Annotated in this window: 101 protein-coding genes and 1 riboswitch (1 of these 102 running past the window's edge); of the genes, 23 read left to right on the top strand and 78 right to left on the bottom strand. The window is 73.0% G+C overall.

The features are described 5' to 3' along the window. The 4 genes from CUT83_RS24475 to eccB all read right to left on the bottom strand — a co-directional run. Positions 1-986 carry the 5' portion of a WXG100 family type VII secretion target gene (locus tag CUT83_RS24475; RefSeq protein WP_101257998.1) on the bottom strand. 694 nt of this gene lie to the left of the window's left edge, so only the first 986 of its 1680 coding nucleotides appear in the window; the start codon lies at positions 984-986; its stop codon lies off the left edge, out of view. A gap of 16 nt (positions 987-1002) precedes the next feature. Beyond that, positions 1003-1413 carry a DUF2563 family protein gene (locus CUT83_RS24470; protein ID WP_101257997.1) on the bottom strand — a complete coding sequence of 137 codons (411 nt, stop codon included), beginning with the start codon at positions 1411-1413 and terminating at the stop codon, positions 1003-1005. A 98-nt stretch (positions 1414-1511) separates the two neighbouring features. Next, positions 1512-2813, bottom strand: a complete 1302-nt coding sequence (gene mycP, locus CUT83_RS24465) for a type VII secretion-associated serine protease mycosin (protein WP_101257996.1) — start codon at positions 2811-2813, stop codon at positions 1512-1514. Positions 2814-2829: 16 nt separating this feature from the next. Further along, complete coding sequence (gene eccB / locus CUT83_RS24460; RefSeq protein WP_101257995.1) at positions 2830-4341, bottom strand: type VII secretion protein EccB; 1512 nt, start codon at positions 4339-4341, stop codon at positions 2830-2832. Between the two features lie 192 nt (positions 4342-4533). Here eccB and eccE point away from each other — a divergent pair, with 192 nt between their 5' ends. The 3 genes from eccE (at position 4534) to CUT83_RS30505 (ending at position 9521) form a co-directional block, all read left to right on the top strand. Beyond that, a complete protein-coding gene (gene eccE, locus CUT83_RS24455; RefSeq protein ID WP_101257994.1) occupies positions 4534-5853 on the top strand; it encodes a type VII secretion protein EccE in 1320 nt (439 codons plus the stop codon). Continuing rightward, positions 5853-6590 (top strand): hypothetical protein, encoded by a 738-nt coding sequence (locus tag CUT83_RS24450; RefSeq protein ID WP_101257993.1) that lies wholly within the window; start codon positions 5853-5855, stop codon positions 6588-6590. Before eccE ends, CUT83_RS24450 begins: the two co-directional genes overlap by 1 nt. 252 nt (positions 6591-6842) lie before the next feature. Continuing rightward, a complete protein-coding gene (locus CUT83_RS30505) occupies positions 6843-9521 on the top strand; it encodes an SCO5717 family growth-regulating ATPase (RefSeq protein ID WP_101257992.1) in 2679 nt (892 codons plus the stop codon). A gap of 110 nt (positions 9522-9631) precedes the next feature. Here the strand turns inward: CUT83_RS30505 and CUT83_RS24440 are convergent, their stop codons facing one another. From CUT83_RS24440 to rimP, 8 genes are all read right to left on the bottom strand, one after another. Further along, the gene (locus tag CUT83_RS24440) at positions 9632-10570 is read right to left on the bottom strand and encodes a bifunctional riboflavin kinase/FAD synthetase (protein WP_101257991.1); all 939 of its coding nucleotides are present in this window, start codon (positions 10568-10570) and stop codon (positions 9632-9634) included. 272 nt (positions 10571-10842) lie between these two features. Next, the gene (gene truB / locus CUT83_RS24435) at positions 10843-11748 is read right to left on the bottom strand and encodes a tRNA pseudouridine(55) synthase TruB (RefSeq protein WP_101257990.1); all 906 of its coding nucleotides are present in this window, start codon (positions 11746-11748) and stop codon (positions 10843-10845) included. Between the two features lie 3 nt (positions 11749-11751). Beyond that, positions 11752-12267, bottom strand: a complete 516-nt coding sequence (gene rbfA, locus CUT83_RS24430; RefSeq protein ID WP_101257989.1) for a 30S ribosome-binding factor RbfA — start codon at positions 12265-12267, stop codon at positions 11752-11754. A 65-nt stretch (positions 12268-12332) separates the two neighbouring features. Beyond that, positions 12333-12626: a DUF503 domain-containing protein gene (locus tag CUT83_RS24425; RefSeq protein ID WP_093850724.1), complete on the bottom strand. Its 294-nt coding sequence runs from the start codon at positions 12624-12626 to the stop codon at positions 12333-12335. Between the two features lie 180 nt (positions 12627-12806). Further along, complete coding sequence (infB, locus tag CUT83_RS24420; RefSeq protein WP_101257988.1) at positions 12807-15827, bottom strand: translation initiation factor IF-2; 3021 nt, start codon at positions 15825-15827, stop codon at positions 12807-12809. Between the two features lie 169 nt (positions 15828-15996). Beyond that, positions 15997-16275, bottom strand: coding sequence for a YlxR family protein (locus CUT83_RS24415; protein ID WP_101257987.1), 279 nt, complete (start codon positions 16273-16275; stop codon positions 15997-15999). Between the two features lie 74 nt (positions 16276-16349). Then, positions 16350-17375, bottom strand: a complete 1026-nt coding sequence (gene nusA / locus CUT83_RS24410) for a transcription termination factor NusA (RefSeq protein WP_101257986.1) — start codon at positions 17373-17375, stop codon at positions 16350-16352. Between the two features lie 2 nt (positions 17376-17377). Continuing rightward, entirely contained in the window at positions 17378-17929 is a 552-nt protein-coding gene (rimP, locus tag CUT83_RS24405; RefSeq protein WP_101257985.1) for a ribosome maturation factor RimP, read from the bottom strand. A 268-nt stretch (positions 17930-18197) separates the two neighbouring features. Between rimP and CUT83_RS24400 the strand changes: the two genes are divergently transcribed. The 3 genes from CUT83_RS24400 to CUT83_RS24390 are packed head-to-tail and all read left to right on the top strand — an operon-like array spanning position 18198 to position 20252. Next, positions 18198-18752, top strand: coding sequence for a hypothetical protein (locus CUT83_RS24400; protein ID WP_240958360.1), 555 nt, complete (start codon positions 18198-18200; stop codon positions 18750-18752). Next, complete coding sequence (locus tag CUT83_RS24395; protein ID WP_101257983.1) at positions 18752-19297, top strand: ferritin-like domain-containing protein; 546 nt, start codon at positions 18752-18754, stop codon at positions 19295-19297. The genes CUT83_RS24400 and CUT83_RS24395 overlap by 1 nt, the downstream gene beginning before the upstream one ends. A gap of 43 nt (positions 19298-19340) precedes the next feature. Beyond that, complete coding sequence (locus tag CUT83_RS24390; protein WP_101257982.1) at positions 19341-20252, top strand: aminoglycoside phosphotransferase family protein; 912 nt, start codon at positions 19341-19343, stop codon at positions 20250-20252. A 42-nt stretch (positions 20253-20294) separates the two neighbouring features. On the opposite strand, the gene CUT83_RS24385 is transcribed toward CUT83_RS24390, so the two are convergent. The 8 genes from CUT83_RS24385 to CUT83_RS24350 all read right to left on the bottom strand — a co-directional run bounded on the left by CUT83_RS24385 (position 20295) and on the right by CUT83_RS24350 (position 28488). Continuing rightward, positions 20295-22016, bottom strand: a complete 1722-nt coding sequence (locus CUT83_RS24385; RefSeq protein ID WP_101257981.1) for a proline--tRNA ligase — start codon at positions 22014-22016, stop codon at positions 20295-20297. 173 nt (positions 22017-22189) lie between these two features. After that, positions 22190-22723, bottom strand: a complete 534-nt coding sequence (locus CUT83_RS24380; RefSeq protein ID WP_101257980.1) for a GNAT family N-acetyltransferase — start codon at positions 22721-22723, stop codon at positions 22190-22192. 114 nt (positions 22724-22837) lie between these two features. Then, positions 22838-23683 (bottom strand): GNAT family N-acetyltransferase, encoded by an 846-nt coding sequence (locus CUT83_RS24375; RefSeq protein WP_101257979.1) that lies wholly within the window; start codon positions 23681-23683, stop codon positions 22838-22840. 89 nt (positions 23684-23772) lie between these two features. Next, positions 23773-24927: a flavodoxin-dependent (E)-4-hydroxy-3-methylbut-2-enyl-diphosphate synthase gene (gene ispG / locus CUT83_RS24370; protein WP_101257978.1), complete on the bottom strand. Its 1155-nt coding sequence runs from the start codon at positions 24925-24927 to the stop codon at positions 23773-23775. 152 nt (positions 24928-25079) lie between these two features. Next, a complete protein-coding gene (locus CUT83_RS24365; protein WP_101257977.1) occupies positions 25080-26384 on the bottom strand; it encodes a M50 family metallopeptidase in 1305 nt (434 codons plus the stop codon). Then, complete coding sequence (dxr, locus tag CUT83_RS24360) at positions 26381-27652, bottom strand: 1-deoxy-D-xylulose-5-phosphate reductoisomerase (RefSeq protein ID WP_101257976.1); 1272 nt, start codon at positions 27650-27652, stop codon at positions 26381-26383. The genes CUT83_RS24365 and dxr overlap by 4 nt, the downstream gene beginning before the upstream one ends. 393 nt (positions 27653-28045) lie before the next feature. Continuing rightward, positions 28046-28285, bottom strand: a complete 240-nt coding sequence (locus CUT83_RS24355) for a hypothetical protein (RefSeq protein ID WP_143688617.1) — start codon at positions 28283-28285, stop codon at positions 28046-28048. Continuing rightward, the gene (locus tag CUT83_RS24350) at positions 28282-28488 is read right to left on the bottom strand and encodes a hypothetical protein (protein WP_101257974.1); all 207 of its coding nucleotides are present in this window, start codon (positions 28486-28488) and stop codon (positions 28282-28284) included. Before CUT83_RS24350 ends, CUT83_RS24355 begins: the two co-directional genes overlap by 4 nt. A 195-nt stretch (positions 28489-28683) precedes the next feature. Between CUT83_RS24350 and CUT83_RS24345 the strand changes: the two genes are divergently transcribed. The 3 genes from CUT83_RS24345 (at position 28684) to CUT83_RS24335 (ending at position 30352) form a co-directional block, all read left to right on the top strand. Beyond that, on the top strand, positions 28684-29541 hold the full coding sequence (locus tag CUT83_RS24345) for a helix-turn-helix domain-containing protein (protein ID WP_101257973.1): 858 nt from the start codon (positions 28684-28686) through the stop codon (positions 29539-29541). Positions 29542-29555: 14 nt separating this feature from the next. Beyond that, a complete protein-coding gene (locus CUT83_RS24340) occupies positions 29556-29762 on the top strand; it encodes a DUF397 domain-containing protein (RefSeq protein WP_101258025.1) in 207 nt (68 codons plus the stop codon). Positions 29763-29824: 62 nt separating this feature from the next. Next, on the top strand, positions 29825-30352 hold the full coding sequence (locus CUT83_RS24335; protein WP_101258024.1) for a GNAT family N-acetyltransferase: 528 nt from the start codon (positions 29825-29827) through the stop codon (positions 30350-30352). Positions 30353-30490: 138 nt separating this feature from the next. Here the strand turns inward: CUT83_RS24335 and CUT83_RS30500 are convergent, their stop codons facing one another. The 7 genes from CUT83_RS30500 to CUT83_RS24300 form a co-directional block, all read right to left on the bottom strand. Beyond that, positions 30491-31240, bottom strand: coding sequence for a hypothetical protein (locus CUT83_RS30500; RefSeq protein ID WP_194074730.1), 750 nt, complete (start codon positions 31238-31240; stop codon positions 30491-30493). A 49-nt stretch (positions 31241-31289) separates the two neighbouring features. Beyond that, positions 31290-32651: a hypothetical protein gene (locus tag CUT83_RS24325; protein WP_158239055.1), complete on the bottom strand. Its 1362-nt coding sequence runs from the start codon at positions 32649-32651 to the stop codon at positions 31290-31292. After that, positions 32651-33076 carry a hypothetical protein gene (locus CUT83_RS24320; protein ID WP_101257971.1) on the bottom strand — a complete coding sequence of 142 codons (426 nt, stop codon included), beginning with the start codon at positions 33074-33076 and terminating at the stop codon, positions 32651-32653. The genes CUT83_RS24325 and CUT83_RS24320 overlap by 1 nt, the downstream gene beginning before the upstream one ends. A gap of 546 nt (positions 33077-33622) precedes the next feature. Beyond that, on the bottom strand, positions 33623-34042 hold the full coding sequence (locus CUT83_RS24315; protein WP_101257970.1) for a PIN domain nuclease: 420 nt from the start codon (positions 34040-34042) through the stop codon (positions 33623-33625). Beyond that, entirely contained in the window at positions 34039-34248 is a 210-nt protein-coding gene (locus tag CUT83_RS24310; RefSeq protein WP_093850760.1) for a type II toxin-antitoxin system VapB family antitoxin, read from the bottom strand. Before CUT83_RS24310 ends, CUT83_RS24315 begins: the two co-directional genes overlap by 4 nt. A gap of 149 nt (positions 34249-34397) precedes the next feature. Continuing rightward, positions 34398-35042, bottom strand: coding sequence for an NAD(P)-dependent oxidoreductase (locus tag CUT83_RS24305; RefSeq protein ID WP_101257969.1), 645 nt, complete (start codon positions 35040-35042; stop codon positions 34398-34400). Between the two features lie 5 nt (positions 35043-35047). Beyond that, a complete protein-coding gene (locus tag CUT83_RS24300; RefSeq protein WP_173915144.1) occupies positions 35048-35971 on the bottom strand; it encodes an EamA family transporter in 924 nt (307 codons plus the stop codon). 85 nt (positions 35972-36056) lie between these two features. Between CUT83_RS24300 and CUT83_RS24295 the strand changes: the two genes are divergently transcribed. Continuing rightward, positions 36057-36554 carry a MarR family winged helix-turn-helix transcriptional regulator gene (locus CUT83_RS24295; RefSeq protein ID WP_101257967.1) on the top strand — a complete coding sequence of 166 codons (498 nt, stop codon included), beginning with the start codon at positions 36057-36059 and terminating at the stop codon, positions 36552-36554. Between the two features lie 45 nt (positions 36555-36599). On the opposite strand, the gene CUT83_RS24290 is transcribed toward CUT83_RS24295, so the two are convergent. After that, positions 36600-38516: an acyl-CoA dehydrogenase family protein gene (locus CUT83_RS24290; protein WP_101257966.1), complete on the bottom strand. Its 1917-nt coding sequence runs from the start codon at positions 38514-38516 to the stop codon at positions 36600-36602. Between the two features lie 282 nt (positions 38517-38798). Between CUT83_RS24290 and CUT83_RS24285 the strand changes: the two genes are divergently transcribed. Both CUT83_RS24285 and CUT83_RS24275 read left to right on the top strand, forming a co-directional pair. Then, the gene (locus CUT83_RS24285; protein ID WP_101257965.1) at positions 38799-39812 is read left to right on the top strand and encodes a LacI family DNA-binding transcriptional regulator; all 1014 of its coding nucleotides are present in this window, start codon (positions 38799-38801) and stop codon (positions 39810-39812) included. Positions 39813-39932: 120 nt separating this feature from the next. Beyond that, positions 39933-41981 carry a glycoside hydrolase family 31 protein gene (locus CUT83_RS24275; protein ID WP_101257964.1) on the top strand — a complete coding sequence of 683 codons (2049 nt, stop codon included), beginning with the start codon at positions 39933-39935 and terminating at the stop codon, positions 41979-41981. 97 nt (positions 41982-42078) lie between these two features. On the opposite strand, the gene CUT83_RS24270 is transcribed toward CUT83_RS24275, so the two are convergent. The 4 genes from CUT83_RS24270 to CUT83_RS24255 form a co-directional block, all read right to left on the bottom strand. Continuing rightward, positions 42079-44115, bottom strand: coding sequence for a beta-galactosidase (locus CUT83_RS24270; RefSeq protein WP_240958359.1), 2037 nt, complete (start codon positions 44113-44115; stop codon positions 42079-42081). Between the two features lie 101 nt (positions 44116-44216). Continuing rightward, a complete protein-coding gene (locus CUT83_RS24265) occupies positions 44217-45098 on the bottom strand; it encodes a carbohydrate ABC transporter permease (RefSeq protein WP_101258021.1) in 882 nt (293 codons plus the stop codon). Between the two features lie 44 nt (positions 45099-45142). Continuing rightward, positions 45143-46300 carry an ABC transporter permease gene (locus CUT83_RS24260; RefSeq protein ID WP_240958358.1) on the bottom strand — a complete coding sequence of 386 codons (1158 nt, stop codon included), beginning with the start codon at positions 46298-46300 and terminating at the stop codon, positions 45143-45145. Positions 46301-46393: 93 nt separating this feature from the next. Then, the gene (locus CUT83_RS24255; RefSeq protein ID WP_101257963.1) at positions 46394-48061 is read right to left on the bottom strand and encodes an extracellular solute-binding protein; all 1668 of its coding nucleotides are present in this window, start codon (positions 48059-48061) and stop codon (positions 46394-46396) included. Between the two features lie 363 nt (positions 48062-48424). Between CUT83_RS24255 and CUT83_RS24250 the strand changes: the two genes are divergently transcribed. After that, on the top strand, positions 48425-51376 hold the full coding sequence (locus tag CUT83_RS24250) for a glycoside hydrolase family 3 C-terminal domain-containing protein (protein WP_101257962.1): 2952 nt from the start codon (positions 48425-48427) through the stop codon (positions 51374-51376). A gap of 76 nt (positions 51377-51452) precedes the next feature. On the opposite strand, the gene CUT83_RS24245 is transcribed toward CUT83_RS24250, so the two are convergent. Then, a complete protein-coding gene (locus CUT83_RS24245) occupies positions 51453-52907 on the bottom strand; it encodes an aldehyde dehydrogenase family protein (RefSeq protein WP_101257961.1) in 1455 nt (484 codons plus the stop codon). Between the two features lie 256 nt (positions 52908-53163). Here CUT83_RS24245 and CUT83_RS24240 point away from each other — a divergent pair, with 256 nt between their 5' ends. Continuing rightward, the gene (locus CUT83_RS24240; protein ID WP_101257960.1) at positions 53164-54495 is read left to right on the top strand and encodes a M14 family metallopeptidase; all 1332 of its coding nucleotides are present in this window, start codon (positions 53164-53166) and stop codon (positions 54493-54495) included. Positions 54496-54615: 120 nt separating this feature from the next. On the opposite strand, the gene CUT83_RS24235 is transcribed toward CUT83_RS24240, so the two are convergent. Next, positions 54616-56325, bottom strand: coding sequence for a PucR family transcriptional regulator (locus tag CUT83_RS24235; RefSeq protein WP_101257959.1), 1710 nt, complete (start codon positions 56323-56325; stop codon positions 54616-54618). A 185-nt stretch (positions 56326-56510) separates the two neighbouring features. Continuing rightward, positions 56511-58688 (bottom strand): ATP-binding protein, encoded by a 2178-nt coding sequence (locus CUT83_RS24230; protein ID WP_240958357.1) that lies wholly within the window; start codon positions 58686-58688, stop codon positions 56511-56513. A gap of 326 nt (positions 58689-59014) precedes the next feature. On the opposite strand from CUT83_RS24230, the gene gabT reads away from it, so the two are divergent. Continuing rightward, a complete protein-coding gene (gene gabT, locus CUT83_RS24225; protein WP_420882488.1) occupies positions 59015-60358 on the top strand; it encodes a 4-aminobutyrate--2-oxoglutarate transaminase in 1344 nt (447 codons plus the stop codon). Positions 60359-60694: 336 nt separating this feature from the next. Further along, positions 60695-61360 (top strand): phosphatase PAP2 family protein, encoded by a 666-nt coding sequence (locus CUT83_RS24220; RefSeq protein ID WP_338154116.1) that lies wholly within the window; start codon positions 60695-60697, stop codon positions 61358-61360. Here the strand turns inward: CUT83_RS24220 and CUT83_RS24215 are convergent. Further along, positions 61357-62010, bottom strand: coding sequence for a DUF4190 domain-containing protein (locus CUT83_RS24215; RefSeq protein WP_101257956.1), 654 nt, complete (start codon positions 62008-62010; stop codon positions 61357-61359). The two genes, CUT83_RS24220 and CUT83_RS24215, sit on opposite strands and share 4 nt — an antisense overlap. A gap of 97 nt (positions 62011-62107) precedes the next feature. On the opposite strand from CUT83_RS24215, the gene CUT83_RS24210 reads away from it, so the two are divergent. Continuing rightward, complete coding sequence (locus tag CUT83_RS24210; protein WP_240958355.1) at positions 62108-63145, top strand: adenosine deaminase; 1038 nt, start codon at positions 62108-62110, stop codon at positions 63143-63145. Between the two features lie 57 nt (positions 63146-63202). Here CUT83_RS24210 and CUT83_RS24205 read toward each other — a convergent pair whose 3' ends face one another. After that, a complete protein-coding gene (locus tag CUT83_RS24205) occupies positions 63203-63802 on the bottom strand; it encodes a hypothetical protein (RefSeq protein WP_143688615.1) in 600 nt (199 codons plus the stop codon). A gap of 436 nt (positions 63803-64238) precedes the next feature. Continuing rightward, entirely contained in the window at positions 64239-65687 is a 1449-nt protein-coding gene (locus tag CUT83_RS24195; RefSeq protein ID WP_101257953.1) for a gamma-aminobutyraldehyde dehydrogenase, read from the bottom strand. Between the two features lie 299 nt (positions 65688-65986). On the opposite strand from CUT83_RS24195, the gene CUT83_RS24190 reads away from it, so the two are divergent. Beyond that, on the top strand, positions 65987-66736 hold the full coding sequence (locus CUT83_RS24190) for an ABC transporter ATP-binding protein (RefSeq protein WP_101258020.1): 750 nt from the start codon (positions 65987-65989) through the stop codon (positions 66734-66736). Continuing rightward, positions 66718-67962 carry a hypothetical protein gene (locus CUT83_RS24185; RefSeq protein ID WP_101257952.1) on the top strand — a complete coding sequence of 415 codons (1245 nt, stop codon included), beginning with the start codon at positions 66718-66720 and terminating at the stop codon, positions 67960-67962. The genes CUT83_RS24190 and CUT83_RS24185 overlap by 19 nt, the downstream gene beginning before the upstream one ends. Positions 67963-68039: 77 nt before the next feature. On the opposite strand, the gene CUT83_RS24180 is transcribed toward CUT83_RS24185, so the two are convergent. From CUT83_RS24180 to rpsB, 9 genes are all read right to left on the bottom strand, one after another. After that, on the bottom strand, positions 68040-69077 hold the full coding sequence (locus CUT83_RS24180) for an ABC transporter ATP-binding protein (RefSeq protein WP_101257951.1): 1038 nt from the start codon (positions 69075-69077) through the stop codon (positions 68040-68042). Positions 69078-69079: 2 nt separating this feature from the next. Next, the gene (locus CUT83_RS24175; protein WP_240958365.1) at positions 69080-70774 is read right to left on the bottom strand and encodes an ABC transporter permease; all 1695 of its coding nucleotides are present in this window, start codon (positions 70772-70774) and stop codon (positions 69080-69082) included. Then, positions 70750-71844 (bottom strand): thiamine ABC transporter substrate-binding protein, encoded by a 1095-nt coding sequence (locus CUT83_RS24170; RefSeq protein WP_101258019.1) that lies wholly within the window; start codon positions 71842-71844, stop codon positions 70750-70752. Before CUT83_RS24170 ends, CUT83_RS24175 begins: the two co-directional genes overlap by 25 nt. Then, positions 71839-71974: riboswitch (TPP riboswitch) on the bottom strand. Its footprint overlaps the gene before it by 6 nt. Positions 71975-72059: 85 nt before the next feature. Continuing rightward, entirely contained in the window at positions 72060-73166 is a 1107-nt protein-coding gene (gene rlmN, locus CUT83_RS24165) for a dual-specificity RNA methyltransferase RlmN (protein WP_093850685.1), read from the bottom strand. Between the two features lie 170 nt (positions 73167-73336). Next, positions 73337-74530 carry a phosphatidate cytidylyltransferase gene (locus CUT83_RS24160; RefSeq protein ID WP_173915143.1) on the bottom strand — a complete coding sequence of 398 codons (1194 nt, stop codon included), beginning with the start codon at positions 74528-74530 and terminating at the stop codon, positions 73337-73339. A 21-nt stretch (positions 74531-74551) separates the two neighbouring features. Then, entirely contained in the window at positions 74552-75109 is a 558-nt protein-coding gene (gene frr / locus CUT83_RS24155) for a ribosome recycling factor (RefSeq protein ID WP_093662313.1), read from the bottom strand. A gap of 173 nt (positions 75110-75282) precedes the next feature. Further along, positions 75283-76053 (bottom strand): UMP kinase, encoded by a 771-nt coding sequence (gene pyrH, locus CUT83_RS24150; protein WP_093850753.1) that lies wholly within the window; start codon positions 76051-76053, stop codon positions 75283-75285. A gap of 182 nt (positions 76054-76235) precedes the next feature. Further along, positions 76236-77072 (bottom strand): translation elongation factor Ts, encoded by an 837-nt coding sequence (gene tsf, locus CUT83_RS24145; protein WP_101257948.1) that lies wholly within the window; start codon positions 77070-77072, stop codon positions 76236-76238. 115 nt (positions 77073-77187) lie between these two features. Next, the gene (gene rpsB / locus CUT83_RS24140; RefSeq protein WP_101257947.1) at positions 77188-78084 is read right to left on the bottom strand and encodes a 30S ribosomal protein S2; all 897 of its coding nucleotides are present in this window, start codon (positions 78082-78084) and stop codon (positions 77188-77190) included. 352 nt (positions 78085-78436) lie between these two features. Between rpsB and CUT83_RS31545 the strand changes: the two genes are divergently transcribed. Beyond that, positions 78437-79261, top strand: coding sequence for a murein hydrolase activator EnvC family protein (locus CUT83_RS31545; RefSeq protein ID WP_240958353.1), 825 nt, complete (start codon positions 78437-78439; stop codon positions 79259-79261). Here the strand turns inward: CUT83_RS31545 and CUT83_RS24130 are convergent. From CUT83_RS24130 to proS, 17 genes are all read right to left on the bottom strand, one after another. Continuing rightward, positions 79243-79800 carry a TetR/AcrR family transcriptional regulator gene (locus tag CUT83_RS24130; protein WP_101257945.1) on the bottom strand — a complete coding sequence of 186 codons (558 nt, stop codon included), beginning with the start codon at positions 79798-79800 and terminating at the stop codon, positions 79243-79245. The genes CUT83_RS31545 and CUT83_RS24130 overlap by 19 nt on opposite strands. Positions 79801-79854: 54 nt before the next feature. Next, positions 79855-80697, bottom strand: a complete 843-nt coding sequence (gene whiG / locus CUT83_RS24125) for an RNA polymerase sigma factor WhiG (RefSeq protein WP_101257944.1) — start codon at positions 80695-80697, stop codon at positions 79855-79857. Positions 80698-80966: 269 nt separating this feature from the next. Next, positions 80967-82097 (bottom strand): DNA-processing protein DprA, encoded by a 1131-nt coding sequence (gene dprA, locus CUT83_RS24120; RefSeq protein ID WP_240958351.1) that lies wholly within the window; start codon positions 82095-82097, stop codon positions 80967-80969. Continuing rightward, positions 82094-83704, bottom strand: a complete 1611-nt coding sequence (locus tag CUT83_RS24115; protein WP_101257943.1) for a YifB family Mg chelatase-like AAA ATPase — start codon at positions 83702-83704, stop codon at positions 82094-82096. Before CUT83_RS24115 ends, dprA begins: the two co-directional genes overlap by 4 nt. A gap of 1 nt (position 83705) precedes the next feature. Then, positions 83706-84080 carry a YraN family protein gene (locus tag CUT83_RS24110; RefSeq protein ID WP_101257942.1) on the bottom strand — a complete coding sequence of 125 codons (375 nt, stop codon included), beginning with the start codon at positions 84078-84080 and terminating at the stop codon, positions 83706-83708. A 211-nt stretch (positions 84081-84291) separates the two neighbouring features. Then, positions 84292-84615: a DUF2469 domain-containing protein gene (locus CUT83_RS24105; RefSeq protein WP_093662147.1), complete on the bottom strand. Its 324-nt coding sequence runs from the start codon at positions 84613-84615 to the stop codon at positions 84292-84294. Between the two features lie 13 nt (positions 84616-84628). Further along, the gene (lepB, locus tag CUT83_RS24100; protein WP_240958350.1) at positions 84629-85378 is read right to left on the bottom strand and encodes a signal peptidase I; all 750 of its coding nucleotides are present in this window, start codon (positions 85376-85378) and stop codon (positions 84629-84631) included. A 71-nt stretch (positions 85379-85449) separates the two neighbouring features. Further along, on the bottom strand, positions 85450-86388 hold the full coding sequence (gene lepB, locus CUT83_RS24095; RefSeq protein ID WP_101258017.1) for a signal peptidase I: 939 nt from the start codon (positions 86386-86388) through the stop codon (positions 85450-85452). After that, positions 86315-87388 (bottom strand): signal peptidase I, encoded by a 1074-nt coding sequence (lepB, locus tag CUT83_RS24090; RefSeq protein WP_101257940.1) that lies wholly within the window; start codon positions 87386-87388, stop codon positions 86315-86317. Before lepB (CUT83_RS24090) ends, lepB (CUT83_RS24095) begins: the two co-directional genes overlap by 74 nt. Continuing rightward, positions 87381-88022 (bottom strand): signal peptidase I, encoded by a 642-nt coding sequence (gene lepB / locus CUT83_RS24085; protein WP_101257939.1) that lies wholly within the window; start codon positions 88020-88022, stop codon positions 87381-87383. Before lepB (CUT83_RS24085) ends, lepB (CUT83_RS24090) begins: the two co-directional genes overlap by 8 nt. A 125-nt stretch (positions 88023-88147) precedes the next feature. Next, positions 88148-88495: a 50S ribosomal protein L19 gene (gene rplS, locus CUT83_RS24080; RefSeq protein ID WP_093850660.1), complete on the bottom strand. Its 348-nt coding sequence runs from the start codon at positions 88493-88495 to the stop codon at positions 88148-88150. Between the two features lie 129 nt (positions 88496-88624). Continuing rightward, positions 88625-89446, bottom strand: a complete 822-nt coding sequence (trmD, locus tag CUT83_RS24075) for a tRNA (guanosine(37)-N1)-methyltransferase TrmD (protein WP_101257938.1) — start codon at positions 89444-89446, stop codon at positions 88625-88627. After that, positions 89446-90069 (bottom strand): ribosome maturation factor RimM, encoded by a 624-nt coding sequence (rimM, locus tag CUT83_RS24070; RefSeq protein ID WP_101257937.1) that lies wholly within the window; start codon positions 90067-90069, stop codon positions 89446-89448. The genes trmD and rimM overlap by 1 nt, the downstream gene beginning before the upstream one ends. Before the next feature lie 115 nt (positions 90070-90184). Continuing rightward, positions 90185-90424, bottom strand: a complete 240-nt coding sequence (locus CUT83_RS24065; RefSeq protein ID WP_093850657.1) for an RNA-binding protein — start codon at positions 90422-90424, stop codon at positions 90185-90187. A gap of 2 nt (positions 90425-90426) precedes the next feature. After that, positions 90427-90861, bottom strand: a complete 435-nt coding sequence (rpsP, locus tag CUT83_RS24060) for a 30S ribosomal protein S16 (RefSeq protein WP_093662131.1) — start codon at positions 90859-90861, stop codon at positions 90427-90429. 226 nt (positions 90862-91087) lie between these two features. Continuing rightward, positions 91088-91738: a hypothetical protein gene (locus CUT83_RS24055; RefSeq protein WP_165869619.1), complete on the bottom strand. Its 651-nt coding sequence runs from the start codon at positions 91736-91738 to the stop codon at positions 91088-91090. Positions 91739-91910: 172 nt separating this feature from the next. Further along, entirely contained in the window at positions 91911-93326 is a 1416-nt protein-coding gene (gene proS, locus CUT83_RS24050) for a proline--tRNA ligase (RefSeq protein ID WP_101257936.1), read from the bottom strand. 221 nt (positions 93327-93547) lie between these two features. Between proS and CUT83_RS24045 the strand changes: the two genes are divergently transcribed. Beyond that, on the top strand, positions 93548-94369 hold the full coding sequence (locus tag CUT83_RS24045) for a methyltransferase domain-containing protein (protein WP_101257935.1): 822 nt from the start codon (positions 93548-93550) through the stop codon (positions 94367-94369). A gap of 55 nt (positions 94370-94424) precedes the next feature. Here CUT83_RS24045 and ffh read toward each other — a convergent pair whose 3' ends face one another. From ffh to nsdA, 5 genes are all read right to left on the bottom strand, one after another. Beyond that, a complete protein-coding gene (gene ffh / locus CUT83_RS24040; RefSeq protein WP_101258015.1) occupies positions 94425-95978 on the bottom strand; it encodes a signal recognition particle protein in 1554 nt (517 codons plus the stop codon). 76 nt (positions 95979-96054) lie between these two features. Further along, complete coding sequence (locus CUT83_RS24035; RefSeq protein ID WP_101257934.1) at positions 96055-98505, bottom strand: [protein-PII] uridylyltransferase; 2451 nt, start codon at positions 98503-98505, stop codon at positions 96055-96057. 22 nt (positions 98506-98527) lie between these two features. After that, a complete protein-coding gene (locus tag CUT83_RS24030) occupies positions 98528-98866 on the bottom strand; it encodes a P-II family nitrogen regulator (RefSeq protein ID WP_093662123.1) in 339 nt (112 codons plus the stop codon). After that, positions 98863-100158 carry an ammonium transporter gene (locus tag CUT83_RS24025; protein ID WP_101257933.1) on the bottom strand — a complete coding sequence of 432 codons (1296 nt, stop codon included), beginning with the start codon at positions 100156-100158 and terminating at the stop codon, positions 98863-98865. Before CUT83_RS24025 ends, CUT83_RS24030 begins: the two co-directional genes overlap by 4 nt. Before the next feature lie 394 nt (positions 100159-100552). Further along, positions 100553-102139, bottom strand: coding sequence for a transcriptional repressor NsdA (nsdA, locus tag CUT83_RS24015; protein WP_173915142.1), 1587 nt, complete (start codon positions 102137-102139; stop codon positions 100553-100555). Positions 102140-102522: 383 nt separating this feature from the next. On the opposite strand from nsdA, the gene CUT83_RS24010 reads away from it, so the two are divergent. After that, positions 102523-103212, top strand: coding sequence for a bifunctional DNA primase/polymerase (locus CUT83_RS24010; RefSeq protein WP_101257932.1), 690 nt, complete (start codon positions 102523-102525; stop codon positions 103210-103212). Between the two features lie 84 nt (positions 103213-103296). On the opposite strand, the gene ftsY is transcribed toward CUT83_RS24010, so the two are convergent. The 5 genes from ftsY to CUT83_RS23985 all read right to left on the bottom strand — a co-directional run bounded on the left by ftsY (position 103297) and on the right by CUT83_RS23985 (position 111044). Beyond that, complete coding sequence (gene ftsY / locus CUT83_RS24005) at positions 103297-104538, bottom strand: signal recognition particle-docking protein FtsY (RefSeq protein WP_093850648.1); 1242 nt, start codon at positions 104536-104538, stop codon at positions 103297-103299. A 207-nt stretch (positions 104539-104745) separates the two neighbouring features. Then, positions 104746-106179 (bottom strand): sugar porter family MFS transporter, encoded by a 1434-nt coding sequence (locus tag CUT83_RS24000; protein WP_101257931.1) that lies wholly within the window; start codon positions 106177-106179, stop codon positions 104746-104748. Positions 106180-106487: 308 nt separating this feature from the next. Continuing rightward, complete coding sequence (smc, locus tag CUT83_RS23995; RefSeq protein ID WP_101257930.1) at positions 106488-110054, bottom strand: chromosome segregation protein SMC; 3567 nt, start codon at positions 110052-110054, stop codon at positions 106488-106490. A 178-nt stretch (positions 110055-110232) separates the two neighbouring features. After that, entirely contained in the window at positions 110233-110442 is a 210-nt protein-coding gene (locus CUT83_RS23990) for a hypothetical protein (RefSeq protein ID WP_093662111.1), read from the bottom strand. Positions 110443-110726: 284 nt separating this feature from the next. Beyond that, a complete protein-coding gene (locus tag CUT83_RS23985) occupies positions 110727-111044 on the bottom strand; it encodes an acylphosphatase (protein ID WP_101257929.1) in 318 nt (105 codons plus the stop codon). A 185-nt stretch (positions 111045-111229) separates the two neighbouring features. Between CUT83_RS23985 and CUT83_RS23980 the strand changes: the two genes are divergently transcribed. Further along, positions 111230-112165: a CAP domain-containing protein gene (locus CUT83_RS23980; protein WP_101257928.1), complete on the top strand. Its 936-nt coding sequence runs from the start codon at positions 111230-111232 to the stop codon at positions 112163-112165. On the opposite strand, the gene CUT83_RS23975 is transcribed toward CUT83_RS23980, so the two are convergent. The 4 genes from CUT83_RS23975 to CUT83_RS23960 are packed head-to-tail and all read right to left on the bottom strand — an operon-like array spanning position 112093 to position 115197. Further along, entirely contained in the window at positions 112093-113424 is a 1332-nt protein-coding gene (locus tag CUT83_RS23975; protein WP_101257927.1) for a tyrosine-type recombinase/integrase, read from the bottom strand. The genes CUT83_RS23980 and CUT83_RS23975 overlap by 73 nt on opposite strands. Then, positions 113424-113618 carry a helix-turn-helix domain-containing protein gene (locus CUT83_RS23970; RefSeq protein WP_101257926.1) on the bottom strand — a complete coding sequence of 65 codons (195 nt, stop codon included), beginning with the start codon at positions 113616-113618 and terminating at the stop codon, positions 113424-113426. The genes CUT83_RS23975 and CUT83_RS23970 overlap by 1 nt, the downstream gene beginning before the upstream one ends. Positions 113619-113620: 2 nt before the next feature. Further along, on the bottom strand, positions 113621-115006 hold the full coding sequence (gene repSA / locus CUT83_RS23965; RefSeq protein ID WP_101257925.1) for a replication initiator protein RepSA: 1386 nt from the start codon (positions 115004-115006) through the stop codon (positions 113621-113623). 8 nt (positions 115007-115014) lie between these two features. Beyond that, entirely contained in the window at positions 115015-115197 is a 183-nt protein-coding gene (locus CUT83_RS23960; RefSeq protein WP_101255827.1) for a hypothetical protein, read from the bottom strand. Positions 115198-115343: the final 146 nt, after the last annotated feature.

The raw sequence follows: 115343 nt of genomic DNA, 5'->3' as shown, positions 1-115343 counted from the left end.
CCGGGCAGGACGGGGCCGGGCGCTGCGGGCCCACCGCCGGTCGGGGCGGCCGGGGTGCGCGGACCGGCGTCGGAGGGTGCGGGAGGCGCCACGGGAGCGACGGTGTTGAGGTCCGTGCGCACGGGCTCCTGAGGAGCGGGGGCTCCCCCGACGAAGCCGTGCTCGCTCGGAGCGGAAGGCGTCGCTCCCATGCCGGTGGCCTGCGAGCCGCTGGCGAGTCCGCCATTTCCGTAACCGGAGGCTACGGAGTTACGCCCGGGCCCGGGAAGGAACTCGTCCCCAGACCCGGGCGGCGGCGCCGGCGGCATGCCGACGTTCGGCATCGGGCCGAACTCCGGCTCCTCCAGGTCCTTCATGTTGTCGTGCGAGACCTTGTAGTAGGAGGCCAGGCGGTTCATCTGGTTGATGGCCTCCTGGCGGTTGTCCTCCTTCTTCTTGGCCAGCTTGTACTTCTCGTTGGACTCGTCGCGTTCCTCGGGCGGGATGCTCTCCAGGCGCGGCGCGGCCATGACCGCCGGGTCGCGCTCGGGCATGCCGCCGCGCACCATGGACAGGCCGACGCCGGCGGCCTTCAGCTGGGTGCTGGCCTTCTCGGTGAAGTCCGCGAGAAGCAGGGTGTTCCTGCTCAGCTTCCGGCCCCACTCACGGAAGCTGTCGCCGAACTCGCCCTCCCAGTCGACCTTGTCGATGTGCTTCTTGAGGTCGTCGCCGACCTGTCTGATCTTGCCGCCCGCGTCCCAGAGCGTGTCGGCGGCGTTCTCGATGTCGGCCGGGTCCGCGTCGTCCACCAGGGAGAACATCTCTTCGAGATCCTTGTTCTCGAAGTCGGTGGTACCCATGACGCTGTTGCGCGCGGCCGTGCCCCCGAACAGGTCGACCGGGGCGAGGGCGCCCTTCCGCTTGAGGTCGGTCATGACGAGCTGTGCCGCGACGAACGGCTCCTCGGGTCTGTCCTGCCCGCTCTTCCCGTCCTTCTGGTCGGTCATGGTCGTACCTCCCCCGTCAGTAGGTGACCCCGGTGGCCTCGTCCTTGGGCGGCTGCTTGCCCGCCGCTTGCTGCTGCTGGTACTGGTGGGCCCTGGTCTGGAGCTCCCAGAAGCGCCGCTTCAGGTCGTCCTCCAGGTTGCCGAAACCGACGTCGGCGCCGTGGACGGCGATGCGCATGGCCTCGATCTGGTCGCCGAGGACTCCGGAGAGCCTGGTGAGCTGGGTGTGGACCCGGGCGTACTGCGAGTAGACGCCGTCCGCCTCGGCGAACTCGCCCCCGAAGGAGGACCGCTTCACTTCCTGCTGTCCGACCCTCGTGGGAGAGGCGGGCGAGCTCTCCAGCTCCTCCAGGATGTTGTCGACCCGGTTCTTGAAGTCCTTGAGCGACTCGAGTTCACCCTTGAGTTTCTCGGCCGGCACCCCCATCAGGCTCCCCCTCCGCCTGCTCCAACGCACATCCCGATCCGTGCCCCATCACTCTAGCCACTGCCTGTGACACGACGGCAACCCGGTTCTCCGGCACGTCACATGAGCGTCCCGGCGCCGCGCAGGCGCTCCTCGGCCGGTCCCCGTCTGCGCCGCCAGTCCCGGTACACCAGTGAGCCCCCGGCTATCACCGACACCAGGACGCCTCCGCCGACCACCGTGTAGGTGCCCAGGCGCCTGTCGCGTTCCTGCGGGGTCTCGCCGAGGTGGAGTTCGGCCGGGGTGGGCGGTTCGGCCCGGTCCACGCCCTCGCGGGCCACCGGCTTCTCGATCGGTCTGTCGTCCTCGGTAAGCGCCCGGACGGGGTCGACGACGCCCCAGCCCACATGGCGGTCGTGCCCGGGTACGGACCGCTCGGCGGTCTGCGCGATCTGGGCCGCGACGTGGTGCGGTTCCCAGTCCGGGTGCTCGGCCACGAGCAGGGCGGCCACGCCCGCCACGTAGGGCGCCGAGAAGCTGGTGCCGTTGTCGGCGCAGTGGCCCCCGCCCGGGACCGTGGAGATCATGTCGACGCCGGGCGCGGCGACGTCCACGAAGTCGCCCGACTGGGAGAAGGGCGCCCGCTCGTTGTTGCGGTCGGAGGAGGCGACGGCGATGACGCCCTCGTAGGAGGCCGGATAGGTCTCCTTCACGTTGCCGCCCAGGCCGTCGTTGCCGGCCGAGGCGACGATGACGACCTTTTTGGCCAGTGCGCGGTTCACCGCCTGCTCGAGTCTTGAGTTGGGCTTGAGGGCCCTGGTGGTGTCCTGCGAGATGTTGATGACCTTCGCCCCGACGTCGACCGCGTGGTCGATGGCCTCGGCCATGCTGTCGGTGTTTCCCCTCCCGGCGGCGTCGTTCTGCTGGATGGGGATGATGGTCGCGTCGGGGGCGATGCCGACGAAGCCGGTGTTCTCCGCCGGGCGTGCGGCGATGATGCCCGCGACCTTGGTGCCGTGGCCGACGGTGTCCTCCGTGCCGTCCTTCGCGGGTGGCTCGGGGGTGTTGCCGTACTCGTCCTTCTCGGGGGCGGGCAGGTTGCTCATGCCCAGTTCGGTGTCGACCGCGTCCTTCAACTGGGGGTGGTCGTCGTCCACTCCGGTGTCGATGACCGCGACCTTGACGCCCTTGCCCTTCGTCTTCTCCCACAACTGGTCCAGGATCACCCGTTTCAGTGACCAGGGCCTGCCCTCGAAGGGCTTGGCGGGGAAGGTGCACTGCCCGGTGTCCGCGGCGGCCGGCGGCGCCCAGGCCAGAGGGCCGGTGACGGCGCCCAGGGCCGTCAGGCCGATCGCCGCGGCCGTCGGGAGCGCCGCCCACCTCGCCGGGGCGGGTGTGGTGGGGGCCGAAGTGTCCGTCATCTCGCGCTCTCCCGGCTCAGGAACCCTGCGGCTGCTTCGCCGCGCTCGTGCTCAGCCTCGGTCCGGTCGGGAGGAAGCCCGACCAGGCGGCGGGCACCGGCACCGGCCGGACGCCCTGGTAACCGAGCATGATCTGCGCCTGGTTGCCCTCCTGGACGCTCTGCGCCGGGTCCTTCTTCCTGCCGTCCGTGCCGATCTCGGACTCGTCCTGGCCGCTGTCGGTGTTCGCCTGCACCGCGTAGCGCAGACCGGTGTCGGTCACCAGGAAGACTCCGCCGGATCCGGTGTCGCGCCCCGTGACCTGGCGGAAGAGCAGGCCCGATCCGGGGGTCACATAGGCGTTGGTGGCCCCGTTGGGCAGGGTGGCCGGATAGTCCTCGCCCGCCCAGGTGCTGAGCGTCGTGGTGCCCTTCTTCTCGTCGACGCCGCGCAGCACGCTGCACAGGGCGTTCCGGCCGCTGTCCGCCCGGTTGACCGCGCTCGGTTCCGCCTCGGGCCAGTTCCGGCTGCTGCCGTAGAAGGTGCTTTCGGGCCGGATGGTGCCGGCGCTGACCTCCCGGGCCTTGCCCTGCTGGCCGAGCGCGGTGGCCTGCGGGCTGTTGAGCAGCAGCTTGGCCATGAAGTCGGTGACCGGCCTGATCTGGCCCTTGAGCACCACGTAGTGCTGGTGCCCGGTGCCGGAGGGGGCTCGCAGCACCATGCCGACCTGGTTGGCCTCGGCGTCCAGGTCGCCGGGGGCTCCGGCCGGGGTTCCCATCTCCTCGATCCCCTTGGGGAACTGGACCGGATCGCCCTGCTTGAGGGTCTTGAGCCAGTCGCCGGTGACGTCCTGGGGCCGCGTGTTGCCGACGACGGTGCGCAGCAGCGTGTCGTCCGCCTCGATGGGGTACGCGGTGCCCTGCGCGTCGACGATGTGGAGCTCCTTGCCGGGGCCCCGGACGTACAACACCTGGCCGCCGCGCAGCCGGTTCTTCCCCTCGACCCGCTTGGCGTCCCGGTCGGCGAGGACGAAGACCGCCTTCTGCACGCCGTCGTCGCCGGGCTGGACGCACACGGCCCAGCGTTTGGCCTTCGTCGCCTCGTCCTTGCCGGGCAGCCGGTCGGGGGCGTAGGGGATGCCGATGGTGGCGCCGTGCGGGATCTTCCCGCTGTCGAGGACCTTCTCGTCGACCTCGACGATCCCGAACTTGCCGGGGTCCAGCAGGAGTTTCGCGGAGGCCAGGTTGAGCACCGGATGGAGCTGCTTCTTCCCCCTGGTTTCGAGGACGACGTAGCGGGTGGTGGACTCGCTGCCGATGATGACCTTCTCACCGGGGTTGTCCCAACCCTTGGGCGCCTTGGGTTTGAACATCCCCCAGGCCCCGAAACCCGCCAGGATCACCACCCCGATGACCAGCCCGGGGAGTACCGCCCGCAACGGACGCGGCGCCCCCTCCTCGGTCCCGGTCGGTGTGGGCTGGAGGAATGCCGAGACCAGCCGCTTCTTGGCGAAGGTGTAGGCGTTGAGCTCGTCCCGCCGTGATGCCATCTCTCGCTGCTTCTCCCCACTGGTGGGCCCAGTGTCCCCCGGGATTCCGGAGCACCGCCACTGCTGTCTTCTGTCGGTCCGGGCCCCTACTATGCCCGTTGGCGATCGGCCCTCGCTGCTCCGGTAGGGTGATCGCCCGACCAACGCCCTGGAGCGTCAGGGCGATTACGGACACAAGGGGATTTACAGGGGATGGGGACCGCCACGCGGGCCCGGACCGCCACGTCCGCGCCCGACAGCCCGGCGCCGGACGGCGCACGCCCCGAGCCCGCGAGGCCGCGTCCGGTGCGCCCGGCCACGCCGCGCGCCGAGGCACGCCGCGGCCTGGGGCCGCTCCGGCTGCACCACCTGGTTCTGGCCGAGCTGGCCGCGGCGGGGGTGCTGGCCGCGGCCGCCGTGCACGAGGTCCTGGTGATCCCGGTGGCCGTGGTGGCCGTCGCCCTGCTGCTCGTGACGGTGCTGCGGCGGCGCGGCCGTCCGCTCCCGGAGTGGCTGGGCACCGTCATGGCGCTGCGCCGTCGCAGGCGGCGGGCCGCCGCCGAGGTGCTGCCGCCGGACACCGACCCGGGCCTGGCCCCGGCCGTCGAGTGCGATCCGGCCCTGCGCAGCCTGACCTACGTCGACCGCGAACGGCGCGGTGTCGGCATGGTGGGGGACGGCACGTTCCTGACGGCCGTGCTGCGCGTCGGGCCCCGCCCCTCCGCTCTGCGCCCCGGCTCCGACGAGCGCCCCCTGCCGCTGCGGCTGCTCTCCGACGCCCTGGAGGTGGACGGCATCCGGCTGGAGTCGGTGCAGGCGGTGCAGTACACCCAGCCCGCCCCGGCGCCGCATCTGCCGGCGCAGTCGGTGGCCGCCTCCAGTTACGGCCCCCTGCAGGCGTCGTGCGGCGCACCGGCCGTACGGGTGACCTGGGTGGCCCTCAAACTCGACCCGGAGCTGTGCCGGGAGGCGGTCCAGGCGCGCGGGGACGGTCTGGAGGGCGCGCAGCGCTGTCTGGTGCGCGCCGCGGACCAGTTGGCGAGCCGGCTGGCCGGTGCGGGGTTCCGGGCGACGCTGCTGCCGGAGCAGGAGCTGGTCACCGCGCTGGCGACGTCGGCCGGGGCGAGTCCGGCGGCCACGGCGCGGGCCGGGCGTCCCGACTCCTCTCCCGCACGGCGCACCGAGGAGAAGGCCCGTGCCTGGCGGTGCGACGACCGCTGGCACACCACGTACGCGGTGGCGCGCTGGCCCGAGCTGGGGCCGGGGGCCGCCCCGCTGCCGTCGCTGGTGGCGTCGCTGACGGGGCTGCCCGCCCTGGCCACCACCTTCGGCCTGACCCTGAGCCGGAGCGGAAGCCGTTCGGTCGCGATACGCGGACATGTGCGCATCACCGCCCGCAGCGACGCCGAACTGGTCAACGCCCGGCATGTGCTGGAGCGGCTGGCGCGGGAGCGCCGTGTCGGAATCGCCCGGCTGGACCGCGAGCAGGTGCCCGGGGTGCTGGCGACACTGCCGCTGGGAGGGACACGCTGATGCCCGGATCCGCCGACTCGGTGCGCACGGCCGCACGTCCCCGTCTGGGGTTCGGACTGCGCGGGCCGCGGACGGCCCGTCATGTCCTGTCCGTGGAGCAGCTGGACGCGCTCGCCCTGCCGGTCGGTGACGACGGGGTGGTGGCCGGGGTCGACGTCGAGGACCGTCCGGCCGTCATCGGCCTCCACCACCCGGCTCCTTACGACGTGGTGCTGATCGGCGGGCTGTGGACGGCTCAGGTGCTGGCGCTGCGTGCGGCGGGCACCGGCGCGCGGGTGGCCGTCGAGACCGGCCGGCCCCAGGCGTGGACGGGCCTGGCCCGGGCCGCGGGCGGTGACCAGCAGTGCATGACGCTCCATGACGTCGGCCGGGTGCCGCCGCTGGGGGCCACGGCCGTCTCGCCGGTCGTGGTGATCCGGGACTGCGGGATGAAGCCGCCGCGCGGACGGGTCTCCTCGGGGCCCTGGCAGTCGGTGCTGACGCTGCTTCCGTATCTGAGCCCGGTGGCTCCCCGGCTGCTCAGAGGCGCCTCGCTCGCCGGTGTCCAGCAGGTCTCCCCCGAGGAGGCCCGGCAGGTGGGCAGAATCCTCTCCCTGTCCCGGCAGGAGTCCGAGGCGCTGTCCACGCTCGCCGACGGTGTGACGCTGTGGTGCACGGGCCGGGACCGGCGGTTCGTGCTGACCCGGCCCACCGACGCCGAGACGGGGCTGCTGGGCGTGGCCCGGCGGCTGGACTGACCCCCGCCTGCCCCATCCCTCGCCCGTCCGCCGTCTGTCGTCCCGTCACCGGCCCGTTGTCCGAGTGGGACAGGACCGGCATGCCGTTTCGGCGCCTGTGGCGACTAGGGTGGGCGTGCGCGCGGCAGGACATTCCGAAGGAACGGGCCGGAGACCGCGGCGGCGGGGGAGCCGGTGGCCGTGCCCGCCCGTCGGCAGGGAGCGGTCCGCGCGGTTCGGCCGGGGTGCTCGACCAGATCAGCAGGAGGCATTGTGAACAGCGACCGGGACGAGATCCGCGTCGACGGGATCGAACCCGGCGACGACCTGCCCAAGGACGAACTCGACGCCACAGGCGAGTTCACCATCGACTACACACCGCCTGCCTGGTACACGCGGAACACCGACCCCGCCCCGCAGCCGCCGGCCGCTTCCGCGGGCCCCGCGGGCGGAGCGGAGACGGACGGGAGGGACGCGGACGCCGGTACCGGTGCCGGTGCGCCTCCCGCCTTCCCTCCGGTGGCGCCGCCCGAGGCCCCGGCGGCGGACGTTCGGGAGGAGGCCGGCCCGGCGCCGGAGGCCGTTGACGACGGTGGGGACGGACCGGAGGCGAGGGACGGCCGGCAGGCGGAGCACTCCGTCGGCGACGGCCCCGTCACCGACGCGACCATGCGTTTCTCCTCCGCCGCGCTGCGCCGGGAGATCGCCGAACGGCGGGCGGCCCAGGAGTCCGCCGAGGGCGGGGACGACCGGCCGGAGAACGCGGACGGTGAGCCGTCCGGCGGCGTGCCCTCCGCCGGCGAGGCGTCCCCGGCACCGGTGCCGTCCGCCGAATCCGAGGCCCTGCCCCGGCCCCGGTCCGCCGACGACGCGGGTGAGGGGCCCGAGGCGGCCGACGGGGCCGCCGGGCCCGAAGCCGGAGTCGAAGCCGGGGCCGCCGGTGAGCCGCACGGCTCCGCTCCGCAGCCCCCTGCGCAGCCGCCGTGGCAGACCGCTCCGGAGAGTGGTGCACCGGCCGGGCTGCCTCCGTTGCCACCGCACTTCCAGCCCGCCGCTCCTCAGGCCGGTGCACCGGCACCGGCTGCGCCCAACCCGCCCGCGCCGCAGGACGGTTATCCCCTTCCGCAACCGCAGGCACATTCCCAGCCGCCGCAGCCACAGCCGCCGGCTGCGTCCAGCCCGCCCGCTCCGCAGGGCGGTTACGGCTTTCCCCAGCCGCCCGCCGCTCCGCAGGGCGGTTACGGCTTCCCCCAGCCGCCCGCCGCACCCCAGGCCGAGCCCGACCGCCCGCAGCCCGCGAACGCGCCCAACCCCTCGGCTCCGCAGGGCGGTTACGGCTTCCCCCAGCCGCAGGGACAGCAGCCGCCTCAGCCGCAGCCTCCGGCCGCACAGCAGCCCGGTCCGCCCCCTGGGCCCGTGACCGGTCAGGCCGGAGTCCCCATGCCGCCCCCGGAGCCCGCCTCCCAGGACGGTTACGGCTTCCCCCGTCCCCAACCCCAACCGCAGCCGCAGCCGCAGGCACAGCCGCCGGCAGCGCCCAACCCTCCGGCTCCGCAGAGCGGTTACGGCTTCCCCCAGGCCGGCCCTTCCCAGCCACTGCCCCCCGCGCAGCCCTCCGCACCCGGCCCGCAACAACCACAGCCGCAGCAGCAGCCGCAGGACCCCCGTGCCGGCTCCGCCTGGCCCGACCCCCGGCAGCAGCCTCCGAGCCGGCCCGGCGCGCTCGGGTACACCGCGTCGGTGGAGCTGTCCTCCGACCGCCTGCTGAACCAGAAGAAGAAGCCCCGCCCGCAGAGCAACCGCGGTGGCTCCCGCTTCCGCATCGGGGCCAGGAAGGAGGAGGCCGAGCGGCAGCGCAAGCTCGGTCTCATCCGCACCCCGGTGCTGTCCTGCTACCGCATCGCGGTGATCAGCCTCAAGGGCGGCGTCGGCAAGACGACCACCACCACGGCGCTCGGCGCGACGCTGGCCAGCGAGCGGCAGGACAAGGTCATCGCGATCGACGCCAACCCGGACGCGGGCACGCTCGGCCGCCGGGTGCGGCGCGAGACGGGTGCGACGATCCGCGACCTGGTGACGGCGATCCCGTACCTCAACAGCTACATGGACATCCGCCGGTTCACCTCGCAGGCCCCCTCCGGCCTGGAGATCCTCGCCAACGACGTCGACCCGGCGATCTCGACGACCTTCAACGACGAGGACTACCGCCGTGTCATCGGCGTGCTGGGCCAGCAGTACCCGGTCATCCTCACCGACTCGGGCACCGGCCTGCTCTACAGCGCGATGCGCGGTGTCCTCGACCTCGCCGACCAGCTGATCGTCATCTCCACCCCGTCCGTGGACGGCGCCAGCAGCGCCAGTACGACGCTGGACTGGCTCTCCGCCCACGGTTACGGCGATCTGGTGCAGCGCAGCATCACGGTCATCTCCGGGGTCCGCGAGACCGGAAAGATGATCAAGGTGGACGACATCGTGGCGCACTTCAAGACGCGCTGCCGCGATGTGGTGGTCGTCCCGTTCGACGAGCACCTCGCGGCGGGCGCGGAGCTGGATCTGGACATGATGCGGCCCAGGACGCGCGAGGCGTACTTCAACCTCGCCGCCCTGATCGCCGAGGACTTCTCACGCCACCAGCAGGAGCAGGGTCTGTGGTCGCCCGGCGGGAACCCGCCGCTGACCGCGCCGCCCATCCCCGGTCAGCCCCAGCAGCAGCCGCACCCCCAGCAGCAGCCGCAGGCCCCCTACCCGCCGCAGCCGCACCCCCAGCAGCCCTACGGGCAGCCCCAGCCCTACCCCCAGCAGCAGCCACAGCAGCCGCCGCACCCCGGCCACCAGCCGTATCCGGGTTCGGGAGGCCCCTCTCAGCCGCAGCAGCAGCACCCTCACCAGCAGCCGCCCGGCGCCGCGGGGCCTCCCGCGCCCGGCGCGCAGTGGCAGCAGCCGGAGCGGTGACGGCGCCGCGCCGCCGCGGAACGTGAAAGGGCCCGCCGGCCCGAGCCCCTTGGGGGTTCGGGCCGGCGGGCCCGTCCTTCCGTCCGTCCGCCGTACGCGGGCCGGAACGCTCAGCCCAGCAGTTCCTTCGCCACCCGTACGTCCTCTGCCATCCGCTCCAGCAGCCCCTCCAGCGTGTCGAACCTCTCCTGGCCGCGGATGTAGGCCAGGAAGTCCACCGCGACGTGGAGCCCGTAGAGGTCGAGGTCCACGCGGTCGATGGCGTACGCCTCCACCGTCCGCTCGGTCCCCTCGAACTGCGGGTTGGTGCCGACGGAGATCGCGGCGGGCATCGACTCGCCCTCCACCACCAGCCATCCGGCGTAGACGCCGTCGGAGGGGATCGCGGTGTGCGGCAGCGTCTCGACGTTGGCCGTCGGATAGCCCATCTCGCGTCCGCGCTGCGCGCCGCGGACGACGACGCCCTCCACCCGGTGCGGTCGGCCCAGTACCTCGGCGGCCCCCGCCACGTCGCCCTCTGCGACCAGGCGGCGGGTGAGGGTGGAGGAGAACGGCTCGCCGCCACCCGCCTCCCCGCGCTCGAACAGGTCGACGACCATCACGTCGTAGTCGTACGTCCGGCCCAGCTCGGCCAGGGTCTCCACGGTACCGGCCGCCCGGTGGCCGAAACGGAAGTTGGGCCCCTCGACGACGGTGCGGGCGTGGAGTCTGTCGACCAGTACCTTCACCACGAAGTCGGCCGGCGACAGCTTCGAGAACTCCTCGGTGAAGGGCAGGACCAGAACCGCGTCCACGCCCAGGCCGGCCATCAGCTCCGCGCGCCGGTGGTGCGGAGCGAGCAGCGGCGGGTGGCTGCCGGGCCGCACGACCTCGCTGGGGTGCGGGTCGAAGGTGACGACGACAGCCGGTACGCCCAGCTCGCGGGCGCGGTCGACCGCCCTGCCGATGATCAACTGGTGCCCGCGGTGCACCCCGTCGTAGGAGCCGATGGTGACGACGCTGCGCCCCCAGTCCTCGGGGATGTCCTCCAAGCCACGCCAGCGCTGCACAGTGCCCGCTCCTCGCCGAATGCCAGTGGATGGTGCCGGGTCCAAGGGTGCCATGACCCCCCGTCGTGTTCGCACGGGGACCCGCGCCGGAGGGCTCCTGCCGAAAAGCGCCCCGGTGCGCGCCGTGATTCACTCCGCGCGCCCGCCCGACGGGGTGATTCCGGGCCTCCGAGTGGACAGAGAACCGGATGCGCACAGGAGGGGGATCGTGGGTGCGGCGCCGGATCCGGCGCCGCACCCACGGTGCGTACCACCGTCTTCACCGGACCGGGTCAGGCGAAGACGGCCAGGCTCCTGGCCCTGCCCCCCTGCTCCTCGACCAGCGCGAGGAAGCGTTCCCCCGGCCCGAAGACCGCGACCGGTCCGGGGCGGCCGGACGGGGGCATGGCGATCCGCACGCCGTTCGCCAGCAGCCTCGCCTGCCGCTCGTCCACGTCCCAGCGCGGGAAGGCGGCCGCGGCCGCCTCGCCGACGGGCATGACGGTCAGCGACTCCTGGTGCTGTTCCAGGGTGCGCGCCGCGTCCAGACCGTACGGGCCGACCCGGGTGCGGCGCAGCGCCGTGAGGTGGCCGCCGACCCCCAGCCCGGCGCCCAGGTCACGGGCGAGCGCCCGGATGTAGGTGCCGGAGGAGCAGACGACGGAGACCAGCAGGTCCAGTACGGGGGTGCCGTCCCCGGCGCTCCCGGCGCGGACGTCGTGCACGGTGAAGGAGGAGACGGTGACCGGCCGGGCGGCCAGCTCCACCTCCTCGCCCTCGCGCACCCGGGCGTAGGACCGCTTTCCGTCGACCTTGATCGCGCTGACCTTCGAGGGGACCTGGAGGATGTCGCCGGTCAGCTTGGCGACGCCGTCGTCGATCGCCTCGCGGGCGATGCCGTCCGCCGGCGTGGAGGAGGTGATCTCGCCCTCCGCGTCGTCGGTGACGGTGTTCTGGCCGAGGCGGACGGTGCCGACGTACTCCTTCTCCGTCAGCGCCAGGTGCCCCAGCAGCCGGGTCGCCTTCTCGATGCCCAGGACGAGGACGCCGGTGGCCATCGGGTCCAGCGTGCCGGCGTGCCCGACCCGGCGGGTGCGGGCGATGCCGCGCATCTTGGCGACCACGTCGTGGGAGGTGAAGCCGGCGGGCTTGTCGACGACGACCAGCCCGCCGGGCTCCTGGGTTCCTTTGCGTGCCACGGGTCAGGCGTCCTCGCCGTCCGCCCGGCCCCTGGCCTCCCCCGCGCCCCCGGCGTCCCCCGTGTCCTCGGCGTCACCGATGTCCTCGGCGTCCTCCTCGCGCACGGGCTTGCGGTACGGGTCGGGCTCGCCCGCGTAGGTGGCGCCGGAGGACGCCTGGCGCACCTGGGCGTCCGAGGCCCTGGCCCTGGCCAGCAGGTCGTCGATGGTCCGGGCGTTCTCCGGGAGCGCGTCCGGGACGAACGTCAGCGACGGCGTGAAGCGCACGCCGGTCTGCCGCCCGACCTCCGAGCGCAGTACGCCCTTGGCGCTCTCCAGCGCCGCGGCGGAGGCCGCCCGCTCCTCGTCGTCACCGTAGACCGTGTAGAAGACGGTCGCCTCCCGCAGGTCGCCGGTGACCCTGGTGTCGGTGATCGTCACATAGCCGAGCCGCGGGTCCTTGATCCGCCGCTGGAGGGTCTCCGCGACCACGACCCGGATGCGGTCGGCCAGTTTGCGTGCCCGCGCGGTGTCGGTCATGTGTCTGCTTCCTTCTGTTTCGGATCGTTCGGTTCGGTCCGGCCGGGGCTGCGCACCGGACGCGCTCAGTCCTCGTCCCCGTGGAACCGCCGCCGCACCGACAGCAGCTCCACCTCCGGCCGGGCGGCCACCAGCCGCTCGCACCGGTCGAGCACGTCCGAGACGTGCCCGGCATCCCCGGAGACCGTCGCGAGGCCGATCAGGGCCCTGCGGTGGATGTTCTGGTCCCCGACCTCCGCGACGCTCACCGTGTACTTGCGCTGCAGCTCCGCGATGATCGGGCGGACGACCGACCTCTTCTCCTTCAGCGACCGTACGTCGCCGAGCAGCAGGTCGAACGAGAGTGTGCCTACGTACATGGGATGCGGGTCCAGCCGACCCGTGGGGCCTCGTGGGGCGAAGCCCTGCCGACTCCCGGCAGGACACGGGAAACCGTACACGCAACGGTTCCCGGTGATCGACGCATATAACGGCCACGGAGCCCCCCGCCGGGGCGGGAGGCTCCGTGGCCGTTCACCGGTGGCACCCACCGGCCGGGGTCAGGCGCGGGGCTTCTCCCGCATCTCGTACGTCGCGATGACGTCGTCGACCTTGATGTCGTTGAAGTTTCCGAGGTTGATACCGCCCTCGAAGCCTTCGCGGATCTCGGTGACGTCGTCCTTGAAGCGGCGCAGACCCTCGATGTTGAGGTTCTCCGCCACGACCTTGCCGTCGCGGATGAGACGGGCCTTGGTGTTCCGCCTGACCTCGCCGGAGCGGATGATGACACCCGCGATGTTGCCGAGCTTGGAGGAGCGGAAGACCTCGCGGATCTCCGCCGTGCCCAGCTCGACCTCCTCGTACTCCGGCTTGAGCATGCCCTTGAGGGCCGCCTCGATCTCCTCGATCACCTGGTAGATGACCGAGTAGTAGCGGACGTCCACGCCCTCGCGCTCGGCCATCTGCGTGGCACGCCCCTCGGCGCGCACGTTGAAGCCGATGACGATGGCGTCGGAGCCGGTCGCCAGGTCGATGTCGGTCTCGGTGACCGCACCCACGCCGCGGTGCAGGATGCGCAGGTCGACCTCCTCGCCGACGTCGAGCTGGAGCAGCGAGGACTCCAGGGCCTCGACCGAACCGGACGCGTCGCCCTTGATGATGAGGTTGAGCTGCTGCACCTCGCCGGCCTTGAGCACCTTGTCCAGGTCCTCCAGGGAGACCCTGCGGGTGCGCTTGGCGAAGGCGGCGTTGCGCTCGCGGGCGGCGCGCTTCTCGGCGATCTGCCGGGCCGTGCGGTCCTCGTCGACCACCAGGAAGTTGTCGCCCGCGCCGGGGACGCTGGTCAGACCCAGCACCAGGACCGGGGTCGCCGGGCCGGCCTCCTGGACGTTGTTGCCCTTGTCGTCGAGCATCGCCCGGACGCGGCCGTAGGCGTCGCCGACCACGACCGTGTCGCCGACCCGCAGGGTGCCGCGCTGGACCAGCACCGTGGCCACCGCGCCGCGGCCGCGGTCGAGGTGGGCCTCGATCGCGATGCCCTGCGCGTCCTGCTCCGGGTTGGCCCGCAGGTCGAGCGAGGCGTCCGCGGTCAGGACCACGGCCTCCAGCAGCCCGTCGATGTTCAGGCCCTGCTTGGCGGAGATGTCGACGAACATGGTGTCGCCGCCGTACTCCTCGGCCACGAGCCCGTACTCGGTGAGCTGGCCGCGCACCTTGGTCGGGTCCGCACCCTCGACGTCGATCTTGTTGACCGCCACCACGATCGGCACCTCGGCCGCCTTGGCGTGGTTGAGCGCCTCGACCGTCTGGGGCATCACACCGTCGTTGGCCGCCACCACCAGGATCGCGATGTCGGTCGACTTCGCACCGCGGGCACGCATGGCGGTGAACGCCTCGTGACCCGGGGTGTCGATGAAGGTGATCTTCCGGTCTTCGCCGTTGACCTCGGTGGCCGCCTGGTACGCACCGATGTGCTGGGTGATGCCGCCGGCCTCGCCCTCGATGACGTTGGTCTTGCGGATCGCGTCCAGCAGGCGCGTCTTACCGTGGTCGACGTGACCCATGACGGTCACCACCGGCGGACGCGAGACGAGTGCCTCCTCGCCGCCCTCGTCCTCGCCGAACTCGATGTCGAAGGACTCGAGCAGCTCGCGGTCCTCCTCCTCCGGGCTGACGATCTGGACGACGTAGTTCATCTCCTCGCCGAGGAGATGAAGCGTCTCGTCGGAGACCGACTGGGTCGCGGTGACCATCTCGCCCAGGTTGAACATCACCTGGACCAGCGACGCCGGGTTGGCGTTGATCTTCTCCGCGAAGTCGGTGAGCGACGCACCGCGCGACAGCCGGACGGTCTCGCCCTTGCCGCGCGGCAGCATCACACCGCCGATGGACGGGGCCTGCATGGCCTCGTACTCCTGGCGCCTCTGCCGCTTCGACTTGCGGCCGCGGCGCGCCGGACCGCCGGGACGGCCGAAGGCACCCTGCGTGCCGCCGCGGCCACCGGGACCGCCGGGACGGCCACCGAAACCGGGACGGCCGCCGAAGCCGCCGCCACCACCGGGACGACCGGCGAAACCGCCGCCGCCACCGGGACGACCGCCACCGCCGCCACCGGGACGACCGGCGAAACCGGGACGGCCACCGCCGCCACCGGGACGACCCGCGCCGCCGCCGGGGCCGCGGCCGCCGGGACCCGGACGCGGACCCGCGGCCGGACGCTGCGGCATCATGCCCGGGTTCGGACGGTTGCCGCCCGGACGCGGACCCGCGGCGCCGCCCTGTCCGCCCTGCGGACGCGGCATGTTGCCGGGGCTGGGACGGCCGCCGCCGGGAGCCTGCGGACGGGGACCGCCCTGGCCGGCTCCGGGACGCGGACCGCCCGGGGCGCCGGGGCCGCCGGGACGCGGGGCACCGCCCGGACGGGGCGCCTGCGGGCGCGCCATGCCGGTGGAACCGCCGGAGGTGAAGGGGTTGTTGCCCGGACGCGGGCCGGCCGGACGGGCGCCCGGCTTGGGGCCGCCCGGCTTGGGGCCGCCCGGACCGCGGCGGTCCTGGCCCGCCGGGGCGGGACGGCCACCCGGCTTGGGGGCACCCGGACGCGGCGCGCCCTGGCCGGACGGCGGCGCGGTGAACTCGGGCTTGGCCGGGGCCGGAGGCTGTGCCGGGCCCGGCTTGGCCGGGGCCGGACGCGGCCCGGGGGTCGGCGGGGTCGGGCCGCTCCTGGCGGGACCCGGACCCGGGACGTTCTTCTGGGGCGCGCTCCTGGGCGCCTCGGCCGCGGGGGCCGGGGGCTTGGGCGCGCCGGGCTTGGGGGCACCCGGGCGGGGTGCGGAGGCACCCGGCTTCGGGGCGCCCGGCTTGGGGGCCGCCTTGCGGGGGGCGGCGGACTTCGCGGCGGACTTCTTGGCGCCTCCGGCGCCGTTGCCCGCGTCGAACGCGTCGGTCAGTTTGCGTACCACCGGCGCCTCGATCGTCGAGGACGCCGAACGGACGAATTCACCGAGTTCCTGGAGCTTGGCCATGACGACCTTGCTCTCGACTCCAAGCTCCTTGGCGAGCTCGTATACCCGGACCTTAGCCACTTCGCTCCTTACGGTCCGGGGGGATTCGTCCGCCGGACCTTCGCTACTGCATGGGCGTACTCATCGCGTACTCATCGAGTGCTCATCGCAATCTCGACCTACTTCCAACTCGCGAGGTACCTCTCCCGCACGGCGGGGTGCCGTACGGGCGTCGTGCGTGCTTGCTGTCTTACGGTGTTGCCCGCGGTACTGCCTGCAGCAGTTCCGCGGTATCGAGCGGTCCGCCGGCCCGGAAGGCCCGCTGGAACGCCCGGCGGCGGACCGCCAGGTCGACACAGGTCGGTGCGGGGTGCAGATAAGCACCCCGGCCGGGCAGCGTACCGCGATGATCCGGAACGCATCTGTTCCCGATCAGCACCACACGCAGCAGATCGCCCTTGCCCGACCGCTCCCGACAACCCACACAGGTGCGTTCAGGGCATGCGCGGGCACGCGTCCGGTCAGACACTCTTCAGTCTACCTCCCCACGCCGACTGTGCCGTCGGCGGGGTCGCCGCGGGGGTACGGACGGTGACAGACCTCTCAGCCCCTCTCCGCGCCGCTCTCCCGGTGCTCCCCGCCGTGCTCTCCGCTCTGCTCGACGTCCGGGCGGATGTCGATCCGCCAGCCGGTGAGCCGGGCGGCGAGCCGGGCGTTCTGCCCTTCCTTCCCGATCGCCAGCGAGAGCTGGTAGTCGGGCACGGTGACCCTGGCCGACCGGGCCGTGGCGTCCACGACGTCCACCCTGCTCACCCTGGCGGGCGAGAGCGCGTTGGCCACCATCTCGGCCGGGTCGTCCGACCAGTCCACGATGTCGATCTTCTCGCCCTGCAGTTCGGCCATCACGTTGCGCACCCGGCCGCCCATCGGGCCGATGCACGCGCCCTTGGCGTTCAGGCCCGCGCGGGTGGACCGCACCGCGATCTTGGTGCGGTGCCCGGCCTCGCGCGCGATGGCCGCGATCTCCACCGAGCCGTCCGCGATCTCGGGCACCTCCAGGGCGAAGAGCTTCTTCACCAGGTTGGGGTGGGTGCGCGAGAGGGTCACCGACGGGCCGCGTACGCCCTTGGCGACCCGCACGACATAGGTGCGCAGCCGGGTGCCGTGCGAGTAGTCCTCGCCGGGCACCTGCTCCTGCGGGGGCAGGATCGCCTCGAGCCTGCCGATGTCAACAAGGACGCTGCGCGGATCCTTCCCCTGCTGGACGACCCCCGTGACGATGTCGCCCTCGCGTCCGGCGTACTCGCCGAGGGTGACCTCCTCCTCGGCGTCCCGCAGACGCTGCAGGATGACCTGCTTGGCGGTGGTCGCGGCGATCCGGCCGAACCCGGAGGGGGTGTCGTCGAACTCGCGCGGCTCGGCGCCCTCGGGCAGGTCGGCGGGGTCCTCCCTGGCCCACACCGTCACATGGCCGGTGGAGCGGTCCAGCTCCACACGGGCCTGGCGGCGGCTTCCCTCGGTGCGGTGGTACGCGATGAGGAGAGCGGCCTCGATCGCCTCGACCAACAGGTCGAAGGAGATCTCCTTCTCCCTCACCAGACCCCGCAGGGCACTCATGTCGATATCCACGGCTACGCCTCCTCCTGGCTCTCTTCGTCAGAGGCCGCAGCCTGACGCGCCTTCTCGGCCTTCTCGGCGGCCTTGCGGTTGAACTCGATCTCCACCCGGGCCCTGGCGATCTCGGTGTAGGCGAGCCGGCGGGCGGTGGGCCTGCGTCCCTTGACGCCGGGCACCTCCACGTCCACGCCGTCCTCGTCCGCCGCGCCGACGCGGGCGACCAGCTCGCCGCCGCCCGCCTCCTCCGTCAGCTGCGCCCTGACCAGCCTTCCGACGGCGCGGCGGTAGTGCCGCGGCTCGGTCAGCGGGCGGTCGGTGCCGGGTGAGGTGACCTCCAGGACGTACGGGGCGCCGCCCATCACGTCGGTCTCGTCCAGCGCCTCGGAGGCCTCGCGGCTCAGCTCCGCGCAGGTGTCGAGCCGCACACCGTCGTCGGAGTCCACCACCACGCGCAGCACCCGCCGTCTTCCGGCCGGAGTCACGGTGATCTCCTCGAGATCCAGCCCCTTCGCGGTGACGAGAGGCTCCAGCAGTCCTCGCAGCCTCTCGCTCTGGGTGGTGCTCATCCGGGTGACTCCTCGGCCGCGTGTGCTGTTGTGGGAACGTCCAGTCCTGGGGTTACGAGGGTCAAGCCTATCGTCTGCCGCGGGCCGCGCCGACCAGACGGCCCGGACGGCCGGAGGCGCTGCGCCGGGCGGTCGTCCCCCGCACGGGGCATGCGCGGGGCGCGGCGGTGCCCCGCCGAGGGGGACGGTACGAACACGGGTACGCTCACATCCGCGGTGATCGCCGCCCGTCCCCCGCGCCGCCGAACCACCTCCCCTGGGAGCGCCCGTGCCGATCGACCCGCGTCCCCGCCGGCGGAGCCTGCTGGCCGCCGGTGCGGCGGGCGCCGCCGCGCTGCTGCTGACCGGTTGCTCACAGGAGGAGCCGACGGCCGCCGAACGCAGGCTCGCCTCCGCGGACGAACGGCTGCGCGGCGCCGCCGCACGCGGCAGCGCCGCGCTGCTGGCCCGCTACGACCGCACCCTCGCCGCGCACCCGGACCTGGCCGGGCGGCTGGAGCCGCTGCGGGCGGACGTCGCGCGGCATGTGAGGGCCTTCGGCGGGACGGAGTCCGGCGGTTCGGCGAGCCCGAAGCCCTCCGGGACCCCGAAGGCCTCCGCGAGCCCCGGCGGCTCCCCGGCCCCGGACGCCTCCCGGGGCGCCGGGGCGGGCGTGCCCGCCGATCCCGGGCGCGCGCTGGCCGTCCTCGCGAACGCCGAACGCGCCGCCGCCGACGCCCTCACCCGGGCCCTCGACGGCGCACCGCCCGAGCTCTCCCGGCTGCTCGCGTCCGTCGCGGCGGCCGGGGCGGTCCACGTCCACCTGCTCACGGACGGCGAGTGATGAACCAGGCGACGAATCCCGCGGCGAGCCCCGCGACGAATCCCGCGACGGCCACGGCCGCCTCTGCGGGCTCCCCCGCGTCCTCTCCCTCCGGCGGGAAGGACGACCCCACGCTGACCGCCCTGCAGGCCGCGCTCTCGGCCGAGCACGCCGCCGTCTACGGCTACGGCGTCGTGGGCGGGCGGATCGCGGAGGACCGGCGCGCGCAGGCGCGGCAGGCCCACGACGCCCACCGCGCGCGCCGTGACGCCCTGCGCCGCGCGGTACGGCGGATGGGAGGCACTCCCGAGCCCGCCGCGGCGGCCTACTCCCTGCCCTACCCGGTCCCGGACGGCGCCGCGGCGGTGCGGCTCGCCGTCGAACTGGAGGAGCGGGTGGCCGCCGTCTACGCCGATCTGGTCCGGGCCGGCGAGGGCGGGCTGCGGCGGGAGGCGGCAGCCGCGCTGCGGGAGGCCGCGGTCCGCGCGGCACGCTGGCGCGGCACGGGCGTACCCTTCCCAGGTCTCGCCGAGCGCGCCGCGCCGGCGGACCCGGAGTCCCTCTGAAGGGCTCCTCCGCGCAACGCCGACGACGAAAGGGACGCCCGGCATGACATCGGCTCCGCACGTCGAACCCCCGCAGCGGCTGGTGCGCTTCCTGGGCGCGGACTCCCCCTGGCTGGCACGGCTGCCCGGCCTGGTGCGGGCGTCGCTGGAGCGCTGGGAGCTGACGGCCGAGCGGGTGGTCTCCCCGGGCGGACGCGGCAGCCTGGTCGTCCTGGTCCGCCGGGCGGACGGCTCACCGGCCGCGCTGAAGCTGCGCGCCGCCGGCGCGGCGGACGAGGCGGCGGCGCTGTCCCGCTGGGAGGGACACGGCGCCGTACGGCTGCTGGACGCCGCACCCGAGGACGGCGCGCTGCTGCTGGAGCGGCTGCACGCGGACGTGTCGCTGCGCTCGCTGCCGGATGCGAAGGCCACCCTGGAGGCGGTCTCGGCGCTGCACCGGCTGTGGGTGTCCCCCTCGCCCCCGGGCGTCCCCGACTGCGAGCACCCCTTCACCACCGTCGAGGAGTACACCGGCCGGGCCGTGGAGGGCATCCGCGCGCATGTGCCCGAGGAGGCCCGCCCGCTGGCCGACGAGGCCCTGGCACTGCGCTCCGAACTGCTCACCGACGCCCCCGAGGACATGCTGCTGCACGGCGACTTCCGGCAGGGCACGGTGCTGTCGGGGGACCCGGGGCGGGCGCACTGGCTGGTGGTCGGCCCCGATCCGCTGGTTGGCGAGCGGGCGTACGACCTGGCGCGACTGGTCCGCGACCGGCTGCACGACCTGGCCGCCGGATCCGGCGCCCCGGCGATCGCCCGGCGCCGGGTGGGCAAACTGGCGAACTCCCTGGAGGTGGACCGCGACCGGCTGCGCGGCTGGAGCCTGTACCGGGCGGTGGAGTCGGGCGCGCGGCACATCGCCGCCGGCGACCGCGCCGACGGCGAGGCGCTGCTGGAGTTCGCCGGCTGGCTGTGAAACCTGACCGCGGGCCCCGGTCAAGGGGCCCGCGGCGACGGCTCAGGCGGATTCGCCGGCCGAGCGGACCAGCCGCTCCACCGCCTCGTCCACCGGGACCTCCTCGCGCTCGCCGGTACGCCGGTCCTTCAGCTCCACCAGACCCTTGGCCGCGCCCCGGCCCACCACCAGGATCTCCGGCACGCCGATCAGCTCCGCGTCGGTGAACTTCACACCGGGCGAGACGCCCGTACGGTCGTCCACCAGGACGCGCACTCCGGCCGAGGCCAGCCTCTCGGTCAGCTCCAGGGCCATCTCGATCTGGGCGCCCTTGCCGGCGGCGACGACGTGGACGTCGGCCGGCGCCACCTCGCGCGGCCAGCACAGGCCCTGGCCGTCGGCCGTCTGCTCGGCGAGCGCGGCCACCGCGCGCGAGACTCCGATGCCGTAGGAGCCCATGGTGACGCGGACGGGCTTGCCCTCGCGGCCGAGCACGTCCAGGGAGAAGGCGTCGGCGTACTTGCGGCCGAGCTGGAAGATGTGGCCGATCTCGATGGCCCGGTCCAGCTTCAGCCCCTCCCCGCAGGACGGACAGGGGTCGCCGTCCTCGACGGTGACCACGTCCAGGTACTCGTCGACCTCGAAGTCGCGGCCGCACACCACGTTGCGGGCGTGGGTGTCGGGCTTGTTGGCCCCGGTGATCCAGGAGGTGCCGGGGGCCACGCGCGGGTCGGCGATGTAGCGGAAGGCGGTGCCGGCCAGCCCCTGCGGGCCGACGTAGCCGCGCACCAGGGCGGGGCGGCCGGTGAAGTCCTCGGCGGTGACCAGCTCCACCGTGGCGGGCGCCAGGTGCTCGCCGAGCTTGCCGAGGTCCACCTCGCGGTCGCCGGGCACGCCCACGGCCCAGATCTCCCCGTCCACCTTGACCAGCAGGTTCTTCAGGGTGGCGGAGGCGGGTACGCCCAGGTGGTCGGCGAGGGTCTCGATGGTGGGGGTGTCGGGGGTGTCCAGTTCCTCGACGGGCGGGTGGCCCATGGGGTCGGCCGGCTTCAGCGGGAAGGTGACGGCCTCGGTGTTGGCCGCGTAGCCGCAGGCCGGGCAGTCGGCGAAGGTGTCCTCGCCGGCGGCGGCCGGGGCGAGGAACTCCTCGGAGGCCGAGCCGCCCATCGCGCCCGAGACGGCGGAGACGACCCGGTGGTCCAGGCCGAGCCGGGTGAAGATCCGCAGGTACGCCTCGCGGTGCAGCCGGTAGGACTCGGCCAGCTCCTCGTCGGAGGTGTCGAAGGAGTAGGAGTCCTTCATCAGGAACTCCCTGCCGCGCAGGACGCCCGAGCGCGGGCGGGCCTCGTCGCGGTACTTGGTCTGGATCTGGTAGAGCATCACCGGCAGATCCTTGTAGGACGTGCACTGGTCCTTGACGACCTGGGTGAAGATCTCCTCGTGGGTGGGCCCGAGGAGGTAGTCGGCGCCCTTGCGGTCCTTGAGCCGGAACAGCAGGTCGCCGTACTCCTCCCAGCGCCCCGAGGTCTCGTAGGGCTCCTTCGGCAGCAGGGCCGGGAGCAGTACTTCCTGGGCGCCGATGGCGTCCATCTCCTCGCGCACGATCCGGGTGACGTTCTCCAGGACCTGCTTGCCCAGCGGCAGCCAGGTCCAGATCCCGGCGGCGGTGCGGCGTACGTAGCCGGCGCGGACCAGGAGCCTGTGGCTGATGGTCTCGGCGTCGGCCGGGTCCTCGCGCAGCGTCTTCAGCATGAGCCGGGACATGCGCTGGACACGGGCTGCCATGGGTTTCTCCTGCGTGCGGTGGGTCGGTTTGCGAAGCCGCACCGGTGATGCGGCCCGCCCAGGAGACTACCGGCGCCGCAGCGGCAACGGCGCACCCATCACCGCATACGGACTCCCGGCGCTCGGACTCCACCTCCCGGGGGCCACCCCCCGGCCCCCCGGCCGGACCCACCTCACCGCCGCAGCGGCAACGGCGCACCCATCACCGCATACGGACTCCCGGCGCTCGGGAACAGCACGTGGCGGGCCAGGTCGCGGTAGCCCAGCGAGCGGTAGAGGGCGCGGGCCGGGCTCTCTGTGTCGATCGCGGAGAGGATCGAGCGCGGTTCGGCGGCGGCGTCGGTGATCGTGGTGATCAGCCTTCGGCCGAGGCCGTGCTTCTGGTACGCCGGGTGGACGTGCAGTTCGGTGATGACGAAGGCGTCGTCCAGCCACCCGGCGTTCCCGTTGCGCCGCAGGTACGGCTCGACGACCGTGGACCACCACTGTGTGCGGTCGTTGGGCATCCCGTAGACGAAGCCGACCAGCCGCCCCCGCGGTGTGGTGGCGCCCAGTGCCCGGACTCCGGGGGAGGCGGCGTGCCGCAGCACGATGTGGCGGCGCACCCCCACCTCGTCGTCGGTCAGTCCGAAGGCGACGGCCTGTACGGCGAGTGCCTCGTCCACGCGGGCTGCGAGGTCCAGGGGACCGACCTGGGCGTCTTCCATGGTCAACGACCCTACTGGAGGGACCGGGTGGATCGGCGAACACCCGCGCGGGCACCGGCCCGTTCGGGACCGCCCGGCGCCTCCCGGCGCCTTCCCGTACCCGTCCGGGACCGTTCAGAACAGCACGCTCATGAACGCCCCGACCTCGCGGAAGCCGACCCGGCGGTAGGCGGCGCGGGCCGCGGTGTTGTAGTCGTTGACGTAGAGGCTGACGACAGGGGAGACCTCGGTCAGCGCGTAGCGCAGCACCGCCGCCATGCCGGCGACGGACAGGCCCCGGCCGCGGTGCTCGGGCGCGACCCACACGCCCTGGATCTGGCACGCCCGCGGTGTGACGGCGCCGATCTCGGCCTTGAAGACCACCCGGCCGTCCTCGATGTGGGCGAACGACCGGCCGGCGCCCACCAGTTCGGCGACCCGGGCCTGGTAGATCAGCCCGCCGTCCCCGGCCATCGGCGAGACGCCGACCTCCTCGGTGAACATCGCCACGCAGGCGGGCATCAGCACGTCCATCTCGTCCTTGCGGACGCGCCGCACATACGGGTCGGGCCGTATCCCGGACGGCATGCGGTCGGCGACCATCAGCGGCTGGTGGCGGCGGACCTCGCGGGCCGGTCCCCAGTGCGGCTCCAGCCGGGCCCACAGGGCGGCGGTGGGCCCGGCCGGGCCGACGACCGACGAGCAGCGCCGCCCCTGGCGGCGTGCCCGTTCGGCGAAGGCGCGCACCGCCTCCCGCCCCGCGCAGACGGGGACGAGGTTGGCGCCCGCGTAGCACAGGGACTCCAGCCGCCCGCGGTGGTACCAGCCCCACATCTCGCCGCCCAGCCGCCACGGGTCCAGGCCGGCGACCCGGACACGGGCGGCGACGAAGGCGTTGTTGACCGGCTCGCGGTCGAGCACCGCAAGGGCGTCGTCGAGCTCTTGGGGCTCGACGACACGGGTGGTGGTGGTCGTCAACACGTGGGGTGCCTCACCGTGCGGCCGTGGTGGCGGGGGAGCGTCTTTTCGACTTTACCCCCGGGCCGTGGCGGGCGGCCCCGGCCGGTCGGTCAGCTGACGGAGACCTCCGGCTCGCCGGAGATCACGCCGTCCTTCTCCATCTGTTCGGCGATCTTCATGGCCTCGTCGATGAGGGTCTCGACGATCTTCGACTCGGGGACGGTCTTGATGACCTCGCCCTTGACGAAGATCTGGCCCTTGCCGTTGCCGGAGGCGACTCCGAGGTCGGCCTCGCGGGCCTCGCCGGGCCCGTTGACGACGCAGCCCATGACGGCCACCCGCAGCGGGACCTCCATGCCCGCCAGCCCGGCGGTGACCTCGTCGGCGAGCTTGTAGACGTCCACCTGGGCGCGGCCGCAGGAGGGGCAGGAGACGATCTCCAGCCGGCGCTGGCGCAGCCCGAGGGACTCCAGGATCTGGATGCCGACCTTGATCTCCTCCACCGGCGGGGCCGACAGCGAGACGCGGATGGTGTCGCCGATGCCCTCGCTCAGCAGGGCGCCGAAGGCGACGGCCGACTTGACGGTGCCCTGGAAGGCCGGGCCGGCCTCGGTGACGCCCAGGTGGAGGGGGTAGTCGCACTGGGCGGCGAGCTGCCGGTAGGCGTTGACCATCACGACCGGGTCGTTGTGCTTGACCGAGATCTTGATGTCGCGGAAGCCGTGCTCCTCGAACAGCGAGCACTCCCACAGCGCGGACTCCACCAGCGCCTCGGGGGTGGCCTTGCCGTACTTGGCCAGCAGCCGCTTGTCCAGGGAGCCGGCGTTGACGCCGATGCGGATGGGGACGCCGACGTCGGAGGCCGCCTTGGCGATCTCCTTGACCTTGTCGTCGAACTGCCGGATGTTGCCCGGGTTGACGCGCACGGCCGCGCAGCCGGCGTCGATGGCGGCGAAGACGTACTTGGGCTGGAAGTGGATGTCCGCGATCACCGGGATCTGGGACTTCCTGGCGATGACCGGCAGCGCCTCGGCGTCGTCCTGGGACGGGCAGGCCACGCGGACGATCTCGCAGCCCGAGGCGGTCAGCTCGGCGATCTGCTGGAGCGTGGCGCCGATGTCGGCGGTGACGGTGGTGGTCATCGACTGCACGGAGACCGGGGCGTCGCCTCCGACGGCCACCGAGCCGACCTGGATCTTCCGGCTGACCCGTCTGTCGGCCAGTTTGGTCGGTACGGACGGCATTCCGAGCGAAATGGCTGTCATTGTGGTGTGCAACCCCAAGCTGTGGTTCAGTGCCCCGTTCGGCGGCGGGCTCCGGCCTCCGAGATTACGGTACGCCCGGTGCCCGGGGCACACCGTGGTCCGCCGTACGCGGTGCGGGGCCGCGGGCGCGCGCCCGCGGCCCCGCACCGGCGTCAGCCGGTCAGGCGTACGGGGTTGACCACGTCCGCGATGAGCACCAGCAGCGTGAAGCAGACGAAGACGCCCGCCACCACGTACGCCACCGGCATCATCTTCGCCACGTCGAACGGGCCGGGGTCGGGGCGGCGCAGCGCCCTGGCCAGGCCCCGGCGCAGCGACTCCCACAGGGCGCCCGCGATGTGGCCGCCGTCCAGCGGCAGCAGCGGCAGCATGTTGAACAGGAACAGGGAGAGGTTGAACAGGGCGAGGGTGAGCAGGGTGATCGCCACCCGCTGCTCCGCCGGGATCTCCAGGGCGAAGATCTCCCCGCTGACGCGGGCCGCGCCGACCACGCCCATCGGGGAGTCCTGCTCGCGCTCGGCGCCGGCGAAGGCCGCGTTCCACAGGCCGGGGATCTTCTCCGGCAGGCGGGTCAGCGCCTCCGCGCCGGCGACCATCATGTCGCCCATGCGGTCGACGGCCTGCGGGAAGGACTGCTCGACCACTCCGGTGGCCGGGGAGAAGCCGAGGAAGCCGGTGGTGACGTACTCGCCCTCGACGTAACCGCCGCGCCCGTCGGACTTGGCGACCTGGTTCTTCACCAGGTCCGCCCGGAGGACCTGGCGCTCGCCGTCGCGCTCGACGGTGATGGTGGCCGGCCCGATGGTGTCGCGGATGCGCCGCTGGAGCTCGTCCCACTCGGTGACCTCGGCCCCGTTGAAGGCCACGATGGTGTCGCCGGGCTTCAGCCCGGCGGCCTTGGCCGGGGAGTCGGGGGCGCCCTTGGGGCAGGTGTCGGTGCGCTCGGAGACCTTGACCACGCACTCGGAGACGGAGGAGACGGTGGTGGTCGTGGTGTTGATACCGAAGGTCATCAGCGTGCCGAGGAAGATCGCCACGGCCAGCACCAGGTTCATGAACGGGCCGGCGAACATCACGATCACGCGCTTCCAGGGCTTGCGCGTGTAGAACATCCGCTTCTCGTCGCCCGGCTGGAGCTCCTCGTAGGCCGCCGCGCGGGCGTCCTCGATCATCCCCCGGAAGGGGGAGGTGGAGCGCTGCCGGACGGCTCCGTCGTCGCCGGGCGGGAACATGCCGATCATGCGGATGTAGCCGCCCAGCGGGATCGCCTTGACGCCGTACTCGGTCTCGCCCTTCCTCCGCGACCACAGGGTGGGGCCGAAGCCGACCATGTACTGCGGCACGCGGACGCCGAACATCTTGGCCGTGGACAGGTGGCCCAGCTCGTGCCAGGCGATGGAGAACAGCAGGCCGACGACGAAGACGACTATGCCGAGGATGGTCATCACCGTCGTCATGCGCGTGCCTCCGCCGTCGGTCGTGTCATGTGTGCCGCCAGTTCGCGGGCGCGGGCGCGCGCCCAGGTCTCGGCGTCGAGCACCTCGTCCAGGGTCAGATCACTCCCCTTGGGGGTGCCGTGCTCCTCGACCACCGCGGCGACGGTATCCACTATGCCGTTGAAGGGCAGCCTGCCGGACAGGAACGCCTCGACGCACTCCTCGTTGGCGGCGTTGAACACCGCCGGCGCGGTGCCGCCCAGGGCCCCGACGTGGCAGGCCAGCGCCACGGACGGGAAGGCCTTCTCGTCCAGCGGGAAGAACTCCCAGCTCATCGCCTTGGACCAGTCGAAGACGGGTCCGGCGTCGGGCACCCGGTGCGGCCAGCCGATGCCGAGCGCGATGGGCAGCCGCATGTCGGGCGGGCCGCACTGGGCGATGGTGGAGCCGTCCCAGAACTCCACCATCGAGTGGATGTAGGACTGCGGGTGGACGACGACCTCGATGCGGTCGAAGGGGATGTCGTACAGCAGGTGCGCCTCGATGACCTCCAGACCCTTGTTGACCAGGGTGGCGGAGTTGACCGTGATCACCGGGCCCATCGCCCAGGTGGGGTGGGCCAGGGCGTCCTGGGTGGTGACGTGCTCCAGCTCCTCGCGGGTGCGTCCTCGGAAGGGGCCGCCGGAGGCGGTCACCAGCAGCTTGCGCACCTCGGAGCGAGTGCCGCTCATCAGCGCCTGGAACAGCGCGGAGTGCTCGGAGTCGACGGGGATGATCTGCCCCGGCTCGGCCAGCGCCTTCACCAGGGGGCCGCCGACGATCAGGGACTCCTTGTTGGCCAGGGCCAGGGTGCGGCCCGCCCGAAGGGCGGCCAGGGTGGGGCGCAGGCCGATGGAGCCGGTGATGCCGTTGAGGACGGTGTGGCACTCGGAGGCGGCCAGTTCGGTGGCCGCGTCCGGCCCGGCCAGCACCTCGGGCAGCGGCTCGGCGGAGCCGTGGCGGGCGCGCAGCGCCTCGCGCAGCTCGCCGGCCCTGCCCGGATCGGAGACCGCGACGGTGCGGACCTTCAGCTGGTGGGCCTGCTCCGCCAGCAGCTCCACCCGGCCGCCCGCGGCGGACAGCGCGGTCACCCGGAAGCGGTCGGGGTTGGCCAGCACCACGTCGACGGCCTGGGTGCCGATCGATCCGGTGGAGCCCAGGATCACGATGTCGCGCGGGCCGTCCCCGGCGGGGGCGTCGGCCGGGTGGCGCAGATGCGGGTCTGCGAGGGGGGCGGGACTGTCGGTCATCCCCCTATTGTGTCCGGTCCGCGAGACGGCCCGGACACCGCGTCGCGCCGCGCCGCCCCGCGCCACCTGGCCGCCACCCCGCCGGGCGCCGGGCGGGCACCGGCCGGGTGGCGTAGGGCCCGCCCGCCGGCCGGTGCGCAGCCCCCTCCACCGCCGCCCCGGCCGTGGACGGCGAGGCCGCACGGGGGGCGGGGACGACGGCGCGCTCGACGCCGTCGGATTGACGGCGGCCTCTTGACGGCGGCTTCTCCCCGAAGGTGAGACCGCCGCCGGGCCGCCTCCTTCCGAAAACCGTTGCCGCTCACCCGGAGGCGAGGAGCCAGGCGGCGCCGGATGCGGACAGCACGGTGAGCGCCGTCAGGACGGTCTCGGCCACCGCGAGCGCGTAGCGCGTCACCGCGCCGGCCGCCGCGCCCACCGCGTCCGGCAGTCGGCGCAGGCGCTGACCGGGCAGGACAGATGCCCACTGGGCCGCCCTGTGGCGACCCGCGCCCACCCGGCGTAGGCGAGCGGCGCGGTACGGGTGCCGCAGTGGACGCAGGCCCGGCCGTTGAGGCGGTCGTCGGGGGTGTCGGCGGGCAGTTCGATCACCGTCTCGGAGGCGGCCCGCCTCGGCAGCGGCGCGGCGCTCACGCCCACCCCTCCGTCCGCTCGCACCGGTCGCGGCGCTCGATCAGCCGGCCGAGCTGCGCGTAGTGCAGTTCCAACTGACCCGGCTCCAGCACCATCTCGGTCTCGACGGACATGCCGTCGTCCCCGTGGACGGTGACGGGGACCGTCACCCGGTCCCGCACCCGGTCGTACCGCGCGTCCCTCTTGCTTGGCGTTGCGTGCATCTCTCGCACTCCCGACATCCGATCACCGGACTACAAGCGCCCGGTGTGACGACTTGGACACCCAACGTGTCGGATTCACCATGGCATCGCAACCCTTCGAAGTGCAACACAAACACTTAACTTCGCCATTTCGCACACCCACGGCCCGCTTCTTCGGCAAACTGATCTCTCGTCAAAGCCGTTGAAGGAGAGCCCATGCCTGCCGACCCCAAGCCCACAGTCCGACGCCGTCGGCTGGGATCAGCGCTGCGGAGGCTGCGCGAGGCGAAGGACCTCACGCTGGAGGACGCGGCACGTCACCTGGAGTGCCACAAGGCGACGATCTCCCGCTTGGAGCTGGGCCGTTCCGGGGTGCGAACTCGCGACCTGCGTGCGTTGCTCTCGCTCTACGGCGTCACCGAAACAGCCCGGATCGACGCCTTCCTCGAGATGGCCCGCAAGGGGAAGGAGTCGGGCTGGTGGCAGCGCCACGCCGGCGTACTGCGCCCCGGCTACACGGACTTCATCGAGCTCGAAGCCGAAGCGGCTGAGATCGGCTGCTACGAACCGCTCCTCGTGCCTGGCCTCCTTCAAACCCGTGACTACGCTCGCGCCGTGATCAGCGCCTATCCATCGGTACGCACCGAGGAGGATGTCGAGCACAGGCTCGAGGTACGCGCCAACAGGCAGAATCTGCTGACCGATGGACGGGGCATTCAGCTCTGGGCCGTGATCGGGGAGGCGGCTCTGCGCAGCAGGATCGGCGGTCCGGAAACGATGGACCGACAGCTCCACCACCTGCTCTCCCTGACCGAGCTGCCCAATGTCACCCTCCAGGTCCTTCCGATCGACGCAGGGGAGCATCCCGGTGGCAACGGACCGTTTGTGATCTTCACCTTCCCGCTGCCGGAGGAGAGCCAAGTGGTCTGCGAAGAAGGCCTGATCACGACCGTCTACCTGGACAGCCCGGACGAGGTGAAGACATACGCTGATGCCCTCGACGCACTACGCGCGGCAGCACTCAGCCCTCGCCAGTCCCACGCAGCGATCGCCGAGTTGCTGACCGACCGGTAGAGGAGATGGAGCAGATGGTGAAGGAATCGAACAGCGCCGACATACCGAGCGGCTGGCGCAGGTCCAGTCACAGCGGCGGCGAGGGCAACTGCGTGGAGGCTGCCGCCCTGCCCGGCGGGCGGACGGCCGTGCGGGACTCCAAGGACCCCGCCGGGCCGGCGCTCGCCTTCGGCGCCGCGCCGTGGGCGGCCTTCCTGGAGCAGATGCGCGCGGAGGGCTGACCGCGCGCCGGGGCGACGTAATCCCGTTGCCCGCACCCGACGCGGCGGCGCAGACTGCCCCGGTGCTGATCCGACGCGAGAGCCCCGCCGACGTCTCCGCCGTACGCGCCGTGACCGGGGCGGCCTTCGCCGCCCGGTCGCAGACGCCCGTCCCGGTGGAGGTCACCCTCCTGGACGAACTACGCGGCTGCGAGGCATGGTTGCCCGCGCTGTCGCTGGTGGCCGAAGGCCCCGGCGGCGAGGTCGTCGGCCATGTGGTGTGCACCCGGGGGTACATCGGCGCCGCGCCCGCCCTGGGGCTCGGTCCCATCGGCGTCCACCCCGGCCACCAGGGACGCGGCACCGGTTCGGCACTGATGCACACCGCGCTCGGCGCGGCCGACGCCCTCGGTGAACCGCTGGTGGCCCTGCTCGGCGACCCCGCCTACTACCGCCGCTTCGGCTTCCGCACTTCCACCGAGTACGGCATCAACCCGCCCGACCCGGCCTGGGGCGAGTACTTCCAGGTCCGCACCCTCGCCGCGTACTATCCCGAAGCCCCCGCCCTGCGCGGCGCTTTCGCCTACGCCGAGCCGTTCGGCCGGGTGTGAGCGGGCGCAGAGCCGAAAGCTCCTCCTGGGCACTGCACGATTCCATGCGGATCCGCCGTCCCGGACCGCATGCGTTCGCGGCGGGCCGACTGCTCCCTGCTCTCGGGTCCCGGGTGCCCTGCTGACAGCGGATCCGGTTCAGGAGACGACGACTCCTCCCAGATCATCGGCCGCCTCGCGCCCCAGGGACCTGTCGCAGAACTGGATGGACCAGTTCCCCGCCGTGACGATGAACCTGGGGAGTTCCGGCACGCTGATGGCCAGGCGCAGTGCGTCGTCGCGCTCGGCGGACGTGTCGTGCAGTTCCAGATAGGCGCAGGGCTCCTCCGACCGCTGCGTCACGCACGTCATCGCGTCCGCCGCGTCCTTCTCCCTCTCACGCATCTCACACCCCACGGAGGCATCCAGCGCGTCCGCGAGCGAGTCGAGATCCTTGTAGCGAGGTTTCTTCGGAATGTCGGGCAACGGGAACAGCGGCGGAAGGACGACGGCGTCAAGCGCCTCGGCGACCTGGGGCGCGTATGCGGGCTTCAGCACACGGATGTACCAGTTGCCGGCAGCGACCAGCGTGTGCTCGTACGGCTCCTCTCGACGACTGGCGATAGAGCGCCCGATCTCGTCCTCCGCGACAACCCCGGTGTCGAATACCGAGACCTCGTTTTCGAACCGTTCACCGTCGATACTCGCCACACAGTCGAGGCCGGAACCAGAACCCACCTGCCCCTGTCTGCGGCGAAGCACACCGCAGTCGATCCCTTCCTTTCCAAGCGCTGCGATGAGTTCGTCCGCGGTGTCGAACCGAGGCTCCGCCGGAACATGACCGGGGATGGGCTTCAGCGGGCTCGCGCTGCCGCTCGAAAAAGAATCACAGGCAGTGATCGCCAGCATAAAACATACAGCGTATACTGATATGAGTTTTCTCATCGGTTCGCGCCCGTCAGCCGTCCAGGTCAGGGGAATTCGATTCAAAGATGGTTCCGGGATCGACGGGGAATGGGTCGTTCTCTTCCGCTCCGATGCCAGCGGAGGGACCACCGATGTCATAGATCGGGTCTATACTGAAGCGGTGCCCCCTGGGGACCTGCGACTCCATCTGGTCGATGGCACGAGACCTTTCCTCCTCAGGCAGGGCGTACCAGGCCATGGCATCCTCTATATGCGGGACAATTCTGTCCCAGTTCTCTCCCCGGGGCCTGATGTCGTTTTGCCTCTCCTCGGACTCGTCGCCGTACTGTTCGTTCAACTCCCTGACCGCAGGCGTGTCAGCCGAGTACAGGATGAACAGGTCCTTTTCCGTGTTAGCCCCGTACGGGTTCTCCTTGAGATCTTGCAGATGGTAAGCGCTGAGCCGTACGTTCAACCCCGGGTCAGCCTCGATCTCGGCGGCAAGCTCCGCGTCGCTCACGTCTCCCAAGGATCTCCCATCAACCAAACGGAAACCCTGTGGATGGTTCTCTATGGTTCTGCGCGCTGTTTCCAGTTTCATATGGGTGATCCCCAGCGACTTCTCGGGGTAGGGTCCCACAGCGAGGCTCCAGTTGAAGAGCCGGCCGAACTCGGTGACCGGCCCGCGCAGGCTGGGGCTGTGGTTCTGGTGCCACTGCTGTTCCTGCCACAGGACGGCCAGCAGAAGCTTCCGGCTCATACCCGTCTCCAGCGCGGCCCGGTCCACCGCGGCGAGAACTGTCGGCGGGACGTTGATCCGGTGGAGCCCGTCGAGTCCGCCCGACAGACGTAGCGCGATGCCCAGCGGACTGTCGTCCTTGAGCGCGTCTCTCACCAGCTTCGGATCACCGATGTCGGTGAGACCTTCGATGGTACGCAGGGCCCGCGCGGCCTCGATGTCCGCACGGGTGGCCTTCGACAGCGCGGCGGAGATGACGTCGCGGGCGTGCTCCACCGGCTCCAGGTGCTGGCCGCCGCCCCTGGGGCCCATGACGGAATGGGCCGACTGCACACGGCCGCTGTCGTCCACCTTCAGATCGTGCCTGCGTGCGTAGTCGAGTGCGCTGTGCAGGTCCCTCTGCGCGTCGGCGATGTCATCGGCGAGATCGTCGTAGACGCGCGCCAGAGCGCGTAAGGCGACGGCGGCCGCCTCGTAGTCGTCGGCGTGCCTGACGAAGCGGCTGCGGGCGGCCTTGCCGGTGTCGCCCACCCAGCAGGTCCGTAGCGTCTCGGCCACCTCGTCACGGGCGTAGGAGGCGAGTCCGTCGCACTGCTTCGCCGCGGCCACCGCGTCGTCGGCGGCGTCCCGCCACTTCCGGGGACTGGCGGTGTCGAGTTCGGGGACGGAGACCATCAGGCGCCCTCCAGCCAGCGGGCCGACGCCCGAAGTCCGGCCGCCGTGGAGCGGTCCTGGTCGATCTGCTGGTCCATCGCCTTCGTCAGTGCGTCGGCGGCGTCCTCGACCAGATCGCTCAGGCCGTGGAGCCGCTTCTGCCAGGCGTTCACGCAGTCGTCGCTCGCGGCACCGGCAAGCCAACCGGAGTGACTTGTTCCCGCCGCCCGCGCATCGGCCAGCTTCGACTTCGACCGGGCGTCGGTGTTGGCCGTGCGGATGCCCGACGCCTTCGACCGGACCGGTCCGTCCTCCAGTCCGAAGTCCGCGTTTGCCAGGTCGGCCCCGCCCCGGCCACCGCCCTCCACGGACGCGAGCCGTGTCTGCGCCTCGCGCCTGCGGCTCGCCTCCGCCACGAGCTGATTCCACTCATCGTCGAACGACATGTCCCCCCTCATGTGTCCGGCCAGGGGCGAGCCGGTCTCTGCCTCCACTGGTGCAGCCCCCGCTGGTACAGAGGCATCCTGTAGTACGACCTTCTGCGGGGCAAAGGCATACCGGCTGGTTTCCGACAACCGCCGTCGCGCGGATCGGTCCGCCACAAGGCACGAGCGGAGCATCGACACCGGAGCGGACCAGCCATGAGGCGAGGTACGGGCCTGGGGGCCCGGCGATCCGGGCGGCGGTGGGGGCAGGGGCTGGGAGCAGAACCACCACGATGTCCACTCCGGTGTCGCCTTGCTTTCGCTGCCCGTGATCCGGACGGACACAGGCCGGCTCCACCAGCATGATCCTTTGCGATGCGGCTTCGAGCCGCCATTCCCACCACGATCCGCTTCACCGACGGTCTGCTCACCGTCACGTTCCCGGAATCGACCGGAAGCCCTGTCGCACCGTTCGCGGCCAGCCGCCCCGGCCCAGGAGGACCCCCCTGCTTGTGTGACACCTTCGCCTACGCCGAGCCGTTCGGCCGGGTGTGAGCAGAGGCGGGATCAGAGCGATCCCGGCGGAGCCAGCCACTGGGTGGGCTGGCCGGTGATCTCGGCGATGGTCTCGAAGTCGCGGTCGTAGTGGAGCAGTGTCAGACCCTGGAGTTCGGCCGTGGCGGCGATCAGGAGGTCCACGGCTCCGGCCGAACGATGCCGACCGACCTTCGTCAGCTCCCTCTGGACGTCCCAGGCGCGGGACACGGCCCGGTCGTCCAGAGGGCTCCAGCCGAAGATCGCGTCGAGGTCTGCCACCAGCTCGGCGCGGTCCTCGGTGTTCCGGGCGCTGTACAGGAACTCGACCTCGGTCACCGGGCAGCGCGCGATGATCCCCTCGGTCAGGGGTTTCTCCCAGGTGTCGCGCGCGGGCTGCCGGAGGATGCGTACCAGGGCGCTGGTGTCAATCAGGTAGACGGCGGCGGTCACGGTCGGTAGTTCTTCTTCTCCAGGAGTTCGTCGAACGCTCCGGCGTCCGCCTTCGCCGCGAGCCGGGCGAGCGCTATGGCACGGCGCTTGCGCTCCACACCCTCGCGCAGGGCGGCCGTGACCGTGTCCTTCTTGGTCTTGGTCCCGAAGGCGATCGCGGCGTCGGCGAGCAGTTTCTCATCGATGTCGATCAGCGTCTTGGCCACGGCCACACCTCCGAATATATCCATCTGGCAGTCGAGTATATCCCTGGTCCAGCCATGAGCCACCGCTTCACCCCTTGCCCGGGGATCGGCGGCTTCCTGACCGCAGGTGCGAAAACGGTCCGATCCCCGGTCGGGCACCGCTTCCCGCGTCAGTACGCCACCGTGAATCGCCTGCGGTGATGCCGGGGCCTCTCCGCCTCGTCCAGCAGGGCCACCGCAAGGTCGGCAACCGTGATGCGGGAGACGCCCTCGGCGTCGGTGATCAGTTCGTCGGCACCCAGCCGGTAGCGGCCGGTGCGCTCCCCCGGCTCCAGTTGGGCGGGCGGGCTGAGGTACGCCCAGTCCGCTGTGGAGGTGTCGGCGCGGCAGACCGCCAGTTGCTCGGCGCCGGCCTCGGCGACGGCCCGCCAGTCGGGGTGGAGGTACCGCGGGTCGTCGAGGACGGTACGGCCGCCGGTACCGGGCACGGTCAGGCTTCCGGCGCCGCCGACGAGCAGTAACCGGGCGCCCGCTTCGGCCGCGCCGGACAGCAGGGCCCGGGTGGTGGCGGCGAGTTCGCGCTCACGGCCGGGTGCCGGGCGGGTGGCGCCGACCACCACGTCCTGGCCGGCGCTCAGTTCGGCCACGTCCTCGGCGCTGCGGGCGTCGCCGGTGCGGCCCAGGGCGGCGGCGGGCAGCTCGGGCAGGCGGGCCGCGTCGCGGACGACGGCGGTGACCCGGTGGCCCCGGGCCAGCGCCTCGGCCACCACCTGACGGCCCACGCTGCCGGTGGCTCCGAAGACGGTGATGTGCATGGTTTTCAACTCCTTTGGAGTTCGGGGTTCTTGACTTCGGCGCGCACAGCAGGCACGGCGGGTGCGCCGGTTGCGGGGCGGGGCCGGGCCTGGGCCGCGACGAGGGCGGCCAGGACGGTGAGCGCGCCCACCGTCTGCGCCCAGGTCAGGTGCTGGCCGAGCACCAGCCATCCGAGCGCGGTGGCGACCAGCGGGCTGAGCAGGCCGAGGAAGGTGACGGTGGTGGGTGACAGGGCGCGGATCCCCCGGAACCACAGGGCGTAGGCGAGTGCCGCGCCGACGGTCGACAGGTAGCCGTAGCCGAGCAGGTTGCCGGCGGTCAGCCCGGCGGGCGGCGGCCCCTCGGCGGCCAGGGCGACGGGGAGCAGCAGCAGCCCGCCCGCGACGAGCTGCCAGCCGGTGACGGCGAGCAGGGGCGCGGGCACGGTCCACCGCTTGCTGAGGACGACGCCGGTGGCCATGACGGCCGCGCCGCCGAGCGCGGCGGCGACGCCGACCGCGTCCAGCCTCGCGTCGGCCCGCAGGACGAGCAGTCCGACCCCGGCCACACCCGCCACTCCGGCGAGCGCGGTGCGGAGGGTGAACCGCTCGCCCAGCACGGCGGCGGACAGCCCCGCGGCGATCAGGGGCTGCACCGCTCCGGCGGTGGCCGCGACGCCGCCGGGGAGCCGGTAGGCGGCGACGAACAGCAGCGCGAGGAACACCCCGATGTTGAGGGTGCCGAGCACGGCCGCGCGCCACCACCACTGCCCGGTGGGCAGGCGGCGGGTGAGGGCGAGGAGGAGAAGCCCGGCGGGCAGGGCGCGGAGGACGGCGGCCAGCAGCGGGCGGTCGGGCGGCAGCAGTTCGGTGGTGACGAGATAGGTGGTGCCCCAGATGGCCGGGGCCAGGGCGGTGACCAGCAGGATTCCGGCTCGATTACTTAGCACTAAGGAAAAGTACCTCACTGCTAAGCAACCCGGCCATGGCGAGTGACGCATCTCTCACCACTAAGGCACCGAGTAAGGTGAGGGCATGGCCGATCACGTCGACCGAGTGCTGGAGCAGTGGGCCCGCGAGCGCCCCGACCTGGACGCCTCCCCGATGGGGGTGATCGGGCGGCTGGGCCGCCTCTCCCGGCTGATCGACGCCGAACTTCGCCGCACGTTCGCCGCCCACGGCCTGGACCACGCGTCCTTCGACGTCCTGGCCACCATGCGCCGCAGCGGGCCGCCGTACCGGCTGAACCCGGCCGAGCTGATGCGCTCGGCCATGGTCACCTCCGGGGCCATCACCCAGCGCCTGGACCGGCTGGAGGCACGCGGCCTGGTGGCGCGCTCCCCCAGCGAGACGGACGGCCGTGGCGTACACGTCACCCTCACCGAGGAGGGGCACGCACTGATCGACCGGGTGCTGCCGGACCACCTGGCCACCGAGCACCGTGTCCTGTCCGGGCTCACCGACGCCCGGCAAGGCGAACTCGCCGGACTGCTGCGCGAGTTGCTGGAGTCGCTCGGGGACCGGGTGCACTGAGCCGGGCGCGCCGACGGACCCGGCCGACGCGCCCGCAACCGACCCTCAGGGGATGGGGCGGTGGACGTCCGTGCGGGTGGAGGGGCCGGGGGCGGCTTCGGCGATCCAGGGGCCGGGGGTGGAGGGGTCGACGACGCCCTCCTCCAGCCAGGCGTACGCGCCGCCCAGGACGCCGCGCACGACCTTGCGGTCGATGTCGTCGGTGTTGTCCCACAGCCGTCCGAAGAGTTCCTCGGCGCGGAGGCGGGCCTGGCGGCAGAAGGCGTCGGCGAGTTGGTAGGCGGCGCGGCCGTCTTCGCCGCGGGCGCGCAGCATCTCCGCCCGCACGCAGGCGGCGCTCATGGCGAACAGTTCGGCGCCGATGTCGACGATCCTCCCGAGGAAGCCCTGCCTGCCCTCCAGTTTCGCCTGCCAGCGGGACATGCCCAGGAAGGTGGCGCGGGCCAGGCGGCGGGAGGCGCGTTCGACGTAGCGCAGGTGGGCGGCCAGGTCGGGGTGGCCGGCGGGGTGGAACTCGCGGTAGGAGCCGGGCAGTTGGCCGGGCCCGGCGACCAGTTTGGGCAGCCAGCGGGCGTAGAAGCCGCCGGCGCGGACGGCGGCGCGGCCCTTGTCGGTGAGGGTCTTGTCGGGATCGACCAGGTCGCCCGCGACCGACAGGTGGGCGTCGACGGCCTCGCGGGCGATGAGCAGGTGCATGATCTCGGTGGAGCCCTCGAAGATGCGGTTGATGCGCAGGTCGCGCAGCATCTGCTCGGCCGGTACGCCGCGCTCGCCGCGGGCGGCGAGTGAGTCGGCGGTCTCGAAGCCGCGCCCGCCGCGGATCTGGACCAGCTCGTCGGCCATCTCGTAGGCCATCTCGGAGCCGTAGAGCTTGGCGAGGGCGGCCTCGATGCGGATGTCGTTGCGGTCGTCGTCGGCCATCTGGGAGGCGAGGTCGAGGACGGCCTCCAGGGCGAAGGTGGTGGCGGCGATGAAGGAGATCTTGCTGCCGACGGCCTCGTGGCGGGCGATCGGCTTGCCCCACTGCTCGCGGGCCGCGGACCACTCGCGGGCGATCTTCAGGCACCACTTGCCCGCCCCTGCGCACATCGCGGGCAGGGAGAGGCGGCCGGTGTTGAGGGTGGTCAGCGCGATCTTCAGCCCGGCGCCCTCAGGGCCGATCCGGTTGGCGGCCGGGACGCGGACACGGTGGAAGCGGGTGACGCCGTTCTCGATACCGCGCAGGCCCATGAAGGCGTTGCGGTTCTCCACGGTGATGCCCTCGGAGTCGGCCTCGACGACGAAGGCGGTGATGCCGCCCTTGTGGCCCTCCGAGGCCGGTACGCGAGCCATGACCACCAGCAGGTCGGCGACGACGCCGTTGGTGGTCCACAGCTTCACGCCGTCCAGGACGTAGGCGTCGCCGTCGGGTACGGCGGTGGTGGCCAGGCGGGCCGGGTCGGAGCCGACGTCCGGTTCGGTGAGCAGGAAGGCCGAGATGTCGCCGCGGGCGCAGCGCGGCAGGAACGCCTTCCTCTGCTCCTCGGTGCCGAACATCTTCAGCGGCTGGGGCACGCCGATCGACTGGTGTGCCGACAGCAGCGCGCCGACGGCGGGGCTGGCCGATCCGGCCAGGGCCAGGGCCCGGTTGTAGTGGAGCTGGCTCAGGCCCAGGCCGCCGTACTCGGGGCCGATCTTCATACCGAGCGCGCCGAGTTCCTTGAGTCCCTTGACCACCTCGTCGGGAACCAGGCCCTCGCGGTCGATGCGCGGGCCGTCGATCTCCGTCTCGCAGAAGGCCCGGAGCCTGGCGAGGAACTCCTCACCGCGCCGGGCGTCCGCGTCGGCGGGCCGGGGGTGGGGGTGGATCAGGTCGAGGCGGAGGCGGCCGAGGAAAAGCTCCCTGGCGAAGCTCGGCTTGCGCCAGTGCTGCTCCCTCGCGGCCTCGGCCACCTGTCGTGCTTCGCGTTCGGAGACGGTCATCGCGGTTCACCTCGCACTGCCGGGGACTGCGGAGAACTGCCGGGGCTGCCGGAGAACTGCCGGGAACTGCGCAACGGGTGCTGCGCGATGCGTGTACCCGTTGTGCGCGGTACGTACCGTTTCCGGGGCGCGGTGCACCCGTATGCGGCCATCTGTTGAAGCGCTTCGACAACCCGTCGCAGAGCATCTGGACAGGCGGTCAGGTCGGGTTTAGGGTCGGTCCGCAGATTCCCTGTCGAAGCGCTTCACCTCAGCCGCTTCCCGCACCGCCCTGGAGAGCCCATGGTCACCCTCGCCGAGGTCGCCCGGCATGCCGGAGTCTCCGCCAGCACCGTGAGCTACGTCCTCAGCGGAAAGCGTTCCATCTCCGCCGCCACCCGCGAACGCGTCGAGCAGAGCATCCGCGAGCTGGGCTACCACCCCAACGCCGGCGCGCGGGCGCTGGCCAGCAGCAGGTCGAACGTCATCGCCCTGATGATGCCGCTGCGCACCGACATGTACGTGCCGGTGATGATGGAGATCGCCCTGGCCGTCGCCACCACCGCCCGCGCCCACGACCACGACGTGCTGCTGCTGACCGGTGAGGAGGGCCCGGAGGCGGTGCGGCGGGTGGTGGGCAGCGGGCTGGCCGACGCGATGATCCTGATGGACGTCGAGCTGGACGACGCCCGCCTGCCGCTGCTGCGCGACACCGGGCGCCCCGCCGTGCTCATCGGCATCCCCGCCGACCCGTCCGGGCTGACCTGCGTCGATCTGGACTTCACCGCCACCGGTGCGCTGTGTGTGGAGCATCTGGCCGAGCTGGGTCACCGCGACGTCGCGGTGGTCGGCGAGGCGGCCGCCGTCTACGAGCGCCACACCGGTTTCGCCGAGCGCACCCGCGACGGGCTGCGCGCCCGCGCCGCCGAGCTGGGGGTGCGGCTGCTGCACCGGCCGTGTGAGGGCAGTTACGCGGCGATGGCCGGGACGCTCTCGCGCATCCTCGACGAGCGCCCCGGCACCACCGGCTTCGTCGTGCAGAACGAGGCCGCCATCGACCCGCTGCTGAGCCTGCTGCGCCAGCAGGGCCGGGCCGTGCCCGAGGACGTCTCGGTGGTCGCCATCTGCCCGGACCAGGTGGCCGTCCAGGCGTCCGTGCGCCTGACCTCGGTGGCCATCCCCGCCCACGAGATGGGCCGCCGCGCGGTGGAGCTGGTGATGGCCAGGGTGCGCGGCGAGCGCGGGGAGCGCCTGGAACTGCTGCCCCCGCGGCTGACGGTGCGGGCCAGCTCCGGCCCGGCCCCCGCCGCCCGCTGACCCCTCACCCGCCGCTCCCCCTCCTCCCCCCTCCTCCCCCTCCTCCCCCATCCTCCCCGGCTCTTCCCGCTCTTCCCGCCCGCGACCGGTCCGCACACCGACGAGCCCCTCAGGAGCCCCGTGTCCACACCCGCCTTCTCCCCTCCCCCCTCCTCCCTGGCCCAGTCCTCACCCACCCGCGGCACCTTCCGCACCCGCGACGGCGCGCTGGAGTGGCGCGGACGGCAGGAGACCGTACGCGTCGAGCCCTGGGGCCCGGACGCCGTACGGGTGCGCGCCCGGCTGGGCGGCCCGGTCCTGGACGGGCTGCCCGGCGCGCTCCTGGCCGACCCGCCGCCCGCCGAAGACGGGCCGGACATCCGGATCGAGGACGACCACGCGCGGGTGACCTGCGGCGCGATCACCGCCGTGGTGAGCGCCGACGGCATGCTGCGTTTCGTGCGCACCGGCGACGGCGCCGAGCTGCTGTCCGAGGACCGCGCGCACTTCTGGTGGCCCGGCTCCCGGCTGCACACCGCCACCGGCAACGGCTACCACCGCCTGGAGCAGCGCTTCGCCGCCTACGAGGATGAACGGCTGTACGGGCTGGGCCAGCACCAGCACGGGCTGCTGGACCAGAAGGGCGCGGTGGTCGACCTCGTCCAGCGCAACGCCGAGGTCTCCGTCCCCGTGCTGACCTCCAGCCGCGGCTACACCCTGCTGTGGAACAACCCGGCCGTCGGACGGGTGGAGCTGGCGCACAACGGCACCCGCTGGGTGGCCGACTCCGCCCGCCAGATCGACTACTGGATCACCGCCGGCGACCCGGCCGACGCCCAGCGCCGCTACTCGGCCGCCACCGGCCGCAGCCCGATGCTGCCCGAGTGGGCGGCCGGCTTCTGGCAGTGCAAGCTGCGCTACCGCACCCAGGAGGAACTGCTGTCGGTGGCACGGGAGTACAAGCGGCGCGGGCTGCCGCTGTCGGCGATCGTCTGCGACTTCTTCCACTGGACGCATCTGGGCGAGTGGAAGTTCGACCCGGCCGAGTGGCCCGACCCGGCGGCCATGGTCAAGGAGCTGGAGGGGCTGGGGGTGAAGCTGGTGGTCTCGGTGTGGCCGTCGGTCTCGCCGCTGAGCGAGAACCACGGGCCGATGGAGCAGCAGGGCCTGTTCATCGGCACCGAGTACGGGCCGATGGCGCACGCCGACTGGCCGGACAAGGGGGTGGCCGAGCCCGTCCAGGTCGCCTTCTACGACGCCACCAACCCCGACGCCCGTGACTTCGTGTGGTCCCGCATCCGGGAGAACTACCTGTCGTACGGCATCACGGCGTTCTGGCTGGACGCGGGTGAGCCGGAGCTCAAGCCCGGCTTCGCGGCGAATCTGCGCTACCACGCGGGTCCGGGTCTGGAGGTGTCCAACCTCTATCCGCGCGAGAACGCCCGTACCGTCCACGACGGTCTGGCAGCCGAGGGCGTCACCGAGATCATCTCGCTGAACCGGTCGGCCTGGGCGGGCTCCCAGCGCTACGGCGCCGCCCTGTGGTCCGGGGACATCGGCACCGACTTCGCCACCCTGCGCCGCCAGATCGCGGCCGGCCTCAACACCGCGCTGTCGGGCATCCCGTGGTGGAACACCGACATCGGCGGCTTCCACGGCGGCGACCCGGACGACCCGGCCTACCGCGAGGTGATGGTGCGCTGGTTCCAGTTCGGCGCGCTCTCCCCGCTGATGCGGCTGCACGGCTTCCGCGACCCGGGGATGCCGCTGGGCCCGGACATGACCGGCGGGCCCAACGAGGTGTGGTCCTACGGCGAGGAGGCCGGGGAGATCCTGGAGGCGTACCTGCGGCTGCGCGAGCGGCTGCGGCCTTACGTGCTGGAGCAGATGCGCGCCGCCCACACCGAGGGGCTGCCGCCGATGCGTCCGCTGTTCCTGGGGTTTCCCGGCGATCCGGCCGCATGGGAGGTGGACGACGCCTATCTGTTCGGGCCGGATCTGCTGGTGGCGCCCGTGCTGGAGGCCGGCGCCCGGGAGCGCACCGTGCACCTGCCGGCCGGCGCGGAGTGGACGGACGCCTGGACGGGCGAGAGGTACCCCGGCGGCGGGCCGGTCACCGTGCCCGCGCCGCTGGAGCGGATCCCGCTGTTCCTGCGGGACGGCGCCCGGCTGCCGGTCCGCGAGGACTGAGACGGTAGGCGACCTCCCGGGTACGCGGACGGCGCCGGCGGATGCGATCCGCCGGCGCCGTCGCCGTTTCCGCCGTGTGCGGGGCGTGCCCGCCGCCCTATGCGGACGGGTCCTCGCGCAGGACGGCGGCGCCGTGGCGGCCGAGCGTGATCGCGTGCTCGTGCCGCCGCCCGGTGAGCTCGTCGGTCGCCGGGACGGGCAGGGGGACGGTGGCCGGCTCGCGCCGGTGGTTGAGGACGAACAGCCACGCGCCGCGGCGTACGGCCTCCACTCCCGTGGGCAGTCCGGGAAGCGGAGGCCGCAGCCCGGCCTCGCCGGCCGCGCGGGAGAGCAGGGCGCGCAGCGCGGCGGGATCGGGGAGGGTGGACAGGTACCAGGCGGTGCCGTCGCCGAAGGGGTGGCGGGTGATCGCGGGACGGCCGTCGAGTTCGCCGCCCCGGTAGGCGGCCACGGTCTCGGTGCCGGGCAGGGTCTCGAAGTCCTCGCGCCACAGGGTGCCGACGGCGCCTTCCGCGATGTCGTCCCCGAAGGGGGCGAGCGGCTGGGCCTGGCCCTCGTCCAGCGGCCACCACTCGTGCAGGGTGCCGATGCCCAGCACCTCGCGCAGCCGGGCGTCCACACCGCCCTTGCGCACCCGGTCGTCGGTGTCGGCGACGCCGGTGAAGAAGCCGCACACCAGGGTGCCGCCGCCTCTCACGTAGGAGGCCAGGTTGTCGAGGGCGGCGTCGGTGAGCAGGTACAGATGGGGGACGGCGACCAGAGCGTAGCCGTCCAGCCCGCTCTCGGGGTGGGCGAGGTCGCAGGTCAGATGGGACTCCCACAGGGCGCGGTGCCAGGCGCGCAGCGGCCGCTCGTAGGTGAGGAGACTGGAGGGGCGGCCGGCGGACAGGGTGGCCCACCAGGCGTTCCAGTCGTGCAGTACGGCCGCCCGCGCGGTCACGGGCGAGCCGGTGAGAGCGCCCAGGCGGCCCAGGTCGGCGCCCAGTTCGCGCACCTGCCGGAAGGTGCGGCCGCGCGGCCCGGCGTGGGAGACCATCCCGGAGTGGAACTTCTCGCTGCCCTGCCGCGACTGGCGCCACTGGAAGAAGCAGATCCCGTCCGCGCCGCGCGCCACGGCCTGCAGCGACCACAGCCGCGTCAGGCCCTCGGGCCTGGGGTGGTTGACGCCGCGCCAGTTGACCGGTCCCGCGGCCTGTTCCATCAGCAGCCAAGGGCCGCGCGCCTGGGAGCGGGTGAGGTCCTGCACCAGCGCCCCCCACGCCGCGCCGTCGTCCCCCTCCGGGGCGGCGGGGTCGGGGTAGAGGTCGACGGAGACGACGTCCTCGCGCTTGGCCCACTCCCAGCCGTCCTGGCCGGCGAACAGGGGCATGAAGTTGGTGGTGACGGGGATGTGCGGGGTGCGGTCGATCAGGGCGTCGCGTTCGGCGGTGAAGCACTCCAGCAGGGCGTCGCTGGTGAAGCGGCGGAAGTCCAGCTCCTGGGTGGGGTTGACCATGTACTGGGCGCGGCGCGGCGGGATGATCTCCTCCCAGTCGCCGTAGCGCTGGCTCCAGAAGGCCGTGCCCCAGGCCTCGTTGAGCGCGTCCAGGCTTCCGTAGCGGTCGCGCAGCCAGCGGCGGAAGTGGGCTGCGGTGGCATCGCACCAGCAGGTGGTGCCGTACTCGTTGTTCACGTGCCACAGCCGCAGGGCGGGGTGGTCGCCGTAGCGGTCGGCGAGGTCGGCGGTGATGCGCAGGGCGTGGTCGCGGTAGACGGGCGAGGAGGCGCAGAAGTGGTTGCGCGAGCCGTACCAGATGACCGCGCCCGTCTCGTCGCGCGGCAGGGTCCCGGGGTGGCGGGCGCCCATCCAGGGGGGCGGGGAGGCGGTGGGGGTGGCCAGGCAGACGCCGATCCCGCCCGCGTGGAGCAGGTCCAGGACGCGGTCGAGCCAGCCGAAGTCACGCTCGCCCGGGCGGGGTTCGAGCCGGGCCCAGGAGAAGACGCCGACGGTGGCGAGGTTGACGCCCGCCTCGCGCATCAGCTCCATGTCCTGCTGCCAGACGGATTCGGGCCACTGCTCGGGGTTGTAGTCGCCGCCGTAGAGGATCCGGCCGCGGGTGACGTCGGCGAGGGTGGGCCTGGGCGGGGGTGTCACAGGATGCCTTCCGTAGTGGGCGCCGCGGTCGCCCGTGGTCGGTGGTCGGTGGCCGGATCGGTCCGGGGGTGGCGGAGGCGGGGAGGTGGCGGCGGGCGCGGTCAGCCCTTGACCGCGCCGATGAGCATGCCCTTCTTGAAGTGCTTCTGGACGAAGGGCGAGAGCACGGCGACCGGCACCAGGGCCAGCACCATCACGGCCATCTGCACCGAGAGGGTGTGGATCTGGCCGGTGTTGATGATCTGGGACATGCCGGCGGGCCGCTCGCCCTTGAGGACGATCTGGTTGAGCACCACCTGGAGCGGCATCTTGGTCTGGTCGTTGAGGTAGATGGAGGCGTTGAACCAGGCGCTCCAGTAGCCGACCGCGTAGAACAGCGAGATCACCGCCAGCACTGGTTTCGACAGCGGCATCACGATCCGCCACAGGATGCGGAACTCGCCGGCGCCGTCGATGCGGGCGCTGTCGATCAGCTCCGGCGCGGTGTTCATGAAGAACGCCCGCAGCACCAGGATGTTGAACACGCTCACCGCGCTGGGCAGGATCAGCGAGGCGTAGGTGTCGATCAGCCCGAGGGACTGGACCAGCAGGTAGGTGGGGATCAGCCCGGCGCCGAAGAACATCGTCGCCAGCAGGGTCATCAGCATCGGCCGGTGGCCGAAGGAACCCGGGCGGGACAGGCCGTAGGCGCACAGCACCGAGACGGCCATGCTGAACAGCGTGCCGGTGACGGTGACGCAGGCGCTGACGACGGTGGCCCGGGTGACCTGGCCTCCGGAGAGCAGCTCGCGGTAGGCCTCGAAGGTGATGCCGTCGGGCACGATCACCAGGCCGCCGGCCTCGCGGATGGTCTCGGCCGACGACAGGCTGGTGACGACCACGATCCACAGCGGGAAGAGGATCGCCAGGCAGGCGACGGCCAGCACCGCGCCCTTGGCGGCGGTGCCGACACCGCTGGGCGGCTCCTCCCAGGCGGGGCGCATCCGGGCTCCGGCGCCCTCCGTCTCGCGGTCCTCGGTCAGCACGCTCACTTCTTGTACACCCCCTGCTCGCCCAGCAGATGGGCGGTCTTGTTGGCGGCCAGCACCAGGCAGAGGCCGAAGACGCCCTTGACGATGCCGACGGCCGCCGCGTAGCCGAAGTCGCCGTTCTCCAGGCCGACGTTCCACACATAGGTGTCCAGCACCTCGGCCGCGCCGGTGCCCACCGCCGTGCGCTGCAGGAGTATCTGCTCGAAACCGACGGTGAGGGCGTCGCCGACGCGCAGCACCAGCAGCAGGGCGATCACCGGACGCAGCGCGGGCAGGGTGATGTGCCACATCCGCCGCCACCGGCCCGCGCCGTCCGCGGCGGCGGCCTCGTACAGCTCGTGGTTGACGGCGGCCAGCGCGGCGAGGAAGACGATGATGCCCCAGCCGGCGTCCTTCCAGATGGCCTGGAAGGTGATCAGGAACTTGAAGAAACCGGGGTCGGTCATCAGGTCGAAGCCGCCGCCCCAGCCCCTCTCGCGCATGGTCTGGGCGATGATCCCGGCGCCGCCGAGGATCTGCTGGAAGACGGTGATGACCAGCACCCAGGAGAAGAAGTGCGGCAGGTAGAGCACGCCCTGCGCCCAGGCGCGCACCCGGGGGCCGATGATGCTGTTGATCAGCAGGGCCAGCAGGATGGGGACGGGGAAGAAGAACACCAGCTGGATGAGGAAGATCAGCAGGGTGTTCTCGACCGCCGACCAGAAGTAGGGGTCCTCCCACATCCGCTGGAAGTTCTCGCCGCCGATCCAGGGACTGAGGGCGAAGGACTCGGTGAAGGAGTCGCCGAGGTAGGGGTCGAACTCCTTGAAGGCGACGACGTTGCCCAGCAGCGGTACGTAGGCGAAGACCAGGACCAGCAGCAGGGCGGGCAGCGTCATCAGGACCAGGGAGCGGTCGCGGCGCAGCCGGTGCCGCCGGGTGATGCCGCCGGGGGGCGGGGATGCCTTGGTCTTCCCGCGGCCCCCGCTCCCGCCTCCGTGTCCGTCCCCGCCTCCGCCGCCGTCCGCGTGCGGCGGTTCCCCGTCCGCGGTCGGCGAGCCGGCCGGGGCGGCCGGGGCGGCCGGGGCGGCCGGGGCCAGGTGGGGGGCCGGGGCCGTCCCGGTGGGGCCGGTGTTGCCGGCCGGTGCCTCGCCGGGGGCCGTGCTGTGGGACACGGGACTCTCCTCGTCAGCGTCGTTCCGGTCCCGGCCCGGTGGTGCGGTGCGCCGCGGTGGGCGCCGGGCCGGGGGCCTGTGGGCGCGGGTGCGTCAGGCGGCGGACTCGCCGACTTCCTCGATCAGCTTCCGGTACCAGTCGCGCAGGTCGTCGCCGCCGGCCCGGCGCCAGTCCTCGACGGCCTTCTGCATGTCGGAGACCTTCTTACGGCCGCGCACCACGTCGTTCTCCAGGTCCTCGAACTGGTCGCTCAGATTGGTCCAGCGGTTGGGTTCGCGGACCTGCATCCCGTACAGCAGGGGCTTCTTCATGAAGGCGCCCATCCGCTGCTGCCAGCCGCACCAGTCCCGCACCACCTGGGGGTGGTCGGGGAAAGCGGCGACGGCCTCGGCGCTGGCGGTGAAGAAGTAGGTGTCCTGGACTTCGGTGACGCCCTGCCCGGTCTTGGTGGGCACACCGTCCTCGAGCGTGTAGTGGGTGCCCTCCACCCCGTACCTGACCAGGCGGTTCTCCTTCGTCCCGTAGGGAGCGGCGGCGAAGTTGGCGATGGCCAGGCACTCCTGGACGGTCTCCTTGGAGGCCTTTCGGTTGATGAAGGCCCAGATGCCGGCCGGGTTGGCGAAGTACAGCTGCGGGTCGCCGCCGTCGTGGCCGAAGATGTCCATGCCCTGGACGCGGAAGTCGGGGTTCTGCCCACTCTGCTCGAAGGTCCAGCCGTACCACTTGGCGTTGCCGTCGTTCATGATCATCGACTGGCCGGCGGTGAAGCGGGTGCCGGCGTCGCCCCGGCCGGTCTTGGCGTCGGGGTGGACGACGCCGGCGGCGTAGAGCTTGCGGGTCCACTCCAGCGCCTCGAGGTAGTTGTCCGTCTCGATACGGTGGACGAGCTTGTCCCCCTGCCACTGCCAGCAGTACGGCTTGTCCGGCAGCACGCCGAAGATGTTGAACGCCGTCCACTTCATGTCCTCGCACGCCCACACCTTGGCCTTGGGCGCGGTGATCTCCTTGGCGAGGTCCATGAACTCCCGCGGGCCGGCGGGCACCTCCCAGCCCTTGTCCTCGAAGACGTCCTGGCGGTAGTAGGGGATGATGATGTCGACCGCGCCGGCCGGGATCGGCAGTCCTCTGAGCTTCCCGCCGAAGATGGACATCTGCCAGGCGGCGGTGGGGATCGCGGCGAGGTTGGGGTAGTCCTCGACCCTGTCGCCCGACAGGTACGGCCCGAGGTCGGCGAAGCGGCTGCCGATGGCGCTGGGGATCTTGCCCTGCATCTCCCAGCTGGGGATGACCACCATGTCGGGGATGCCGCTGGAGGCGAGGACGGCGCCGAGTTTCTCGCCGTAGGTGTTGCCGTCCTGGGTCTGCCAGTCGACCTTCACCCCGGTGGCCTTGTCGACGGCCCGGTAGTAGGCGCAGTCCTTCTCGGGCGGGGTGCCCCACAGCGGGCTCATGATGGCGACCTCACCGCCCCTGCCCAGCTTCTCGGGGACGGAGGCGGGCAGCGCGTCGTACGGCTCCGCCTTGCCGGTGAAGCCGGGGCGCGAGCCGTTCTCGCCGGGAATGTCCGGCTCGGCGACCTTCGAGGCGACGTACGCCGGGAGGATCTTCGCCGCGTCCTTCTTCGTCGTCGTGCCCTCGTTCCGGTTGCCGCCGCCCTCGGAGGAGCACGCCGACAGCAGCGGCACGCCGCCCACCGCCGCGGCGGCGACGGCCGTCGAGGCGAGGAAGGTTCTCCGGCTGGGGCTGGTGGTCTGGGACATGGCGGCAACCCTTCGTGGCGGCGCGTCGGCGGGACGGGCGGGACGGACGGCGTGCGGTCCCGCCGGTCGGGCAGGTCGGTCGAAGCGCTTCGATGTTGCGCCGAGATTAAGTGCGAGGGTCATACCGCGCAAGGGTCACGGCGAAGAAACATCGAGGCACCGCAAGCGGCCCGAATACAGGCAGTTCACGGGCCCGGACGGCTGTATTCGGTTCAGCTCCTTGACACTCGCCCCGCCCTCACCCCAGCATCGAAGCGCTTCGAATCGTGTACCGCCACACCCCAGCGCACGCCACAGCACGCACCGCCGCGCGCACCGCCGCGCGGTGGCGGCCGCCCATCTTCCGGAGGGGACCTTCCGCACGTGAGCACCGAACAGCCGCCCTTCCGCGACCCGGCGCTGCCCGCCCGTGAGCGCGCCGCCGACCTGCTGGCGCGGCTCGCACCCGACGAGCGCGTCGCGATGCTGCACCAGTTCGCCCCGGCCGTGGAGCGTCTGGGCGTCGCGGCCTTCCGCACCGGCCAGGAGGCGCTGCACGGCGTGGCCTGGATGGGGCCGGCCACCGTCTTCCCCCAGGCCGTCGGGCTCGGGGCGACCTGGAACGACGAGTTGGTACGGCGGGTGGGCGATGCCGTCGGGCGGGAGGTGCGCGCGATGCGGGCCCGCGATCCGCGCGTCGGGCTGAACGTCTGGTCTCCCACGGTCAATCTGCTGCGCCATCCGCTGTGGGGCCGCAACGAGGAGGGGTACTCCGAGGACCCTCATCTGACCGCCGCGATCGCCACCGCCTACACCCGCGGCCTGCGCGGCGGCCACCCCACCCGATGGCGCACCGCCCCGGTGCTCAAGCACTGGCTGGCGCACAACAACGAGACCGACCGCGACACCTCCTCGGCCTCGGTGCGCCCGCGCGTGCTGCACGAGTACGAGCTGCCGGCCTTCCGCGGCCCCGTCGAGGCGGGCGCGGTGGCCGGGGTGATGCCCGCGTACAACCTGGTCAACGGCCGTCCCAACCACCTCTCGCCGCTGCTGGCCGAGCAGTTGCGCACCTGGTGCGACCACGACCTGGTGGTGTGCACGGACGCCGGCGCGCCCAGCAACCTGGCCGACTCCCAGGGCTACTTCGACACCCACGAGGAGGCCACCGCCGCCGCCCTGCGCGCCGGGGTGGACAGCTTCACCGACCACGGCGAGGACTCCTCGCCGATCACCTCCCGGGTGCGCGGCGCGCTGGAGCGCGGGCTGATCGGACAGGAACATGTGGACGCCGCGGTGCTGCGGCTGCTGGCGATGCGGTGCGCGCTGGGCGAGTTCGACCCCGAACCCCTCGACGAGGACGCCGCGTTCGACACCCCCGGGCACCGGGAGCTGGCGCGCGAGGCCGCCGAGCAGGCGATCGTCCTGCTGCGCAACGACGGTCTGCTGCCGCTGGCGGACGGGGTGCGGGTCGCGGTCGTCGGGCTGCTGGCCGACGAGTGCAAGCTCGACTGGTACAGCGGCGCGCTGCTGCGCCGCTCCACCCCCCTGGACGGTCTGCGGGAGCGGTTCGGCGCGGACCGTGTGGTGTACGCCGAGGGCGCCGACCGGGTGCGGCTGCGCTGCTCCGGCGGTCGGCTGGCCGTGCCCGGGGCCGGCCCCGGTGAGCGGGGGGCCGGCGACCCGGCGGCCGGGGGCGCGCTGGACCCGGCGCTGCTGCGCGGCCGCACCGATCTGCCGCCGCTGACGGTGAGCGCCGGTGCCGGTGAGGAGTTCGCGCTGGTGGACTGGGGCGACGGGGTGCTGACGCTGCGCGCGGGGTGCGGCCGCTATCTGTCGGTCGCCGACGACGGCTTCGTACGCGCCTCGGCCGAGCAGCCGGGCGGCTGGGTGGTCCAGGAGACCTTCGAGCTGGAGTCCCACGGCGGCGGACACCTCCTCAGGCACCGGGGGACGGGCCGGTACGTGGAAGTCGCCGCCGACGGCGTCCGGGTTGCCGCCGAGGGCGGGCCGGGCACGGTGTTCACCGTCGAGACCGTCCGGCGCGGCGAGGACGAGGTGCGCGCCGCCGCGCGGGAGGCCGACGTGGTGGTCGTCGTCGCGGGCAACGACCCGCACATCGGCGGGCGCGAGACCGAGGACCGCACCACCCTCGCCCTGCCGCCGCGGCAGGACCGGCTGTGGCGGGCGGCCCGCGACGCAAACCCGCGTACCGCCCTGGTGCTCACCTCGGCCTACCCGTACGCGGTCGGCGAGGCGGACGAGGCGCTGCCCGCGCTGCTGTGGACCGCCCACGGCGGGCAGGCGTCCGGGCAGGCCCTGGCCGCCGTGCTGGCCGGCGACGTCTCACCGGGCGGGCGGCTGCCGCAGACCTGGTACGCCGCCGACGCCGATCTGCCCGGTCTGCTGGACTACGACGTCATCGGCTCGCGCACCACCTACCTGTACTTCGACGGCGCACCGCTCTACCCGTTCGGCCACGGCCTGTCGTACACCTCCTTCGGCTACGGCGAGCCGGAGATCTCCTGCGACGGCCGGATGCTGACCGTCCGCTGCGCGGTGACCAACACCGGTGCGGTGGCGGGCGACGAGGTGGTCCAGCTCTACGTGCGCGCCGTCGAGGTGGCCGGACGCCGGCTGCCCCGTCCGCACCGCGCGCTGGCGGCCCACCGCCGGATCCGGCTGGACGCGGGCGCGTCGCGGGAGGTGGAGTTCACCGTCCCGGTCTCCCGGGCCCTGGGCCTGTGGGACGTGGCCCACGGCCGGTGGCGGGTGGCCCCGGGCTCCTACGCCGCCGACATCGGCGCCTCCAGTGCCGACATCCGCCGCAGCGCGGTCTTCCGCGTCGACGGCGGGCCCGGCGCCCCGCGTCCGGTGGGCGGTATCCGGGCCGCCGACTACGACGGGCAGAGCGGCACCGAGCTGGTGGATCTGAGCCGGGAGCGGGGTGACGCGGTCGCCCCGGCCGGCCCGGGGGCGGCCGAACTGGTCTTCCACGACTGCGACTTCGGCGCCGGGGCCGACACCGGTGCCGGCCCCGGTTCGGTGACGGTGGAGGCGGCGCGCGCCGAGCCCGGCGAGGCGGAGATCGTCCTGCGCCTGGACGGCGGCGGGGGCGGAGGCGGGGGCGGGGGCGGCGAGGAGGGTGAGGGCGGTGAGGGCCGCGTTCTGGCCCGCCTCACCGTCCCGTGCACCGGCGACCGCTACACGTACACCACCGTGCGGGCCCGCCTGGACGATCCGCCCTCGGGCGTGCGCGATCTGCGCGTCACCCTGCACGGCTCCCTCAGACTGGCCCGCCTGGGCTTCGACGGCCCCTCTTCCGCCGAAGCCACCTGACGACGGGCGGGCCCGCGCCGCGGTTCGGTCCTCCTTCCGGGGCCGGGCCGCGGCGAACCGGGCGAGGGGGCGGCGACTACAGGTCCAGGCCGGTGAGGACCATCACCCGCTCGTAGGTGTAGTCCTCCATGGCGAACAGCACGCCCTCGCGTCCGACGCCGGACTCCTTGGTGCCGCCGTAGGGCATCTGGTCGGCGCGGTAGGAGGGCACGTCGCCGATGACCACACCGCCGACCTCCAGGGCACGGTGGGCGCGGAAGGCCGCCCGCACATCGTGGGTGAACACCCCGGCCTGCAGGCCGTACCTGGAGTCGTTGACCGCGGCGAAGGCGGCCTCCTCGCCGTCGACCGAGGTCAGTGTGAGCACGGGGCCGAAGACCTCCTCGCACGAGACCGCGGTGTCGGCGGGCACGTCCGCGAGGACGGTGGGGGCGTAGGTGGCTCCGTCGCGCTTTCCGCCGGTCAGCAGCTTCGCACCGGCCGCGACCGCCTCGTCGACCCAGGACTCCACCCGCTTGGCGGCGTCCTCGCTGATCAGCGGGCCGACGTCGGTGGCGTCGTCGGACGGGTCGCCGGTGGCCAGCGCCTCGACGGCCTCGACCACCCGGGGCACCAGCCGGTCGTGGACCGAGGCGTCGGCGATGACGCGCTGGACGGAGATGCAGGACTGGCCGCCCTGGTAGTTGGAGAAGGTCGCGATGCGCTGCGCGGCCCAGTCCAGGTCGGCGTCGGAGGAGTAGTCGGCCAGCACGACGGCCGCGCCGTTCCCGCCCAGCTCCAGGGTGACGCGCTTGCGGGGCACGGTGTCCAGGATGGACCAGCCCACGGGGCCGGAGCCGGTGAAGGAGATGACCGGCAGGCGCTCGTCGGCCACCAGGGACGGCATGCGGTCGTTGGGGACGGGAAGCACCGACCAGGAGCCGGCCGGCAGGTCCGTCTCGGCCAGCAGCTCACCGATGAGCAGCCCGGACAGCGGGGTGGCCGGGGCGGGCTTGAGGATGATCGGCGTGCCGACCGCGATGGCCGGGGCGACCTTGTGGGCGCACAGGTTGAGGGGGAAGTTGAACGGTGCGATGCCCAGCACCGGTCCGCGCGGGAAGCGCCGGGTCAGGGCGAGACGGCCGGTCCCGCCCGCGTCGGTGTCCAGCCGCTGCGCGGTGCCGCCGTTGAAGCGGCGGGCCTCCTCGGCGGCCCAGCGGAAGACCGACACGCAGCGGCCGACCTCACCGCGGGCCCACTTCATGGGCTTTCCGTTCTCGGCGGAGATCAGCTTCGCGATCTCCTCGGTACGCTCGGCCAGCCGCCGGTGGACGTGGTCCAGGGCGGCGGCGCGCACATGCGCGGGGGTGGCCGCGAACTCGGCGGCCACCTCGGCCGCGGCGGCCACGGCCTGCTCGACCTGGGCCTCGGTGGGGACGCTGACGGTGCCGACGGTCCGGCCGTCCCAGGGCGAGGTGACCTCGAAGGTCTCGTCGCCGGTCGCCTCGCGGCCGGCGAGCCAGAACGCGTGTGGGGAAGTCGCTGTGGTCACTGCGTATCCCGGCCCTTCCGAAGTGGTGGAGCGGTGGAGGTGGTGGTCGGGGCCCGGCTGCTGCGCGGCCGGCTCCTGGCACCACCGTAGGGGCCGGGGCCGTACGGGACTCTTGTCCGGCACGTATCACTCGGGTTGTTCCGCGCACCTCTTTGTCGGAAAGGGCCCGGTTGCCCGCCCGCTGTTTTGCCGCGACCATGACACGGCACGGAACGCACCACCCCCACCCGTCGAACTGGACACCCCAGGAGACGCGATGCGTAGACGTCCTCACGGGCGGCGGACCCTCACCGCCGCCCTCCTCCTCACCCTCGCACTGGCCGTTCCGCTCGGGGCACAGGCCACCGCCGCTCCTCCCGACGACGGCCGGCGGGCCACCCCCGCCGGCGAGCGGCAGTACGAGATCGCCGGGATCACCGGCGCCGAACAGCGCACGGCCATCGCCCGTACGGGTACGGCCATCGACGCGGTGCGCGAACACTCGGTGGTGGTCACCGCCGACGCCGCGCAGGCCGAGAAGCTGCGGAAGGCCGGCCACCGCCTCACCGCCCTGCCCGCTCCCCCGCAGCGGGGCGCCGAAAGCGACGGGGCGGACACCCTCGACTACCCGCCCAGTGACTCCGGCTACCACAACTACGCCGAGACCATGGCGGCCATCGACGGATATGTGCGGGAGTACCCGGACATCATGGCCAAGAAGGTCATCGGCAAGACCTACCAGGGCCGCGACATCGTCGCCGTCAAGATCAGCGACAACGTCTCCGCCGACGAGAGCGAGCCGGAGGTGCTGTTCACCCACCACCTGCACGCCCGCGAGCACCTCACCGTGGAGATGGCGCTGTACGTGATCCGCGAGTTCGGCGAGCGATACGGCGGCGACTCCCGCATCACCCGCATGGTCGACAGCCGCGAGCTGTGGGTGATCGCCGACGTCAACCCCGACGGCGGCGAGTACGACATCGCCTCGGGCAGCTACCGCAGCTGGCGCAAGAACCGCCAGCCCAACTCCGGCTCCTGGTACGTCGGCACCGACCTCAACCGCAACTGGTACTACAAGTGGGGCTGCTGCGGCGGCTCCTCCTCCAGCCCCTACAGCGCCACCTACCGCGGCCCGTCCGCCGGGTCCGCGCCGGAGGTGCGGGTGGTCGCCGACTTCGTCCGCGGCCGCGTGGTCGGCGGAGAGCAGCAGATCAAGGCGCACATCGACTTCCACACCTACAGCGAACTGGTGCTGTGGCCCTACGGCTACACCTACAGCGACACCGCACCGGGGCTCACCCAGGACGACCGGAACGCCTTCGCCGCCGTCGGCAGGGCGATGGCCGCGTCCAACGGCTACACCCCCCAGCAGTCCAGCGACCTCTACATCACCGACGGAACGATCAACGACTGGCTGTGGGCCGAGCACCGCATCTTCAGCTACACCTTCGAGATGTACCCCGGCCCGAACGGGCGGGACGGCTTCTACCCGCCCGACGAGGTGATCGAGCGGGAGACCAGCCGCAACGAGGACGCCGTCCTGCTGCTGATGGAGAACGCCGACTGCATGTACCGCTCGATCGGCAAGGAGCAGCAGTACTGCTCCTGACGCCCTGACGGTGTCCTGACAGTGCCCTGACCGGGTCCTGGCCGCGCCCGGGCCTCCCGGGTCCGGCCGTCCCGGATCCGGCCCCCAGGTCCGGCCCCCGGGCCCCGGTCCCTCCGGATCTCAGCCCTTGCGGGTCCGCCCCTGGTCCCTTTGGACCAAGGGCACGGTCGCCGTCGCCTTGAGCGCCAGCCACAGCTCCATCCGCACGTCCGGATCGTCCAGCGACCGGCCGAGGATCTCCTCGACCCGCCGCATCCGGTAGCGGAGGGTGTGCCGGTGGACGCCGAGGTCGGCGGCGGCCGCGTCCCACTGCCCGTGCCGGGAGAGCCAGGCGTGCAGCGAGGCGACCAGATCGCCGCGGCCGTGCGCGTCGTGTTCGTACAGCGCGCGCAGCATCCCGTCGGCGAAGGCGCGCACCGCCTCGTCGGCCAGCAGCGGGAGGACCGAGCCGGAGGCCACGTCCTCGTGCTCGACCAGCGACCGGCCGCGGCGGCGGGCGACGGACAGCGCCTGCCCGGCCTGTTTGAACGCCGCGGCCACGGAGGCGAGTCCGGCGGGCGCCGAGACGCCGACGACCACCCCGTGTTCCGTGCCGGCGCCCACCGGGACGCCCCCGGCCGCCGTCTCGGTCCGGCTCGCGAAGTCCGCGCAGGCCGCCGCGGCGGCGCCGCCGTCCGCCACCAGTGCCACCAGCCGCCGGTCGTGCCGGACCAACAGGACGGACTCCCCCGCCCGGGCGGCGGCCGACTCGGTCTTCTCCGCGAGCGCCTCCACCCCGGCGGGCAGGGCGCCCTCCGCCTCGCCCGCCTCCTCGGGAGGACCGCCCGCGGCCCCGCCCGCACCGGGCTCCCGGACGCCCGCAGCCTTGCCCCGTGCCGACGCGCCCTCGGCCACGACCACCCGCAGCGGCTCGTCCAGCAGTGTGCCGTAGAGCGAACCGGCCACTGCCCGGGCGTGGTCGGCCTCCCCGGCCAGCAGCATCCGCAGCACCGCCGCACCCAGTCGCTGCTCGGCCTCCAGCAGGGCCCGGGACCGCTCGGTGGTCAGCGTCAGCAGCGCCACGGCGGAGTTGACGGCGTAGCGCTCGGCGGTGCCCGGCGGGGCGCCGGTGCCGACCGCGAGCACGGCCCTGACCCGGCGCCCGGAACCGATCGACTGCAGCTCCACCCGGTCGCCCGCCCGGCCGCCGGTCCCGCTCACCACGGCGCTCGCGGTGGCGGAGCGGTCGCGCAGCCGCCGCACCTCGTCGGTCAGCTCGGCGGCGCGGCGGGAGGCCCAGGACGGAGCGGCGGCGACCAGCGCTCCGGAGACGTCGTAGAGCGCTGCCCAGCCGTCCACATGGGCCGCCAGCTTCGCCAGCAGACCGGATGTGCCGCGCGCGGAGAGCACGGCGCGGGTCATCTCCCGCTGGGCCTCGAACCCGGCCTTGACCGCGCGGTACTGCTCGGCCGCGCCTGCCGCCGAGACCGCCTTGACGATGGCCAGGAACGGGGTGCGCCGGGGCACTTCCAGCAGCGGGAAACCGGCCTCGCGGGCGGCGTCCAGCAGTGCCGGGGGCACCGTGTCGTAGGCGACCCCGGCCGCGAAGCCCAGCCCGACCACACCGGCGGCGTCCAGCCGGGCGACGTAGCGGCGCATCGCCCCCGCGTCCTCGACGTCGAGCTTCATCGCCGTGACCAGCAGCAGCTCCCCGCCGTCCAGATACGGCACCGGGTCGGCCAGCTCGCTGACGTGCGCCCAGCGCACCGGGGCGTCCAGCCGCCCCTCGCCCGCGAGGACGGCGAGCTTGAGGGAGGAGTTCTGGACCAGCGAGGCAAGGGTGATCGGCATGGCTGATCTGGGGCCCTTTCCGGCGTTCGACCGCCGGCCGGCGGCCCGGCGGGCGGGAGAGGAGGGCGGCGGGTTTTGTCCGTGCGGTAGCAAGGATACGGCCGCACCACTACTGACCGTACAGCCGTACGTGCCGTCGTACGCCCGCTCCGGGCCGTACGCTCCGGGCCGCCCGCGCGCCCCGGCTACTCCCCGAGCCGGGCCAGGACCGGCGGGCTCGCCTCGCCCCGGACGGTGGTCAGCGACACCACCGCGTGGCCCGGCGGCACCTTGTGCGCGAGGTCGGAGGCGGACCAGCGCTCGCGCTGAACCGTGCGCACGGTGACCGAGCGGGTGGTCGCCCGCACCCCCGTGAACAGGGCCCGGATCCCGCGCAGGGCACGCCGGAGCGCGCCTCCGGAGAAGTCGGGGTTGTGGGTGACGTCCTCGGTCTTCACCCACTCCCGCCCCCACGCCTGCGCGAACACCTCGCCGTCCCAGGTGCTCACCCCCGACAGCACCACCCGGCAGCCGACCGCCCCCACCGCCGCCGCACGCAGCGGCTCGGGCACCTCGTCCAGGCTGCGCAGCGCCAGCACCACCCCCGCATTGGCGGTCCGCAGCCGCTGGACGGCGCGTACGGAGGCGGGGGTGAGGGTGTGCGCGGCGTCGTCGAGCACCAGGCAGGCGAACAGGGAGCGTTCGTCGCGGTCGCGGGCACAGGCGGTGAACTGGGCGAGCAGCAGCCGGGCCAGCAGCCGGGACGCCTCCGCGTGGCCGCGCTCGGGCAGGTCGATCCGCACCCGCAGCGGGTGCGCCAGGTCGCGCATGGCGAAGGGGCGGGTGGCCCCGCTCGTGCGGCCCCTGCCGCCGGTGCCGCCGATGCCGCCGGTGCCGAAGAACCCGGCGAACGCGGGCCGGTCCAGCAGCGCGATCCGGTCAGCGAGCAGCGGTCCCGGATCGCCGGGCCGCTCCGACTGGCGCTCGCGGGCGTCCAGTTCGCGCAGGGCGGCGCCGTCCCCGGCGGCCTCGCACGCCTGGCGCAGTGCGGCGAGCGCGACGGGCACCCCGTCGAGCAGCTCGCGCAGTTCCGGCACGGACGGGAAGCGGCCGTGGGCGGCCCGGTGGGGGCCGATGAGCTGGGCGAGGGCGGTGGCGGCGCGGCGGGTGTCGGCCTCACCGCCGAAGCCGCCCGCACCACCGGGGCCCACCGGGCCGCCGGGCGCGTCCCCGACCAGCGCCTCGGCCAGGACGGCGGCGGCCTCGTCCGGGTCGTCGGTGCCGCCGTAGAGGTCGAGGTCGTGGGCGGACCCGGGGTCGCCGAGCCGGATCACCACGTCGTAGGCCTCGTCGGGGCCGAGCCCGGCACCCGCCGTGCCCACGGCGACCACGGCGGCCCGCCCGGTGAGGGCCTGGAGGGCCAGGGACTCCACCACCGGCCGCACCACCCGGCTGGTCTTGCCCGCCGCCGACGGCCCCACCACCAGCATCGAGGTGCTCAGCAGCGCGGGCTCCAGTGCGAGGCGGGCGCCCCGGTAGGCGTACGGGTTGCGCTCCTCGTCGGGCGCGGCGCCCAGCCGCACCTGCCCGGTCAGCAGGTCGTGCCGGGCCGCCCGGACGGGCAGGTCGCGGTCGCCGGAGGGGTGGGCGAAGGCGGCGGCTCCCCGGTCGAGCACGGCCTCGGTGAAGGCGGGCAGTTGTTCGTACCGCGCCCGTACCGCCTGCCAGGCGCGGTCGATCCGGACGTAGTCGACGTCGTTCATCCCGCCGCCGTGGATCTCGGCCGTCAGCCGGTCGGCGGCGGCGTGCTCGCCCACCGCCCGCAGCTGGGGCCACAGCGCCGGATCGGCGGGCCCGCCGGGGGGCGCGGCCGCCGGGCCGGCCGGCCGGTCGGCTCCTCCCCCGGTCCCCTCCGGCCCGCCCTGCCCGCCCTGCCCGCCCTGCCCGCCCTGCCCGCGCAGCCGCGGGCGCACGTAGCGCCGCCAGATCTCGCCGCCCCGGGCCATCCAGACGACGGCCGAGAAGAAGACGATGGTGAACAGGTACTCGTAGATCTTCGCCGCCCGGACGAACGCCTCGTGGTCCCCGCCCAGCTCACGCCAGGAGTCGGGCGTGAACCACTCCAGCGGCTTCACCCAGAAGTCGATGTAGCCGTTCCAGCACAACGACCACACCAGCAGCCCGCAGAGCATCACCAGTGCCGCCCCGCCCAGCAGTTGCCGGTCGCCCAGCCGGTCGGGGTCCTCCGGTGGCCTGGGCCGGTGCCCGTACCGCCAGATGCCGGGGTCCGCCTCGGGGCGCGGGGCGCGCAGCCACTCGCCCAGGGACGGCCCGGCCGAGGGCGCCTGCCGCGGCATCGGGGGCGCGGGCGGGGTCAGCGGCATCGCCGGCAGGTCCCCCCGCCCGCCGCGCACCCCGCGCGGGTCCCCCGGATCTCCTGCCCCCCATGCCCCGTGCGTCCCGCCGTTCACCATGCCCCGCCCAGCTCCTCGTCCGGCACGCCCTCGCCCGTCCACCGTCCCAATCTAGCCTCCGGCAAACGCGGTTGACCGCCGTACACAACCGGCCATGTCCACCGCGGCCAACACGACACGGACACTTCTCCGCGGCGGTGCATGTCGACGCACCCTCCCCAGCCCTAGCCTGCGAGAAACCACACCCATGAACACCCCTTCGCACCGATGAGCCCGAGGAGTCCGTTATGAGCGAAATGCCCAAAGGTTCCGCCCTCCCCCAGGAGCGCCGCGTCGTCACCGCGATCCCCGGACCGAAGTCACAGGAGCTGGCGGCCCGCAAGCAGGCGGCCGTGGCGGCGGGCGTGGGGGCGGTCATGCCCGTGTTCGCCGCCCGCGCCGGGGGCGGCGTCCTGGAGGACGTCGACGGCAACTCCTTCATCGACCTGGGCTCCGGCATCGCCGTGACCTCGGTCGGCAACAGCGCCGAGGCCGTGGTGCGCCGCGCCGCCGCCCAGTTGGAGCTGTTCACGCACACCTGTGTGATGGTGACCCCCTACGAGGGCTACGTGGAGGTCTGCGAGGAGCTGGCGAGGCTCACCCCCGGCGACCACGCCAAGCGGTCGGCGCTGTTCAACTCCGGTGCCGAGGCGGTCGAGAACGCCGTGAAGATCGCCCGCTCGTACACTGGGCGCCAGGCCGTCGTCGTCTTCGACCACGGCTACCACGGCCGCACCAACCTCACCATGGCGCTGACCGCGAAGAACATGCCCTACAAGCAGGGCTTCGGACCGTTCGCGCCCGAGGTCTACCGGGTGCCGGTCGCCTATCCCTTCCGCTGGCCCACCGGCCCGGACAACTGCGCCGAGGAGGCCGCGGCCCAGGCGATCGACCAGATCTCCAAGCAGGTCGGGGCGCGGAACGTGGCCGCGATCGTCATCGAGCCGCTGCTGGGCGAGGGCGGGTTCATCGAGCCCGCCAGGGGCTTCCTGCCGCGCATCGCCGAGTTCGCCCGCGACAACGGCATCGTCTTCGTCGCGGACGAGATCCAGTCCGGCTTCTGCCGCACCGGCCAGTGGTTCGCCTGTGAGGACGAGGGGATCGTCCCGGACCTGATCACCACCGCCAAGGGCATCGCCGGCGGTCTGCCGCTGGCCGCCGTCACCGGCCGCGCCGAGATCATGGACGCCGTGCACTCCGGCGGCCTCGGCGGCACCTACGGCGGCAACCCGGTGGCCTGCGCCGCCGCGCTGGGCGCGATCGAGACGATGCGCGAGCTGGACCTGAACGCGAAGGCCCGCCGCATCGAGGAGATCATGAAGCCCCGGCTGGAGAAGATGGCCCAGCAGCACGGCGTGATCGGCGAGGTCCGCGGCCGGGGCGCGATGATCGCCGTCGAGCTGGTCAGGCCCGGCACCAAGGACCCCGACCCCGAGGCCACCGCCGCCGTGGCCAGGCACTGCCACCAGGCGGGCGTGCTGGTGCTGACCACCGGCACCTACGGCAACGTGGTCCGCTTCCTGCCCCCGCTGGTCATCGGGGAGGATCTGCTGAACGAGGGTCTGGACGTCGTCGAGGAGGCCCTGGCGAGCCTGGGGTGACACCCGGGATGATCCCGGAATGGGGAGCTGCGTGAAGAATGTGTGCGGGGGCAATGGCCTTGCGGTGACACGCCTGTCCGCCGCCCACCACCTGCCGTACGGTCTTCCTCGGAAGAACGCGGTGTCCCGTACGCGGGCCTCCGCGGACGGTACCGAGCCGGTGATTCCCCTCATCCGGCCCGGCTGTGCCCTCGCGCACACTCCTCACCGATCGGACGGCCGCCCGCCCCACACCCCCCGGGGCGAGCGGTGACCGGTCGCCACGGCGGCCCCGGAACCCTCCCCCCTGTTCCGGGGCCGCCGTTCCGCGTTCCCCGGCCGCTCCCGCTCCCGGCCGTGCTCCTGGCGGTGCTTTCGGCGGTGGCCCTCCCCCTGCTGCTCCTCGCCGCGGTCACCTGGCAGGTGACCGCCGACGGGCCGCTGGCGGAGGAGGACGAGCGCCTGGCGCGCCGGATGCGCGAGGACGCCCCGCCGACCGCTCTCGCCGAGTCCCTCGCCGACCTGGGCAATGTCGAGGTCGCGCTGCCCGTCCTGGCCGCGGCGATGGCGTACGTGTGGGCGCGCGGTGGCCGGCGCCGCCCGCCGCCGGCGGTCCTGGCGGCCGCCGCGGCGATGGCCGCCGTACCCGCTCTGGTGGCGCCGCTGAAGGCGCTGACCGGCCGGCCCGGCCCGCTCGGCGGCACCGGCTACTTCCCCTCCGGCCACGCGGCGACGGCCGTGGTCGCCTACGGCGCCGCCGCGCTGCTGGTGCTGTCCCGCGGCCGCGCGCGGCCGCGATGGGGCCGGTGGGTCCGGTGGGGCCGGTGGGCGCTGCCGACGGCGGCCGCGCTGGTGTGCGCCGCCGTGGGCGCGGGGCTGGTGTGGCGGGGATACCACTGGCCGCTTGACGTGCTGGGCAGCTGGTGTCTGGGCGTGCCGCTGCTGGCCGGCGTCCTCGCCGCCTCCGGCGGGCCCGCGCGCCCCGGGCCCGGGAACCGCCCGCGCCCACCGGGCGGCTCCTAGACCTCCCCGGCGGGCGGGCCGTACCCGCCGAAGGCGGGCGCCCGGTCCACCACCTGGGTGTGGTTGGTGTCCTCGTGCCACTCCTCCTCCGCCGGTTCGAACCGGTCGATGTTGAGGAGGAACCAGGCGCCCAGCGCAAGGATCGCGGCCGAGATCACGAAGGAGACCACCCCGAGGACGAGCCCGGCCGTCGCCTGGCCGCTGCCGTACGCCCGGCCCCGCTTGACCCTGCGGCGCGCCGCGATGCCCAGGCCGATGGCGACGGGCCCGGTGACGACGGCCAGGACCACGCCGTAGAAGGTCGTCACCAGCACCATGCTGACGATGCCGAGGACCATCGCCGCGGTGCAGATGCCGCTGGTCTGCGGGGGCGGCGGGGGCGGCACCCAGGCGGGCACCGGGCCCGCCTGCCCGTACCCGTGGCCGGGCTGGGGCGCGGCCCCCGGCCACGGGCCGCCGCCGTACGTGTATCCCTGTCCGGGCCACTGCCCGTACCCCTGCCCGTACCCCTGCCCGGGCGGCTGCTGCGGCTGTCCGGCCGGCGGCACGAACGCCGTCACGGTCGGCCGGTCGGACGGCGGCGCACCGGCCTGCTGCCCGCCGGCCTTGCCGAGCGGTACGCCCTCCCCCGGGCCCGGGTTCTCCGGCATGTCCCCTCCTCGTCGAGTGTCGGGCCATCGTAGGCGTGTGTGCGCCGCGCCCGGCTCCCGCCTACCATGGCCGCGCTCTCGTCCACCTGGAGGAATCTTGCCCAGCTCCGGCAGCGGCGGTCTGTCCGCGTTCATCTCAGGCCTTCCCAAGGCCGAACTCCACGTCCACCACGTCGGATCGGCCTCCCCCCGCATCGTGGCCGAGCTGGCCGCCCGGCACCCGAACTCCGCGGTCCCGGCCGACGAGGACGCGCTCGCGGAGTTCTTCACCTTCAGTGACTTCGCCCACTTCATCGAGGTCTACCTGTCCGTGGTGGACCTCGTCCGCGACGCCGAGGACGTCCGGCTGCTGACCTACGAGGTCGCCCGGGACATGTCCCGCCAGAACATCCGCTACGCCGAGCTGACCGTCACCCCCTACAGCTCGACGCGGCGCGGCATACCCGAGCGCGCCTTCATGGAGGCCATCGAGGACGCTCGCCGGGCCGCGGCCGCCGAGCTGGGCGTCACCCTGCGGTGGTGCTTCGACATCCCCGGCGAGGCGGGTCTGGAGGCGGCCGAGGAGACCACCCGGCTGGCCTGCGAGCTGCGCCCCGAGGGCCTGGTCTCCTTCGGGCTGGGCGGTCCGGAGGTGGGGGTGCCGCGCCCGCAGTTCAAGCCGTACTTCGACCGCGCGATCGCCGAGGGGCTGCACAGCGTCCCGCACGCGGGCGAGACCACCGGGCCGCGGACCGTCTGGGACGCCCTGGACTCCCTGCGCGCCGAGCGCATCGGGCACGGCACCAGTTCCGTGCGCGACCCGGAGCTGCTGGCGTACCTGGCCGAGCACCGTATCCCGCTGGAGGTCTGCCCGACCTCCAACATCGCCACCCGCGCCGTGGCCTCGCTGGACGAGCACCCGATCGCCGAGATGGTCAAGGCGGGGGTTCTGGTCACCGTCAACAGCGACGACCCCCCGATGTTCGGCACCGACCTGTGCACCGAGTACGAGATCGCCGCCCGGCTGCTGGGGCTGGACGCGGCCGGGGTGGCGGAGCTGGCGAAGAACGCCGTGACGGCCTCGTTCGCGCCCGCGTGGGTCAAGTCGTCCCTGTCCGCCGAGATCGACGCCTACCTGGCCTCCTGGCGGGGCTGACCGCCGCCCGGCCCGGACGGGCCCGGCGGCTGCTTCCGGCCGCCGGGCCCCGGTGTCTCAGCCGATCGGCTCGCGCACCTCGTCGCGGATGGCGCCGACCCGCTCGGCGAAGGCGTCGAGGTCCACGTCCCCGGGGTCCGTGCCGGCGGTGTCGACACTGTTGTCCATGACGCTGCCCACCGTGCCGCGGTCGCCCCAGGCACAGACCGGAACGGTGGTCCGCGTACCGCTCTCGGCCTTGACCAGCACCTCGCACACCAGCGGCTCGTCCGAACCGGCCGGGGTGATCTCCCGGCGCGGCACGGCGAGCTCGCTGGAGGGGTTGTCCTCCATCCCGTCGAGCAGACCGTTCCTCGACCGCTCGGGACTGCCGATTTCCCCGTGGTAGCCCATGAACACCAGCCGATCGCCGCCGGAGGCGGCGTGGTAGCGCCCGCCCACCACCGTCAGGTCCGGGTCGGAGACAGCGGGCCGGAAGGTGTCGCCGAGGTCCTCGGTCAGGGGCAGCCGGCCGCCCTCGACCGCGTCGGGCAGTGTGAGGGTGTACTCGGGCGGCGGACCGGCGCGGAGGGACGGCGCGTTCCAGCCCTGGACCTCGGCGAACGCCCGGAACAGCATGAACGCCCCGATCAGCGCGGCGGCGACGATGCCGATCACCTTGCCCGCGCTGCCCCGCCGCGGCGGCGGCCCCACCGGAGGCGGCCCGTACGGCCCGGGGTGCCCGTACGGGCCCGGCTGCCCGCCGTGGGGCCCGGACTGCCATCCGTACGGCGCGGGCGGCGGCGGTGGCGGTGGTCCGGGCGGAACCGGCGGTCCGGCGTACGGCTGCGGCTGCGGGGGCGTGGTCACGTTCTCGGGTGCTCTCCGGTCTGCATGGCCTGCGTGGTCTGCGCGCCGTCCGTCGTCGTGCCGGACCGCGTCCGTGCGCACGGAGGCCGCGCCGCACGGCCGTGCCGTGCCCGCTCCCCCGTTCGGTCGCCCCACGTTACCAGCCGGCTACGCGCTCCCTTCGTGCGGACGAACGCCCGGCCCCCATGCCCGGGAGGGGCGTGGGGGCCGGGTGGTGTGGCGTCCCGCCGGGCGCGCGGGCGCCTCAGAGCGCCGTCATCACGTGCTTGACGCGGGTGTAGTCCTCCAGGCCGTACGCGGAGAGGTCCTTGCCGTAGCCGGACTTCTTGAAGCCGCCGTGCGGCATCTCGGCGACCAGCGGGATGTGGGTGTTGATCCACACACAGCCGAAGTCCAGCGCCCTGGACATCCGCATCGCGCGGGCGTGGTCCTTGGTCCACACCGAGGAGGCCAGGGCGTACTCGACATCGTTGGCGTGGCGCACGGCCTCGGCCTCGTCGGTGAACTTCTGGACGGTGATGACCGGGCCGAATACCTCGTTCTGGACGATCTCGTCGTCCTGCCGCAGGCCGGAGACCACCGTCGGGGCGAAGAAGTAGCCCTTGTCGCCGACGCGGTGGCCGCCGGTCTCGACCTTGGCGTGGTCGGGCAGGCGCTCGACGAAGCCGGTGACCTTCTCCAGGTGGGTGGGGTTGTTCAGCGGCCCGTAGAAGCAGTCCTCGTCCTCGATGTCGCCGGTCCTCACCTCGGCGGCGGCCTTGGTGAGGGCCGCGACGAACTCGTCGTGGACCGACTCGTGGACCAGTACGCGGGTGGCCGCGGTGCAGTCCTGCCCGGCGTTGAAGAAACCGCCGTCGCGGATGCCCTCGACCGCGGCCGGGATGTCGGCGTCCTCGAAGACCACGCAGGGGGCCTTGCCGCCCAGCTCCAGGTGGACCCGCTTGACGTCCTTGGCCGCGCTGCCGGCGACCTCCATGCCCGCGCGGACCGAGCCGGTGATGGAGGCCATCGCCGGGACGCGGTGCTCGACCATCAGCCGGCCGGTGTCGCGGTCGCCGCAGACGACGTTGAAGATCCCCGCGGGCAGGTCCAGCTCCTTCAGCACCCCGCCGATGATCTCGGCGAGCAGGACCGTGGAGGCCGGGGTGGTGTCCGAGGGCTTGAGGACGACGGTGTTGCCCGCGGCCAGCGCCGGGGCGAACTTCCACACGGCCATCATCATCGGGTAGTTCCACGGCGCGACCTGGGCGCAGACGCCGACCGGCTCGCGCCGCACGAAGGAGGTCATGCCCTCCATGTACTCGCCGGCGGACTTGCCCTCCAGCATGCGGGCGGCGCCGGCGAAGAAGCGGATCTGGTCGAGCATCATCGGCAGTTCCTCCTGCCGGGTCAGCTCCAGCGGCTTGCCGGTGTTCTCGCACTCGGCCGCCAGCAGTTCGTCGGCGCGCCGCTCGATCGCGTCGGCGATCTTGAGTACGGCGGTCTGGCGGGTGCCGGGGGTGGCGTCGCGCCAGGCCGGGAAGGCGGCCTCCGCGGCGGCCATGGCCGCGTCGACGTCGGCGGCGGCGGACAGCGGCGCCGTCGCGTACACCTCGCCGGTCGCCGGGTTGACGACCTCGGTGGTGCGCCCGTCGGCGGCGTCCCGGAACTCCCCGTCGATGTAGTTGCGCAGCCGACGCAGTTCGGTACCCATCTTCGCGCGCTCCTGCTCTGTTGTCCGATGAGTGGGACACCCACCCTAACCATCGAAGAACGTGTTGGACACACCCACCAGGCCGGGATTTCTTCCGCTCCGAACACCCGAATGGCGGAAATACTGGGGGAGGGCTCCCCGAAGGACCATTCGGTGGAAACTGGGCGGCTCCCGCGCCCGCCACCGTCCCGGCCGCGGCCGCGGTCCGTACCGTGCCAGTGACCGATCCCCCCTGGCGCTCGTTGTACCCCGTCAGGTGAGGAGGCACGACCCGAAGGCGAGGAGCGGAGGTGCCCGTCATGGTGACCGCACCCGAGGACCTGCTCTGGGCACGTGGGCTGCACCACGAGCACGAGGGCTCGCCCGCGTTGCTGGACGTGTGCGTCAAGGTCCGCGAGGGCGAGGTCCTGTCCGTCACCGGACCGCGCGGCTGCGGCAAGTCCACGCTGCTGGGCTGCCTGTCGGGACGGCTGGTGCCGGCGCGGGGCGAGGTGTGGTTCGACGGAGTCCCCCTGCACACCCTGCCGGTGCCCGCCCGCGAGCGGCTGCGCCGTGACCGCTTCGGCTGGGTCGGCGGCGAACCGCACCTCCTGCCGGAGCTGACGGTGTGGGAGAACGCCGCGCTGCCACTGCTGCTGTCGGGCACCGGGCGGCGCCGGGCCCGCCGCACGGCGTGCGAGTGGCTGGAGCGGCTGGACGTCGGGTACTGCGCCCGCAGCCGGCCGGGCGCGCTGCTGCAGGCGCAGCGGCAGCGCGTGGCCATCGCCCGCGCGCTGGCGCACTCCCCCACGGTGGTCTTCGCCGACGAGCCGACCGCACCGCTGCACCAGGCGGACCGCGCCCAGGTGCTGCGCACCCTGACCACCGCGGCCCGCTCGCACGGGATCACGGTGGTGCTGGCCAGCCACGACGCCAGGGTGGCGGGCGTGGCGGACCGCGCGGTCACGCTCGTGGACGGCCGCCGGGTGGGCGCCGACGCCCCGCCGCCCACGGACGCGCCCGTGAAGCCCGGTCCGGAGGGCAGGGCAGCGTGCTCGCTCTCCGCCTAGTACGCACCTCTCGCCCCTCGGCGCTGGCACGGCGGGCGCTGGTCGCCTGCGCCGCCGGAGCCGTGGGGTTCCTGCTGCTGAGCGCCCTGGGCCATGCCGTCGCCCACCCGGAGCGGCCCGGCGCGGCGGCGGTCCGGCTGCTGTGGTGCGTGGTGCCGCTGGCCGCCTGTGCGCATCTGGCCGTCGCCGCCGTCCGCAGCGACCCGGGCGTACGCCCCCGGGCCGGGCTGGACGCGGTCGGGGTGGGACCCGCGCGGCTGCCGCTGCTGGCGGCGCTCACCACGGGCCTGTACTGCGCGCTGGGGTGCGCACTGGCCCTGCCGGTCTTCCTCCATCTGCGCGGCGGACTCGACGGGGTGCTCGGCCGTACGCTCGGCGGCACGCCCGGCGGAGCGCTGGAAAGGGTGCCGCTGGCCGGGGCGGCGGGCGAACTGCTGGGCGCCGGGCACCCGCTGCCGCGGGCCGCGGCACTGACGCTGCTGGCGGTGCCTCCGCTGGCCGCGGCCGGGGCGAGCGCGGTGGCCACCCGGATGCGGGCGGCGCCCCGCGACCACCGGACGGAACCCCCCGCCGTCCTCCCCCACCGGCCGCCGCCGGTGCCCGCCGGACTGCCCTGGGGCGTGGCGGTCACCGCGGCCGGTCTGGCCCTGGAGACCTACGCCGCCGAGCGGTTCACCGCCTCCGCCGGCCCGCGAGTGCCGCTGCCGGGCCCGCCGGAGGCCCTGGGACCGGGGATCGTGGCCGGCTGGCTGCTGATCGCCGCGGGACTGGTGCTGGCCGGTCCGGGCCTGGTCCATCTGTGCGGGCTGCTGCTGACGGCCGGCCGGCCGGGGGTGCTGCGGCTGCTGTCGGGCCGGGTGCTGCGTGAGGAGGCACCGCGCGTGGGCCACCCGGCGGGAGTGCTGTGCGCGGTGACGGCGGGGGCCCTGACGGCGGTCCGGCTGCACGGGCCGGGAGCGGTCCCCGGCGGCGCGGAGACGGCCGTGGGGCCGCTGGCCGCGCTGGGGGCGGCGGTGGTCGTGGTGTGCGCGGTGGCGGGCGCGCTGAGCGCGGCCTCGGAGTTCCGTGCGGCCCGTGCTCCCGCCAACGACGGGCTGCGGCGGCTGGGCGTACCGCGCCGGCTGCTGCGCGCCGCCGCCGCGCTGCGGGTGGCGGCCCTGCTGGGTGTGCTGGGGTCGGCGGCCTGGCTGGTGGCGGAGCTGGCCTCGATGCCGCTGGTGCGGTGAGGACGGGCCTGCCGCACCGCACCACCCTGCCCGCTCCCCTTCTCCCGTCTCCCTGTTTCCCGTTTCCTCTTTCGCGCTCACCGCGCGGGCAGGACGACCACCTCGGCCGCGTCGAAGGCGGCGGACACGGCGGTGCCCGGGTCGGGCGCCGTGTGCAGGGGGCAGGACGCCTCCAGCGCGGGACCGCGCTCGGGCGCGAGCAGCAGGGAGATCTCCGAGGAGCCGCCGCCGCGCAGGGTGCGGGCGGTGACAGTGCACGGCAGTCCCTCGCCGGGGTCCGTGAGCCGTACTCCGGCGGGGCGCACCAGCAGGGTGCACGGCCCCTGAGGCGCGCCGGGCGGTACGGGCACCGCGCCCCAGGGAGTGTCCGCGCTCCGTCCCCGCACGACCGCCGCGGCGAGATTGGTGAAGCCCAGGAAGCGGGCGACGAACTCCGAGGCGGGCCGGAGCCACACGTCCACCGGGCTTCCGGTCCGGGCGATCCGCCCGGCCTCCATCACCACCACCCGGTCGGCGAGCGCGAACGCCTCGCCCTGGTCGTGGGTGACGGCCAGCACGGTGGTGCCCAGGCGGCGGAAGAGCTGCCGCAGCTCCACCACGAGCCGCTCGCGCAGAGAACGGTCGAGCTGGCCCAGCGGCTCGTCCAGCATCAGCAGGCCGGGCCGGGGAGCGAGCGCGCGGGCGAGCGCGACGCGCTGCTGCTCGCCGCCGGAGAGAGCCGACACGGGCCGCTTCTGCGCCCCGGGCAGACCGACCATCTCCAGCAGTTCGGCCACCCGCCCTTGGATGTCTCCGCGCGGTTCGCCGCGCATGCGCGGGCCGAAGGCGACGTTGCCGCCGACATCCCGGGTGGGGAAGAGCTGGTGGTCCTGGAACATCAGGCCCACCCCGCGCCGGTGCGGGGCCACGCCCCGCTGGTCGCGGCCGGCGAGCAGCACCCGTCCGGCGTCCGGCTCCGTCAGTCCGGCGACGGTCCGCAGCAGGGTGGACTTGCCGCTGCCCGAGGGGCCGAGCACGCAGACGATCTCGTGCTCGGCGACATCGAGGTCGACGGCGTCCAGGGCGATGCGCTCACCGAATCGCACGGTGACGCCCTCCAGTCGCAGCGAGGCCATCCCTACAGCTCTCCCGATCGGTCGGTGCGAGCGCCCTCCAGCGCCAGCAGGGTCGCCGCGCACAGCAGCATCAGAATCGTGCTGAGCGCCATGGCCTGGCCGTAGCTGGCCTCTCCGGCCCGGCCCAGCAGGCGGGCGACGGCGACGGGCAGGGTGGGGGCGTCGGCGCGGGCGATGAAGACGGTGGCACCGAACTCGCCCAGGGAGACGGCGAAGGCGAAGCCCGCGGCGACCAGCAGCGCCCGCCGCACCAGCGGCAGGTCGACCTCGCGCCACACGCGCGGCGGCGAGGCGCCCAGCACCGCGGCGGCCTCGCGCAGCCGGACGTCCACGGCCCGCAGCACCGGCAGCAGGGTGCGCACCACGAAGGGGATGCCGACCAGGGCCTGGGCGAGCGGGACCAGGATCCACGACGAGCGCAGGTCCAGCGGAGGGGCGTCCAGGGCGATGAGGAACCCGAAGCCGACGGTGACCGCCGAGGTGCCCAGCGGGAGCATCAGCAGCGCGTCGAGGCCGCGCAGCAACCGCCCGGCCCGTCCTCCCGGACCGCGCAGGGTGAGGGCCACCGCGGCCGGAATGCCGACGGCCAGGGCGACGGCCGTGGCGGTGGCCGCGTAGGCCAGGGAGTTGCCGACCGCCTCCAGCGGGGCGACGGTGAAGGTGCCGCCGGCCGCGTCGGCCGACCCCAGGGCGCGGTAGTGGTGCAGCCCGTAGCCGTCGGGGCCGCTCAGGGAGCGCTCGGCGAGCACGGCGAGCGGGGCCAGGAGCAGCACGGCGATCTGGATCAGCACCCCCGCCAGCAGCGCCCGCTGCCCGGCCCCGCGCGGGCGGCGGGCGGTGCGGGCGGCGTCGACCAGGCCCAGGGCCGTCCTGCGGCGGCGGAGGGTGCGGGAGTGGAAGGTCATCAGGGCGGCGACCGCGGCGAACTGCAGCAGCGTCAGGACCGCGGCGGTGGGCAGGTCCAGCAGCTGGGCGGTCTGCCGGTAGATCTCCACCTCCAACGTGGCATAGCGGGGGCCGCCGAGGATCTGGACGACGCCGAAGGAGGTGAAGGTGAACAGGAAGACCATCAGCGCGGCGGCGGCCACCGACGGGACGAGCGCGGGAAGGGTCACGGTGCGCCAGGCGGTCCACCGGCCCGCGCCCAGCACCCGTGCGGCCTCCTCCTGACGGGGGTCGAGCTGCGCCCACAGGCCGCCGACGATCCGCACGACCACCGCGTAGTTGAAGAAGACGTGGGCCAGCAGGATGGCGGTGACGCCGGTGTCCAGCCGCACCCCCCACCACTGGTCCAGCAGCCCGCCGCGGCCGAGCAGGGCCAGGAAGGCGGAGCCGACGACGACGGTGGGCAGCACGAACGGCACGGTGACCGCCGCCCGCAGCATCCGCCGGCCGGGGAAGTCCAGGCGCGCGAGCACATACGCGCCGGGCAGCGCCAGCAGCAGGGTGAGCACGGTGGAGGCCGCCGCCTGCCACAGCGTGAACCACACCACGCCGACGATGTCGGGGTCGGTGAGGACGGCGGCGATCCGGTCCGGGCGCCACCGCCCGCCGTCGTACAGCCCGCGGGCGGTGATGGCGGCGACGGGGTAGGCGAAGAACAGCGCGAGGAAGACGGCCGGCACCGCCGCGAGCGCGAGGCGCGCCGCCGTCCCCGCGCGTATGCCCGTCCTCACCTCACGACGGCCGAGGTCCACGCCTTGACCCACGCCTCGCGGTTCTCGGCGATCTTCTCGGGTGCCATGGTGCGGGGCTCGTCGATCGTCTCGCCGTAGCGGGTGAAGACCTCGGGCAGCTTCGCGTCCTCGCGCACGGGGTTGACGAACATCTGCAGCGGCAGGTCCTCCTGGAAGGAACGGCCGGTCATGAAGTCCAGCAGCGCCTTGCCGCCGGCGGGGTTGTCCGCGCCCTTCAGCAGTCCGGCGAACTCGATCTGGCGGAAGCAGGTGCCGGTGGCCACCCCGGTGGGGGCCTGCTCGGGCGCGGGGTCGGCGCCGAGGACCTCGGCGGGCGGGCTGGAGGCGTAGGAGACCACCAGCGGCCGGTCGCCCTTGCCCTTGCCGCCGGAGGAGCCGGAGAAGCGGTCGTAGTACGCCTGCTCCCAGCCGTCGACGACCTCGACACCGTTGGCCTTCAGCTTCTTCCAGTACTCCTGCCATCCCTCGCCGTACTCGGCGACGGTGGCCAGCAGGAAGCCCAGGCCGGGCGAGGAGGTGGCGGCGTTCTCGGTGACCAGCAGATCCCTGTAGTCGGGCTCGGCGAGGTCGTCGAGGGTCTTCGGCGGGGCGATGCCGCGCTCCTCGAAGTAGGCGCGGTCGTAGTTGACGCAGATGTCACCGGAGTCGACGGGGGTGACACGGTGCTCCCCGGCGTCGAGCCGGTACCGCGCGGGTATCTTCGCCAGGCCCTCCGCCTCGTACGGCGTGAACAGGCCGTTGTCCAGGGCGCGGGAGAGCAGGGTGTTGTCGACGCCGAACAGGACGTCGCCCTGCGGGTTGTCCTTGGACAGGATCGCCTGGTTGAGGGAGGAGCCGGCATCGCCGCCGCGCAGCACCTTCACCTTGTAACCGGTCTTCTCGGTGAACTCCTCCAGCACGGCGTCGGAGGCCGCGAAGGAGTCGTGGGCGACCAGGGTGACCGTCCTGCCGCCCTTCCCCTCCTCCCCGCCGTCCCCGGAGGACTGCGAGCCGCCGCACGCGGCGAGGGTGGAGAGGGTGAGCGTGCCGAGGACGGCGGCGCCCAGGGCGCGCCGGAACTTGATGTGCACTTTCTTCTGACTCCCTACGCCGGTACTAACCGGATCAGGTCCGAGGGTCTGCGGTTCCCCGGGCGGCCTCTCGGCCTTCTCCCGGCGACACCGCACTCTCAGCGCTGTACGCGCTCCCCTGTCGGTCTCGCTGTTTCGGTACTGGTGTTCCGCTTGTTTCGCTACTGTGTGCGACCACTGAGGTCACCGCCACCGTACCAGTGGCGGGCGCGCCCTCAGCGCTCGGTGGCGGCGAGCTGGCCGCAGGCGCCGTCGATTTCCTGCCCGCGGGTGTCGCGGACGGTCACCGGCACACCGTGCGCCTCCAGCCCGGCGACGAACGCGCGCTCGTCCTCGGGCCGGGACGCGGTCCACTTGGAGCCGGGCGTGGGGTTGAGGGGGATGAGGTTGACGTGCGCCCGCTTGCCCGCCAGCAGCCGGCCCAGCAGATCCGCTCGCCACGCCTGGTCGTTGATGTCCCGGATGAGGGCGTACTCGATGGAGACACGGCGGCCGGACTTCTCGGCGTACTCCCAGGCCGCGTCGAGGACCTCGCGGACCTTCCACCGGGTGTTGACCGGTACCAGGGTGTCGCGCAGCTCGTCGTCGGGCGCGTGCAGGGAGACCGCCAGCCGGCACCTGAGGCCCTCGTCGGACAGGCGGTGGATCGCCGGGACCAGTCCGACGGTGGAGACGGTGATGCCGCGCTGGGACAGGCCCAGGCCGTCGGGCTCGGGGTCGGTGAGGCGGCGGATGGCGCCGATGACCCGCTTGTAGTTGGCCAGCGGCTCGCCCATGCCCATGAAGACGATGTTCGACAGCCGCGCGGGTCCTCCGGGCACCTCGCCGTCGCGCAGGGCGCGCATGCCCTCGACGATCTGGTGGACGATCTCGGCGGTGGACAGGTTGCGGTCCAGCCCGGCCTGCCCGGTGGCGCAGAAGGGGCAGTTCATGCCGCAGCCGGCCTGGGAACTGACGCACATGGTGACCCGGTCCGGGTAGCGCATCAGCACCGACTCCACCAGCGTCCCGTCGTGCAGCCGCCACAGCGTCTTGCGGGTGGTGTCGTCGTCGCAGCTGACGTGCCGCACCACGGTCATCAGCTCGGGCAGCAGTTCACCCGCCAGCCTCTCCCGCGCGGCGGCAGGGATGTCGGTCCAGGCGGCGGGGTCGGTGGCGTACCGGGCGAAGTAGTGCCGCGACAGCTGCTGGGCGCGGAACGGCTTCTCGCCGATCGCGGCGACGGCCTCGCGCCGCTCGGCCGGGGCGAGGTCGGCGAGGTGCCGCGGCGGCCTGGCGGCCCCGCGCGGCGCGACAAAGGTGAGTTCTCCGGGTGCAGGCATAACCCGTCCAGTGTCGCAGATCGACTCCGGCGCTCCGGGCCGCGGATGCCGCGGGGCCGTCTCCGGGGCCGTCCCCGGGGCCGTCCCCGGGGCCGGAGCGAACGCCGCCTCGCCATGGGGAATCGTCATGGGGCGTCCCGTACCCCCGAGGCGTCGCGGGGTACGGGACGTCAGCCCGCGCCGACGAAGACGACCAGCAGCAGCCAGACCACGGGGGCCGTCGGCAGCAGGGAGTCCAGGCGGTCCATGATGCCGCCGTGGCCGGGCAGCAGGGTGCCCATGTCCTTGATGCCCAGATCCCGCTTGATCATGGACTCGCCGAGGTCGCCCAGGGTGGCGCTGGCGGCCGCGGCCAGGCCCAGCAGCAGGCCCTGCCACCAGGTGCCGCCGTCGATGAGGAAGTGCATGCACAGCGCACCCGCCGCCATCGCGAAGGCCACCGCCCCCAACAGGCCCTCGCGGGTCTTGCCGGGGCTGATGCGCGGGGCGAGTTTGTGCGTGCCGAAGCGCCAGCCGACCGCGTACGCCCCGGTGTCGCTGACGACGGTGAGCAGCAGGAAGGTGAGCACCCGCTGCGGGCCGTCGTCGGCGGCGAGCATCATGGCGACGAAGGTGGCCAGGAAGGGGACGTAGAAGGCGGCGAAGACACCGGCGGTGACGTCCCGCAGATACTGGGCGGGGTCCTGCGTCATCCGCCACACCAGTACGGCCAGCGCGGTGAGCGCGGTGGCCACCCAGGCGCCCTCCGCGCCGCGGACGTAGCCGGCGACGACCATCGCGGCGCCGCCGACGGCCAGCGGCACCAGTGGCGCACTGATCTGCTTGCGTTCGGCGAGACGGGAGGTCAGCTCCCACAGCCCGACCACGACGGCGGCGACGATCACGCCGACGAAGACGTGCTTGTAGACGAAGAGCGAGGCGATGATGACGGCGCCCAGCCCCAGGCCGACCCCTATCGCGGCGCGCAGGTCGCGGCCCGCCCGCTTGCGGCTCGAGGAACGGCCCCTGGGCGTGGGGGCGGCAGGCTCCGCTCCGGGACCGGTCCGCGGCTCGGGGCCGCTCCGCGGTTCGGGCCGGCCGCCGGGGGCGGGGCCGCCGAACGGCCGCCCGGTCGCCCGGCCGTCACGATCGTCCTGGTCACCGCCGGGGGCGTCGGGCACGATGGGCATACGCCGAGTCTGCGACGCCTCGGCGTCCTCGTGCATGTAACCCGCCGGGGCCTGGGCCACCTCTGCGCGAAGCGGGGAGGAGAAACCCTGTTCGGGGGTGCTCCGGTATCCGAAGTGGCCGGGATGGGCGGGGTGGCCGGGGCGACCGGAGGGCCCGGCGCCCGACGGTGGTGCTCCCCAGGATGAGTCGTTCACGAAAATCGCAGCCTCGAAACCTCAGACCTCGAGAAGCTCGGCTTCCTTGTGCTTGAGCAGTTCGTCCACCTGCGTGACGTACTTGGAGGTGGTGTCGTCGAGCTCCTTCTCAGCGCGGCGGCCCTCGTCCTCGCCGATGTCGCCGTCCTTGATGGCCTTGTCGATGGCCTCCTTGGCCTTGCGGCGGACGCTGCGAATGGAGATCTTGGCGTCCTCGGCCTTGCCCTTGGCGACCTTGATGTACTCCCGGCGGCGCTGCTCGGTCAGCTCCGGGAAGACGACGCGGATGATGTTGCCGTCGTTGGAGGGGTTGACGCCGAGGTCGGAGTCACGGATGGCCTGCTCGATGTTGCGCAGCGCGCTCTTGTCGAACGGGGTGACCACGGCCATGCGCGGCTCGGGCACCGAGAACGACGCGAGCTGGTTGATCGGGGTCATCGCGCCGTAGTAGTCGGCCACGATCTTGTTGAACATCGCCGGGTGCGCACGGCCGGTGCGGATCGCGGCGAAGTCCTCCTTGGCGACGACGACCGCCTTCTCCATCTTCTCCTCGGCCTCGAGGAGGGTCTCTTCGATCACCACGTGCTCCTGGTTCGATGAATTGAGCCGGAAAGCCCTGATTCCTGCACGGTGTCCGACCGGCAGGCTGTTGTCCATCCCCGTACCGTGCCCATCGTGCGGCACGGAGTTGCCGTACGGTGCCGTGTTACGGCGGCTCCCGTACGGACGTCGTTTCGTGTCCGCCGTGGGCGTCAGGCCCGGGAGCCCTGGTCGCTCACCAGCGTGCCGATCTTCTCACCCCGGACCGCCCTGGCGATATTCCCCTCGGCCAGCAACTCGAAGACGAGGATCGGAAGCTTGTTGTCGCGGCAGAGCGTGATGGCGGTGGCGTCGGCCACCCTCAGCTCGCGGGCGATGACCTCGCCGTACTCCAGGGCGTCGAACTTCACCGCGTCGGGGTTGGTCGCCGGATCGGAGTCGTAGACGCCATCCACGCCGTTCTTGCCCATCAGCAGCGCCTCGGCGTCGATCTCCAGGGCTCGCTGGGCGGCGGTGGTGTCGGTGGAGAAGTACGGCATGCCCATGCCGGCGCCGAAGATGACCACGCGCCCCTTCTCCAGATGCCGCACGGCCCTCAGCGGGATGTACGGCTCGGCGACCTGCCCCATGGTGATGGCGGTCTGCACACGGGAGTCGATGCCCTCCTTCTCCAGGAAGTCCTGGAGGGCGAGGCAGTTCATGACCGTGCCGAGCATGCCCATGTAGTCGGACCGGGCCCGGTCCATGCCGCGCTGCTGGAGCTCTGCGCCGCGGAAGAAGTTGCCGCCGCCGATGACGACGGCGATCTCGGCGCCGTCACGGACCACGGCTGCGATCTCGCGGGCGACCTTGTGCACGACGTCGGGGTCGACTCCGAGCCCTCCGCCGCCGGCGAACGCCTCACCGGAGAGCTTCAGCAGGAAGCGGCGGCGGTCGTGGTCCTTGTCGGAGGCTTTGCCTCCGGGGTCGTTGCCCTGTTTCATGCGGATCTCCTCGTGCACACGCGTGAGGAGGCCATTGCCGGTGGTTCCTCTCGGTCCCCGAAAGCGGCAATGGCCTCCTCGTCACAACTGCGGTCGTCCGGTCCGTACACGCCTGCGCTCAGTGCGTCACGCACCGGGACGGGCCCCCGTAACCCGACCCTAACCGGGAGCGGGCCTGCGGATCAGGCGCCGACGCGGAAGCGGGCGAAGCGCTTCAGCGTGACACCGGCCTCGCCCAGGACCTTCTGGACGGACTTCTTGTTGTCCTTGGCGAAGGGCTGGTCCAGGAGGCAGCTCTCCTTGAAGAAGCCGTTCACGCGGCCCTCGACGATCTTGGGCAGGGCCTGCTCGGGCTTGCCCTCCTCACGCGCGGTGGCCTCGGCGACACGGCGCTCGTTCGCGACGGTCTCCTCCGGAACGTCCTCGCGGGAGAGGAACTTCGGCGCGAACGCGGCGATGTGCTGCGCCACGTCCTTGGCGACCTCGGCGTTCTCCTGCTCCAGCTCGACCAGGACGCCGACCTGCGGGGGCAGGTCCGGGCTGGTGCGGTGCATGTAGGCGGCCACGTAGCCGCCGGAGAACTGCGCGAAGCGGTCGAGGACGATCTTCTCGCCGAGGGTGGCGTTGGCCTCGTCCACGTACACCTGGACGCTCTTGCCGGGCTCGATCTCGGAGGCGAGCAGTGCCTCGATGTCGGCCGGGGAGGTGGCGGCGACGTGGGCGGCGATGGCGTCGGCGACGGCGAGGAACTTGTCGCCCTTGGCGACGAAGTCGGTCTCGCACTTGAGCTCGACCAGCACACCGGACTTCTTGTCGTCGGCGATCAGGGAGACGACGGCGCCGTTCTCGGCGGTGCGGGACTCGCGCTTGGCGACGCCCTTCTGGCCCTTGACGCGGAGGATCTCGACGGCCTTGTCGACGTTGCCCTCGGCCTCGTCCAGCGCCTTCTTGCAGTCCATCATGCCGGCGCCGGTGAGCTCGCGAAGCTTCTTGACGTCAGCGGCGGTGTAGTTCGCCATGGTCGGTGAATCTCTTCTCGGAAGGTCGATGAGGATGGATCGATCTACGGGACGGGCATGCGGCCGGGGGCGGCGCTCATGGCACTGCCCCCGGCCGTACCACCTGCGGCGTCGGTCAGGCCTGCTCGGCCGGCTTCTCGCCCTCGGCGGGGGCGGCCTGCTCCTCGGCGGCCGGAGCCTCGGCGGTGGCCGGGGCCTCGGCGGGGGTCTCGCCCTCCTTGGACTCGGCGGCCTTCTGGGCGTCGCCCTCGAGCAGCTCGCGCTCCCACTCGGCGAGCGGCTCGCCCGCGGCCTTCTCGCCCTTGCCCTCGCCGGCGGCACCGGAGCGGGCGATGAGGCCCTCGGCGACGGCGTCGGCGATCACGCGGGTGAGCAGGGTGACGGAGCGGATCGCGTCGTCGTTGCCCGGGATCTTGTAGTCGACCTCGTCCGGGTCGCAGTTGGTGTCGAGGATCGCGACGACCGGGATGTTGAGCTTGCGCGCCTCACCGACGGCGATGTGCTCCTTCTTGGTGTCCACGATCCAGACGGCGCTGGGCACCTTCTGCATGTCGCGGATACCGCCGAGGGTCTTCTCCAGCTTGGCCTTCTCGCGGGAGAGGACCAGGAGCTCCTTCTTGGTGAGGCCGGAGGCGGCCACGTCCTCGAAGTCGATCTGCTCGAGCTCCTTCAGGCGCTGCAGGCGCTTGTGGACGGTCGAGAAGTTGGTCAGCATGCCACCGAGCCAGCGCTGGTTGACGTAGGGCATGCCCACGCGCGTGGCCTGCTCGGCGATGGCCTCCTGGGCCTGCTTCTTGGTGCCGACGAACATGATGGAGCCGCCGTGGGCGACGGTCTCCTTGACGAACTCGTAGGCGCGGTCGATGTACGACAGCGACTGGAGCAGGTCGATGATGTAGATGCCGTTGCGCTCGGTGAAGATGAATCGCTTCATCTTCGGGTTCCAGCGGCGGGTCTGGTGCCCGAAGTGGACGCCGCTCTCCAGCAGCTCCCGCATCGTGACGACGGCCATGGCCGTATCTCCTTGGATCACTCGGTTGTACACGGCGGCCGGACGGCCGCCGCTCCTGACGCCCTGATGCGCTTGCCTGCGAAGTCGGCGGCCCGGAGACCGCTTTCGAGGACCGAGATGCGCTGCCGCCTGTGGAAGGCGGCGGGGCGTGCGAAGTCGATCCGGTGACCCGGATCGCACCAGAAGTGTACGGGACCGGGGAAGCGGCGGGCGACACGCGTGGGGCGGGGGTGCCGCCTCGACGGGTGGTGCCGTCCCCGGACCGGGTGACGCGGTTGTCCACAACCGGCCGGTATTCCACAGCCTCGTCCGAGATCCTCCGCGTCCCGTGCCTTCGCGTCACGCTGTGCTCATGGGACGCCGACTCCGCGCCGCGCTGCCGCGCCGCACGCCCTTTCGCATGTCGCTCCGCCTGCCCCTCTTCCTGCCGCTCTGCCTGGTGCTGCCGCTCCTCACCGCGGGGGCGGCCGCGGCCCGTGCCGCTCCCGGGGACGGCCCGTCCGGATCCGGCCGGGTCAGGCCGGTGCCGGGGGCTGTCGGACGCGGCTGGGAGCCGCCGCCCCAGCGGTGGTCGGCCGGCCATCGCGGTGTGGACCTGGCGGCTCGTCCCGGGGAGCCGGTGCGCGCGGTGGCCGCGGGCCGGGTCTCGTTCGCGGGGGAGGTCGCCGGGCGCGGGGTGGTCTCGGTCGAACTCGCGGGCACGGGCTCCCCTCCGCTGCGCACGACGTACGAGCCGGTCGGCGCGCGGGTACGCGAGGGCGACCGGGTCGTGGCGGGGGATGTGGTGGGCGTGCTGGAGGCGGACGGCTTCCACTGCCCGACGGGGTGCCTGCACTGGGGGCTGCGCCGCGGTGACGCCTACCTGAATCCGCTCTTTCTGCTCGACCGCGGCCCGTCCCGGCTCCTTCCGGTGCTGGGGGTTCCGCTTCCGGGGGAACCGGAGAGCGGACGGGGCGACGCGATGCGGACGGCGGCCGCCCGGGGCTCACCGTCCGCCGGTCCGCCCGGGGTGGGGACGGCACTGGTCCTGGCTGTGGCCGCGTTCTGGGTCCGGCGCCGCCACGTCCGGCCTCGCGCGGGGAGACCCTCCCGGGGGGAGACCCTCCCGGGGGGACACGGCGCCCGGCGAAAGGGCGGGGGCGGGCGGGGGGAAAGGACTCAGCCCGCGACTCCGTGAAGCGCCATCGACACGGCGGCCCGCGTGATCCGGTCCGGGTCCTCGGCGGCGCCCAGCTCGATACGGCGGACCGCGGCGTCCACGACGCCCTGCAGCAGAGCGGCCGTCAGCCGCGGCTCGTCGTGGCCGAGGGCCGCGAGGGCGTCCACCACCATGGTGATCAGTCCGCCGTGGGCCGCACGGATCTTCTCCCGGGCGCCGGGGTCCAGTTCACCGGCCGAGATGGCCACGACGGCCCGGTGACGCCGGTCGCCGGCCAGGGCAAGCTGCCGCCGTACGTAGGCCTCCACCTTCGACTGGGGGGTGTCGGCCCGCTCCATGGCGTCCTCCACCTCCGCCGCCCAGACGGGGAAGTCGACGGCGCACAGCTCCTCGACGACGGCGGCGCGGGACCGGAAGTACTCGTAGACGGAGGAGCGCGCCAGTCCCGTGCGGGCCGCCAGCGCGGGGAAGGTCAGCGCCTCCGTGCCGCCCTCGGACAGCAGGGATCGTGCTGCCTCCAGCAGGGCGTCGCGCTGCATAGTCCGGTGCTCGGCCACGGAGGCCGCTCGAATCCTGGGCACGGGTCCCACTGTAGGGAGGGCGGTGCCGGTTCAGCGACCGACATCGGCGAGCTTGGCCCGAAGCTGCAGTACGGACTTGGTGTGGATCTGGCTGACCCTGCTCTCCGTGACCCCGAGCACCTGCCCGATCTCGGCAAGGGTGAGCCCTTCGTAGTAGTAGAGGGTCACCACGGTCTTCTCGCGTTCGGGCAGGGTGTTGACCGCCCGGGCCAGCAGCCGTCGCAGCTCGCGGTCCTCGGCGATCTCGACGGGGTTGTCGGCGGCCGTGTCCTCCAGGGTGTCCATGAGGCTCAGCCGGTCGCCGCCCTCCGCGCCGCTGTGGAGCACCTCCTCCAGAGCGACCACGTTGGCCAGCGGTAGCCGGCTGAAGATCCCGTGGAGTTCCTCCAGCGGGATCCCCATCTCGTCCGCGACCTCGGCCTCCGACGGTGTACGCCGCAGCGTCGCCTCCAGCGCGGCGTGGGCACGCTCGAACGCACGGGCCTTCTGCCGCACCGAGCGGGGAATCCAGTCGAGCGCCCGCAGTTCGTCGATCATGGCTCCGCGGATGCGGGTGATGGCGTAGGTCTCGAACTTGATCGAGCGGCCCGGGTCGAACTTCTCGATGGCGTCGATCAGCCCGAAGACCCCGGAGGAGACGAAGTCGGCCTGCTCCACGTTGGCGGGCAGGCCGACGCTGACGCGGCCGGCCACGTACTTGACCAGGGGCGAGTAGTGGAGGATCAGCTGTTCCCGCAGCCGCTCGTCGCCCGTGCACTTGTACGACCGCCACAGTTCGTCGAGCGATCCGGGCGGGGCAGGGCGTGCGGCGTCCTGGGCCGCAGTCGGTTCTGCCGTGGCCGTGCGGTCGGGCCCGGGGATGTGATGGGGCATGCGTCGTCTTGAGCCGTTCTGCCGTGATCTGTGCGCTGACGCCGGTGAGTGGCGTACGAAGGGGCCGGGAACCCTGGGAGCGTAGCGTGACCGCGGCGTCGCTCAGTGCGAGTGGCGGCCGGTCGGGCATGCGCAGATACGTTCCGCTGCCCGCACCCCGGGGTTACCCCGGTGGCCGGAACGGCGCGGCCGGGCCATGCGGAATGAAGCGTTCAGCGATCATGCCCCTCACCCTTTCACTCGATCGCCCCAGGTCAAGGACCGCCTCGTCACCTGTTGGTGTGTTGGTTGGCCGCTCTGGCCAACTGCCAGTAGTCACCGACACGTTCGAGGAATCCCAGTGACCGCAGTTCCTGGAGGCGGACGAGCGCGCGGTCCTCCGCGAGAGCGGCGGCGCGCGCCACCGACTCGACGCCGAGCGCACCCCGGGCGGGCAGCGCCTCCAGAACGCGTGCCGCCTCCGGGGACAGCAGGTCGCGCGGCACCATGGGTCCGCGCCGCTCGGGAGCCAGTTCGCCGATCGCGCCGACCAGCTCGACGATCTCGGCGGCGTCGGTGACGACGATGCCCTCGCCGCGCAGGAGCTGGTGGACGCCCGCCGACAGCCCGCTGGTCACCGGGCCGGGAACGCCCATGGTGAGCCTGCCCAGCCCGAGAGCCCGCCGCGCGGTGACCAGCGAGCCGCTGCGCAGTTCCGCCTCCACCACCACGGTGCCGCGGGTGAGGGCCGCGATCACGCGGTTGCGCAGGACGAAACGGCTGCGGGTGGGGTGGTCGCCGGGCGGCAGCTCGGCGACCAGCAGTCCCTGCTCCCCGACGCGCCGGATCAGCTCGCCGTTGCCCGGCGGGTAGGCCACGTCGACCCCGCAGGCCAGGACCGCGACGGTCGCTCCCTCCACCGCCAGAGCCCCGCTGTGCGCGGCGCCGTCCACTCCGTACGCGGCGCCGGAGACCACCGTCCAGCCGCGGGAGGCCAGGCTGGAACCGAGCGTCGCGGCCACATGGGCGCCGTAGTCCGTGCACGCCCGGGAGCCGACGACGGCGACCGACCGCAGTGCCCACATCCGCAGCGAGGCCCTGCCGCGCACCCACAGGCCCACGGGGCGTCCGTCGCCCAGGTCGTCCAGCTGACTCGGCCACTCGGGGTCACCGGGGCAGACGAAGCGCCCGCCCAGCCCGCCGATCGCGGCGAGGTCGGCCTCGGGGTCGAGTCCTCGCGCGCGCTTGCGCAGCCCGGTCCAGCGGGCCCGGGAGGCGCCGGGCAGCGGGGAGTCGGATCCGAACGCCTTGAGCGTCTCCACCGCCCCGTACCGGTCGAGCCACCGGTTCATCGCCTCGTCTCCGGGCTCCCCGATCCTGGTGAGCGCCGCCCGGGCCACCCGCTCCTCACGGCCGGTCACGCCCGGCCTCCGGCCAGTGCCGTGCCGCGCCGTACCCCGGTGCGCAGTTCCAGTGCGCCGTCCACGTCCTCGGCGGTGGGCCGGTCGTGCCCGGCGAGGTCGGCCAGGGTCCAGGCGACCCGCAGGACGCGGTCCAGGCCTCGTGCGGTGAGCAGACCGCGTTCCATGTCCTCCTCGGCACGGCCGAGCGCTCCCGGGTTCCCGGGCCACCGGGTCCGCAGTTCGTGGCCGGGGACCTCGCTGTTGGTGCGCCAGGGCGTGTCGGCGTAGCGGACGGCGGCGCGCTCGCGTGCGGTGAGCACGCGGGCGGCCACGGTCTCGGTGGACTCCGGCCGGGCGCCGGGGGCCGTCAGCTCGGAGCGGGTGACGGGCTCGACGGTGACCCGGAGGTCTACGCGGTCCAGCAGCGGCCCGGAGAGCCGTGCCCGATAACGTCTGACCGATGAGGGCCTGCACTCGCAGCCGCCGCCCCGGGAGCCGTGCCGACCGCAGGGGCACGGGTTGGCGGCGAGGGCGAGCAGAAAGCGGGCGGGCATGCGCATCATTCCCTGGGCCCGGGCCACGACGACCTGCCCCGACTCCAGCGGCTGGCGCAGTGCGTCGAGCACCCGCGCGCTGCACTCGGCCGCTTCGTCCAGAAAGAGCACACCATGGTGGGCGAGGGAGACGGCCCCGGGCCTGGGCAGACCGCTGCCGCCGCCCACCAGGGAGGCGGTGGTGGCCGAGTGGTGCGGGGCGCAGTAGGGGGGTCGCTCGACCAGCGGCTGGCCGGGCGGCAGCGCCCCGGCGACAGAGTGGACGGCGGTGACCTCCAGTGCCTCCTCGGGGGTGAGCGGCGGCAGCAGCCCGGGGAGCCGTTCGGCCAGCATGGTCTTGCCCGCGCCCGGTGGCCCCTTGAAAAAGATGTGGTGGCGCCCCGCGGCGGCCACCTCCAGGGCCCTGCGGGCGGCTTTCTGACCGGCGACCTCGGCGAGGTCCACCCGGCGTTCGCCGCCCAGCCCCGCGATCCCCCCGCCCGCGCCGGGCACGGTGAGACCGGCGAGCATGGTGGCGTCGGTGCCGTGCCCCTCCGGACCCTCCTCCTCGGGGACGGGTTCGTCGGTGAGGACGGCCACGAGCTGGCGCAGGGAGCGGACGCCGAGGACGGAGACGCCGGGGACCAGCGCGGCCTCGGACGCGGTCTGCTCGGCGACGACGACCTGGCGGTATCCGGCGTCCGCGGCGGCCAGGACCGCGGGCAGGACACCGCGGACGGGCCGGACGCGCCCGTCCAGGCCCAGCTCGCCGATCATCACGAGTCCGGTGAGTTCGCGGGGGTCGATCCGCTCGGCGGCTCCGAGCACCGCACAGGCGACCGCCAGGTCGAACCCGCTGCCGCTCTTGGGCACCGAGGCGGGGCTGAGCCCGACGGTGAGTTTCTTCTGCGGCCAGTCGACACCGGAGTTGACGACCGCGGCCCTGACCCGGTCGCGGCTCTCCACCAGGCTCTTGTCCGGCAGGCCGACGAGGGTGAAGGTGGCCAGCCCCGGTTCGAGATCGGCCTGGACCTCGACGACCACGCCCTCGACGCCCACGAGGGCGACCGAGCAGGTACGGGCGAAACCCATGTCAGGCCACCCCCTTCACGTGCTGCACCCGGGGGGCGCCGCGCTCGGGCAGGACGACGCCGACGAGGTCGATGCGCACACCCCCGGTCGGCGGGCGGCCGTACCGGGCGAGCCAGCGCTCGCTGAGCCACTGGGAGGCGAGTCTGCGCAGCCGCGCGGCCTTGCGCGGGGGCACGGCCGACATCGGGTGCCCGTACGGGCCGGCCCGGCGTGTCTTGACCTCGCAGACGACGAGCGCGTCGGCGTCCCGGGCGACGATGTCGATCTCGCCGCCCCGGCAGCGCCAGTTCCGTTCGAGGACGGCCATGCCCATCTCGCGCAGCCGCCGGGCGGCCAGGTCCTCGCCGTAGCGCCCGAGTGCGTTCCTGCCGTTCATCGGTACCACCTCCGGCGCCGACTGTGGCGGCCGGGGAGGCGGGGCGGATGATCATGGCCCGATTCGGTGGACTACCGACCGGTTGTGGATATCCCGCTCACCCGCGGGGGGCATCCCACGGGCGCGGCGTTGACGGGAGCGACGAAGATAACGGAGATAACGGAGATGACGGGGACGACGGGAGCGGTGGGGACGACGGCCGACTCCGGGCTCACCTCTTGAAGTCGGAGTCCTCGGGCAGGTCCAGATCGCTCTTGTTCAGCTCCTCGATGTTCACGTCCTTGAAGGTGAGCACCCTCACCTGCTTGACGAAGCGGGCCGGCCGGTACATGTCCCACACCCAGGCGTCGGCCATCGAGACCTCGAAGAAGACCTCGCCCTGAACCGAGTGCACCTGCATCTCGTAGTCGTTGGTGAGATAGAAACGGCGCTCGGTCTCGATCACGTACCTGAACAAGCCGACGACGTCCCGGTACTCCCGGTAGAGCTTCAGCTCCATCTCGGTCTCGTATTTCTCGAGATCCTCGGCGCTCATGGCGTGTTCCCCTTCAGCCGTGCGTTCCCCCATTGTGCGTCAGCCCCGCGCGCTTGCTGCGGACCGGGCCGATCGCCCCGTGCCCGGCGCCGCCGAGGATCAGCAGGGCGCCGGCCCCGATCGCCGCCAGGGCGGGGCCCAGCGGCCCCGGCCGGGAGGTCCCGCCGGGCAGATCCGCGAAACCGGCCGGGCGCTCGACCATGCCCGCGTGGCCCAGCGGCCAGACGGTGGCGTCGACCCGGCCCGTCACCGCGTCCCGGGGCACGGAGCCGTTGTTGGCGTCCTCCAGGTGCGTGCGCGAGTCCAGTGACCCCTCCCGGTGGTCGCCGAGGAGGAAGAGCTGCCCCTCGGGCACGGACGCCTCGAAGGTGGTGAAGGAGGCGCGTTCCCGCTCCAGCCGGTACGGCTCGTCGACGGGATCGCCGTTGACGGTCATCCTCCCCCGCTCGTCGCAGCACTCCACGGTGTCGCCGCCGACGCCGACGACGCGTTTGATCATCGGCATGTCGCCCCACAGCGGATCGAGGAAGACGACGACGTCACCGCGCCGGACCTCGTCGCCGTCTATGCGCTCGGCCAGCACCCGGTCCCCGGCCTCGACGGTGGGCGACATGGAGTCGGTGGGCACGGCGTAGGGCTGATACAGCACCGCGGCCCAGACGAAACCCCCCAGGAAGAGGACGCAGCCGACCGCCACGGCCACCGACGACAGCACCTGGCCCGTACGGCCGCGGCCTTTCCCGGTACGTTCGGCTCTGCTCACTCGCGCTCCCGGAAAAGGTCTGGGTCAACCGGCGGTCTGCGCCGCACCCTACCCCCGGGTACGGTCCCGGGTCAGCCCTCGGCCCGCCCGTCCGTCCCGCTCACGGTGCCGGGCGCCGTCCCAAACGCTCCGGCGGCCTCTTCCACGTCCCCCTTCGCGGCCCTCGCCCTCAGGCGCCGCCGCCACATCACCAGCGGCACCGCGCCCACCAGGCCCAGCGCCGCGGGAGCCGCGGCCAGGCCCTTCTCGGCGAAGGTGTCGGGCACCGGGAGGGTGTCCCAGCGGTCGATCGGCCACGCCTTGACCACGGCCCGCCCCACGACCTCGTCCACGGGCACCGTCCCCTGTCCGGGGAGCTGCTGGTGGAAACGGGAGTCCAGGGAGTTGGAGCGGTGGTCGCCCATCACCCAGATCCGGTCCTCGGGGACCTTGACCGGGCCGAAGCCCTCACTGCCGCAGGGGGAGTCTCCGGGGTAGACGTAGGCCCCTTCTTCCAGGGCCTTGCCGTTGACCGTGACGGGGCCGTTCTTCTCGCACGCCACGGTGTCGCCGCCGACCGCGATGACCCGCTTGATCAGGTCCTGCTCCTCGGCGGAGGGCATCAGGCCGATGAAGCTCATGAAGTCCTGGAACACGTTGGTGTCCTGCTGGACCGACGGGTCGAGCCAGCCGCCCGGGTCGTGGAAGACGACGACCTCGCCGCGCTCGGGTTCGGCCCCGAACCAGGGCGTCAGTTTGTCCACCAGCACCCGGTCGCCCCGCTGGAGGGTGTTCTGCATCGAGTCGGAGGGGATGGAGAACGCCTGCAGCAGGAACGTCTTGATCCCCAGAGCCAGCAGCAGCGCGACGCCGATGAGGATGGGCAGTTCCTTCAGGAAGGAGCGTTGCTTCTTTTCCGTCACTCTCTCTCCGCTGTCCGGGCCCGCGGCCGCTTCCTCACCGCGCTCCACGGGCTCGCCTTCGGCCCGCCGCTCGGGCCCGTCCGCGTCGGAGCGCGCTCCGACCGCCACGTCCCCCACATCCACTCCTCACACCGATACCGCTCTTACCGCGCTGCAGCCCGCGCCTCAGCCGGTGCAGACCCACGCCTGCCACTCCCATAACGAGCGGGAGTTCCGCAGGGCTCGGGATGTGCGCCATGTCTTCGTCTCCGCCATTGTCGGTGGCCGCGGCCGCGGAGGCGGTCTCGCCGCGCGGATCCGGCACCGACGCGTAGGTCTCGGGCTCCTCCAGTCGTCGCCAGTGGGAGTAGGGCCAGGCGATCACCACGGCCTTGCCCACCACCAGGTTCTCGGGAATGGTCCCCTTCCCCGGGTCCTGCAGGTGGTAGCGGGAGTCGGCGGAGTTGGAGCGGTGGTCGCCCATCACGAAGATGCGGTTCTCGGGCACCTTCACCTCGAAGCGCATCTGCGAGGGCGCGTTGCCCGGGTGGAGGTACGGCTCGTTCAGCGGTGTGCCGTTGACCGTCACCCGGCCGTCCTCGTCGCAGCACACGACGGTGTCCCCGCCGATGCCGATGACCCGCTTGATCAGGTCCTGCTCCTCGGCGGAGGGCAGCAGGCCGATGAAGGTCAGGAACTGCCTGCCCTGCTTGATGCCCACGGGGTCGTCCCGCTCCGGCTCCTCCCCGGGTGGCAGCCAGCCCCCGGGGTCCTTGAAGACCACCACGTCGCCGCGTTCGGGGCGCGAGCCGAACCAGGGCGTCAGCTTGTCCACCAGCACCCGGTCGTCGATCCTGATCGTCTGCTCCATCGAGCCGGAGGGGATGACGAAGGCCTGTACCAGGAATGTCTTGAGCACCAGTGCGATCAGCAGTGCGACGCCCACCAGGACGGGGATCTCCTTGGTCACCGACAGCCGCCGGCGCCGTCTGATCCGCTTGGCGGCGCGCCGCCGGTCGGCCCGGCCCTCGCCGGGGCCGCGCAGCGTGGTCCCGGGATCCGGCGGTGTGCCGTCGCCTCGGACGGCGCCCGCCCGCCGGCCGTCGCGCGGCCGTCCGCGCCTACCCATCCCGGCCCCGCAGGGAGGTCCAGCGGCCGGCCGGCCAGACGATCCAGTCGGCCCGGCCGATCACCCTGTCCACCGGTACGGTGCCGCCGCCGGGAGACCCGAGGTGGTCCCGGGAGTCGCTCGACCGGGAGCGGTGGTCGCCCATCACCCACAGCCTCCCCCCGGGGACCGCGATGTCGAACGGGACGGCCGAGGGCCGGTCGCCGGGATACAGGTAGGCCTCGTCCACCGGTTCGCCGTTCACCTCGATCCTCCCCCGTTCGTCGCAGCACCTGACCCTGTCGCCGCCGACTCCGACGACCCGCTTGACGTAGTCGGTCCCCCGCGACGGCTCCCGGTCGAACGAACCGGTGCCGTCGAACACAACAACGTCTCCGCGCGCCGGAAGGTTGCCGAAACGGTACGCCAGCTTGTTCACCAGAACGCGGTCACCCGCTTCGAGGGTGTTCCCCATCGAGCCGCTCGGGATGCGGAAGGGTTCCGCCGCGAACGTGTGGACCAGCATCAGCAGCACGGCGGCCGCGGCCACCGCGGCCCCCGGACGCACGAAACGCGACCGTCGCCCCCCTCCCCGTACGGGGTGGGAGGAGCGGTCGCGCTCCGTCGGTCGCGTGTGCCGTTCGTCGGTGTTCATCGAGCCGAGAGCCTAACCCGGCGGCGCGGCGGACACCGGTGCGGACAGCGGCGCGGGGGCCGTGCCCCGCGGGCGGCACCGGGCGCCGGGGCGCCCGGTGCTCCGCCGCGCGGACCGGTCTCGGATCAGCGCTCGCGCTTCTCCTTGATCTTGGCGGCCTTGCCGCGCAGCTCGCGCAGGTAGTACAGCTTGGCGCGGCGGACGTCACCGCGGGTGACGACCTCGATCTTCTCGACGACCGGGGTGTGCACCGGGAAGGTGCGCTCCACGCCGACGCTGAAGCTGACCTTGCGGACGGTGAAGGTCTCACGGACGCCGGAGCCCTGGCGGCGGATGACGACACCCTTGAACTGCTGCACACGGGAGCGGTTGCCCTCGATGACGCGCACGTGGACGTTGACGGTGTCACCGGGGCGGAAGGTGGGGATGTCGCTGCGCAGCGAGGCGGAGTCGACGCTGTCGAGAAGGTGCATGACCGTCTGCTTTCCTCGCCGATGCCACAGGTCATCGGCGGAATCGTTCGTTGGGTTCGGTGAGCCGCCGTACCGGTCGGGCGTTGGTCCCCCTGTGGCAGGGTCGCGCGCCGGACGCGAGGCAGCGGCCTATTCTTCCACGCCTTCGGCCACGGGCCCAAATCGGCCGTCGGGCCGCTCGGCCCAGCCCAGCTCCGCCAGCAGCCTGCGGTCGTCGGCGTCCAGCGCGGCGGGGTCGCACCTCTCGACCAGGTCCGGGCGGTGGCTCACGGTGCGGCGGAACGCCTGGTCGCGGCGCCAGCGGGCGATCCTGCCGTGGTGGCCGCTGAGCAGCACCTCGGGAATGTCCCGGCCGCGCCACACCGGCGGCTTGGTGTAGACGGGGCCTTCCAACAGGTCGGCCATGGCGCCGGGCGCGAAGGAGTCGTCGCGGTGGGAGTCGGCGTTGCCCAGGACTCCGGGCAGCAGCCGGGCGACGGCCTCCACCATGACCAGCACGGGCGCCTCGCCGCCGGCGAGCACGTAGTCGCCGATGGACAGCTCGCGCACCCGCAGGCGCTCGCCGTACTCCTCGACGACGCGGCGGTCGATGCCCTCGTAGCGAGCGGGGGTGAAGACCAGCCATGGCTCGGCGGCCAGTTCGACGGCCGTCTCCTGGGTGAACGGGCTGCCGCTGGGAGTGGGGACGACCAGGACCGGCCCCTCCCCCCGGCCGTCACCGCCCGAGGCGATGACCGAGTCCAGCGCCTCGCCCCACGGCTCGGGCTTCATCACCATGCCGGGGCCGCCGCCGTAGGGGGTGTCGTCGACGGTGTTGTGCCGGTCGTGGGTCCACTGCCGCAGGTCGTGAACGCGTACGTCGAGCAGGCCGCGGGCGCGCGCCTTGCCCACCAGGGAGACGTTCAGCGGTTCCAGGTACTCGGGGAAGATCGTGACGACGTCGATCCGCATCAGGCGCCGTCCTCCCCGTCCCCGCCTGCTCCGCCGTCCCCGCCTGCTCCGCCGTCCCCGCCTGTTCCGCCGTCCCGCGTACCGCTCCCGGTGCGGGATCCGGCGATCTCGGCGCGGTCGTCGATGAGTCCCGGCGGCGGATCGATGACGGCCCGCCGGCCGTCCAGGTCGATCTCGGGGACGATCTCACCGACGAAGGGGACGAGCACCTCGCCGCCGTCGGGCCCGCGCACCACGAGCAGGTCCTGGTGGGGCAGGTGGGCGATCTCCTCGATCCGGCCGACGGGTGTTCCGTCGCGGGTGACGACGTCGAGGTCGATCAGCTGGTGGTCGTAGTACTCGTCGGGGTCCTCGGGGGTTTCCTCCGGGTCGACCTCGGCGATCAGCAGGGTGCCCCGCAGCGCCTCGGCGGCGGTGCGGTCCCTGACGCCCTCGAAGCGCAGCAGCAGCCGGCCGCTGTGGACACGCCCGGACTCGATGGTCAGGGGGCCCGCGGAGGCGGGGTCGGTGGCCAGGACCGCGCCGGGGGCGAGGCGCACCTCGGGTTCATCGGTGCGCACCTCCACGGTGACCTCGCCCTTGATCCCGTGGGCACGGCCGATGCGCGCGACTACCAACTGCACTGCTCGTCACTCCAGGTTCTCGCCGGTTCCCGTACGCCGGCGGTCACGGCACGGGCCGGGAGCGGCGGTGCCGCTCCCGGCCCGTGCCGGTGCTCTGCGTTGTCTGCCGCGGCCCTCAGCGGACCTGGTCCACGTCGACGAGGTCGACGCGGACACCCCGCCCGCCGAGAGCGCCCACGACGGTGCGCAGCGCGCGTGCGGTGCGGCCGTTGCGGCCGATCACCTTGCCGAGGTCGTCGGGGTGGACCCGGACCTCCAGCACGCGCCCGCGACGCAGGTTGCGGGCGGCGACCTGCACCTCGTCGGGGTGGTCGACGATGCCCTTCACCAGATGGTCGAGGGCCTCTTCCAGCATGGTCACGCCTCGGTCGACTCGGCGGCGGCCTCGGCCTCGTCCGCCTTCTTGTCGGCCTTCTTCGCCTTCTGGGTGATGGCCTCACCCTTGGGCTCGTCCGCCGACTCCTTGGCGGCGGCCTCGAAGAGGGCGCGCTTGTCGGCCTTGGGCTCGGCGACCTTCATCGGCTCCGGGGCCGGCAGACCCTTGAACTTCTGCCAGTCGCCGGTGACCTTCAGGATGGCCAGGACCGGCTCGGTCGGCTGCGCGCCGACGCCCAGCCAGTACTGGACGCGCTCCGAGTCGACCTCGATGCGGGAGGGGTTCTGCACCGGGTGGTACAGACCGATCTCCTCGATGGCCCGGCCGTCGCGACGGGTACGGGAGTCGGCGACGATGATGCGGTAGTGAGGCGAACGGATCTTGCCCAGTCGCTTCAGCTTGATCTTGACTGCCACGGCTGTGGTGTCTCCTGGTCTTTGGCGTGGTTGGACACGGCGGGATGCCACGTGGGGTTGTGGTACCCGAGTGTCCGAGTGGACGCGTCAGCCGGAGGAGAGAGGGGTCCTGTGCGGCTGTCGAGTACAGCCGCCCATTGTGCCACACCTCTTGTGCCGCACCCCGCGGGGCAGCCGGTGACCCGGCCTCCCCCGGCCCCCCGGCCCGGTGCGGATCCGCGGCGCCTCAGCCCACCCCGACCGCCTCCTTCTCCTTGTCCGGGATGCGGAACGGCTTCCCGCAGGCCCCGCACATGATCGGCGCCTGGGCCAGTACGGACGGGACGACCCGGACGTTGCGCCCGCAGTCGCACACGGCCTTGACCCGCACTCCGCCACCCGACGAACCGTGCCGCGCGGCGGGGCCGCGGAAGGCCCGGGAGGTGTCGGTGGTGGTGGCGGCGCTGTGGGCGCGCAGGGCGCGCTGCAGCTTCTCGATGGTGGGCCGGTAGCGCCTTCTGGTCTCGGGCTTCATCACGACCAGCGAGAAGCCGCTGCTCGGATGCGGTTCCTCCGGGTGTTCCAGGCCCAGCTCCTCGGCGATCGCCAGGAAGCGGCGGTTGTGGTAGCGGCCGGCACGCGAGGTGTCCCGGACTCCGCGGGCGGCGGCGATCCCGTGGACGGCCTCGTGGAGCAGCCGTTCGAAGGAGAGCTCGGCGCCGCAGGCGGACGACGACTCCCCGATCAGCGATTCGGGCGCGGCCAGGTCGGGCAGCTCCGGGTGGTGCCGTTGAATGTCGGCCCACGCGAGTGCCAGCTCGGCGGCGAGTACAGGTGGTGTCGTGCTCACGTCGTGCACAACGAGCCAGAGTGTCCCGGTGTTCCGATTACGGGGCATCCCAAATAATTTGCACCTACCCGCCGGTTCGGGTTGATGCGCGCCGACGGGACGGGTATTGCCGATCCGGAAGGAGCCGTCCGGGCGGGCGGCCCGGCCCGTGGGCGGAGCGCCCCGCCGGACCCCGTGCGGCGCCGCGGAACGCTCCAGGGCGCCTCGGCACCGGGATGTCTCAGTAGGAGCGGGCGACCACGGCCACCGTACCGGGGGCGTCGTCGGACTCGGGTACCGACCCGTCCCCGCCGACCAGGCAGCGCACCGTGACACCCTGCTCCGCGAGCCGCGCCTCGCCCTCCGGGCCCAGGTCGGCCCAGGGGATGCGGGCCCAGCCGCCTCCGGCGGCGGCCTCGGCCGCCTCCTCTGCCGTCCGCACGTCCGTGGTGCGGGCCTCGCGGCGCTCACGGGAGAGACGCAGCAGCAGCGCCTGGTCCTCCTCCAGGATCCCCGGGCACAGCTCGGCCAGGGCGTCGGCCGCCACCGGCTCCTTGCCCCCGGCGATGCGGCGCGCCAGCATCGCGGTGCCGTTCTCCAGGTCGCGCGGGCCGATCTCGACGCGCAGCGGCACGCCCTTGAGTTCCCAGTCCACCGCCCGCCGGCCGAACGGGATGTCGGTGCGGTCGTCCACCTTCACCCGGACGCCGGCCGCGGCGAGCCGGTCGCCGACCTCGCGGACCTTCGCCAGTACCGCGTCGTCGCCCTTGATCGCCAGGACGACGGCCTGAACGGGGGCCAGGCGCGGCGGGATCCGCAGGCCGTCGTCGTCGCCGTGCATCATGATCAGGCCTCCGACCATCCGGGTGGAGGTGCCCCAGGATGTCTGCCAGACCAGCTCCCGCTCACCGTCCTTCGACAGGTAGCGGGTGTCGAACGCCCTGGCGAAGTTCTGGCCCAGCTCGTGGCTGGTGCCCATCTGCAGGGCCTTGCCGTCGCCCATCATGCCCTCCAGGGTGAGGGTGTTGACGGCGCCCGCGAAGCGCTCCCTGGGCGTCTTGCGGCCCAGGACGACGTCCATGGCCAGGACGTTCTCCATGAAATCGGCGTAGACCTCGCGGTGGACGCGGGCGGCGTAGTCGCGCGCGTCCTCGTAGGTGGCGTGGGCGGTGTGCCCCTCCTGCCACAGGAACTCACTCGTTCGCAGGAAGACCCTCGGACGCATTTCCCAGCGCACCACGTTGGCCCACTGGTTGATCAGCAGGGGCAGGTCGCGGTAGCTCTGCACCCACTTGGCGAAGTACTCGTTGACGATCGTCTCGGAGGTCGGCCGGACGACCACCGGCTCCTCCAGCTCCTTGCCCCCGCCGTGCGTGACGACGGCCAGCTCGGGGGCGAAGCCCTCGACGTGCTCGGCCTCCCTGGCCAGGTAGGACTGGGGGATGAACAGGGGGAAATAGGCGTTTTCGGCGCCCGCCGCCTTGATGCGGTCATCCATCTCCCGCTGCATCCGCTCCCAGAGCCCGTACCCGTACGGCCGGATGACCATGGTGCCCCGCACCGGCCCGTTGTCGGCCAGCTCGGCCTTGTTGATCACGTCCTGGTACCAGCGCGGGAAGTCCTCCGCCTGGGGGGTGAGCACGGGAGTCTTTGCCATGTCGCGCATGTTACGGCGGTCTGCTGCGGATGCGTGAACCGGACTGCCGGGGGAACGTAGGAGTGCGCGCGGGCAAGCGCGGGTGGAAACACCCCGGCGCCCCTCTGGACTCGGGGACAGATGCGCAGTTCCCTGGCTTTCGGGGACTTCCAGGACCTCATCAAGGGACGAGACGGCGGCCGGTTATCCGGCGATCCTTCCATCGGAATGGGGATGTTGCGATGGCACCCACGCTCGCACAGCGGCACCTCCCGCGGCCCGCCCGGGACTGGGCGGAGATTCAGGAACGGATGCTGGTTCCGCTCTACGAGGCGGTATACGAGCGGTTCGAGGTCGGACGGCACTCCCATGTGCTGGGCCTGGGCTGCGGCTCGGGCCTGGCACTGGTGATGGCGGCGGCCCGGGGCGCGACCGTCACGGGGACGGACACCGACGAGGCACGCCTGGAGCTGGCCCGGCAGCGGCTGCTGCCGGAGCCGCAGTGGGGCGCGCGGCACTGGACCGCGCGGGTGCTGCCGGGCGGGCCGGACGGCGGACCGGACGGCGCGGCGCTGCGCGAGGGCCCGCCGCCGACGCTGGTGACCGCCTTCGACACCCTGCCCGACGCCGCCGTGCTCGCCCGGGTGGCCCAGACGGCCGGCCGCGGGGTGCCGGTGGTACTGGCCGGCTGGGGGCCGGCCGAGCGGTGCGCCGCGGCCCCCGCCCTGCGGGTGGCACAGCGGCTGGCGCAGCGGCCGGCCGAGCCGGAGCGCGCGCCCGGCCGCTGCTGGCGGCCGGGCGGCCGGGACGACCTGGAGGACCTGGCGCGGCGGGCCGGGCTGCGCCCCGACGGTTCGGGCCGGGTCGCGTGCCCCTTCGGCTACGCCGATCTGGACAGCGCGGTGCGCGGACTGCTCTCGACCGGGCTGTACGACGCGGCCGTCCGGGCGACGGACGAGGAGCAGGTCGCCAAGGAGCTGGCCGAGGCGCTGCGCCCGCACGTACGGCCGGACGGCACCGTGTGGATGCAGAACCTGTTCCGCTACGTGGTCGCCATGACCTGAGGGCGCCGCCGGCACGCGGCGAGCGGCGGCGCCCCCTTGGCGGTCGCCCGAGCGGTCACTTGGGCGGGAGCATGTCCTTGAACTCCTGGGGCAGCTCGAAGTCCTCCGGCCCCTGGCCGCCGGGCAGTCCGAAGGCGCCGCCCTGCCCCGCGGCGCGGCGCTCGGCCACGGCCTGCTCCTCGGCCTTGCGCTTCATCGGGTTGCCCGAGCGCTGCTTGCCCTTGGTCTTCTTCTGCTGCTTGCCCTTCTTCCGGGCGCCGCCCGCCCCCGGCATGCCCGGCATCCCGGGCATACCCGGCATGCCGCCCTGGGCCATCTTCGACATCATCTTGCGGGCCTCGAAGAAGCGCTCCACGAGGTTCTTCACCGCGCTGACGTCCACACCGGAGCCGCGGGCGATGCGGGCCCGCCGCGAGCCGTTGATGATCGTGGGGTCGGTGCGCTCGGCCGGGGTCATCGACTTGATGATCGCGGCGGTGCGGTCCACGTCGCGCTCGTCGATGTCGTTGATCTGCTCCCGGATCTGCCCCATTCCGGGCATCATCCCCAGCAGCTTGGAGATGGAGCCCATCTTGCGGACCTGTTCCATCTGGGCCAGGAAGTCGTCGAGGGTGAACTCCTTGGGGCCCTTGGCCAGCTTGGCGGCCATCTGCTCGGCCTCTTGCCGGCTGAAGGTCTGTTCGGCCTTCTCGATGAGGCTGAGGACGTCGCCCATGCCCAGGATGCGGGACGCCATGCGGTCCGGGTGGAACGCGTCGAAGTCGTCCAGCTTCTCGCCGTTGGAGGCGAACATGATCTGGCGGCCGGTGACGTGCGCGATCGACAGGGCCGCACCGCCGCGGGCGTCGCCGTCGAGCTTGGAGAGCACCACGCCGTCGAAGCCGACGCCGTCGCGGAACGCCTCGGCGGTGTTGACCGCGTCCTGGCCGATCATGGCGTCGACGACGAAGAGGGTCTCGTCGGGGCGGACGGCGTCGCGGATGTCGGCGGCCTGCCGCATCATCTCGGCGTCGATGCCCAGGCGGCCGGCGGTGTCGACGATGACGACGTCGTACTGCTTGGTGCGGGCGTACTCGATGGAGTCCTCGGCGACCTTCACCGGGTCGCCGACGCCGTTGCCCGGCTCAGGCGCGTAGATCCCGACGCCCGCGCGCTCGGCGACGACGGTGAGCTGGTTGACGGCGTTGGGGCGCTGCAGGTCGCAGGCGACCAGCATCGGGGCGTGGCCCTGCGCCTTGAGCCAGCGGCCCAGCTTGCCCGCGAGCGTGGTCTTGCCCGCGCCCTGCAGACCGGCGAGCATGATCACCGTCGGCGGGTTCTTGGCGAGCCGCAGACGGCGGGTCTCGCCCCCGAGGATGCCGATCAGCTCCTCGTTGACGATCTTGATGACCTGCTGGGCCGGATTCAGCGCCTTGGAGACCTCGGCGCCCAGGGCGCGCTCCTTGACCTGCTTGATGAAGGCCCGGACCACGGGGAGGGCGACGTCCGCCTCCAGCAGGGCGATACGGATCTCGCGCGCCGTGGCGTCGATGTCCGCCTCGCTCAGACGGCCCTTGCCCCTGAGGTTCTTGAACGTCGCTGTGAGGCGATCGGAGAGAGTGTCGAACACGTCGGTCGCGGATCCTTCGCGTTGGTGGCGGTGTCGGCGGTCGACCTCCAAGAGTATCCGCCCGCCCGCGGTCCGGTCAGCCGCCCAGGGCCCGCTCCAGTTCCGCCGCGAGACCGGCGGCCTCGCGCGGCGGCAGCGGGGCACCGTCGGGCCCGGTGACGTAGAAGGCGTCCACCGCGTTGGCGCCCAGGGTGCCGACCCGGGCGCTGCGCACGGTGACGCCGGCGTCCTCCAGGGCCCGTCCGATGCGGTACAGCAGCCCCGGGGCGTCCTGGGCGCGCACCTCGATGACCGTAGCCAGCCGTGATCCGGCCGGGGCGACGGTCACCTTCGGCGGCGGGGCCCCGGCTCCGCGCCGGCGGGCGCTGCCCAGGTGGGCCCGCTCGCGCTCGGCGAGCCGGGCGGGGATGTCCAGGGAGCCCTCCAGGGCGCGCACCAGGTCGGCGCGGAGCCGGTCGGCCCGCGGCAGCGACCCGTACTCGGCGGCCACCCGCCAGGTCAGCAGCAGCACCCGTCCCTCGCCGAGCGGGTCGACGGCGCGCAGGTCCGCGGCGTGTACGGTCAGCCGGTGCAGGGCCAGGACGCCGGCCGCGGCGGGCAGTACGCCGGGCCGGTCGGGCAGGGCGAGAAGCAGTTCGGCGCCGACCGGCTCCGGGCCCGTCTCCTCCTCGGCGGGGCCTGCCCGGTCCGCCTCGGCGGGGGTTTCGGCCCGGGTGCGCAGGGAGAGCACCGGCCCGCCGGTGCGCCACGCCTCCGCGGCCAGCCGCCCGGCCCCGGCGGCGGGCCGGAGGGCGGAGCGCTCCCGCTCCCCGGACGCCTCCGCGGCCCCTGCCGGCTCCCCCTCCCCCTCCAGCACGGCGCCGGTCCGCCTCACCAGATCGGCCACGAGTCCCGCTCGCCAGGCGGACCAGGCCGCGGGCCCGGTGGCCAGGGCGTCGGCCACGGTGAGCGCGTGCAGCAGCTCCAGGGTCCCGGTGTCGCCGACGGCGTCGGCCACGGTGCGTACGGTGGCCGGGTCGTCCAGGTCGCGCCGGGTGGCGGTCTCGGCCAGCAGCAGATGGTGGCGGACGGCGGTGGCCAGGACCGCGGTGTCGGCGGCGTCGAAGCCCATCCGGGCGGCCAGGTCGCGCACGACGGCCTCGCCCGCGACGCTGTGGTCGCCGGGCCGGCCCTTGCCGATGTCGTGCAGCAGCGCGGCGACCAGCAGCAGGTCGGGGCGGCGGACGCGGCGGACGTGCGCACCGGCCCGCGCGGCGGTCTCGATCAGATGGCGGTCGACGGTCCAGCGGTGCACGGGGTTGCGCTGCGGGCGGCAGCGCACCCGGTCCCACTCGGGCAGCCAGGCGGTGACCAGGCCCTCCGCGTCCAGCGCCTCCCACACCCCGACGGCGGCCTCGCCCGCCCCCAGGAGGGTGACGAACTCCTCACGGGCCTCGGCCGGCCAGGGCACCGGAAGCGGCGGCGCCGCGGCGGCCAGCCTCCGCAGGGCGGGGCGCGACGGCGGCAGCCCGGCCTGGGCGGCCGCCGCGGCGGCACGCAGCGGCAGTACGGGGTCGCGCTCGGGGCGTGCGGTCCGGGCGAGCACCACCTCGCCGTCCTGCACGACCACACCGTCGGCCAGCGGGGTGCGCTCGGCGGGCCGCCCGGCGCGCCGCGGTCGCGGGCGGCGGGCGCGCAGTACCCGGTCGACCTCGCGCCAGGTCACGTCGCAGGCGTAGGAGAGCACCCGGGCCGCCTCGTAGACGCGGCGCAGCAGCGCGTCCGCGTCCTCCAGCGCGAGGGCGGCGGCGACCTGGTCCTGGTCCTGGAGGGCGAGCCGGTCGGTGGCACGGCCGGTGGCCAGGTGGAGGGCGTCGCGTACGTCGAGGAGGGTGCGGTGGGCCTCGTCCAGCCCCTCGCGGGGCGCGTCGGCCAGCCAGGAGGCGGCCACCGCGCGCAGGGCGGTGGCGTCCCGCAGACCGCCGCGGGCCTCCTTCAGGTCGGGTTCGAGGAGGAAGCGCAGCTCGCCGTGGCGGCGGGCGCGTTCCCGGGCCGCCTCGCGCAGCTCGGGCAGCAGCCGGTGGGCGCCGGCGCGCCAGCGGGCGAGCATCCGGGTGCGCAGGGCGGCGGTGAGCTCCGGGTCTCCGGCGATGTGCCGGGCGTCGAGCAGACCGAGCTGCACCCTGAGGTCGCCGGCCGCGGCCCTCTCCGCCTCCGGCGGGGTGCGCACCGAGTGGTCCAGGGCGATCCCGAGGTCCCACACGGGGTACCAGACGCGGTCGGCGAGGGCGGCGACCTCGCGTGCGCCGCGGCCGGTGTGCAGCAGCAGCAGGTCCAGGTCGCTGCGCGGGGAGAGCTCCCCGCGGCCGTAGCCGCCGACGGCCACGAGCGCGACCCCCTCGCCCGCGTCGCCCAGCAGCGAGGCGAGCCAGGCGTCGGTGAGGTCGGACAGGGCCCGGCGGCGCGGCGGCCCGGACCGCGCCCCTGCGGTGAGGAGGCGCAGCCGGGCCGCCGCGTAGTTGCCGGGGTCGCCGGGTCCCGTGGTCACGCGGTCCCCCGTTCCGGCCGGCTCACAGCGCGTCCGGGCCGCGTTCGCCGGTGCGGACGCGTACCGCCGTCTCGACGGGGACGCTCCAGACCTTGCCGTCGCCGATCTTGCCGGTCCGGGCGGCCTTGACGACCACGTCGAGGAGCTGCTCGGCGTCCTCGTCCTCGACCAGGACCTCCACCCGGACCTTGGGGACGAGGTCGACGGTGTACTCGGCGCCGCGGTACACCTCGGTGTGGCCGCGCTGCCGGCCGTATCCGCTGGCCTCGGTGACGGTCAGCCCCTGCACTCCGAACGCCTGCAGGGCGTCCTTGACCTCGTCGAGCCGGTGCGGCTTGATGACTGCGGTGATGAGCTTCACGCGTCCACCTTCTTGTCGGTCTCCTTCGCGGACGGCGAGGCCGTCGCGCTGTCGTCGTGGCCGCCGGCCGCGTTGCGGGAAGCGGGCGAGCCGCCCACCGAGCTGAAGTCGTACGCGGTCTCGGCGTGGTACGCCTGGTCCAGCCCGGCGGTCTCGTCGTCCTCGTCCGCCCGGAAGCCGACGACCACGTCGACCAGCTTGGCCAGGATCCAGGAGACCGCGAAGGAGAAGGCCATCACCGAGAAGGCCCCGGTGGCCTGCTTGCCGAGCTGGGTGAGGCCGCCCACGCCGTCCGTGGCCAGAACGCCGACCAGCAGGGTGCCGATGACGCCGCCGACGAGGTGGACTCCGACGACGTCCAGGGAGTCGTCGTAGCCGAGCCGGTACTTCAGGCTGACGGCCCAGGAGCAGACCAGACCGGCCACCAGGCCGATGACGATCGCGCCCACGGCGTTCACGTGCGCCCCGGCGGGGGTGATGGCGACCAGGCCGGCGACGGCCCCGGAGGCGGCCCCCAGGGTGGTGAAGGCGCCGTGCCGGATCCGCTCGTACAACAGCCAGCCCAGGATGGCGGCGGCGGTGGCGACCTGGGTGTTCAGGGCCATGGTGGCGGCGGTGCCGTTGGCGCCCAGCGCGGAGCCGGCGTTGAAGCCGAACCAGCCGAACCACAGCAGGGCCGCGCCCAGGACCACCAGCGGGAGGCTGTGGGGCCGCATGGGCTCGCGCTTGAAACCGATGCGCCTGCCGACGACCAGGACGGCGGCCAGGGCGCCGACTCCGGCGTTGATGTGGACGGCGGTGCCGCCCGCGAAGTCGATGACCTCCAGCTCGAACAGCCAGCCGCCCTCGGCCCACACCCAGTGGGCGACGGGGAAGTAGACGACCGTGGCCCACAGCGTGATGAACAGCGCCCAGGCGCTGAACTTCACGCGGTCGGCCAGGGCGCCGCTCATGAGGGCGGGCGTCAAAGCGGCGAACATGAGCTGGAAGAGGACGAAGGCGAGGACCGGGATGCCCTCGTCGCCGCCGGTCAGCGCCTCGACGCCGATGCCGCTCAGACCGATGTGCTCAAGGCTGCCGATCAGACCGCCGGTGTCGGTGCCGAAGGCGAGCGAGTAGCCGTACAGGACCCAGAGGACGCTCACGATGCCCAGGGAGATGAAGGACATCATGAGCATGTTCAGTGCGCTCTTGACCCGGACCATGCCGCCGTAGAAAAGGGCCAGGCCGGGCGTCATCAACATGACCAGCGCCGCGCTGATCAGTACGAAAGCGGTATCCGCGCCGTTCAATGTGGGCGTCTCCTCGCGTACGCGACCCGTGGGGGCGGATCTGGGGATCAGGATGAGCCACAGATTCCAGGAGCTCCGTTTCCGCCGATGCGGCGCGGCGTTTCGCGGCCGTGACGAAGGCGCGCCCTCTGTTACACCCGGGTGAACACGCCCGCGGGCCGAAACCGCGCCGCCGGCCCGGCCCCCGGCCGCCCGTGCGGCGTGCCGCCCCGGCCGGGCACGGCGTCCGCGCGGAGCGGGCGCGGTACGGACCGGCCGGCACGGTCGTATGACAACCCGGGGGCCGCGCGGCGGGCGGCCGGGAAGGGACGGTGGGCGGATGCGGGGCGGATGCGGGGCGGACGGGACGAGCGCGGGGACGGACGGAGACGGGTGCGGCCGGTTTCGGGCCCCTTCAGCCCGCGAGGGCGACCTCGGTCCCGGTCCCGGTCCCGGTTCCGGCCTCGGTCTCGATCCCGGCCTCGGTCCCGGCCTCGGTCTCGGCCTCGGTCTCGGCCTCGGTCTCGGCCTCGGGCAGCTCGTCGGCGAGCCGCTCGGTCAGCTCGACGACCTCCGCGACGTCCCCGAACTCGCGGGCCGCCGTGGCCACGGTCTTGCGGATGCGGTTGTCGACCCGCTCCGAACGCAGGCGTTTCGCCACCGCCAGCGCCTGGCCGGCCATCTCGGCGCACTGCTCGGGTTCGCGCTGCAGCAGGTGGACGGTGGCCATGCCCGCGAGGTTGAGCGCGTAGGAGCGCTGGTGGCCGCTGCCGCCGCCGCACTCGCGGCCGAACAGCTCCACGGCCCTGCGCATCGCCGGCTGTGCGAGCGAGAGGTAGGCGGGGCTGCGGCCCGCCACATAGGCGAGGTCCCGGTAGGAGTGGGCGTTCTCGGCGTTCAGCTCGGCCTCGGAGAAGAAGCCGATCCAGTCCGGGTCGCCGTCCCCCTCGGTGGCCTCGGCGAAGGTCTCCTCGGCCATCCGCACCGCCCGGTGGCACTTGTCTGGCCGGCCCATGTTGGCGTACGCGCGCGCCTCCACCGCGTGGAGCATGGCCTGGGTACGGGGGGTGGCGTCCTCCCGGCCGCCGTACTGCGCGAGGTGCACCAGCTCCAGCGCGTCCTCGGGCCGGCCCAGATGGATCATCTGCCGGCCCATGCCGGACAGCACGTACGAGCCCAGTGGCCGGTCGCCGGCCTCCTTGGCCGCGTGCAGGGCGAGGACGAAGTACTTCTGCGCGGTCGGCTGGAGCCCGACGTCGTAACTCATCCAGCCGGCCAGCTCCGCCAGCTCCGCGGTGACGCGGAACAGCCGCCGCCGCACCGGCTCGTCGTGGTGCTCCTGGAGAAGGTCGGTGACCTCGTGGAGCTGGCCGACGACGGCCTTGCGGCGCAGCCCGCCTCCGCACTGGGCGTCCCACCGGCGGAACATCACGATCGTCTGCTCCAGCAGTTCCAGCTCCGGGTCCGACAGCCGGCGGTCGCCCCGTGCGCCGGGAACCGGCGCGGCAGGGGCGGCGGCAGGGGCGGGGGCGGGCACCAGCCAGCGCTGCATCGGCTCGATCAGCGCGGGGCCCGCGGCCATGCCCAGGGAGGTGCCGAGGAAGCCCCGGCGGGCCAGCATCAGGTCGCTGCGCGAGAACTCGCTGATCATCGCCACGGTCTGCGGCCCCGTCCAGGGCAGGTCCACACCGCCGTCGGAGGCCGTCCGGCGGGCGGCGCGCAGTCCCAGCTCCTCGACTGCGACCACACAGCCGAAGCGTTCGGAGAACAGTTCGGAGAGGATCCGCGGGATCGGCTCGCGGGGCTGCTCGCCGTCGAGCCAGCGGCGCACCCGTGAGGTGTCGGTGCTGATGTGGTGCGCGCCCATCCGGCGTGCCCGGCGGTTCACCTGCCGGGCCAGCTCCCCCTTGGACCAGCCGCTGCGCGCGAACCACGAGGCGAGCTGTCCGTTCGGGCGCTTCCCGGCGGTGCCGACTCCGCCGCTGCTGCCGTTGCCGCCCACTGGAACGCCCCCATCCCGGCCCGTACGCGTCCTGTGCTCGGATGCCCTCTCGGCATGCCTCTGGCATAGGCGCACGCCGGGCGTCTCTCCGTGCCTCTGTGTCACCGTGTGAACCGAAAGTAATCCTACGATCACTGACGTGGCGAGTGAAATTGCAAAACCGCCACCATTCGCCACCCCTTCGGATGAACTCAAGCAGCGTTTCGCGCGGTTCACTTGACCCAGGGCGGCCACAACCGGTTGAAGCGATGCACACCGGGGCGCGCGAAGACCGGCGCACCCCCTCACAGAGATCCCGTCGCCCCGCTTCGACCCGGACCGCCCGGCGTCGCTCTGTGCGACGGTTTCGTAACCAAGAGCACGCGGGACCCGTTGGAGGGGGCATGGGCTTCACAATCGGCAGCATCCGCGAGATCCGGGAGCTCCGGGAGCTGCGGTCCGGCACCCGGCGCCACCGCCGCGCCCCGGTGGGCACAGCGGTGGCCGAGTACACCGGCCTGTGGGGCTGGGACGTGGTCCCGGGGGCGCGCGCCACGCGCGCCGGCGGCCGGACCGAGTGCTCCTGCGGCGCCCCGGGCTGCCCCTCCCCCGGCGCCCATCCCCTGGACGAGTCGCTGCTGGTGCCGGCCGGCGCGACGCTGGACGAGGCCACCGCGGCCTGGGAGCGGACCCCGGGCGCGGCCCTGCTGCTGCCGGTGGGCCGCGCCTTCGACGTCATCGAGGTCTCCGAGTCCGCCGGGCGCCGGGCGCTGGCCCGGCTGGAGCGGATGGGGCTGCCGCTCGGGCCGGTCGCCGTCACCCCGCACGGCCGCGCCTGGTTCTTCGTGGCCACCGGCGCCGCCGCCGGCCTCCCCCGTCTGCTGTACCGGATGGGCTGGGACGACGCCGTGCTGGATCTGCACGGCCTCGGCCCGGGCGACCACGTCACCGCTCCGCCCTCCGACCTCGGCGGGCTCGGCCCGGTCCGGTGGCTGCGGCCGCCCACTCTGGAGAGGGCCGGCCGTCCCCCGCAGGCCAGGCTGCTGCTGGGCACCCTGGCGTACGTCTGCCACCGCGAGCTGCCCGGTTCCTGAACCCTCCGAGCCCCGCCGGAACCGGGCCCGGGCCCCGCCACGGCCTCGGCCGTGCACGGCGGGGCGCCCGGTGCCCCCGGTGCGTCAGTCGCCGATCAGGGCGTCGACGAACGCCTCCGGCTCGAACGGCGCCAGATCGTCCGCTCCCTCGCCCAGGCCCACGAGCTTGACCGGGACGTTCAGCTCGCGCTGGACGGCGATGACGATGCCGCCCTTGGCCGTGCCGTCGAGCTTGGTGAGCACGATGCCGGTGATGTCCACGACCTCGGCGAAGACCCGGGCCTGGATCAGCCCGTTCTGGCCGGTGGTGGCGTCCAGGACCAGCAGGACCTCGTCGACCGGGCCGTGCTTCTCCACCACCCGCTTGACCTTGCCCAGCTCGTCCATCAGACCGGTCTTGGTGTGCAGCCGTCCCGCGGTGTCGACGAGCACCACGTCCGCGCTCTCGCCGATTCCCTCCTTGACCGCGTCGAAGGCGACCGACGCCGGGTCGCCGCCCTCGGGCCCGCGTACGGTGCGGGCGCCGACGCGCTCGCCCCAGGTCTGGAGCTGGTCGGCGGCGGCGGCGCGGAAGGTGTCGGCGGCGCCGAGCACGACCGACCTGCCGTCGGCGACCAGGACGCGGGCGAGCTTGCCGGTGGTGGTGGTCTTGCCGGTGCCGTTGACGCCGACGACCAGCACCACGCCCGGCCGCACCACGCCCTCGGAGGACACGCCGCCCTCGGTGTGGACGGTGCGGTCCAGGTCGGTGCCGATCAGGGCCAGCAGTTCCTCGCGCAGCAGCGTGCGCAGCTCGGCGGGGGTGCGGGTGCCCAGCACCCGCACCCGCTCGCGCAGCCGCTCGACCAGCTCCTGGGTGGGGGCGACGCCGACGTCGGCGGTGAGCAGGGTGTCCTCGATCTCCTCCCAGGTGTCCTCGTCGAGGTGGTCGCGGGAGAGCAGGGTGAGCAGCCCGCGGCCCAGGGTGTTCTGGGACCGCGACAGGCGCTCGCGCAGCCGCACCAGGCGTCCGGCGGTGGGCGCGGGCACCTCGATCTCGGGGGCCTCGGGCTGCGGGGGCGCGGGAGGCGCCGCCGCCTCCGCGTCCGTCGCCCCGACCGGGGGCTGCGGCAGCTCGACCTCTTCGATGGTGCGGCGTTCCTCCGCGCGGGGAGGCCCGGCCTCCTCGCCGACCTGCGGTTCGGTCGGAGGCGCGGTGATGGTCGGGGGTGGTGCGGAGCGGTCCAGCCGTGGCGTCTTCTTCCTGCGGACGCCGGTGACCACCAGTCCGCCGATCGCCACGACGGCGACCACGGCGATGACGACAACGAGAATGAGGATGTCCATGGTTCCCTAGAGAGTTACCTGCGTCACGGGCAGGGTCTGCCCGCCGCAGAGCCGTTCGGGCCGGGCGAGAAGCTCCTTCGGAGCCGGAGTCACAACGCGTCCCAGTATCGGTCAAGGACGCGGACGAGCGCCGTTCCGGCCCGTGGGCGGGCCAAAGCGGCGCTCGTCGCCGCGGAGGCGGGCCGTGGCGCGGGGCCTGGACTCGGGTCAGCCCATCTCCTCCAGCGCCCTGCCCTTGGTCTCCGGCACGAACTTCAGGACGAACGGGATCGACAGGGCCGCGAAGACGGTGTAGATGACGTACGCGCCCGACAGGTTCCAGTCCGACAGGCTCGGGAAGGTGACGGTGATCAGCCAGTTCGCCAGCCACTGTGCTCCGGCGGCGACGCCGAGGGCGGCGGCGCGGATGCGGCCCGGGAACATCTCGCCGAGCATCACCCAGACCACCACGCCCCAGGAGAGGGCGAAGAAGAGCACGAAGGAGTGCGCGGCGACCAGCGCGACCGTGCCCTGGGCGTCGGGCAGCGTGATGTCGTCGCCGGTACCGCTCTTGAAGGAGAAGGCCCAGGCCGCGGCGCCGAGCGAGAGTGCCATGCCCGCGGAGCCGGTCAGGGCCAGCGGCCTGCGTCCGACCCGGTCCACCAGGAGCATCGCGATCACCGTGCCGACGATGTTGATGATCGAGGTGGTGAAGGAGTAGAAGAACGAGCTGCCGGGGTCGATGCCGACCGACTGCCACAGCGACGCGCTGTAGTAGAAGATCACGTTGATGCCGACCAGCTGCTGGAACAGCGACAGGCCGATGCCCACCCAGACGATCGGCAGCAGGCCGAAGCGGCCCCCCAGCAGGTCGCGCGGGCTCGGCCTGCGCTCGCCGCGCATGCGCTCGCGGATCTCGGCGATCCGGGCGTCCAGGTCGCTCCCCCGAGCCTCGACGTCCGCGAGGACGGCCCTGGCCTCCTCCGTGCGTCCCTGGGCGACGAGGTGACGCGGGGACTCGGGTATGCGCAGGGTCAGCAGGCCGTACAGCAGGGCGGGGACAACCTCGATGCCGAGCATGAGCTGCCAGGCCTCGACGCCCAGCAGGCTGCCGCGCTGCTCACCGTCGGCGAGGTTGAGCACGCCCCAGTTGATCAGCTGGGACACGGCGATGCCCAGCACGATCGCGGCCTGCTGGAAGGAGGCGAGCCGGCCGCGGTGCTCGGTCGGGGCGACCTCGGCGATGTAGGCGGGCGCGATCACCGAGGCCATGCCGATGGCGACGCCGCCCAGGGTCCGCCAGAAGGCCAGGTCCCACATGGTGAAGGGGAGCATGGAGCCGACGGCGCTGAGGGCGAAGAGCACCGCGGCGATCTGCATCACCCGGATGCGGCCGAGCCGGTCGGCGAGCCGGCCCGCGGTGGCGGCGCCGATCGCGGCGCCGATCAGGGCGGCGGCGATGATCTGCGCGAGCACGCCGGAGGCGATGTCGAATCTGCCCCGGATGCCCTCGACCGCGCCGTTGATGACGGAGCTGTCGTAGCCGAAGAGGAAGCCGCCCATCGCCGCCGCGGCGGCGATGAAGACGACGTGTCTGATGTGCTGCTGCCGTCCGGCCGGGGCGCCCGGTCCGTCCGGCCTCACCTGCGCGGTGCTGGTCACGGTGTGTACTCCTGCGATTCCCGGCGGCGGTGCCGGGTGGGGTGCCAAGTGGTTGCCGCCTTTTACCCGGCACGCGCAACCGCATGCCGCCGTTTGAAGGCATGGCCGACCACGCAGAGACTATTCATTCAAAAGTTGAAGTCAATAGATGAGAGTGATCCGACACAGGCTCAGGATGTAACGTTTTCCGTTCGGGAAGTGAAGCAAGGGTGAAGGCCCGCAGGGGCTCTGCCCCATGCTGTTCCGCACCGTCCAGCCCTGTCCCGCGCTGTCCTGCGCTGTCCTGCGCTGTCCCGCGCCGGAGAGGCTCAGCGGAGCCGCTGGCTGATGACCTTGGACACCCCGTCGCCCTGCATCGAGACGCCGTAGAGGGCGTCGGCGACCTCCATGGTCCGCTTCTGGTGGGTGATCACGATGAGCTGGGAACTCTCCTGGAGCTCCCTCATGATCCCGATCAGACGCTGGAGGTTGGTGTCGTCCAGCGCCGCCTCGACCTCGTCCATGACGTAGAACGGGCTGGGCCGCGCCTTGAAGATCGACACCAGTAGCGCCACGGCCGTCAGCGAGCGTTCGCCTCCCGACAGCAGCGACAGCCGCTTGACCTTCTTCCCCGGCGGCCGGGCCTCGACGTCCACCCCCGTGGTGAGCATGTTCTCCGGGTCGGTGAGCACCAGCCGTCCCTCGCCGCCGGGGAACAGCCGGGAGAAGACGCCCTCGAACTCGCGGGCCGTGTCGCGGTACGCCTCGGTGAAGACCTGCTCGACCCGCTCGTCGACCTCCCTGACCACCTGCAGCAGGTCCGTGCGGGTCTTCTTCAGGTCCTCCAGCTGCTCGCTGAGGAAGCGATGCCGCTCCTCCAGGGCCGCGAACTCCTCCAGCGCCAGCGGGTTCACCTTGCCCAGCTGCCGGTACGCCCGCTCGGCCGCCTGCAGCCGCTTCTCCTGCTCCGCGCGGACGAAGGGGACCGGGCGGTTGCGCGGGTGACCGGGGTCCTCGGGCAGCTCCTCCCCCTCGGCGGGAGGCGACGGCGGCACCGGCTGGTCGGGGCCGTACTCGCGGACCAGTACGGCCGGCTCCACACCCAGCTCCTCCAGAGACCGGGTCTCCAACTGCTCGATCCGCAGCCGCTTCTCGGCGCCCAGCACCTCGCCGCGGTGCACGGAGTCGGTGAGCTTGTCCAGTTCCTCCTTCAGCTGCCGGCCCCGGTCGCGTTCGGCGGCCAGTTCGCGTTCCCGCTCGGCCTTGGCGCCGCGGGCGGCCTCCCGCTCCTCCCCGGCCCGCGCCAGCGACACCTCCACATGCGCCAGCAGCTGCCGGGCGCCGGAAGCGACGGCCGAGGCCACCTCCCGCTCGTGCCGCAGCCGGGCGCGCCGGCGCTCCGCACGCGCCCGCGCCTCCCGTTCGGCGCGCGCCGCCCGGTCCAGGGAGTCCGCCCGCCCGGCGAGCCCCTTGACCCTCTCCTCGTGGGTGCGCGCCTGGAGGCGGGCCTCCATCTCCGTCTGGCGGGCGTTGGCACCGTCGGCCGCCAGCCGGTCGCGCACCGAGGTGTCCGGCTCCTCCTCGCCCGGCTGTTCCTCGGCCGCCGCCAGCCGCCCGGCCAGTACCTCGGCCTCCTCACGGGCCCGCGCCAGCGCCTCCTCGGCCCTGGCCACGGCCGCCGCCGCACGCTCGGCCTCCCCCGCCGCGGCCCGCGCCTGCCCGCCCAGCCGCCCGAGGCGACCGGCGACCTGCGATCTCTCCCTGTCGGCCGCGCTGCGCCGCGCCCCCAGCTCCTCGACCCGGGCGGCACACTCGCGCCGCCGCTCCCGGGCCCTCTCCCGGTCCTCGGCCAGCGCCTCGCACCGGCCGTCCAGCTCGGCCAGCTCCGCGGCGGCCTCGTCCACCGACGCCTGTACCTCCAGCAGCGACGGCGCCCCGGCCGAACCGCCCTGCGCGAAGTGGGCGCCGAGCAGATCCCCCTCGGCGGTGACGGCGGTCAGCTCCGGGCGGGCGGTCACCAGCCCCACCGCGTCCTGGAGGGCGCCGACCACCACCACGCCGCGCAGCAGCCGCCGCAGGGCGGGCAGCAGGACATCCGGACCCGACACCAGCTCCGCGGCCCACCGCGCACCGGGTACGTCCAGGGCCCCGGGGGGCTCCTGTGAAGGCGCGCCGCCGAGCACCAGCGCCGCGCGGCCGGCGTCCTGCCCGCGCAGCAGGCGCAGGGCGTCGGCGGCCGCGGCCGGGCCGTCCACGGCCACGGCGTCCGCGGCCGAGCCGAGAGCGGCGGCGACGGGCACCTCGAAACCGGGTGTGACGGTGAGGAGTTCGGCGGCCGGGCCGAGCAGTCCGGCCAGTTCGTCGCCGGCGCCGAGCAGAGCCCCGGTGCCGTCCTTGCGGCGCAGTCCCAGGGCCAGGGCGTCACGGCGGGCAGCGGTCGCCGCGCGCTCCCGCTCGGCGGCCGACAGCGCCTCGCGGGCCGCGCTCAGCTCCGCCTCGGCCTCGGCCAACTCCCGTCCGGCCGCCTCATGGCCCTCGGCCAGCTCGGCGTCGTCCGCGTCCAGGCCCTCCACCTCGGCCCGCAGCGCCTCGTACTCCTCCTGGGCCGCCGCCGCGCGCTCGGCCGCCTCGTCCCGGGCGGTGGCCAGCCGGTCGATCTCGGCCTGTGCGGAGGCGGCCCGGCCCCGGGCGGCGGTGACCTGGCCGTGCAGCCGGGCCAGCCCCTCGCGGCGGTCGGCGATGGCGCGTGCGGCGTCCTTCAGCCGCCGCTCCTCGTCCGCCAGGGCGCGCTCCAGCTCCGCCCGGTGGGCGACGGTGTCCTCCAGCGCCCGGCTCGCCGCCTCCAGCGCGGCCGTCAGCTCCGCCTCCTGCTCGCGGACCCGGGCCGCCTCGCGCTCCATGTCCTCCGGGTCGCGCCCCCGGCGCTCCTCGACGGGCTCGGCGGACGCACTGCGGACCCGGGCGTCGGCCAGGCTCACGGTGCCGCGCACCCGCTCGGCGAGCTGCGACAGCTCGTACCAGGTCTGCTGCGCCTGCTCCAGCCGCGGGGACAACTCCCCGACCTGCTGCTCCAGCGCGGCCTCCCGCCGCAGCACCTCCCCGAGGCCGGCCTCCACCGACTCCTTCCGCTCCCTGAGCGCGGCCTCGTCGGCGAGTTCGGCCTTCAGCGCCGCGCGCAGGGCCACCAGATCGTCGGCCAGCAGTCGCAGCCGGGCATCTCGCAGGTCCGCCTGGATCACCGCGGCCCGGCGGGCCACGGCCGCCTGCCGTCCCAGCGGCTTGAGCTGGCGGCGCAGTTCGTCGGTGAGGTCCTGGACGCGGGCGAGGTTGGCCTGCATCGCGTCCAGTTTCCGCAGCGCCTTCTCCTTGCGTCTGCGGTGCTTGAGGACGCCGGCGGCCTCCTCGATGAAGGCCCGGCGGCCGGCCGGGTCGGCGTGCAGGACGGAGTCGAGCTGCCCCTGCCCGACGATGACGTGCATCTCACGGCCGATGCCGGAGTCCGACAGCAGCTCCTGGATGTCCAGCAGACGGCAGGTGTCGCCGTTGATCTGGTACTCGCTGCCGCCGTTGCGGAACATGATCCGCGTGATGGTGACCTCGGCGTACTCGATGGGCAGTGCGCCATCGGAGTTGTCGATGGTCAGGGAGACCTCGGCACGGCCGAGCGGGGGACGGCCGGAGGGGCCCGCCGTCCCGGCGAAGATGACGTCCTCCATCTTGCCGCCGCGCAGCGACTTGGCACCCTGCTCGCCCATCACCCACGACAGGGCGTCCACGACGTTGGACTTGCCGGAGCCGTTGGGGCCCACCACGCAGGTGATGCCCGGCTCGAAGCGCAGCGTCGTGGCCGAGGCGAAGGACTTGAACCCGCGCAGGGTCAGGCTCTTGAGGTGCACGTATCCGGACTTTACTCCCAGGTGTCTGTTTCACGACCGAGGCGGGTTTCGCCGCTGAACGGGTGGGGCACATCACACGGTAGGCGCCACGGCTCCGGCCGGAAACGACGAAGGGACGCCGAAGCGTCCCTTGCAGTTTTCTCCAGCGGCTTGGCGCTGCGTTCCCCGGACCGGGAGGTCAGGTGAGCGCAGGCTCCGCCTTGGATACGTCGATGCTCTCCAGCAACGAGTCGCCGTGCCGTGCAGCGGCGGCCGACAGCGCGTCGTTCTCGGCCTGGATCCGTACCAGCTCGGATTCCAGGTCCTGAACACGCTGCTGCAGCCGTCGCATCTCGGCGAGGACTCGGGGGTCGGAACCGCCGACGTAACCGAGAAGCGCCTTTGCCATGATGGATGGTCCTCCACACTGAAGTGACCGACCGGAACGGTGGTGGGTCGTGAGGGATTCGCATCCGCGGTTGCCGTTCGGCCTTCGTTACCAAGGCAGAACAGCTGCGGTGCGCGGGGCTTCCAGCGTCTCACCAAAAGTTTTGGCGGTCAACACGATCACGCCACACGCCCCGGCGGCCTTGACTCGACGGCACTCAATCTGCCGGAGGGCTCGCGGGGTCCCGCGGGGGTGACGCTGGCCGCAGCCTTGCACGTCACGCGGGGAAAGGCAACCACTTTGGATCATCGGACCGCGAAGCCCTCGTAGCCGCCGCGCGGCGGACTCCAGATCTCGGTCACGCCTTCGACCCGGCCCGGCGTATCACCCGTTCGGAGCCATGCCAGCAGCAGTTCACAGCGATCGCGCGGCCCTTCGGCGACCACCTGGACCCGGCCGTCGCCGAGATTGAGCGCGAAGCCCTCCAGGCCACCGATCCGCAGCGCGTTGGCCCGGGTGAACCAGCGGAAGCCGACCCCCTGCACCTGTCCGCGCACCCAGGCCGTCATCCGCACGGCCTCCCCGGCCGCGCCTTCGCCGGCACCCTCCGTGTTCGTACCCATGAGCGCACGCTATCCGGGCGCGCGCCGCTCCCACACGCCCCACCCATACGTCCCCGCCCCCTCCCGCCTCCCGGGTTTACGCCGTCCGCTCCTCCGCCCCATGTGGATGCCGTACAGTCACGCCGCAACGGGACTCACTCTTTCGAGTGACACAAGTGACGCCGATCACGTGAGGACTGCAGCAGATGGGACGCCACCGCCGCGCCGAACCGGTTCCAGCACCGGCCCCCGTCACCTCCGACCGCCACGCGGCGGGCGGACGCCACCGCGGTCCGCACCGCAAGCGGAGTGCCGCCCCCGTCCGCACCGGCCTCCTCGGAGCCTCGGCCGCGATGGCGATGGGCGCCGTGGCGGTGGCCTCGGGGGTGCTGCCCGGCCCGAGCGGCGACTACACCGTCGGCGGATTCGCCTCCCCCTCCGGCGTGGCCCCGGACGATCTGCGGGACCTGCGGTCCCAGGGCGCGACGACACCGGCCCCGGACGACCGCGGCGAGGACTCCACCGCGGGCCTCGGCGACGGCCGGGCCGCCTCCCCCGGCGCCGAGCCCTCGCGCGACCGGAAGCCGGAGAAACCCGAGGCCACGCCGTCCGAGAGGGCTGCCGAGCCCACCCCGTCACGCGGCAGCACGCCCCCCGCCGAGAAGTACAGCGCGGGCGACGACGTCCGCGATCCCTCCGGCACTCCCGGCGAGCCCTCCGCCTCCTCCCGGAAGCCCACCACGACCGGTCTTCCCCTCGACGAGGAGACGGCCGCCGAGGCGGAGGTGCTGAGACTGGTCAACCTGGAGCGGGCCGAGGCCGGCTGCCGTCCGGTCACCGCCGATCCCGAACTGGCCGAACTGGCCGAGGACTTCAGCCAGGACATGGCCGACCGGGGGTTCTTCTCCCACACCGGCCCCGACGGCGACACCCCCTGGGACCGCGCCGAGGCGGCGGGCATCGACAACCTCGGCGGTGAGAACATAGCCCGCGGCCAGGCCGACGCACAGGCGGTGATGGACGCCTGGATGGACAGTCCCGGCCACCGCGCCAACATCCTCAACTGCGACTACCGGACCCTGGGCGTGGGCGCGCACTTCGCCGAGGGCGGCCCCTGGTGGACGCAGAACTTCGGCTTCTGAGAATCCCCCAGGTCAGTGCCCTGATCCGGTCCCTGGGCCGTCTCCGGGCCGTCACCAGAGCCCACCGGGCCGCCGAAAACCCGGTCCACAGCGGCACGGGTCCGCGTCTGACTCGTCGGCATCAGGTGCGTGTACGTCCGCAGGGTGTAGCCCGGATCGTGGTGCCCCAGGTACTCGCTCAGAGCCTTGATGCTCTCCCCCGCGTCCAGGAGGACCGAGGCGTAGAAGTGCCGTAGCGCGTGCATGCCGTTCTCCCGCCCCGTCGGCACACCGACAGCCCGAAGTGCCGGCCTCCACACGCGATCGTTGAAGCGGTTCCGGTCCAGCGGCAGCCCGGTCGGGCTGGAGAAGAGGAGCGTCGCCGTCACCGGCGGACCGTCCGGCGTCTTCCACGGCAGCGTGATCTCACACGGCTTGTGTCGCGTGATGTGGTCGGCCAGGACGGCCGCCACGGATTCCGGCAGCGGTACGTCCCGCTCCTTGCCGCCCTTGGGCGGGGCGAACACCGGCCGGTTGTCCAGCAACTTGACCTGGCGGACGACGTGCACCAGGCCGCCGAGGAAGTCGAGGTCCTCCACGGCCAGGCCGAAGACCTCCCCCTGCCGCAGCCCACAGCCCGCCGCCAGCTCGACCATCGCACGGTAGCCGTCCGGGAGCTGCGAGCGGACCGCCATCACACGTTCCTCCGACCACGGCTTGACCTTGCGCGGGTCGGGCCGGGGAGCCTTGACCGACCGGGCCCGGCACGGGTTCTCGCGGATCACGCGGTCCTCCACGGCAGCGGTGAAGACCGTCGAGACGTGCGCGAAGATCACCCGGCGGTAAGCCGGGGACAGTCCGGCGTCCTCCATCTGCCGCATCCACAGCCGCAGATGCGACGGCTGGATCGTCCCCATCGTCCGAGAGCCCAGGTACGGGACCGCGTGCAGCCGTAGCCGCATCTCGACGGATCCCCGCGTAGCCGGGTCGGTGGTCTGCGTCTTGATCCAGTCCGCGACGTACTCCCGGAACGTGACACGGCCCGACGCCGGATCGACGTAGTCACCCCGCGCCAGGTCGGCCCCGATCTTGGCGAGCCAGGCTTCCGCCTTGCGCTTGGCTTTGTCGGGGAAGGACTGGCTCTTCTCCGTGCCGTCCGGGGCGACGTACCGGGCGCGGTAGCGCAGGCCGGTGCCGTGCCGGTCGGTCTTGACCTTGACCGGCTTGCCGTCCGGGCCGGGCACGGTCTTGAACCAGCGGTCTTGGATGTGTCCGGCCATCAGGCAGCCGCCTCCATCTGCTCGGCCACCCAGCGGCGCACGTCTTCGGGGTCGAAGCGCAGATGACGGCCGACCCGGAAGCCGCGGGGACCGGTGCGCTTGCGACGCCACTGGTAGACCGTCTCAACCGGCACGCCGAACAGGTCGGCCACGTCCAGCGGGGTCAGGTAGCGGGCCGGGAGCGGACGGGCCATGGTCACCACTCTCCTTGTGCTTCGAGGTCTGCGCGTGCTTCGCGTGCTGCGTCGCGGGATGCGCGGATGTCGCGGGCGATCTGGGAGGCGAGCCAGGACTCGCCAGCGGTGTGGCCGTGCCCGGCGTAGGCCCAGTGGGCGACGGTCAGCACGGTCGCCTCGGGGTGGGCGTCGGGGTCGGGCAGGCCGAGGGCGGCGCGTTGTTCGGCGGCGCGGTAGTCGGCGCGGACTTGGCGCAGCGCGCCGAGGGTGGTGGAGTAGCGGCGGGATTTGGTGGAGAAGTGGCCGCGGAAGCCGAGCATGTGCGCCCACTGGCGCAGCTTGCGGTCCGGGTAGAGCCGGTGCAGGTCGAGGCAGGCCGCGATCAGCCGCTTGGGATGCTCGGGAATGTCCAGCAGATCGAGGGCTTCGGTGTTGCCGATCCGGTGGTCTACCGTGCCGGTGGTCTCGGCGGCTTTGGTGGCGTACTTGGCGACGTAGGAGGCGACGGCCTGTTCGGTGATCTCCCCGCCGTCGAAGGCGCTGATGGGCTGGATGTCGAGCTGGGTGCCCCAGCGCAAGGTTCGGGCGGGCTGGGTGCCGGCGGCGGGCACGGTGACGGCGACGCGGGCGGCGGCGGCGCGGATGGCGTTGGTCAGCAGCTCCACGGTGGCCCACTGGGGCGGGGCGGAGTCGGGTCCGTCGGGGCCGTCGAAGCGGATGACGGCGTGGAAGTGGACCGCGCCCCGGCGCTGGTACTCGGCGACCTTGCCGAAGGCCACCCGGAGCACCTGGTGGCAGGCTTTCTGGGTCCGTCCGGTCTGGCGGGCGACTTCCCGGCGCAGGTAGATGGTGAAGTACCGCCACAGCTCGGAGGCGTGGTTGTTCCACAGCACCGCGCCCGCGTAGTCGTAGGTGTCGGGGTCGAGCGGGGTGCCCAGCTCGGGCGCGTTCTCGCGGTGGCGGGCACCGCAGCGGCACCGGCCGCGGGCGGGACGGTTGTGCACCGGGCCGAAGGACGGTGCGGTGAGGGTGGCGAAGACGCGGGGGTGGTCGCGGACGGCCTCGGCCACGCCCTTGGAGCGGTCGCCGGTCAGTCCGGCGCGGATGAGGTGAAAGGTGTCTCCGGCGTAGGTCCAGGCGCAGGACGGGCAGCGCGAGGCGCGGCGGTTGCCGCAGGCCACCCGCAGGCGTCCGCCGGGCTCACCGTCGGTGGAGTAGGCGTGCAGGACGGTGCCGGTGGTGCGGTCGAGGGTCTTGGTGGAGCCGGTCAGGTGGATGGGGTCGGCGCAGCCGCCGGTGCGGCGCACCTGCTCTTGCCAGCGGTCAAAGCCGGGGGACCCGGCCACCCGCAGGAAGTCCTGCCAGGTGATCGGGTCCACTCCCGCCAGCGTGGCGGCGTCGGTCATGGGCGCGGTCACCGCCCGGCGCGGATCAGGACGGTGGCGCGGGGGGCGTGGCCGGTGCCTCGGCAGGCCGGGCAGACCACGCGGACGGTCACGCGGGTGCCGTCGCGGTGGCGGGTGCCGGTGGTGATGGCCACGGCCGGGAAGCCGTCGCAGTCGCGGCAGATCGGCCGGTGCGGAGCGTGCTGGGGCATGATGAGGTCCTCTCTTTCGGATCTGCGGATCTGGAAGGGAAAGGAGGCGTCCGGGGCGGCGGAAACTTGGCGGTTGAGGCCGCCCCGGAGGCCGTTCAGCGGCGGTGCTGGTTGTTGAGCAGGGAGCGCAGGACGACCGCGCACAC

Source organism: Streptomyces barkulensis (assembly GCF_002843305.1).
Taxonomy (GTDB): domain Bacteria; phylum Actinomycetota; class Actinomycetes; order Streptomycetales; family Streptomycetaceae; genus Streptomyces; species Streptomyces barkulensis.
Note: the sequence above shows the minus strand (reverse complement) of the source record. Positions and strands in the feature narration are given on the sequence as shown.

What these genes read in the sequence shown, in the direction of transcription:
- ispG (WP_101257978.1), bottom strand. Translation starts at nt 24,927, where the DNA reads ATGACAGCCATTTCGCTCGGAATGCCGTCCGTACCGACCAAACTGGCC.
- CUT83_RS24340 (WP_101258025.1), top strand. Translation starts at nt 29,556, where the DNA reads ATGGTGAAGGAATCGAACAGCGCCGACATACCGAGCGGCTGGCGCAGG.
- tsf (WP_101257948.1), bottom strand. Translation starts at nt 77,072, where the DNA reads ATGGCGAACTACACCGCCGCTGACGTCAAGAAGCTTCGCGAGCTCACC.
- CUT83_RS24450 (WP_101257993.1), top strand. Translation starts at nt 5,853, where the DNA reads ATGCCCGGATCCGCCGACTCGGTGCGCACGGCCGCACGTCCCCGTCTG.
- rbfA (WP_101257989.1), bottom strand. Translation starts at nt 12,267, where the DNA reads ATGACCGACACCGCGCGGGCACGCAAACTGGCCGACCGCATCCGGGTC.
- rimP (WP_101257985.1), bottom strand. Translation starts at nt 17,929, where the DNA reads ATGAGCACCACCCAGAGCGAGAGGCTGCGAGGACTGCTGGAGCCTCTC.
- rlmN (WP_093850685.1), bottom strand. Translation starts at nt 73,166, where the DNA reads ATGCCTGCACCCGGAGAACTCACCTTTGTCGCGCCGCGCGGGGCCGCC.
- CUT83_RS24255 (WP_101257963.1), bottom strand. Translation starts at nt 48,061, where the DNA reads ATGTCCCAGACCACCAGCCCCAGCCGGAGAACCTTCCTCGCCTCGACG.
- CUT83_RS24065 (WP_093850657.1), bottom strand. Translation starts at nt 90,424, where the DNA reads ATGCTGGAAGAGGCCCTCGACCATCTGGTGAAGGGCATCGTCGACCAC.
- CUT83_RS24115 (WP_101257943.1), bottom strand. Translation starts at nt 83,704, where the DNA reads ATGGGTTTCGCCCGTACCTGCTCGGTCGCCCTCGTGGGCGTCGAGGGC.
- whiG (WP_101257944.1), bottom strand. Translation starts at nt 80,697, where the DNA reads ATGCCCCATCACATCCCCGGGCCCGACCGCACGGCCACGGCAGAACCG.
- CUT83_RS30500 (WP_194074730.1), bottom strand. Translation starts at nt 31,240, where the DNA reads ATGCTGGCGATCACTGCCTGTGATTCTTTTTCGAGCGGCAGCGCGAGC.
- eccB (WP_101257995.1), bottom strand. Translation starts at nt 4,341, where the DNA reads ATGGCATCACGGCGGGACGAGCTCAACGCCTACACCTTCGCCAAGAAG.
- CUT83_RS23985 (WP_101257929.1), bottom strand. Translation starts at nt 111,044, where the DNA reads ATGGGTACGAACACGGAGGGTGCCGGCGAAGGCGCGGCCGGGGAGGCC.
- rplS (WP_093850660.1), bottom strand. Translation starts at nt 88,495, where the DNA reads ATGCACCTTCTCGACAGCGTCGACTCCGCCTCGCTGCGCAGCGACATC.
- CUT83_RS23980 (WP_101257928.1), top strand. Translation starts at nt 111,230, where the DNA reads ATGGGACGCCACCGCCGCGCCGAACCGGTTCCAGCACCGGCCCCCGTC.
- gabT (WP_420882488.1), top strand. Translation starts at nt 59,015, where the DNA reads ATGCCCAAAGGTTCCGCCCTCCCCCAGGAGCGCCGCGTCGTCACCGCG.
- CUT83_RS24350 (WP_101257974.1), bottom strand. Translation starts at nt 28,488, where the DNA reads ATGCACGCAACGCCAAGCAAGAGGGACGCGCGGTACGACCGGGTGCGG.
- CUT83_RS24295 (WP_101257967.1), top strand. Translation starts at nt 36,057, where the DNA reads ATGGCCGATCACGTCGACCGAGTGCTGGAGCAGTGGGCCCGCGAGCGC.
- CUT83_RS24285 (WP_101257965.1), top strand. Translation starts at nt 38,799, where the DNA reads ATGGTCACCCTCGCCGAGGTCGCCCGGCATGCCGGAGTCTCCGCCAGC.
- CUT83_RS24055 (WP_165869619.1), bottom strand. Translation starts at nt 91,738, where the DNA reads ATGCCCCGTAATCGGAACACCGGGACACTCTGGCTCGTTGTGCACGAC.
- CUT83_RS24385 (WP_101257981.1), bottom strand. Translation starts at nt 22,016, where the DNA reads ATGGCAGCCCGTGTCCAGCGCATGTCCCGGCTCATGCTGAAGACGCTG.
- lepB (WP_101257940.1), bottom strand. Translation starts at nt 87,388, where the DNA reads ATGGGTAGGCGCGGACGGCCGCGCGACGGCCGGCGGGCGGGCGCCGTC.
- CUT83_RS24110 (WP_101257942.1), bottom strand. Translation starts at nt 84,080, where the DNA reads ATGAACGGCAGGAACGCACTCGGGCGCTACGGCGAGGACCTGGCCGCC.
- CUT83_RS24305 (WP_101257969.1), bottom strand. Translation starts at nt 35,042, where the DNA reads ATGCACATCACCGTCTTCGGAGCCACCGGCAGCGTGGGCCGTCAGGTG.
- CUT83_RS24265 (WP_101258021.1), bottom strand. Translation starts at nt 45,098, where the DNA reads ATGCGCCCCGCCTGGGAGGAGCCGCCCAGCGGTGTCGGCACCGCCGCC.
- CUT83_RS24010 (WP_101257932.1), top strand. Translation starts at nt 102,523, where the DNA reads ATGGGCTTCACAATCGGCAGCATCCGCGAGATCCGGGAGCTCCGGGAG.
- ftsY (WP_093850648.1), bottom strand. Translation starts at nt 104,538, where the DNA reads ATGGACATCCTCATTCTCGTTGTCGTCATCGCCGTGGTCGCCGTCGTG.
- CUT83_RS24105 (WP_093662147.1), bottom strand. Translation starts at nt 84,615, where the DNA reads ATGAGCGCCGAGGATCTCGAGAAATACGAGACCGAGATGGAGCTGAAG.
- pyrH (WP_093850753.1), bottom strand. Translation starts at nt 76,053, where the DNA reads ATGAAACAGGGCAACGACCCCGGAGGCAAAGCCTCCGACAAGGACCAC.
- CUT83_RS24365 (WP_101257977.1), bottom strand. Translation starts at nt 26,384, where the DNA reads ATGACGACGGTGATGACCATCCTCGGCATAGTCGTCTTCGTCGTCGGC.
- CUT83_RS31545 (WP_240958353.1), top strand. Translation starts at nt 78,437, where the DNA reads ATGGGACGCCGACTCCGCGCCGCGCTGCCGCGCCGCACGCCCTTTCGC.
- CUT83_RS24395 (WP_101257983.1), top strand. Translation starts at nt 18,752, where the DNA reads ATGAACCAGGCGACGAATCCCGCGGCGAGCCCCGCGACGAATCCCGCG.
- CUT83_RS24195 (WP_101257953.1), bottom strand. Translation starts at nt 65,687, where the DNA reads ATGGGTACCGAACTGCGTCGGCTGCGCAACTACATCGACGGGGAGTTC.
- CUT83_RS24215 (WP_101257956.1), bottom strand. Translation starts at nt 62,010, where the DNA reads ATGCCGGAGAACCCGGGCCCGGGGGAGGGCGTACCGCTCGGCAAGGCC.
- CUT83_RS24425 (WP_093850724.1), bottom strand. Translation starts at nt 12,626, where the DNA reads ATGTACGTAGGCACACTCTCGTTCGACCTGCTGCTCGGCGACGTACGG.
- CUT83_RS24235 (WP_101257959.1), bottom strand. Translation starts at nt 56,325, where the DNA reads ATGCCGATCACCCTTGCCTCGCTGGTCCAGAACTCCTCCCTCAAGCTC.
- CUT83_RS24325 (WP_158239055.1), bottom strand. Translation starts at nt 32,651, where the DNA reads ATGGTCTCCGTCCCCGAACTCGACACCGCCAGTCCCCGGAAGTGGCGG.
- CUT83_RS24230 (WP_240958357.1), bottom strand. Translation starts at nt 58,688, where the DNA reads ATGCCGCTGACCCCGCCCGCGCCCCCGATGCCGCGGCAGGCGCCCTCG.
- repSA (WP_101257925.1), bottom strand. Translation starts at nt 115,006, where the DNA reads ATGACCGACGCCGCCACGCTGGCGGGAGTGGACCCGATCACCTGGCAG.
- CUT83_RS24190 (WP_101258020.1), top strand. Translation starts at nt 65,987, where the DNA reads ATGGTGACCGCACCCGAGGACCTGCTCTGGGCACGTGGGCTGCACCAC.
- eccE (WP_101257994.1), top strand. Translation starts at nt 4,534, where the DNA reads ATGGGGACCGCCACGCGGGCCCGGACCGCCACGTCCGCGCCCGACAGC.
- CUT83_RS23970 (WP_101257926.1), bottom strand. Translation starts at nt 113,618, where the DNA reads ATGGCCCGTCCGCTCCCGGCCCGCTACCTGACCCCGCTGGACGTGGCC.
- CUT83_RS24470 (WP_101257997.1), bottom strand. Translation starts at nt 1,413, where the DNA reads ATGGGGGTGCCGGCCGAGAAACTCAAGGGTGAACTCGAGTCGCTCAAG.
- CUT83_RS24390 (WP_101257982.1), top strand. Translation starts at nt 19,341, where the DNA reads ATGACATCGGCTCCGCACGTCGAACCCCCGCAGCGGCTGGTGCGCTTC.
- mycP (WP_101257996.1), bottom strand. Translation starts at nt 2,813, where the DNA reads ATGACGGACACTTCGGCCCCCACCACACCCGCCCCGGCGAGGTGGGCG.
- trmD (WP_101257938.1), bottom strand. Translation starts at nt 89,446, where the DNA reads ATGCGGATCGACGTCGTCACGATCTTCCCCGAGTACCTGGAACCGCTG.
- CUT83_RS24380 (WP_101257980.1), bottom strand. Translation starts at nt 22,723, where the DNA reads ATGGAAGACGCCCAGGTCGGTCCCCTGGACCTCGCAGCCCGCGTGGAC.
- CUT83_RS24045 (WP_101257935.1), top strand. Translation starts at nt 93,548, where the DNA reads ATGGCACCCACGCTCGCACAGCGGCACCTCCCGCGGCCCGCCCGGGAC.
- lepB (WP_101257939.1), bottom strand. Translation starts at nt 88,022, where the DNA reads ATGAACACCGACGAACGGCACACGCGACCGACGGAGCGCGACCGCTCC.
- CUT83_RS23960 (WP_101255827.1), bottom strand. Translation starts at nt 115,197, where the DNA reads ATGCCCCAGCACGCTCCGCACCGGCCGATCTGCCGCGACTGCGACGGC.
- CUT83_RS23990 (WP_093662111.1), bottom strand. Translation starts at nt 110,442, where the DNA reads ATGGCAAAGGCGCTTCTCGGTTACGTCGGCGGTTCCGACCCCCGAGTC.
- dxr (WP_101257976.1), bottom strand. Translation starts at nt 27,652, where the DNA reads ATGACCGACAGTCCCGCCCCCCTCGCAGACCCGCATCTGCGCCACCCG.
- CUT83_RS24240 (WP_101257960.1), top strand. Translation starts at nt 53,164, where the DNA reads ATGCGTAGACGTCCTCACGGGCGGCGGACCCTCACCGCCGCCCTCCTC.
- CUT83_RS24320 (WP_101257971.1), bottom strand. Translation starts at nt 33,076, where the DNA reads ATGTCGTTCGACGATGAGTGGAATCAGCTCGTGGCGGAGGCGAGCCGC.
- CUT83_RS23975 (WP_101257927.1), bottom strand. Translation starts at nt 113,424, where the DNA reads ATGGCCGGACACATCCAAGACCGCTGGTTCAAGACCGTGCCCGGCCCG.
- rpsB (WP_101257947.1), bottom strand. Translation starts at nt 78,084, where the DNA reads ATGGCCGTCGTCACGATGCGGGAGCTGCTGGAGAGCGGCGTCCACTTC.
- CUT83_RS24180 (WP_101257951.1), bottom strand. Translation starts at nt 69,077, where the DNA reads ATGGCCTCGCTGCGACTGGAGGGCGTCACCGTGCGATTCGGTGAGCGC.
- proS (WP_101257936.1), bottom strand. Translation starts at nt 93,326, where the DNA reads ATGGCAAAGACTCCCGTGCTCACCCCCCAGGCGGAGGACTTCCCGCGC.
- CUT83_RS24290 (WP_101257966.1), bottom strand. Translation starts at nt 38,516, where the DNA reads ATGACCGTCTCCGAACGCGAAGCACGACAGGTGGCCGAGGCCGCGAGG.
- CUT83_RS24345 (WP_101257973.1), top strand. Translation starts at nt 28,684, where the DNA reads ATGCCTGCCGACCCCAAGCCCACAGTCCGACGCCGTCGGCTGGGATCA.